General features: G+C 44.6%; 114 protein-coding genes (2 of these 114 cut by a window edge). 39 read left to right on the top strand and 75 right to left on the bottom strand.

Going from position 1 to position 115,343, the window contains the following annotated elements; translation table 11 throughout:
- From H8B19_RS09485 to H8B19_RS09400, 18 genes are all read right to left on the bottom strand, one after another.
- On the bottom strand, positions 1–241 hold the 5' portion of the coding sequence (locus H8B19_RS09485; RefSeq protein WP_186506584.1) for a prepilin-type N-terminal cleavage/methylation domain-containing protein. It extends 278 nt beyond the left edge of the window; 241 of the gene's 519 nt are visible here — the first part of the coding sequence; its start codon is at positions 239–241; the stop codon falls past the left edge of the window.
- A 68-nt stretch (positions 242–309) separates the two neighbouring features.
- Entirely contained in the window at positions 310–825 is a 516-nt protein-coding gene (locus tag H8B19_RS19135) for a prepilin-type N-terminal cleavage/methylation domain-containing protein (RefSeq protein WP_186506583.1), read from the bottom strand.
- A gap of 69 nt (positions 826–894) precedes the next feature.
- On the bottom strand, positions 895–1,518 hold the full coding sequence (locus H8B19_RS09475; protein ID WP_186506582.1) for a prepilin-type N-terminal cleavage/methylation domain-containing protein: 624 nt from the start codon (positions 1,516–1,518) through the stop codon (positions 895–897).
- 31 nt (positions 1,519–1,549) lie between these two features.
- Positions 1,550–2,062 (bottom strand): hypothetical protein, encoded by a 513-nt coding sequence (locus tag H8B19_RS09470; protein ID WP_186506581.1) that lies wholly within the window; start codon positions 2,060–2,062, stop codon positions 1,550–1,552.
- Positions 2,062–3,288: a type II secretion system F family protein gene (locus H8B19_RS09465; RefSeq protein WP_186506580.1), complete on the bottom strand. Its 1,227-nt coding sequence runs from the start codon at positions 3,286–3,288 to the stop codon at positions 2,062–2,064. The genes H8B19_RS09470 and H8B19_RS09465 overlap by 1 nt, the downstream gene beginning before the upstream one ends.
- Positions 3,289–3,291: 3 nt before the next feature.
- Positions 3,292–5,127, bottom strand: a complete 1,836-nt coding sequence (locus H8B19_RS09460) for a GspE/PulE family protein (RefSeq protein WP_194362686.1) — start codon at positions 5,125–5,127, stop codon at positions 3,292–3,294.
- Positions 5,127–6,284: a tetratricopeptide repeat protein gene (locus tag H8B19_RS09455; RefSeq protein ID WP_186506578.1), complete on the bottom strand. Its 1,158-nt coding sequence runs from the start codon at positions 6,282–6,284 to the stop codon at positions 5,127–5,129. The genes H8B19_RS09460 and H8B19_RS09455 overlap by 1 nt, the downstream gene beginning before the upstream one ends.
- Positions 6,281–7,192: an ExeA family protein gene (locus tag H8B19_RS09450; RefSeq protein WP_186506577.1), complete on the bottom strand. Its 912-nt coding sequence runs from the start codon at positions 7,190–7,192 to the stop codon at positions 6,281–6,283. Before H8B19_RS09450 ends, H8B19_RS09455 begins: the two co-directional genes overlap by 4 nt.
- Before the next feature lie 3 nt (positions 7,193–7,195).
- The gene (mshL, locus tag H8B19_RS09445; RefSeq protein ID WP_186506576.1) at positions 7,196–8,860 is read right to left on the bottom strand and encodes a pilus (MSHA type) biogenesis protein MshL; all 1,665 of its coding nucleotides are present in this window, start codon (positions 8,858–8,860) and stop codon (positions 7,196–7,198) included.
- On the bottom strand, positions 8,850–9,197 hold the full coding sequence (locus H8B19_RS09440) for a hypothetical protein (protein ID WP_186506575.1): 348 nt from the start codon (positions 9,195–9,197) through the stop codon (positions 8,850–8,852). The genes mshL and H8B19_RS09440 overlap by 11 nt, the downstream gene beginning before the upstream one ends.
- Positions 9,198–9,199: 2 nt before the next feature.
- The gene (locus H8B19_RS09435) at positions 9,200–9,856 is read right to left on the bottom strand and encodes an MSHA biogenesis protein MshJ (RefSeq protein WP_186506574.1); all 657 of its coding nucleotides are present in this window, start codon (positions 9,854–9,856) and stop codon (positions 9,200–9,202) included.
- Entirely contained in the window at positions 9,857–10,462 is a 606-nt protein-coding gene (locus H8B19_RS09430; protein WP_186506573.1) for a PilN domain-containing protein, read from the bottom strand.
- A complete protein-coding gene (locus H8B19_RS09425) occupies positions 10,452–11,396 on the bottom strand; it encodes a type IV pilus biogenesis protein PilM (RefSeq protein ID WP_186506572.1) in 945 nt (314 codons plus the stop codon). Before H8B19_RS09425 ends, H8B19_RS09430 begins: the two co-directional genes overlap by 11 nt.
- Positions 11,397–11,894: 498 nt before the next feature.
- A complete protein-coding gene (locus H8B19_RS09420) occupies positions 11,895–12,572 on the bottom strand; it encodes an exonuclease domain-containing protein (RefSeq protein WP_186506571.1) in 678 nt (225 codons plus the stop codon).
- Positions 12,569–14,434: a DUF294 nucleotidyltransferase-like domain-containing protein gene (locus H8B19_RS09415; RefSeq protein WP_206683173.1), complete on the bottom strand. Its 1,866-nt coding sequence runs from the start codon at positions 14,432–14,434 to the stop codon at positions 12,569–12,571. Before H8B19_RS09415 ends, H8B19_RS09420 begins: the two co-directional genes overlap by 4 nt.
- Positions 14,431–14,934, bottom strand: coding sequence for a hypothetical protein (locus tag H8B19_RS09410; protein ID WP_186506570.1), 504 nt, complete (start codon positions 14,932–14,934; stop codon positions 14,431–14,433). Before H8B19_RS09410 ends, H8B19_RS09415 begins: the two co-directional genes overlap by 4 nt.
- 125 nt (positions 14,935–15,059) lie before the next feature.
- The gene (locus tag H8B19_RS09405) at positions 15,060–16,790 is read right to left on the bottom strand and encodes a sodium:solute symporter family protein (protein ID WP_186506569.1); all 1,731 of its coding nucleotides are present in this window, start codon (positions 16,788–16,790) and stop codon (positions 15,060–15,062) included.
- A 10-nt stretch (positions 16,791–16,800) separates the two neighbouring features.
- Entirely contained in the window at positions 16,801–17,067 is a 267-nt protein-coding gene (locus tag H8B19_RS09400) for a DUF4212 domain-containing protein (protein ID WP_186506568.1), read from the bottom strand.
- Between the two features lie 190 nt (positions 17,068–17,257).
- On the opposite strand from H8B19_RS09400, the gene H8B19_RS09395 reads away from it, so the two are divergent.
- Positions 17,258–20,674 carry a PAS domain-containing hybrid sensor histidine kinase/response regulator gene (locus tag H8B19_RS09395; protein WP_186506567.1) on the top strand — a complete coding sequence of 1,139 codons (3,417 nt, stop codon included), beginning with the start codon at positions 17,258–17,260 and terminating at the stop codon, positions 20,672–20,674.
- 51 nt (positions 20,675–20,725) lie between these two features.
- On the opposite strand, the gene H8B19_RS09390 is transcribed toward H8B19_RS09395, so the two are convergent.
- Positions 20,726–21,370, bottom strand: a complete 645-nt coding sequence (locus H8B19_RS09390) for a response regulator transcription factor (RefSeq protein ID WP_186506566.1) — start codon at positions 21,368–21,370, stop codon at positions 20,726–20,728.
- 8 nt (positions 21,371–21,378) lie between these two features.
- Positions 21,379–23,322 (bottom strand): acetate--CoA ligase, encoded by a 1,944-nt coding sequence (acs, locus tag H8B19_RS09385; RefSeq protein ID WP_186506565.1) that lies wholly within the window; start codon positions 23,320–23,322, stop codon positions 21,379–21,381.
- A gap of 227 nt (positions 23,323–23,549) precedes the next feature.
- Here acs and H8B19_RS09380 point away from each other — a divergent pair, with 227 nt between their 5' ends.
- Positions 23,550–24,701 (top strand): DcaP family trimeric outer membrane transporter, encoded by a 1,152-nt coding sequence (locus H8B19_RS09380; protein WP_186506564.1) that lies wholly within the window; start codon positions 23,550–23,552, stop codon positions 24,699–24,701.
- 70 nt (positions 24,702–24,771) lie between these two features.
- On the opposite strand, the gene H8B19_RS09375 is transcribed toward H8B19_RS09380, so the two are convergent.
- Entirely contained in the window at positions 24,772–25,566 is a 795-nt protein-coding gene (locus tag H8B19_RS09375; protein ID WP_186506563.1) for a DODA-type extradiol aromatic ring-opening family dioxygenase, read from the bottom strand.
- 124 nt (positions 25,567–25,690) lie between these two features.
- Here H8B19_RS09375 and H8B19_RS09370 point away from each other — a divergent pair, with 124 nt between their 5' ends.
- Positions 25,691–26,845, top strand: coding sequence for an alpha/beta hydrolase-fold protein (locus tag H8B19_RS09370; protein ID WP_186506562.1), 1,155 nt, complete (start codon positions 25,691–25,693; stop codon positions 26,843–26,845).
- A gap of 320 nt (positions 26,846–27,165) precedes the next feature.
- On the opposite strand, the gene H8B19_RS09365 is transcribed toward H8B19_RS09370, so the two are convergent.
- The 3 genes from H8B19_RS09365 to H8B19_RS09355 form a co-directional block, all read right to left on the bottom strand.
- Positions 27,166–28,809 carry a methyl-accepting chemotaxis protein gene (locus tag H8B19_RS09365; RefSeq protein WP_186506561.1) on the bottom strand — a complete coding sequence of 548 codons (1,644 nt, stop codon included), beginning with the start codon at positions 28,807–28,809 and terminating at the stop codon, positions 27,166–27,168.
- 288 nt (positions 28,810–29,097) lie between these two features.
- Positions 29,098–29,649 (bottom strand): single-stranded DNA-binding protein, encoded by a 552-nt coding sequence (locus H8B19_RS09360; protein WP_186506560.1) that lies wholly within the window; start codon positions 29,647–29,649, stop codon positions 29,098–29,100.
- A 12-nt stretch (positions 29,650–29,661) separates the two neighbouring features.
- The gene (locus H8B19_RS09355; RefSeq protein WP_186506559.1) at positions 29,662–31,011 is read right to left on the bottom strand and encodes an MFS transporter; all 1,350 of its coding nucleotides are present in this window, start codon (positions 31,009–31,011) and stop codon (positions 29,662–29,664) included.
- 134 nt (positions 31,012–31,145) lie between these two features.
- Between H8B19_RS09355 and uvrA the strand changes: the two genes are divergently transcribed.
- From uvrA to H8B19_RS09335, 4 genes are all read left to right on the top strand, one after another.
- On the top strand, positions 31,146–33,968 hold the full coding sequence (gene uvrA / locus H8B19_RS09350; RefSeq protein ID WP_186506558.1) for an excinuclease ABC subunit UvrA: 2,823 nt from the start codon (positions 31,146–31,148) through the stop codon (positions 33,966–33,968).
- Between the two features lie 9 nt (positions 33,969–33,977).
- Positions 33,978–34,373 (top strand): acyl-CoA thioesterase, encoded by a 396-nt coding sequence (locus tag H8B19_RS09345; protein WP_186506557.1) that lies wholly within the window; start codon positions 33,978–33,980, stop codon positions 34,371–34,373.
- Between the two features lie 72 nt (positions 34,374–34,445).
- Positions 34,446–35,108, top strand: coding sequence for a methylamine utilization protein (locus H8B19_RS09340; protein ID WP_194362685.1), 663 nt, complete (start codon positions 34,446–34,448; stop codon positions 35,106–35,108).
- 2 nt (positions 35,109–35,110) lie between these two features.
- Positions 35,111–36,346: a hypothetical protein gene (locus tag H8B19_RS09335; RefSeq protein WP_186506556.1), complete on the top strand. Its 1,236-nt coding sequence runs from the start codon at positions 35,111–35,113 to the stop codon at positions 36,344–36,346.
- A gap of 80 nt (positions 36,347–36,426) precedes the next feature.
- Here the strand turns inward: H8B19_RS09335 and H8B19_RS09330 are convergent, their stop codons facing one another.
- The 7 genes from H8B19_RS09330 to ppa all read right to left on the bottom strand — a co-directional run bounded on the left by H8B19_RS09330 (position 36,427) and on the right by ppa (position 42,197).
- Positions 36,427–37,062: a glutathione S-transferase N-terminal domain-containing protein gene (locus tag H8B19_RS09330; protein ID WP_277816396.1), complete on the bottom strand. Its 636-nt coding sequence runs from the start codon at positions 37,060–37,062 to the stop codon at positions 36,427–36,429.
- A gap of 105 nt (positions 37,063–37,167) precedes the next feature.
- Entirely contained in the window at positions 37,168–38,382 is a 1,215-nt protein-coding gene (locus H8B19_RS09325) for an alpha/beta hydrolase (protein ID WP_186506554.1), read from the bottom strand.
- A gap of 22 nt (positions 38,383–38,404) precedes the next feature.
- Entirely contained in the window at positions 38,405–38,716 is a 312-nt protein-coding gene (locus tag H8B19_RS09320) for a helix-hairpin-helix domain-containing protein (protein WP_186506553.1), read from the bottom strand.
- Positions 38,717–38,721: 5 nt separating this feature from the next.
- The gene (locus H8B19_RS09315; RefSeq protein ID WP_186506552.1) at positions 38,722–39,591 is read right to left on the bottom strand and encodes a TolB family protein; all 870 of its coding nucleotides are present in this window, start codon (positions 39,589–39,591) and stop codon (positions 38,722–38,724) included.
- A gap of 188 nt (positions 39,592–39,779) precedes the next feature.
- Positions 39,780–40,247, bottom strand: a complete 468-nt coding sequence (locus H8B19_RS09310; protein ID WP_186506551.1) for a DUF3299 domain-containing protein — start codon at positions 40,245–40,247, stop codon at positions 39,780–39,782.
- Positions 40,244–41,479: an MFS transporter gene (locus tag H8B19_RS09305; protein WP_186506550.1), complete on the bottom strand. Its 1,236-nt coding sequence runs from the start codon at positions 41,477–41,479 to the stop codon at positions 40,244–40,246. The genes H8B19_RS09310 and H8B19_RS09305 overlap by 4 nt, the downstream gene beginning before the upstream one ends.
- A 169-nt stretch (positions 41,480–41,648) precedes the next feature.
- Positions 41,649–42,197, bottom strand: a complete 549-nt coding sequence (ppa, locus tag H8B19_RS09300; RefSeq protein ID WP_186506549.1) for an inorganic diphosphatase — start codon at positions 42,195–42,197, stop codon at positions 41,649–41,651.
- A 268-nt stretch (positions 42,198–42,465) separates the two neighbouring features.
- Here ppa and H8B19_RS09295 point away from each other — a divergent pair, with 268 nt between their 5' ends.
- Positions 42,466–44,460: a sodium-translocating pyrophosphatase gene (locus H8B19_RS09295; RefSeq protein WP_186506548.1), complete on the top strand. Its 1,995-nt coding sequence runs from the start codon at positions 42,466–42,468 to the stop codon at positions 44,458–44,460.
- A gap of 47 nt (positions 44,461–44,507) precedes the next feature.
- Here H8B19_RS09295 and H8B19_RS09290 read toward each other — a convergent pair whose 3' ends face one another.
- Positions 44,508–45,476, bottom strand: coding sequence for a class 1 fructose-bisphosphatase (locus H8B19_RS09290; RefSeq protein WP_186506547.1), 969 nt, complete (start codon positions 45,474–45,476; stop codon positions 44,508–44,510).
- Positions 45,477–45,715: 239 nt separating this feature from the next.
- On the opposite strand from H8B19_RS09290, the gene H8B19_RS09285 reads away from it, so the two are divergent.
- The gene (locus H8B19_RS09285) at positions 45,716–46,339 is read left to right on the top strand and encodes a flavin prenyltransferase UbiX (RefSeq protein ID WP_186506546.1); all 624 of its coding nucleotides are present in this window, start codon (positions 45,716–45,718) and stop codon (positions 46,337–46,339) included.
- A 9-nt stretch (positions 46,340–46,348) separates the two neighbouring features.
- On the opposite strand, the gene H8B19_RS09280 is transcribed toward H8B19_RS09285, so the two are convergent.
- Together H8B19_RS09280 and H8B19_RS09275 are read right to left on the bottom strand one after the other, a co-directional pair.
- Positions 46,349–47,785 (bottom strand): CotH kinase family protein, encoded by a 1,437-nt coding sequence (locus H8B19_RS09280; RefSeq protein WP_186506545.1) that lies wholly within the window; start codon positions 47,783–47,785, stop codon positions 46,349–46,351.
- Between the two features lie 233 nt (positions 47,786–48,018).
- A complete protein-coding gene (locus tag H8B19_RS09275) occupies positions 48,019–49,905 on the bottom strand; it encodes a choice-of-anchor I family protein (protein ID WP_186506544.1) in 1,887 nt (628 codons plus the stop codon).
- A 221-nt stretch (positions 49,906–50,126) separates the two neighbouring features.
- On the opposite strand from H8B19_RS09275, the gene H8B19_RS09270 reads away from it, so the two are divergent.
- The 4 genes from H8B19_RS09270 (at position 50,127) to H8B19_RS09255 (ending at position 55,230) form a co-directional block, all read left to right on the top strand.
- Positions 50,127–52,016, top strand: coding sequence for a M1 family metallopeptidase (locus H8B19_RS09270; protein ID WP_186506543.1), 1,890 nt, complete (start codon positions 50,127–50,129; stop codon positions 52,014–52,016).
- 102 nt (positions 52,017–52,118) lie between these two features.
- Entirely contained in the window at positions 52,119–53,066 is a 948-nt protein-coding gene (locus H8B19_RS09265; RefSeq protein WP_186506542.1) for a cation diffusion facilitator family transporter, read from the top strand.
- Positions 53,067–54,303: 1,237 nt separating this feature from the next.
- Entirely contained in the window at positions 54,304–54,552 is a 249-nt protein-coding gene (locus H8B19_RS09260; protein ID WP_186506541.1) for a hypothetical protein, read from the top strand.
- Between the two features lie 93 nt (positions 54,553–54,645).
- Complete coding sequence (locus tag H8B19_RS09255; RefSeq protein ID WP_186506686.1) at positions 54,646–55,230, top strand: DJ-1/PfpI family protein; 585 nt, start codon at positions 54,646–54,648, stop codon at positions 55,228–55,230.
- Positions 55,231–55,237: 7 nt separating this feature from the next.
- Here H8B19_RS09255 and H8B19_RS09250 read toward each other — a convergent pair whose 3' ends face one another.
- Complete coding sequence (locus H8B19_RS09250; protein ID WP_186506540.1) at positions 55,238–55,867, bottom strand: TetR/AcrR family transcriptional regulator; 630 nt, start codon at positions 55,865–55,867, stop codon at positions 55,238–55,240.
- An 84-nt stretch (positions 55,868–55,951) separates the two neighbouring features.
- On the opposite strand from H8B19_RS09250, the gene H8B19_RS09245 reads away from it, so the two are divergent.
- A complete protein-coding gene (locus tag H8B19_RS09245) occupies positions 55,952–56,620 on the top strand; it encodes an O-methyltransferase (RefSeq protein ID WP_186506539.1) in 669 nt (222 codons plus the stop codon).
- An 11-nt stretch (positions 56,621–56,631) separates the two neighbouring features.
- On the opposite strand, the gene H8B19_RS09240 is transcribed toward H8B19_RS09245, so the two are convergent.
- From H8B19_RS09240 to pdsR, 4 genes are all read right to left on the bottom strand, one after another.
- Entirely contained in the window at positions 56,632–57,015 is a 384-nt protein-coding gene (locus H8B19_RS09240; protein WP_186506538.1) for an energy transducer TonB, read from the bottom strand.
- A gap of 100 nt (positions 57,016–57,115) precedes the next feature.
- Positions 57,116–58,000 (bottom strand): TIGR01777 family oxidoreductase, encoded by an 885-nt coding sequence (locus H8B19_RS09235; protein ID WP_186506537.1) that lies wholly within the window; start codon positions 57,998–58,000, stop codon positions 57,116–57,118.
- Positions 58,001–58,066: 66 nt separating this feature from the next.
- A complete protein-coding gene (gene pdsS / locus H8B19_RS09230) occupies positions 58,067–60,223 on the bottom strand; it encodes a proteobacterial dedicated sortase system histidine kinase (protein ID WP_186506536.1) in 2,157 nt (718 codons plus the stop codon).
- On the bottom strand, positions 60,220–60,915 hold the full coding sequence (gene pdsR / locus H8B19_RS09225; RefSeq protein ID WP_186506535.1) for a proteobacterial dedicated sortase system response regulator: 696 nt from the start codon (positions 60,913–60,915) through the stop codon (positions 60,220–60,222). The genes pdsS and pdsR overlap by 4 nt, the downstream gene beginning before the upstream one ends.
- Positions 60,916–61,114: 199 nt before the next feature.
- Here pdsR and pdsO point away from each other — a divergent pair, with 199 nt between their 5' ends.
- Positions 61,115–61,852: a sortase-associated OmpA-like protein PdsO gene (gene pdsO / locus H8B19_RS09220; RefSeq protein ID WP_186506534.1), complete on the top strand. Its 738-nt coding sequence runs from the start codon at positions 61,115–61,117 to the stop codon at positions 61,850–61,852.
- Positions 61,853–61,909: 57 nt separating this feature from the next.
- Here pdsO and H8B19_RS09215 read toward each other — a convergent pair whose 3' ends face one another.
- The 3 genes from H8B19_RS09215 to H8B19_RS09205 all read right to left on the bottom strand — a co-directional run bounded on the left by H8B19_RS09215 (position 61,910) and on the right by H8B19_RS09205 (position 63,871).
- A complete protein-coding gene (locus tag H8B19_RS09215) occupies positions 61,910–62,446 on the bottom strand; it encodes a DUF924 family protein (protein WP_186506533.1) in 537 nt (178 codons plus the stop codon).
- A 40-nt stretch (positions 62,447–62,486) separates the two neighbouring features.
- Complete coding sequence (locus tag H8B19_RS09210; protein WP_186506532.1) at positions 62,487–63,131, bottom strand: YbgA family protein; 645 nt, start codon at positions 63,129–63,131, stop codon at positions 62,487–62,489.
- 95 nt (positions 63,132–63,226) lie between these two features.
- Positions 63,227–63,871 (bottom strand): glutathione S-transferase family protein, encoded by a 645-nt coding sequence (locus H8B19_RS09205; RefSeq protein ID WP_186506531.1) that lies wholly within the window; start codon positions 63,869–63,871, stop codon positions 63,227–63,229.
- 92 nt (positions 63,872–63,963) lie between these two features.
- Here H8B19_RS09205 and H8B19_RS09200 point away from each other — a divergent pair, with 92 nt between their 5' ends.
- The gene (locus H8B19_RS09200) at positions 63,964–64,503 is read left to right on the top strand and encodes a TetR/AcrR family transcriptional regulator (RefSeq protein WP_186506530.1); all 540 of its coding nucleotides are present in this window, start codon (positions 63,964–63,966) and stop codon (positions 64,501–64,503) included.
- Positions 64,504–64,632: 129 nt separating this feature from the next.
- Positions 64,633–66,516, top strand: coding sequence for a CocE/NonD family hydrolase (locus H8B19_RS09195; protein WP_186506529.1), 1,884 nt, complete (start codon positions 64,633–64,635; stop codon positions 66,514–66,516).
- A gap of 61 nt (positions 66,517–66,577) precedes the next feature.
- Here H8B19_RS09195 and H8B19_RS09190 read toward each other — a convergent pair whose 3' ends face one another.
- Positions 66,578–67,192, bottom strand: coding sequence for a GNAT family N-acetyltransferase (locus H8B19_RS09190; RefSeq protein WP_186506528.1), 615 nt, complete (start codon positions 67,190–67,192; stop codon positions 66,578–66,580).
- A 243-nt stretch (positions 67,193–67,435) separates the two neighbouring features.
- On the opposite strand from H8B19_RS09190, the gene H8B19_RS09185 reads away from it, so the two are divergent.
- A complete protein-coding gene (locus H8B19_RS09185; RefSeq protein WP_186506527.1) occupies positions 67,436–68,632 on the top strand; it encodes a hypothetical protein in 1,197 nt (398 codons plus the stop codon).
- Positions 68,633–68,748: 116 nt separating this feature from the next.
- Here the strand turns inward: H8B19_RS09185 and luxS are convergent, their stop codons facing one another.
- The gene (luxS, locus tag H8B19_RS09180; RefSeq protein WP_186506526.1) at positions 68,749–69,261 is read right to left on the bottom strand and encodes an S-ribosylhomocysteine lyase; all 513 of its coding nucleotides are present in this window, start codon (positions 69,259–69,261) and stop codon (positions 68,749–68,751) included.
- Between the two features lie 280 nt (positions 69,262–69,541).
- On the opposite strand from luxS, the gene H8B19_RS09175 reads away from it, so the two are divergent.
- A complete protein-coding gene (locus tag H8B19_RS09175; RefSeq protein WP_186506525.1) occupies positions 69,542–69,949 on the top strand; it encodes a hypothetical protein in 408 nt (135 codons plus the stop codon).
- Between the two features lie 813 nt (positions 69,950–70,762).
- On the opposite strand, the gene H8B19_RS09170 is transcribed toward H8B19_RS09175, so the two are convergent.
- The 6 genes from H8B19_RS09170 to H8B19_RS09145 form a co-directional block, all read right to left on the bottom strand.
- On the bottom strand, positions 70,763–71,050 hold the full coding sequence (locus H8B19_RS09170; protein ID WP_186506524.1) for a hypothetical protein: 288 nt from the start codon (positions 71,048–71,050) through the stop codon (positions 70,763–70,765).
- A gap of 23 nt (positions 71,051–71,073) precedes the next feature.
- Positions 71,074–71,832, bottom strand: coding sequence for a glucose 1-dehydrogenase (locus H8B19_RS09165; RefSeq protein ID WP_186506523.1), 759 nt, complete (start codon positions 71,830–71,832; stop codon positions 71,074–71,076).
- A gap of 2 nt (positions 71,833–71,834) precedes the next feature.
- Positions 71,835–72,449, bottom strand: a complete 615-nt coding sequence (locus H8B19_RS09160; protein ID WP_186506522.1) for a DNA-3-methyladenine glycosylase I — start codon at positions 72,447–72,449, stop codon at positions 71,835–71,837.
- On the bottom strand, positions 72,446–72,811 hold the full coding sequence (locus H8B19_RS09155) for a VOC family protein (protein WP_186506521.1): 366 nt from the start codon (positions 72,809–72,811) through the stop codon (positions 72,446–72,448). Before H8B19_RS09155 ends, H8B19_RS09160 begins: the two co-directional genes overlap by 4 nt.
- 80 nt (positions 72,812–72,891) lie before the next feature.
- On the bottom strand, positions 72,892–73,179 hold the full coding sequence (locus H8B19_RS09150; protein ID WP_186506520.1) for a hypothetical protein: 288 nt from the start codon (positions 73,177–73,179) through the stop codon (positions 72,892–72,894).
- A 53-nt stretch (positions 73,180–73,232) separates the two neighbouring features.
- Positions 73,233–73,931, bottom strand: coding sequence for an NAD(P)-dependent oxidoreductase (locus H8B19_RS09145; protein ID WP_186506519.1), 699 nt, complete (start codon positions 73,929–73,931; stop codon positions 73,233–73,235).
- Between the two features lie 169 nt (positions 73,932–74,100).
- Between H8B19_RS09145 and H8B19_RS09140 the strand changes: the two genes are divergently transcribed.
- The gene (locus H8B19_RS09140; protein WP_186506518.1) at positions 74,101–74,547 is read left to right on the top strand and encodes a YybH family protein; all 447 of its coding nucleotides are present in this window, start codon (positions 74,101–74,103) and stop codon (positions 74,545–74,547) included.
- Here H8B19_RS09140 and H8B19_RS09135 read toward each other — a convergent pair.
- From H8B19_RS09135 to H8B19_RS09110, 7 genes are all read right to left on the bottom strand, one after another.
- Entirely contained in the window at positions 74,544–75,272 is a 729-nt protein-coding gene (locus H8B19_RS09135; protein ID WP_186506517.1) for a DUF4097 family beta strand repeat-containing protein, read from the bottom strand. The two genes, H8B19_RS09140 and H8B19_RS09135, sit on opposite strands and share 4 nt — an antisense overlap.
- 81 nt (positions 75,273–75,353) lie before the next feature.
- Complete coding sequence (locus H8B19_RS09130) at positions 75,354–75,668, bottom strand: hypothetical protein (RefSeq protein WP_186506516.1); 315 nt, start codon at positions 75,666–75,668, stop codon at positions 75,354–75,356.
- 153 nt (positions 75,669–75,821) lie between these two features.
- Complete coding sequence (locus H8B19_RS09125) at positions 75,822–76,253, bottom strand: GNAT family N-acetyltransferase (RefSeq protein WP_186506515.1); 432 nt, start codon at positions 76,251–76,253, stop codon at positions 75,822–75,824.
- A gap of 92 nt (positions 76,254–76,345) precedes the next feature.
- A complete protein-coding gene (locus tag H8B19_RS09120; protein WP_186506514.1) occupies positions 76,346–77,281 on the bottom strand; it encodes a DPP IV N-terminal domain-containing protein in 936 nt (311 codons plus the stop codon).
- Positions 77,282–77,495: 214 nt separating this feature from the next.
- Positions 77,496–77,618: a hypothetical protein gene (locus H8B19_RS19130; RefSeq protein ID WP_277816395.1), complete on the bottom strand. Its 123-nt coding sequence runs from the start codon at positions 77,616–77,618 to the stop codon at positions 77,496–77,498.
- A 296-nt stretch (positions 77,619–77,914) separates the two neighbouring features.
- The gene (locus H8B19_RS09115; RefSeq protein ID WP_186506513.1) at positions 77,915–79,459 is read right to left on the bottom strand and encodes a DHA2 family efflux MFS transporter permease subunit; all 1,545 of its coding nucleotides are present in this window, start codon (positions 79,457–79,459) and stop codon (positions 77,915–77,917) included.
- Between the two features lie 16 nt (positions 79,460–79,475).
- Entirely contained in the window at positions 79,476–80,570 is a 1,095-nt protein-coding gene (locus H8B19_RS09110) for an HlyD family secretion protein (RefSeq protein ID WP_186506512.1), read from the bottom strand.
- A 152-nt stretch (positions 80,571–80,722) separates the two neighbouring features.
- Between H8B19_RS09110 and H8B19_RS09105 the strand changes: the two genes are divergently transcribed.
- On the top strand, positions 80,723–81,385 hold the full coding sequence (locus tag H8B19_RS09105) for a TetR/AcrR family transcriptional regulator (RefSeq protein WP_186506511.1): 663 nt from the start codon (positions 80,723–80,725) through the stop codon (positions 81,383–81,385).
- A gap of 10 nt (positions 81,386–81,395) precedes the next feature.
- On the opposite strand, the gene H8B19_RS09100 is transcribed toward H8B19_RS09105, so the two are convergent.
- The 3 genes from H8B19_RS09100 to H8B19_RS09090 all read right to left on the bottom strand — a co-directional run bounded on the left by H8B19_RS09100 (position 81,396) and on the right by H8B19_RS09090 (position 83,763).
- A complete protein-coding gene (locus H8B19_RS09100; RefSeq protein WP_186506510.1) occupies positions 81,396–82,085 on the bottom strand; it encodes a hypothetical protein in 690 nt (229 codons plus the stop codon).
- A gap of 72 nt (positions 82,086–82,157) precedes the next feature.
- The gene (locus H8B19_RS09095; RefSeq protein WP_186506509.1) at positions 82,158–83,396 is read right to left on the bottom strand and encodes a M56 family metallopeptidase; all 1,239 of its coding nucleotides are present in this window, start codon (positions 83,394–83,396) and stop codon (positions 82,158–82,160) included.
- Positions 83,389–83,763: a BlaI/MecI/CopY family transcriptional regulator gene (locus tag H8B19_RS09090; RefSeq protein ID WP_186506508.1), complete on the bottom strand. Its 375-nt coding sequence runs from the start codon at positions 83,761–83,763 to the stop codon at positions 83,389–83,391. The genes H8B19_RS09095 and H8B19_RS09090 overlap by 8 nt, the downstream gene beginning before the upstream one ends.
- Before the next feature lie 173 nt (positions 83,764–83,936).
- Here H8B19_RS09090 and H8B19_RS09085 point away from each other — a divergent pair, with 173 nt between their 5' ends.
- On the top strand, positions 83,937–85,457 hold the full coding sequence (locus tag H8B19_RS09085; protein ID WP_186506507.1) for an amidase: 1,521 nt from the start codon (positions 83,937–83,939) through the stop codon (positions 85,455–85,457).
- 27 nt (positions 85,458–85,484) lie between these two features.
- Here the strand turns inward: H8B19_RS09085 and metJ are convergent, their stop codons facing one another.
- Entirely contained in the window at positions 85,485–85,817 is a 333-nt protein-coding gene (gene metJ / locus H8B19_RS09080) for a met regulon transcriptional regulator MetJ (RefSeq protein WP_186506506.1), read from the bottom strand.
- Between the two features lie 184 nt (positions 85,818–86,001).
- On the opposite strand from metJ, the gene metB reads away from it, so the two are divergent.
- From metB to H8B19_RS09065, 3 genes are all read left to right on the top strand, one after another.
- Complete coding sequence (metB, locus tag H8B19_RS09075) at positions 86,002–87,162, top strand: cystathionine gamma-synthase (RefSeq protein WP_186506505.1); 1,161 nt, start codon at positions 86,002–86,004, stop codon at positions 87,160–87,162.
- Between the two features lie 3 nt (positions 87,163–87,165).
- Positions 87,166–88,053, top strand: coding sequence for a methylenetetrahydrofolate reductase (gene metF / locus H8B19_RS09070; protein ID WP_186506504.1), 888 nt, complete (start codon positions 87,166–87,168; stop codon positions 88,051–88,053).
- A gap of 91 nt (positions 88,054–88,144) precedes the next feature.
- Complete coding sequence (locus H8B19_RS09065; RefSeq protein ID WP_241737556.1) at positions 88,145–88,963, top strand: virulence factor BrkB family protein; 819 nt, start codon at positions 88,145–88,147, stop codon at positions 88,961–88,963.
- On the opposite strand, the gene H8B19_RS09060 is transcribed toward H8B19_RS09065, so the two are convergent.
- The 3 genes from H8B19_RS09060 to H8B19_RS09050 are packed head-to-tail and all read right to left on the bottom strand — an operon-like array spanning position 88,948 to position 90,526.
- Positions 88,948–89,658, bottom strand: a complete 711-nt coding sequence (locus H8B19_RS09060) for a ZIP family metal transporter (RefSeq protein ID WP_186506502.1) — start codon at positions 89,656–89,658, stop codon at positions 88,948–88,950. The two genes, H8B19_RS09065 and H8B19_RS09060, sit on opposite strands and share 16 nt — an antisense overlap.
- An 8-nt stretch (positions 89,659–89,666) precedes the next feature.
- Positions 89,667–90,305, bottom strand: a complete 639-nt coding sequence (locus H8B19_RS09055; protein WP_186506501.1) for a DUF2959 domain-containing protein — start codon at positions 90,303–90,305, stop codon at positions 89,667–89,669.
- Positions 90,302–90,526: a hypothetical protein gene (locus H8B19_RS09050; protein ID WP_186506500.1), complete on the bottom strand. Its 225-nt coding sequence runs from the start codon at positions 90,524–90,526 to the stop codon at positions 90,302–90,304. Before H8B19_RS09050 ends, H8B19_RS09055 begins: the two co-directional genes overlap by 4 nt.
- Positions 90,527–90,717: 191 nt before the next feature.
- Here H8B19_RS09050 and dtd point away from each other — a divergent pair, with 191 nt between their 5' ends.
- The gene (gene dtd / locus H8B19_RS09045; protein ID WP_186506499.1) at positions 90,718–91,155 is read left to right on the top strand and encodes a D-aminoacyl-tRNA deacylase; all 438 of its coding nucleotides are present in this window, start codon (positions 90,718–90,720) and stop codon (positions 91,153–91,155) included.
- Here dtd and H8B19_RS09040 read toward each other — a convergent pair.
- Positions 91,144–91,893 carry a fused MFS/spermidine synthase gene (locus H8B19_RS09040; RefSeq protein ID WP_186506498.1) on the bottom strand — a complete coding sequence of 250 codons (750 nt, stop codon included), beginning with the start codon at positions 91,891–91,893 and terminating at the stop codon, positions 91,144–91,146. The genes dtd and H8B19_RS09040 overlap by 12 nt on opposite strands.
- A 96-nt stretch (positions 91,894–91,989) precedes the next feature.
- Here H8B19_RS09040 and H8B19_RS09035 point away from each other — a divergent pair, with 96 nt between their 5' ends.
- Entirely contained in the window at positions 91,990–92,907 is a 918-nt protein-coding gene (locus H8B19_RS09035; RefSeq protein WP_186506497.1) for a bifunctional GNAT family N-acetyltransferase/hotdog fold thioesterase, read from the top strand.
- A 66-nt stretch (positions 92,908–92,973) separates the two neighbouring features.
- Here H8B19_RS09035 and rpoH read toward each other — a convergent pair whose 3' ends face one another.
- Positions 92,974–93,828: an RNA polymerase sigma factor RpoH gene (gene rpoH, locus H8B19_RS09030; protein ID WP_186506496.1), complete on the bottom strand. Its 855-nt coding sequence runs from the start codon at positions 93,826–93,828 to the stop codon at positions 92,974–92,976.
- 448 nt (positions 93,829–94,276) lie between these two features.
- Between rpoH and H8B19_RS09025 the strand changes: the two genes are divergently transcribed.
- Entirely contained in the window at positions 94,277–95,503 is a 1,227-nt protein-coding gene (locus H8B19_RS09025; RefSeq protein WP_186506495.1) for an EAL and HDOD domain-containing protein, read from the top strand.
- A gap of 16 nt (positions 95,504–95,519) precedes the next feature.
- Here the strand turns inward: H8B19_RS09025 and ftsX are convergent, their stop codons facing one another.
- The 3 genes from ftsX to ftsY are packed head-to-tail and all read right to left on the bottom strand — an operon-like array spanning position 95,520 to position 98,415.
- Positions 95,520–96,500 carry a permease-like cell division protein FtsX gene (gene ftsX, locus H8B19_RS09020; protein WP_186506494.1) on the bottom strand — a complete coding sequence of 327 codons (981 nt, stop codon included), beginning with the start codon at positions 96,498–96,500 and terminating at the stop codon, positions 95,520–95,522.
- Positions 96,484–97,185, bottom strand: a complete 702-nt coding sequence (gene ftsE, locus H8B19_RS09015; protein WP_186506493.1) for a cell division ATP-binding protein FtsE — start codon at positions 97,183–97,185, stop codon at positions 96,484–96,486. The genes ftsX and ftsE overlap by 17 nt, the downstream gene beginning before the upstream one ends.
- A gap of 30 nt (positions 97,186–97,215) precedes the next feature.
- Complete coding sequence (gene ftsY / locus H8B19_RS09010) at positions 97,216–98,415, bottom strand: signal recognition particle-docking protein FtsY (RefSeq protein ID WP_241737551.1); 1,200 nt, start codon at positions 98,413–98,415, stop codon at positions 97,216–97,218.
- Between the two features lie 103 nt (positions 98,416–98,518).
- Here ftsY and rsmD point away from each other — a divergent pair, with 103 nt between their 5' ends.
- Both rsmD and H8B19_RS09000 read left to right on the top strand, forming a co-directional pair.
- Positions 98,519–99,106, top strand: coding sequence for a 16S rRNA (guanine(966)-N(2))-methyltransferase RsmD (gene rsmD / locus H8B19_RS09005; protein ID WP_186506491.1), 588 nt, complete (start codon positions 98,519–98,521; stop codon positions 99,104–99,106).
- A gap of 5 nt (positions 99,107–99,111) precedes the next feature.
- Positions 99,112–99,480: a diacylglycerol kinase gene (locus H8B19_RS09000; RefSeq protein WP_206683172.1), complete on the top strand. Its 369-nt coding sequence runs from the start codon at positions 99,112–99,114 to the stop codon at positions 99,478–99,480.
- Between the two features lie 9 nt (positions 99,481–99,489).
- Here H8B19_RS09000 and H8B19_RS08995 read toward each other — a convergent pair whose 3' ends face one another.
- Both H8B19_RS08995 and H8B19_RS08990 read right to left on the bottom strand, forming a co-directional pair.
- Entirely contained in the window at positions 99,490–100,077 is a 588-nt protein-coding gene (locus H8B19_RS08995; protein WP_186506490.1) for a YjaG family protein, read from the bottom strand.
- Positions 100,074–100,667 carry a YhgN family NAAT transporter gene (locus tag H8B19_RS08990; protein WP_186506489.1) on the bottom strand — a complete coding sequence of 198 codons (594 nt, stop codon included), beginning with the start codon at positions 100,665–100,667 and terminating at the stop codon, positions 100,074–100,076. Before H8B19_RS08990 ends, H8B19_RS08995 begins: the two co-directional genes overlap by 4 nt.
- 149 nt (positions 100,668–100,816) lie before the next feature.
- Here H8B19_RS08990 and H8B19_RS08985 point away from each other — a divergent pair, with 149 nt between their 5' ends.
- Positions 100,817–100,999 (top strand): MerR family transcriptional regulator, encoded by a 183-nt coding sequence (locus H8B19_RS08985; protein WP_186506488.1) that lies wholly within the window; start codon positions 100,817–100,819, stop codon positions 100,997–100,999.
- 63 nt (positions 101,000–101,062) lie between these two features.
- Here the strand turns inward: H8B19_RS08985 and pepB are convergent, their stop codons facing one another.
- On the bottom strand, positions 101,063–102,343 hold the full coding sequence (gene pepB, locus H8B19_RS08980) for an aminopeptidase PepB (protein WP_186506487.1): 1,281 nt from the start codon (positions 102,341–102,343) through the stop codon (positions 101,063–101,065).
- 97 nt (positions 102,344–102,440) lie between these two features.
- Between pepB and sfsA the strand changes: the two genes are divergently transcribed.
- The 7 genes from sfsA to panC all read left to right on the top strand — a co-directional run bounded on the left by sfsA (position 102,441) and on the right by panC (position 108,447).
- A complete protein-coding gene (sfsA, locus tag H8B19_RS08975; protein WP_186506486.1) occupies positions 102,441–103,163 on the top strand; it encodes a DNA/RNA nuclease SfsA in 723 nt (240 codons plus the stop codon).
- Between the two features lie 138 nt (positions 103,164–103,301).
- Complete coding sequence (dksA, locus tag H8B19_RS08970; protein WP_186506485.1) at positions 103,302–103,742, top strand: RNA polymerase-binding protein DksA; 441 nt, start codon at positions 103,302–103,304, stop codon at positions 103,740–103,742.
- A gap of 66 nt (positions 103,743–103,808) precedes the next feature.
- Positions 103,809–104,699, top strand: coding sequence for a tRNA glutamyl-Q(34) synthetase GluQRS (gene gluQRS, locus H8B19_RS08965; RefSeq protein ID WP_186506484.1), 891 nt, complete (start codon positions 103,809–103,811; stop codon positions 104,697–104,699).
- Between the two features lie 225 nt (positions 104,700–104,924).
- On the top strand, positions 104,925–106,187 hold the full coding sequence (gene pcnB / locus H8B19_RS08960; protein WP_422121154.1) for a polynucleotide adenylyltransferase PcnB: 1,263 nt from the start codon (positions 104,925–104,927) through the stop codon (positions 106,185–106,187).
- Positions 106,184–106,675 carry a 2-amino-4-hydroxy-6-hydroxymethyldihydropteridine diphosphokinase gene (gene folK / locus H8B19_RS08955; RefSeq protein ID WP_186506483.1) on the top strand — a complete coding sequence of 164 codons (492 nt, stop codon included), beginning with the start codon at positions 106,184–106,186 and terminating at the stop codon, positions 106,673–106,675. Before pcnB ends, folK begins: the two co-directional genes overlap by 4 nt.
- Before the next feature lie 107 nt (positions 106,676–106,782).
- A complete protein-coding gene (gene panB, locus H8B19_RS08950) occupies positions 106,783–107,583 on the top strand; it encodes a 3-methyl-2-oxobutanoate hydroxymethyltransferase (protein ID WP_186506482.1) in 801 nt (266 codons plus the stop codon).
- 9 nt (positions 107,584–107,592) lie between these two features.
- A complete protein-coding gene (gene panC, locus H8B19_RS08945; protein ID WP_186506481.1) occupies positions 107,593–108,447 on the top strand; it encodes a pantoate--beta-alanine ligase in 855 nt (284 codons plus the stop codon).
- 55 nt (positions 108,448–108,502) lie between these two features.
- On the opposite strand, the gene H8B19_RS08940 is transcribed toward panC, so the two are convergent.
- Both H8B19_RS08940 and panP read right to left on the bottom strand, forming a co-directional pair.
- A complete protein-coding gene (locus tag H8B19_RS08940; protein WP_186506480.1) occupies positions 108,503–110,065 on the bottom strand; it encodes a methyl-accepting chemotaxis protein in 1,563 nt (520 codons plus the stop codon).
- A gap of 140 nt (positions 110,066–110,205) precedes the next feature.
- Positions 110,206–111,834: a pyridoxal-dependent aspartate 1-decarboxylase PanP gene (panP, locus tag H8B19_RS08935; RefSeq protein ID WP_186506479.1), complete on the bottom strand. Its 1,629-nt coding sequence runs from the start codon at positions 111,832–111,834 to the stop codon at positions 110,206–110,208.
- Between the two features lie 155 nt (positions 111,835–111,989).
- Here panP and H8B19_RS08930 point away from each other — a divergent pair, with 155 nt between their 5' ends.
- Positions 111,990–112,715, top strand: a complete 726-nt coding sequence (locus tag H8B19_RS08930) for an EAL domain-containing protein (RefSeq protein WP_186506478.1) — start codon at positions 111,990–111,992, stop codon at positions 112,713–112,715.
- Here the strand turns inward: H8B19_RS08930 and tamB are convergent.
- On the bottom strand, positions 112,712–115,343 hold the 3' portion of the coding sequence (gene tamB / locus H8B19_RS08925; protein WP_186506477.1) for an autotransporter assembly complex protein TamB. 1,133 nt of this gene lie beyond the right edge of the window; the window shows 2,632 of its 3,765 coding nt (coding positions 1,134–3,765); its start codon lies off the right edge, out of view; it ends in the stop codon at positions 112,712–112,714. The genes H8B19_RS08930 and tamB overlap by 4 nt on opposite strands.

The raw sequence follows: 115,343 nt of genomic DNA, 5'->3' as shown, positions 1-115,343 counted from the left end.
CAAATTGATTATTGGTGGTATCCACGTTTAACCGATAACACGCACCACTGTTTGTGGCGGATGTATCCTGCATGGCTTGCAACTGAACATAACGCAATGCCGCTATACCGCGTTTTTGCCAGGTGTATTCCGCAAATCCACTTTTGCCCTGAAAACGCGCAGCCACCACCACAGATAAAATACCGACTATGATAATCACCACAATCAGCTCAATCAGCGTAAACCCGTTACTTTTATGCATTGTTTAAATGCCTGAACAATAACGGCACCCGAAAGTGCCGTTATCAAACAATAATGTACTAATTTGGCTTAGCAACCAGTAATAGTAGCAACCACTGTTGGTGGTGTATTTTCATTTGCTGCATCAGTATAAGTGACCTTACATGTGTTGGTAGATGTATTGGTTGGTTTGGTTGTTCCTGGTGTCAAAACAAATGTACCAGCACTGGTTGAGTTGCTGGAACTGGGAGTTGATAAATACCAATCATTGGTTAAATCCAAATCAACAAAAGCGGCAAGTTTAGCATTATCAGAGTCAATACCGGCAGAAGCTGGATACCCAAAATCAGTATAAACATCGACACCATTAACAGAAACCTGACTGGTTGCATCACCTGCATATGCTGTTTTTTGTTCACCCACTAAGGCAGATTTTGCATAAACCAACTGAGCACCTGTAGTTAGCGCCGCTTTTACACTTTTTAATGTCGCACCTTGTGCATCAGATTGCACATCAATAAATTTAGGTGCAGCCGTTACTGCCAGAATACCCAGAATAACGATCACAATGATCAGTTCGATTAATGTAAAGCCACGTTGTTGCATATTGAATACCTCAGTTTTGAAAATTCATTTATTGTTGTTATCGGTTAATCGGTTTATTTAAGCGCGATCCTAACCATTGTTACTGAAAAAGAATACCTGTCCTATGCGCGGATCGTAATAGAATCCGTTGCCAGCCGTATCATCACCAGGTTCAGTTTGCCTGTTTTTAATGGTTCTTGCCAAATAATAATAACAAAGGTCGTTACCACTAGTGCCACCACCATCGATCACCCGGGTAAAATAACGCACATTGTTAAAGGGTTTATCATTCCAGTTACTGGTAATAACGGGGGCGCTTTGCATTATAAGTGAGAAAACGGCCGCACAATCTTCATTATCGATATTAACATCTTCGGTATTACCCGAGATTAACCCAGTTGGGTAACCGGTGTTTTGATCCACACCAATTTCAATGTCATCAATGGTGACTTTTGTAATACCACTTGCCTGATTTTGCGTCGGGCGCCCTTCAATTTCCCATTGAGCCCGAACCAGCCCCACGCCAGTGGCAAAGCCGCCCATGACCCCTTCAACCGTGGCATCTTCTGCCTGATCGGTTACATCCAGCATCAGCGGTAATGCGGTCGCAGCCAGTATCCCGACCAATACCACTACAATAACCATTTCAATCAGGGTAAAACCAGATTGTTTAGATTGCATGACACCTTCTCCTAACTCATTCTTTTTATTCATGTTGATTTTATTCCCTTACCCGGTAACAGCCCTATACGTTAGTTTTAATGACTTTTCCGGTATAAATCTTGTAATCAAAATAAGGGCCGGTGGATAAACGGTACCGACACATTGAATCAAGGGCACTGCCATCAAGCTCTACACCATCAATATAATCTGCTATGACCATATAACTGGCCACACGCATTGGAATATCGAGTACTGCATGCCACAAATCCTCACAGCCTTTTTTATTCGGAGTCAGTTTAGGCCAGCCTAAATGACTCATAGGAATGGGCGTGCGATTAACCTCTTTACCATTTTCATCATATTGCACCAATAACACCCTTATTGGCTGCCCTTCTGCCTGCCACTGCCAATGCGCGTTAACCACACTTTTACCAAAAGTGGTGGCAAGACTCCCCATGGCCAGTTTCTTTAAGTCCGGCTCGTTATGATAAAAGGTGCGAACCAGACTGGTCATCGCAATCAGGATAACCAGAACAATGACTATCTGGATAAACAGCGTACGAAGTCTTTCATTACTCGCTTCATTTTTATCCATTATTTACCCTTGTATGCATTCGCCATATCCCACATGGGAGTAAAGATACCCAACGCCAGTATCAATACCATAATGGCAACAATGACAATTAAGACAGGCTCAATTTTAGCAGTCAGGTTTTTAATATCGTAGTCCACCTCACGCTCATAATATTCCGCCACATCATCCAGCATGTCATCTACATTACCTGTCTCTTCACCCACACTAAACATTTGCAGTACCAGTGGCGTAAACATACCGCTGGCTACCGATGCCCGTAACAAACTGTCGCCTTTTTCAATATTGCGACGAATGCCAATAATTTTGCCGCCCATATATTTGTTGTCCACCGCATCGGACACCAGATTCAGCGCGGTCGTCAGTGGCACACCTGAACGTAGCATCATGGCAAAGCTGCGTGAAAAGCGCGATAACAAAGAACGCTCCAGAATGTTACCAATAATTGGCATACGTAATGAAAATCTGTCCCACTGGTAACGACCGCGTTCAGTTTGAACATAATGTCGCAGGCCTGCTATGGCCGTTATTGTTACAACCAACAATAACGGCCAGTAACTGACAAAAAATTCCGATGTGGCAATGAGTACCTGAGTCATGGGGGGTAAGTCCGCCCCAAGCTTTTTAAACATCTGGGCAAATATCGGAATTACCCAAATATTTAACACCACAATCGCCACAATCAGCGCGATAACAACAAAGGTAGGATAGCGTGTCGCGGCTTTAATTTGCTTGCGGGTTTCAAGTTCACTTTCGATATAGCGCGACAGTTGCAGAAACACCTCATCCAGCTTACCGGTATTTTCACCTACGTGAACCACACTCACAAAAAGCTGATTAAAAATTTTAGGATACAAATTCATCGCAGAAGATAAAGTACGTCCCCGCTCCAGTTGTTCAACAATACCACGTAAGGCAAGCGCAAAGGTTTTGGAACTGGTTGAGTCAGCCAGTCCACCAATAGCACGCAATATAGGAATGCCGGATTTGGTAAGTGAATACATCTGGCGCGAAAATATTGCCAGCTCTTCCAGTCCCACCCGGCTTTGAAATAACTGCCACTGTATAACGCCATTACCAGTGGAAACAGAGGTCTTAGCTTCAATAGATACAGGTATAAGATTACGTCGTACCAGTAATTCAGCAGCAGCAAACTGATCGGGTGCTTCGACTTCACCTGTGCTCAGATTACCGCTTTGGTCACGCCCCTTATAACTGAACATCGCCATGTTTTATTCCAGCTCCCACTTGTTAGAGTCTGAATGAGGCGCCTGTGGTTTGGGTGTTTCTGGCTGTACAGCTTCAGTTAACCTTGCTGGTTGATTATCCTGACTGCCAATTTCAGCATGATCAGCTTCACGATCGTTACGATCATCGGTCACCATTTCCACCAGTCTTAATATTTCATCAACGGAGGTAACCCCCTGTTTGGCATATTCAAGTGCGGCTTCTGCCAGCGATGCGTAACCAGGGCTTTCTTTTGCGGCCTGTGAAAATGCTACGGTATCGGAATTTTTTAATGCATTCATCATGCTTTCGGTCATTTCCAGCAATTCAAACACACCCACTCGGCCACTGTAACCAGTATGGTGACACTTCTGACAGCCTCGACCATGTTTGTAGGCCAGATGACCCGCACCTGCTTTTACATTGTTCAGCCAAAATACTTCGTCGGCACTCGGTTGATAATCCTGTTTACAATCCACGCATATTTTTCGGATCAGCCGCTGGGCAACAATTGCCCTTAGCGAGCTGGCCACCAAATAACCCGGCGCGCCCATATCAATTAAACGGATAGCGCTACTGATAGCATCATTGGTATGCAAGGTAGATAAAACCAGGTGGCCGGTTAATGCACCACGCAAACCAATCTCGACGGTTTCAGTGTCACGCATCTCGCCGACCATGATGATGTCAGGGTCCTGACGCAAGGTCGTTCTTAATACACTGGAAAAATCCAGACCAATTTGTGAATTAACCTGTACCTGACTAATACGTGGCAGGCGGTATTCCACCGGGTCTTCAACCGTAATAATTTTTACCCCCGGCTGATTGAGTCTGGCCAGTGCTGAATACAGCGTAGTGGTTTTACCTGAACCGGTCGGACCGGTCACCAAAATCATGCCATGTGGGCGCCCCAACATTAAACTGAATCGGCGCACCATTGCTGCCGGCATGCCTGCTTGTTCGAGAGTGAGTAAACCAGCGGATTGATCTAATAAACGCATCACCACCGACTCACCATGTTGCACCGGCATGGTGGAAATACGTACATCAATACGATGTCCTTTCACACTAATATGCGTACGACCATCCTGTGGCATACGGCGTTCAGAAATATCCAGCCTTGACATCAGCTTTAAACGTAACACTAACGCATTGGCAATATTGTGCTCTTTGATTACATTTTCCTGCAGGATGCCATCAATTCGCTGGCGAATACGTAACATGCCTTCATCAGGTTCAATGTGAATATCCGACGCTTTCATTTGCACCGCTTCTTCAAAAATTGACTGTAACAAACGGGCAACGGCGGTATCTTCTTCACCACTAACCCCCGACATGAAGTCAAATTCCTGTTCGTCCTGATATTCACTGGCCAGTTCCTGAGCAAAGGAGGCGATTTCTTCAGTACGACGGTAAACGGTTTCGTAAGCATCCAGCAGTTGCGACTCCATCACAACGGCGACTTGTATAGGCTTGGACAGTATATTACCCAGTGCATCCAGCGCGGTTAAGTCTGCCGGATCACTCATACCAATTAAGATGTAATCGGCATGTTCTTCAATCGCCAGAGCACGATAACGACGGGCCTGCATTTCCGGAATCAGCTTAACGGTGACGGGATCTAATCGAATTTCCGCTATATCCAGCAGCGGAACTTTCAACTGCTGAGCCAAGAAAGTATGCAAATGCTGTTCGGTTACAAATCCTAAATCCATCAAGGCTTTACCCAGCTTACGACCACTGGATTTTTGATTGGTTAGCGCTTGCTGTAACTGCGCTTCATTGATGACACCTTCATGCACCAACAAGTCACCCAGACGCATTTTTAGTTTAGGTTGCATCACTCGCCTCGTAATTGGGATAAACGTTTTGTCGCAAAAGCACTGACCGAGTCAGACTGATGACCATATCTGAGCACATTCTGGTAGGCCTTTTTTGCCAGTTCAAACTGACTTTGGCGATCAGCACTTATCGCCACACCCAACCACCACTTACTGTTTTGTGGCTGAATAGCTACCAGTGACTGGTAGGTTTTAAGAGCAACATCAAAACGCGCCAACGCATCAGCTATCGATGCCTTAAGCGCGAAATAAGGGATATGGGTATGGATATCCGGCAGATATGCCTCAAGTAATTCCAATGCAGCGTCTGCGTGATTTTGTTGAGTAAAAAAACGGGCCAGCATAACTCGCACATCCACATCATCACGATTTAGCACAAGCCCTTGTTGCAACACCTGCTGCGCTTCGGCGTATTTGCCGTTAGTGTTATAAAGATTAGCCAGCATTTGTCTTGCTTTTGAATGAGTGGGCTTGATGCTAAGTAGCTGATTAAGCAGCTTTTCAGCTTCTTTATTAGCGGATTCAGCCAACGCATACTGAATGCGGGTTTGTAATTCTTCAACCTGTTGTGACTGACTTTGTGTTACTGGTTTAACACTAAACGACGACGTTTTATCCACCTCGCTTTTATCTGAATCAGCTAAGGGTTCTTCAACAGTATTGTGAGTCACACTCTTGTTGTCGTCGGCCAGAATTTTTTGCAAATGGGCTATTTGTTCAACCAGTTTTTGCGTGGACGAATGAGTTTGCTCCTGTGATATTTTTTTCTGTTGTTCCACGAGCAACTCTGGTGCTGCAGCAGTCGCCTTCTCTTCAGGCATCACTACATTTTCAGGCGTTGAATCGGTTTGTTTTTTTTCTGCGGTAACGCCTTGCTGTACCTGAGCATCAGGCTCTGTTTTTTCTGAAGAATGAACTTGCGTTACGTTAGATTGCGGCACAGGTTCCACTGCCGATGCAAGAGGCTTAACAGGTATTTCAGGAGAGTTACTCAACATCCACTGCGACAATCCCCAGGCCACCACGACCAGCAGTAACAACAATAGTGAAATCCACAATAACCAGGGTTTTCTGGCCGGTGGAACATACACCGCGTCATGCATGTCATTATTTTGCCGCGAATCTAAGTCGCGTAACATTTTATTGATAACGCTCACGGCCATAATCCCCATTGCTGGCTGGCCCAGTAGCCACCCGCGGCGGCAATAATCAACACAAACAACAACCATAACCAATAGCGGTTATGGCTAACCGGGAAAGTCGATTCGGTATCGGCAATCGCCATTTTGATGTGACGACGATGAACCTGCATAACACCTTCACCATAGGCCAGCATTAACGCTTTATGGCACAGCACATTTACAATCCGTGGTGTACCAGCACTGGCCTGATAAAGCAGATTGCAACAACGGCGACTAAAAGCTTCACCGCCACGAAAACCTGCCACAGTCATTCGATGACGAACATAATGGAATAACTGGTCTTCATTCATGCTTTTTAGCTGATAACTAAACGTAATACGCTGACGTAACTGGCGTAATTCGGGAAGTTTCAATTGCGCATCCAGCTCGGGCTGACCAAATAACACCACCTGCAATAACTTACGGGTTTCTGTCTCAAGGTTGGTAAATAAACGCAATGCCTCCAGACTCTCCGCTGGCAGGGCCTGCGCTTCATCGATAATCAGAATAACGCCTTTATTCTGGCGATTGATATCGATAATACGCTGCTGAATTTTTTGGGTAAATTCCTGCTGATCAGCACCTTCGCTTAACACCACATCAAGCTCTGCGGCCACCGCCCGACGTAGCTCAGCAGGTGAAAGATAAGGATTGGGAATATAAGCGGTAATAAAGTGCTCTGGCAACTCATTGAGCAATTTCCGGCATAATAGTGTTTTACCTGTACCCACTTCACCGGTGACTTTGATAAAGCCTTCACCCGAACGCAACGCAGTTAACAGAACATCTAATGCCTGCCGATGACTGGGTAAACCGTAAAAGTAACTGGTATTTGGGGTTAACGAAAAAGGTAGCTCCTTGATACCAAAGTGATACAGGTACATAAATTAATTATCGCTCGTCCAGTCGGTAATGTGTTTTTGCGAACGTTCCAGCTGCTTTTTCCAGGTTCCGGTTTCAACTACGGTTGGTTTAAGCAAAATAACCAGCTCTTTTTTTGTTTCTGTATCACGTTTGCTCTTAAACAGATTACCCAGCAATGGAATATCACCCAGCAATGGGGTTTTGGATTCAGACTCATTAATGATGGATTGCATCAAACCACCAATAACCACAATTTCACCGGAACGCGCGCGAATAACCGTATCCGATTCGCGAATGTTGCTTTGTGCCAGCGGTAAAATCATTTGCTGTTCATTTAATGTCAGTACTTTTTCCTGTTCCTTGGTATCAATGACCGACGGGTGAACATGCAACATTACATTGCCCCCCTGATCAATCTGCGGGGTTACGTCCAGTGCAATTCCGGAGAAAAACGGCGTTAATTCAATATTGGGGGTACTGGAACTGGCCGCTGCTGTCACGGTATTCTGACTGGACACATCGGTAACAAAATACTCATCATCGCCCACTTTAATCACGGCTTTTTGATTATTTGTTGCAGTAACACGCGGACTGGACAAGACCTGAACGTTGCCCTGAGTAGACAGAAGTGATAACACCCCACTAAAATCCTGATTAACAAATGCCAGACTAGTGATACCACCAAGAGATGCTGAAATCGCATTACCAGCAACTTTGCCCGTAGTGGTAAAATTAAAGTCAGTATTACCCACACTGGACGTCACTTTTTGCCAGTTAATTCCCTGCTGATATTCATCATTTAATACCACTTCAATAATACGTGCTTCTAACACAACCTGACGCTGAACATGTTCTTCAGAAGTTGACAAGAAAGTCTTAACTGCACGAATTTCATCTGGCATAGCTTTGACTGTCACCAAGCCTGCCTGAGGTGACACAATCACCGAACGGCCATTATTACTTCCAATTAATGACTCCAGCGCTTCCTTTAATTGTTTCCAAAAATCCGTTTGGGTAGTGGTACTGATATTAGTGCCATTGGTCGACTGGCCCCCCATCATTCCACCCGGATTATTTGCCGTTCCACCAAGTGCGCTTTGGGTGGCATTATTAAACACGTTGGAATTACCGTAACCTCCACCATTATTGCCATTGCGGTTTTGTGATACACCACCAGAGCTGACCATCGACCGGGTCATGCCATTACGCTGCATCAACAGGTAATTAACCGCAAACGTTTCGGTGCGCATGCCAGCAGGATAAATACGAAAAATTTTGCCCGACTTTTTAATGTCGTAACCATAAATTTCACTGGCGATATCCAGTACTTCGGACAACGTCACTTGCTTTAAGTCAACTGAAATGGTGCCCTGAACATCCGGATGAACCGCGACGCTATATGGCGTATCTTTCATCAGACCAGCAAAGAAGGCTCTGGCTTCTACGTTATCAGCTTTAATGTCATAACGTGGTTCACCATAAAGATCGGCACCTTCCTGCGCGGGTTCTGGTGCAAGACTGGAAGCCACGGCAGCAGGTACTGTTTGCAAAGGTGCAGGGGCATGTGGCTGAGACTGCTCTGATACAGCGTCCTCCAGCGCTTGTTGCACAGGGGGCACGCTCGGCTGGCTTTGGCACCCAACCAGTAAAGCCATGGCTAGAGAAGTTAAAACGGTTTTAAAATGCATTGGCGATATCTTGTTTTACGTTAATGTTATAAATATCGAATGTCTTTTCGACATTGTTACGTGAAAGTGTCACTGAGTCAGCCGTCATTGAGATAAGCGTATAACTCTCCCAACTATCTCCCACTTTACGTGGCTGCTGATTAATAATTGCATACTGTCTATCCTGATTATAAATAATTGCGGATAACCTGATATCACTAAAGGGCGCACTGGGATCTGCCACCGAAGTTCCGGGTTTATTTACCATAACCTTAGGACGGGTTGGATCGCGTAAATCTTCTCCTGCGTGTGAGAATATTGCAATCGACAGCATCAACAGAACCAGGAATTTAGTCATAGTTATATTCCAATAAACGCTTCGCTGGTACTTAAGGTATACAACTCAAGTGTAACACTGGCTATTGGGTAATTTGTGACCTGATAATCAAACGCACGCCAGTCAAATCCCAACGGTGATGTTTTAAGACTTTGCAAATAATCCGCAATATCGAAGTAACTTCCCTGCAACTTTATCCTCACGCCATGCTGATATATATGCACTTTAGCATTAGGGCGATCATCTTCCAGTTGACTGATTACCGGCTCCAGCGATTCCATACTCACCAGTTTTACCTTGTGACTTTTGTTTAAAACACTGATCAGCAACTGAGGCATTCTGTCAGCAGGCACGAGTTTGGCTGTCTGACTGTTTAAGCTATCATCTAACGCATTATTGCGTGATATCAGTTCATCGATTTGCTGCTGCAATATTTTATCCGGGTCTTTACTCAAGGCTAATTGCAGTTCGGCAACTTCACCTTGCAGTCCCAGATACTGACTTTTATTGGTTTTTAATTGTTGTTCGAGTCCGGCCATTTTAGACAACTGGCCATCAATCACCCACAGATAACCACCCAGAATAATCAACAACAATCCGGCAAGCAGGATCAGTGATTTCTCACGAATGCTTAACGCATAAAACTGTACCCCGAGTTTTCGCCAGCGTGATTCAGCCATTTACTGCACCTCGTCAGTTTTATCATCGCGGGAAGTGGTGATCACGAAACTAAGACCGCTATTTTCATCACGTTGAATACGGGTTTTTGCAAACTTCTGACCTTTAAAAAAAGGCGTTTTGGCCAGCTCAGTTAACCATTGAGGCACCACATCACCATAACTGACACCACCTTCAAAACGTACATCGTTGCCGTTCACTTTAATGCGGGTCAGCCATAAGTCCTCCTGGTGTACCTTTGCCAGATTTTGCATCAAACTAGCAAAATCTTTACTCGAATGGGCGTTCAGGGTAGCGAGTTCTGCCATCACATATTGTTTGTCCTGATAGGTCTGTGTGAGCTCATCCAGCTTTTTCAACAGAACAGGACTTTTTGTTCGCTGACTTAGCTGTCGGGTTAATGCACTTAACTCTGTTTGCAACTGATTACTGCGTTGCAGTTGCTGATCATACTTTGTGTTAATCTCAGTCAAAGATGACTGCAACCACAATCCAATCGCCAACATGGTTAAAAACGCCACGCCCCACACAAATACGACAAATTTTAAGGTATAAAGCGCAACTTTCGGTCTGAGTTCCTGCAGATAAAGGTTAACTCTATATTTCATGAGTCTCCTCCATCTCAAGCTCATCAGACATACTGGCCGCCCCCAAACTGGTGAAGTAAGCCCGCTTAACTGTCAGTCCCGTCTGACTGGCAAAACTCGGCGCAACAGGTTCAACCTGAATCATTAATAGTTGATTTAATTCCTGCGCCACCTCCTGTTGAAAATCCGTATCCAACACCAGTCCAACCCTGGTAACAGGAGCCTGATGTAACTGACTTTCAAAATAGTCCATTGAGCGCTGTATTTCTGTGGCTAAATTTTCCAGCATGCCACCTCGCATTTCATCCAGAGACATACTGGATAACAGATTGTAACCACGTAACTTACGGTTAAAATACAATTTACCCTGTTTAATAATATACAAATGCAGGTCTTGTCCCAGATTCTGACTAAGCACTATGGTTGCTTCCTGTTCAGCCGGCAGTAACTCACAAAAGGCCATTTCTTCAATACTGACCACAGAAAGTGCTAAACCGGCCTGGCTAATGTGTTTTATCAGGGCATCAAGATAGGCGCGTTTTACTGCAACTACCGAGACTTTATTAGCACCGGCAGTTTGTGCGGGATGTTCATAATAGTCGAGAACAACATCCTGGGAATCAACCAGAAGGTCTTTCACAGACCAACGTAATGCTTGAGCTAATTCTTCTTGCGGAACTGACGGTTTTTCGACTTGATAAATTTGATAGTGAGCAGCATCAATGACCAGATTACACAAACTATTTTGCAAACCTTGCTGCAAAACCCACTGTTTTAGTTTTTGCGGCCAGTCGTTTAATTCGATGAAATGCTGCTTGCTCCAGTCGGACTGGTTCTTACTGCAGTCCATAACACTGATGTGGATACCTAATTCTGCCACTTCTATGCCTAACTTAAAGTGTCCAGAATTACGCTGAAAGTATTGCTTGATAAGTGCTCGCCAGCCTAAGTGCATACCGTCAATTCTTTGATTTGGTGATTATTATTATAGTTTTCGCCTAATATAAACTAAACGCCGCTATTTTTGGAAAAAATCTTTATAAATAGCGGTCTTCAGACACATTCCTGATGTCTCTATCGGCCCCAAACACCTGACGATGAATATTTTGACTGCATTATTCTTCGTTTCTCAGCTTCCCAACGATTCGACGCCATCCTGTTTCTTGTAAAAAGAATGTTTCAATGTGCCTGACAAATAGACAAAAGGCAATAAGATTCAAAGAATTAGCGATGCGGGTTGAACTTCCATGTTCAGTTGAGGAAACCGTTTATAATCAGATAGACACCTGCTCTGTAACTGCTTTATCCGGATAACATCAGAGTGAACTCATCTTACTACCATATATAGCCACAAAAATAGCGAATAAACATCTAATTTTCAGTAAGTTAGCCAAATATTATTTAACCGTTTATCCATTTATACGTAACTTACACCCAATTGGATCAGTCTTAATTACCGGGTATTTTTGAGTACATCACCCAGCGTTGTATATTCTCCGGCATACTGAATCTGCGCCTGAAGCAATTCCAGTGTTGCCAGGGCATCAGTAAGGGCATCATGGGCGGGATAATCGGGAAGGTGATAACGTTGACGACACTGATGTAATCTTAGCGAATCCTGTGGAATATGATGAAAATGCTCAAGCATTTTTTTTGCTTCCCACCCCATGGTATCCACTACCAGCGTAACCACAGGCACATCAATTAATCTGCGCAGTAATTTGTTTAAAAATGCCATATCCAGTTGGGCATTATGAAATACCAGTACACAACCCTCTGCTACTTCTAAAAAGCGTTCCATCATTTTAGTTGCACTCATTCCCTGAGTGAGTTGTGCATCACTTAACTGATGAAAAACTGCGCTTTGGCCCACCTCGCGACGAATCGTCACTATATGATGTTCTGCCTGAGATAATTTAATCACCCCATCACACATGGGAACCCAACCTATACTGGCAATTTCACCACTGTGCGAATGCAAATCGGTTGTCTCAATATCAACTGCCAACCACCGTACTTTTTTCCAGGAAGTATTGTTGCCCGGTAAAACGGAACGATAAAAAGACTGCTGAGGAAGATTGCGAATTTTTCGGCCAATCCACCAACGCCTCGCGTCGGTCCAAAACCTCATATGCCGCCTCTGTAACGCAAGCGAATAGTATTTTGAGCATTGTTTACCACCTCAAACGCATCTTTTAAATGATGCCGATGGTGCTCTGGCAGGTTATCCGGATCGACATAATTACTGACGGCTTCAATGCCTTCTTTGTCAATGGTTGCCGCCTGAGCTTCTGCACGGGTTTGCATAATAAAATCGTAAGCATCCTGCATATTACGGCTGTCTTTAACTGTCATGACCTTAGCTTCAACCAGTGCCTGCAAGCGTTCTTTGGTGTTCACCGCTTTAATATTATTAGCCAGTGCGTGAATACGCATCATATCGATGATGGGAATAACCCCGCGCTTTTTGAGATCGAGTGAATCTTTATGTTCGCCATTGCGTTCCACCAAAAAGCGACGAAAAATGCCCAAAGGAGGTGTCTGGCTCAACACGTTATCTGCCAGCGCTGCTAAAAATATCGAGTTAGATGAAGCCGTTTTAAGCATATGCTCCTGTAACTGATCACATAACGCAGACTCACCATAAATGGCCCGGATATCGAAAAAAATACTGACACGCATCACCGCATCCGGCGTCGGACTTTGCGCCCATTTTGAAACGGTTTGTTGCCAAATTGACAGGGGCTGACGCCATTCATCCGTCATCGCCATGATTTTACCCGGGCAATAAACATAACCACATTCATTTAACCCGTCACAGACAAATTTTGCCAACCGGGAGAAATAGGTAAGCTGCTCGGGTGTAGCGCTATTGTCAATAACCAGACCATTATCCTGATCGGCATTAACCAGCTGTTCCGCGCGCCCCTGTGAACCAAAACCCAGCCAGCAAAACGCAACCGGCGCGGGTCCGAACTTTTCAATCGCAAGCTCAATTAAACGCTTGGTAACAGCATCACTGATGGCCGTCAGGAAGTGACTAATTTGCGCCACTTTAATACCGGCATTGATCCATTCCACCATCATTTGTGGCATGCCATCCACAACATGTTTCATACTTTCGGTGTTGGTTGCGCGACCTATATGCTGCACCACATAAACAGGATCATCCTGTTTAACCAACATCAAATCAGAGGCAGTCACAATTCCAACTAAACTGTCTTTATCCTGTTGAGCAACAATCGGCAAATGATGAATTTTGGCTTTAACCATGGTCAGTGTCGCGTCAAACAGGGTGCTGTTTTCAGATAAGGTGATGAGTTGCTGTGTCATGATATCTGACACCGGCCGCTCATAATCAAGCCCTTTGGCAATCACCCGGCTACGAAAATCGCGGTCTGTTACTATGCCTCGCAACTTGTTTTGTTCAACCACAGGCGCGCTCGACACCCGTTTATCCGACATCAATGCTGCGGCTTCTTTAATGCTGGTCTGTGGGTTTAAGACCAGCAAATCACGTGACATATGCGCCGACACACGCCGCATTAAATTATGTGGCTCAGGTGTATAACGTGCTGCACGGCGCAGACGACGATTTACCTGACGCTCGTAATACCGGGCAAAATCGCGATTACGAGTGATGATTTGCTGATATATATCATCCGGTAACGTGTACAAAAGAGAATCTTCATACAAACGTACAATCGCATCAGGATACTCAGCAAATAAGGCCTCCAGATTGTAACTTTCGCCTTCCCCCATACGATTAAGCAACCTGTCATCCTCGGAACGAATATCAATCGCGCCACTACGGATAATACGTAAACCACCCAGTGTGGAGTGCCCACAAATATGGCCTTTACGGTAGTACTGAACTTCAATGTTTTGCGCAACCCGGTGTAGGTCACTATCGGTTAAAAGGTCAAACGGAGGGCTGGTGATAAGAAAGTCCACCACCATTTTTAATTCTGGACTAATGTCCGTGTTGGTCACTGAGTGCCCTCACGACGAAAATCTTCACCAAAGCTGGTATGATATTCAAAGAAAATGGTGGGGGTTTCACCGTAGTAATAAACACCATCCACCGCAACAACCAAACGGATAAGTTGATTTTGTTGTGGTTTGTCTGCTAACACCAACTGCCAATCCTGAGCAGTATCGCTGGTAGCGGAAAAATCTGCTGGTTGCTCAGTGTTATCACCATTGCCCAGGGCAAGCTTTGCACCTTGCAATGGCATATTGGCATGCAGGGTTAATAGCCCAAATCCCTGTTCACTCGGTGACAATATCATCTCCATTTCCACATCACCATTAACCAGTGAGCACACGCCACTTTCATAACGACAATTGGGCTTGGCCAGCAATTTATAAGCGTCTCCCGCCTTCGCTACATGTGGGGTTTCAGCCAACATTGAGTCAACTCCCAAATAAGCTAATACAGCCAAAATGGGAGCAACAATCAATGCGATGATTACGTGTTTATTTGCGAACATAACGTCTCTTTATTTGCAGCTTTTTGTTTAGCGTACCACCAAAAACTGTTGATGCGCCATGTCAGAAGTTATAACTAAAAGGCTGAATTAAAAAGGGCGCAAACGCGCCCTTTAGATTAGCTAAATTAATGGTCTACAGCCTGTCCGGCCCCTTTAGGGTAACGGATATATTCCACCATATCCTGAACTTCCTGAGGCGGTTCGCCAGTCATACCAGACACCACATAAGCCACCACAAAGTTCACCACAGCACCAATGGCACCAAAGGCATTGGGTTCAATTCCCATAAACCAGTTGCTTCCCCAGCTTTCCAGATATGTCCACTCTGAAATAAAGAACAAACCTTTGTGCTGGAATACATAGAATAAGGTAACGAAAATACCGCAAATCATGCCCGCGATGGCACCCTGCATGTTTACCTTTTTACTGAAGATACCCATCATCAGTGCAGGGAAGATGGACGATGCAGCCAAGCCGAACGCCAGCGCCACCGTTCCCGCGGCGAACCCGGGCGGATTGAGCCCGAGATAACCGGCAACCACAATAGCGCCTATCATGGAGACACGGCTCCACATCAATTCGGTTTTTTCATCAATATCCGGGGTTAAAATACCCTTGAGTAAATCGTGCGATATCGCTGATGCAATCGCCAGCAATAAACCGGCAGCGGTAGAGAGTGCCGCAGCCAGGCCACCAGCGGCAACCAGTGCAATCACCCAATTTGGCAGTTGTGCAATCTCAGGGTTTGCTAACACCATAATATCGCGGTCAACTTTCACCATTTCGTTATCCGGGCCATTGTTGTAGGTAATCTTGCCATCACCATTTTTGTCTTCAAAGGCAAGAAGTCCGGTTTTTTCCCAGTTTTTGAACCAGTCAGGACGTTCATCATAAGCCAGATTTTGACCTGCAGTTGGCTCAATGGTTTGATGCAGATTCAAACGCGCCATGGCAGCAACCGCAGGTGCAGTTGTGTACAAAATCGCTATAAACAGCAATGCATAACCAGCGGATGAGCGTGCATCCTTCACTTTAGGTACAGTGAAGAAACGAATAATAACGTGTGGTAAACCGGCAGTACCAATCATCAGTGATAACGTATAAACAAACATGTTTAAGGTACTGATACGGGTTTGAGTCGAATACTGAGCAAAGCCAAGTTCGGTGACCACCTGATCCAGTCTATCGAGCAAGTAAGTCCCGGAACCATCGGCCATAGTGCTACCTAAACCAATTTGAGGGAAAGGATTACCGGTTAATTGCAACGAAATGAAAATAGCAGGAATGGTATAGGCCAGAATTAATACACAGTACTGTGCAATCTGGGTATAAGTAATCCCTTTCATGCCACCTAATACCGCGTAAATAAATACTATCGCCATACCTACATATAAACCTACATCATAAGATACTTCCAGAAAGCGCGAGAAGGCGACACCAACACCTTTCATCTGGCCGATTACGTAGGTCACTGAACAGATGATCAGACACACCACAGCCACCACCCGGGCACCTTTGGAGTAAAAACGATCACCAATAAATTCGGGCACAGTGAACTTGCCGTATTTACGTAAATAGGGGGCAAGCAACATCGCCAGAATGACGTAGCCACCAGTCCAGCCCATTAAAAATACCGAACCGCCATATCCCATAAAAGCAATTAAACCCGCCATCGAGATAAAGGATGCTGCTGACATCCAGTCAGCTGCTGTGGCCATGCCGTTTGCAACAGGGTGTACGCCTCCGCCAGCCACATAAAAATCTTTAGTTGAGCCCGCGCGGGCCCATACAGCGATACCTATGTAGAGCGCGAAGGTAAAGCCAACAACAATATAGGTTAATGTTTGAAGTTCCATGGTGCGCCCCTTATTCTTCTTCTACGCCATATTTGGCATCGAGCTTACCCATCGCTTTCGCGTAATACCAAATAAGGACTAAAAAGGTGTAAATTGAGCCTTGCTGAGCAAACCAGAATCCCAGTTTGTAGCCACCTAACTGAATACTATTTAACGCATCAGCAAACAGAATGCCGCATCCAAATGACACAACAAACCAGATGACCATGAGTTTGACCACCAGACTGACATTTTCCCGCCAATAATTTTTGGCATCGTCTTCACTTTTAAAAGCCATGACATATCCCCTTTTTAAGGTTTTTATGGAGTTACCGCGCAGTGATACCTGACCCTGCGCAGGTATTTGGCGCACCTGTATTAATGTAGAACGCCGCAAGCAAGCATGAAATGCGACCTTGGTCGTAGTGCTGTTTTGCTTTGATTTGCCTGTGATAAAGTTAGGTAAAATATTGATACAGGTTGTTTTTATGTCACTGGGCTGGGTTGCACTGGCATTAGTTTATTTGGCAGGATTATTCTGGCTGGCACGCTGGGGGGACGGGCGATCCTTACTGGCGAAAAAGCTCACCAGTCATCCAGCCGTATATTCGCTGGCACTGGCCATTTATTGTACTGCCTGGACATTTTTTGGTGCCGTGGGCGAAGCTGCACGTAATAGCTGGGAATACCTGCCGATATTTCTGGGGCCTATGCTGTTATACCTGTTTGGTTACCGTTTTTTATACAAACTTGCACTGGTCAGTAAAAAACAACACATCACCACAGTAGCCGACTTTATTGCTTCACGATATGGCAAACGTCAGGCAGTCGCCTTATTAGTGACATTGATCGCACTACTGGCAACCATTCCCTATATCGCATTGCAATTAAAGGCCATCGGTTCCGCTTTTTTACTGATGTCAGGCGAAAATGATGCACAAGGCGTCGTGTTTTTAGCGACTTTTTTCATCGGTATTTTTGCGATTTATTTTGGTACCAAACACGCAGATGTAACTGAATACCGGCATGGTCTGATTCTGGCTATCGCTTTTGAATCACTCATTAAAATATTTGCCCTGCTGGCGTTGGCATTAGTTATTTGGTGGAGCTTTGACAGACAGCAGGTATCAGGTTTTATCATTCAGGCGGCTCCCAGTTATCAACAAACGAACAGTTTAAGTTTTTCGTTCTGGGCTCAAACCTTTATGGCTGCTGCTGCCGTCGTGTGTTTGCCTCGTCAGTTCCATGTCGCCATCGTTGATAATTTAAGCCTGGGGCATTTACGTACTGCCCGATGGTTATTTCCTTTATACCTGGGTCTGCTGGCGGTGTTGATCCCTTATCTGGCGGCGGCAGGTCACGCTCTATTTGCACAAAATGCGGCCGAGCCGGACACCTATGTACTTAATCTGGCAATATTGTCAGATAAACTGTTACTGCAAATGCTGGTATTTGTCGGAGGATTATCCGCTTCCACCGCAATGATCATTGTTGCCACTCTCACCTTATCTACTATGGTAACCAACGATGTTATTTTGCCAAAACTGTTAACCCGTACCGAGCAAAGTTATAAGGGAATAAACTTTACGCCGACCATTCTTGCCATTCGACGGCTGGCGATTGGCATTTTGCTGTTATTGTCCTATTTTTATCATCAGCAAATGACGGGCAGTAAATCGCTGGCTTCCATCGGTTTAATTGCTTTTTCGCTGGTAATTCAGTTACTGCCGGCTATTGTCGGAGGTCTGTATTGGAAACGCGGACATGCACATGGAGTTTACGCAGGTTTGCTTAGCGCCATGTTTACCTGGATGTTGTGGTTATTTTTACCTTTATTTAACAACAGCGATATCCAACTTCAGAATCAGTTTATTGTGCAGGGCGCCATTTTAAGTTTGGTGGCCAACGCACTGGCATACAGCCTCTTTTCCTACTTTTCCCAGCCCAAATTGATTGATCGCGTGCAGGCTCAGGCATTTGTTGCCCCCAAAGATCCCAGTATTGATGGACAACTTAAGCCTTCATCCAATACCAATGTAGACGATTTACTCACTCTGCTCAGTATGTTTCTGGGTGATAACCGCTGCGAACGTTTGTTGCAGGATTACCAAAGTCGCAGTGGCACAGTGGTAGATAAAAACACCCCCCCCAACGAAGACTTTATCCAGTTCTGTGAGCGGGCACTGGGCGGTGTCATCGGCGCCTCAAGTGCCAAAGCACTGATTGATAGCGCGATTGGTGGTAAGAAACTCAATTTCGAAGAAGTGATGAATTTCTTTGATGATACAACGCAGGCGCTGAAGTTTAATATGGCGGCGCTGCTCACTTCGCTGGAAAATCTTGATCAGGGCATCAGTGTTATTGATAAAAACCTTAATTTAGTGGCATGGAACAAGCGTTACATGGACTTGTTTGATTATCCGCCTGATATGCTGGCAGTGGGGGTGCCTATTGAAACCCTGGTACGTTACAACGCGGAACGTGGTGAATGTGGCGTAGGTGAAATTAATATGCTGGTGTCCAAACGCATGGAATATCTGCGTCATGGCAGCCCTCACCGGTTTTTACGTCAGCGTAGTGATGGAAAAGTCATAGAAATGGTCGGAAACCCGCTGCCAGGCGGTGGTTTTGTAACCAGCTTTAACGATATAACCGAACACATTGAAATTCAGCATGCGCTGGAAGATGCCAATATCGATCTTGAAAACCGCATTCAAAAGCGGACCGAAGAAGTACAGGAAATTAATGCTGAACTGCGCAATGAAATCCAGCGTCGTGCAGAAGCAGAAAAAGAAATGATTGCCGCCCGCCAGCATGCCGAACAGGCCAACGCCAGCAAGACCCGTTTCTTGGCACTGGCAAGCCACGATATATTACAACCGTTAAATGCCGCCAAATTGTACGTGAGTTCTTTGCAGGAATCGAGCATGGACGATCGCGAACACGATATCCTCACCAAACTTAACGATAGTGTTACAGCGAGTGAGGCGCTTATTGCAACCTTGCTGGATATTGCCCGACTGGACCAGGGCGAGTTACAACCCAAAACCACCCCCCTCTCACTGAAAACGGCTTTACAACCGCTAATTGATGAATTCAGCATGAAAGCGGAACAAAAAAGCCTGCAGTTGCACAGCCATATTCCGGATTTGTGGGTAAATACCGACCCCACCTATTTGCACCGGGTGGTACGTAATTTGTTATCCAATGCAGTCAAATACACTGAAAGTGGCAAAGTTTTGCTGGCAATTCGTCCACGTAAAGATCGTGTATTACTGCAAGTGTGGGACACCGGTCTTGGCGTAGACAGCGACGAACAGGATAAAATTTTTAACGATTTTTATCGGGTTGAAAGCCGCAGCCAGCGTGGAATTGGTCTTGGCTTAAGTGTGGTTGCCCGGTTGTGTCATCAACTTAACAGCCCGATTCAGGTGCGCTCGCAATCAGGTAAGGGCAGCTGTTTTTGGTTTGAATTACCACGCTGTGAACCACAACAGGTGGTTACCGGGGTCGCCAGACATAATAGTAAAGGGCTGGCGGGACTCAATGCGGTGGTGATTGATGACCAAAGAGTAAACCTTGATGCTATGCAGGCGTTGCTGGATAAATGGCAAATCAATAGTCACCTGGCTGACAACATATCGCAAGCGCTTGAGCTGGCCAAACAACATACACCGGATATTTTGCTGGTAGATTATCAATTAGGCGATAGCCAGACCGGTCTGGAATTTATCTCTCAGGTTCGACAGTTGCGTTCGGATCGGGTTCCGGCAATTCTGATTACGGCTAATCGTGAAGAAGAGTTAATTGCTCAGTGCAAGGCGATGAAAGTAGCCTACTTAAGCAAACCCGTAAAACCGGCCAAGCTACGCTCACTGATTCAAAGCCAGGTATCATCAATTTAGCAACATCGATTTAGCGTAGATGTAGTGATTTCAACAGAACTAGAATTGAGATTATTCAGGTGGTTGTAATTGTAACTGTGATGCAATTAACACAGCCTGAGTACGATTGTTAATGCCCAGTTTGCGGAAAATCGAGGTGATATGCGCTTTAACTGTTGCCTCGGCAATATCCAGTTTAAAGCCAATTTGTTTATTCAGTAATCCATCGCGCATGTAACACAGCACTTTATACTGGGCAGGCGTTAAGCTGGAGATTTGATCGGCCAGTGCAGCAAATTCTGCATCTTCCTCACTGTCGGTATCGGTATAACCTTCCGGTACCCATACATCACCGTCCAGCATACTTTGCACCGCTTGTGCGATTTGAGCAGAACCGGTCGTTTTAGACACAAACCCTAACGCACCGGTGCTCAATACTTTGCTGATAATTTGAGGCTCTTCTAATCCGGATACAACCGCTACCGGTAAGTCAGGAAACAGTTTTCGAATATGAATTAAACCAAACAAATCACCGCTGCCGGGCATATGCAAATCCAGCAGCAGTAAATCGATATCGGGGTTTTGCTCCAGGATCTGAATCGTCTGAGTCAGGTCACAGGCTTCCAACATCGTCAGGTTATCCAGACACATTGATAATGCACCGCGTAATGCATCCCGATACAAGGGGTGATCATCGGCAATCAACAATGTAATCATAGGTTTCCTTATCCTTTGTTCAGGCGATTTTCGATTAATGAATCGACCACACTTGGGTCGGCCAGCGTAGAAGTATCACCTAATTGTTCATGCTCATTAGCCGCGATTTTGCGCAGAATGCGACGCATAATTTTGCCTGAGCGGGTTTTAGGCAATCCATGAGTCCACTGGATTTTATCCGGCGTGGCAATAGGGGACAGTTCCTGACGAACCAGATTACGAACCGACAAGGTTAACTCCTCATTCACCTCCACACCTTCCACCGGTGTGATGTACACATATATGCCCTGTCCTTTAATATCGTGCGGATAACCAACCACGGCAGCTTCAGCGACTGAAGGATGCGCTACCAACGCACTTTCAATTTCAGCCGTACCTAAGCGATGGCCGGAGACATTTAATACATCATCAACACGACCTGTGATCCAATAGTAACCATCTTCATCTCGTCTTGCACCATCGCCGGTAAAATAGCAATTGTCATAGGTGCTAAAGTAGGTTTGCACAAAACGCTCATGGTCTCCAAACACGGTTCTGGCCTGTGCTGGCCAACTGTCGCGAATCACTAAATTACCTTCATTAGCACCAAGCAATTCCTGACCCTCGTTATCCAGTAAAGCAGCATCAATGCCGAATAATGGATGAGTAGCAGAGCCCGGTTTGGTTGGTGTAATTGAAGGAATAGGTGAAATCATCATGCCGCCGGTTTCGGTTTGCCACCACGTATCAATAATGGGACATTTACCTTTACCAAACGTGATGTTGTACCACTGCCAGGCTTCCGGATTGATCGGCTCACCAACAGACCCCAATAAACGCAATGAACTGATATCACAACCTTCCACCGGTTTATCACCATGCGCCATTAACGCACGAATCGCGGTCGGCGCGGTGTAAAGAATATTTACCTTAAATTTCTCGATAATCTGCGCAATACGGCGCACATCAGGATAGGTTGGCACACCTTCAAACATGACTATGGTTGCAGCGTTAGCCAGCGGGCCATACACAATATAAGAATGTCCGGTTACCCAGCCCACATCGGCAGCCGCCCAGTAAACATCCCCTTCCTGATAATCAAAGACATATTTGTGTGTCATAGCGGTGTAAACCAAATACCCGCCACTGGTGTGCACTACCCCTTTTGGTTTGCCGGTTGAACCCGAGGTATACAGGATATAAAGCGGATCTTCCGCATTCATGGGTTCAGGTTCACATACAGGTGAACAAGATGCCGTCGCTTCATGCCACCAGCAATCCACCGGATTCCATGCCACGTCACCGCCGGTAAACTGATAGACCACACAATGGGTAATAGATGGGCATTGACCATTCGATAGTGCTTTATCCACGTTATCTTTCAAAGGAACTTTGCTACCAGCACGACGCCCTTCATCAGCGGTAATAACCACTTTGGCATCACAATCATTAATACGATCAGCAATGGCAGTGGCTGAAAAACCGCCAAAAATAACAGAGTGGATAGCACCTATTCGCGCACAGGCCAGCATCGCATAAGCGGCCTGCGGTACCATTGGCATATAAATCGCTACCCGATCACCTTTGCCCACACCCATATTTTTAAGTGCGTTAGCCAGCTTACCCACTTCGTCATGCAGCTCCTGATAAGTAACAGTCTTATCTTCACCGGGCTCATCTCCTTCCCATAAGAAAGCAGCCTGATCTGCACGCTCAGGCAGATGACGGTCAATACAGTTATATGCCACATTTAATACACCGTCTTCAAACCAGCGAATCGACACATTGTCACGTTTGAATGAGGTATTTTTAATAACTTGTGGTGACTTGACCCAATCCAGCATTTTGGCCTGCTCCGCCCAAAAAGCATTTGGGTCAGCAAGAGCCTGTTCTATCATGTTTTGGTATTTTTCTTCTGTGAGATGAGAGCGCACACGCGCACTGTCGGGTACAGGGTAGATTGCATCAGTCATAAATCAGTCCAATTTCCAAGATTAAAAAACTCTCAGTAATGTAGCTAAACCAAGGCTTTTTAGCATTTCGACTTTGGTCGCAAATAGTCAAGTTTATCGTCGTAATTTACTGATTCAGGTCAAAAATATGCGACTTTGGTATGACAGACTAATAGCTAATTTGCATTTTACTTAAGTTGAACCATTGTTATTGCAGTCCCTACATCAGAACTGAGGATGGATGAATAATGAAACTGATACGCACAACTGCACTCACAATGGCAATGGCTGGATTAACCGCAGCACCGTTAACTCAGGCCGATACAACCTTTAAATTTAGTGGTTACGTTAAAGCTGACGGAATGTGGAGTACCTACAGCGATGGAACACTTGGCTCGGCATCGGCTGGGCGCGACTTTTACATACCGGCTGTAACACCTGCCGGAGGTAATGACGAAGCATCCCAATTTGATGCTCATGCAAAACAAAGTCGTTTCCGTTTTACTTCCAGTACCGATCTGGAAAATGGTGAAACGATTCAGGGTGTGTTTGAAATGGACTTTATGCTGGCACCCGGTGGTGATGAGCGTATCAGTAACAGTTATCAGCCACGCTTGCGTCATGCTTTTATCAAATATGGTAACTGGATGATTGGTCAAACCTGGTCAACCTTTATGGATGTAGGCACCCTGCCGGAATCTGTTGATTTTATCGGCTCTACCGATGGCACCATATTTGTGCGCCAGACACAGGTGCGTTACACCAACGGTGCATTCCAGATTGCGCTGGAAAATCCCGAATCAACTATCACTCCAACCGGTGGTGGCCGAGTGGTTGCAGATGATAACTCTATTCCTGACTTAACCATGAAATTTACCTCCAAGCAGGACTGGGGTTATTTCTCGGTAGCCGGTTTATTACGCCAGTTGTCCTATGTGAACAAACAAGGCGGTGCCAATATCGACGAAGATACGTCCAGTTATGGTATCAGCGTTGCCAGTAAAATTATGCTGGGTCAGGATGATTTACGTTTAATGGTTAATTACGGCAGTGGTCTGGGTCGTTATATGGGCCTGAATACCAACAATGGTGCAGTTATGACTTCAAACGGTGATTTGGAAGCGATTGATTCCATGGGATTCACCGCAGCATATCGCCATGTGATTGACAGTCAAACCCGTGTCAATTTTATTTATGCACGTTACGATGCAGATGACGATGCGGCACTTCAGGGCATGCTGGTTAACGAATCCACCTGGAGTACCCGTGCTAATGTGATGTATTCACCCACCAAAGCGATTACGGTTGGTGCCGAATTCGCTCACGCTAAAATTGAGAAGGCCAGCGGTGCGGAAGGTGACATGAACCGCGTTCAGTTTATGGCGAAATACGCGTTCTAATTCCACACTCTTGAATCGAAAAACCCCGCCTTGGCGGGGTTTTGTTTTTCCATGAATTGCTTTAGCTCAGTTACCACAAATACATACTGGCTTTTTTATTGAAGATGTTAAGTTCAACACTTTCACGACAAGCGCTTTGAGTAAATCCATAACACACATGCAATGGCAACAAATGTTCCTCTCGCGGATGACAAAAACGTGCACCGGGTGCACTTTGCCAGTCGATCAGTGTTTGCTCTCGTTCCGTCTCAGACATTGCTTTATTAGCACAGGTATCCAGTAACCATTGTTCAAAATCATGATTTAATGCTTTTGTTTGCGCAGTATCGGGCTGGAAAAAAGCACGCATATTATGAAAAGAAAACCCCGAACCAATCAGTAACACATCATCAGTTAATACATCTCTTAACGCTTTACCTAACGCGATGTGCGCCGTCGGATCGAGTGAGTTAAATAAAGAGAGTTGGATGCAGGGAATATCAGCCTGTGGGTACATAATTTTCAATGGAACAAATACACCATGGTCCAGGCCTCGTTCTAAATCGAGCTGAGATTGAATTCCCGCCGATTGCAACGCCGACTGTATTTTTGCCGCCAGTTCAGGGTGACCTTTGCAGGCGTAATCAATATTGTAAGACTCAGCTGGAAATCCATAATAGTCATAATATAAATCTGGCATAGCACTGGCCGTTACATTTGCACTCGTTTCTTCCCAGTGTGCACTGACCACCACAATCGCCCTGGCTTTATCGATTTTCGCCGCAATTTGCTCCAGACAATGCACCATTTCCTGATGACCTTCATCACCTAACAACGGCATCGGCCCACCACCATGAGATAAAAATAAGGCTCTATATTTGTTCATTTCGACTCTCGCTTTTACCGGGCTAACACACCTCAAAAATGGGAACCCTCTGTTATTACTTCTGAATCTAGCTATTGAAAGTTATTATGGGGCCAGGAAACAAATTTACACCAAGGAAATAATAATGAGAATAAACCACACCCTAACCTTACTGTTGCTCTTAATCACCAGCTTTACTACAAGTGCTATCAACGGCACCCAGGAACAAATAAACATTACTCATCCCGATTTTCCCGAACCGCTCACATTCAACATCTCGCTACCCGCCGGATATTCCGAGGACAAAGACCGAAGCTACAACCTGATGTTCGACTTTCATCCGTTTGCCGATACCTATTTACGCGGGATGCACGACTGGATGAGTCATAATGGCGAATGGCCCTGGCTTAAAACGATATTTGTTACACCTGCCGCCGGAAACCGGGTTGGCATGTTGTTCGATGAAAGCGGCAAAAGCACACCTTTGCTCGATTTTTTTGAACAACAGTTGTTTCCAGCCGTCGATAAAAAATACCGCACCAATGGTTTTCGTATAATAAGTGGCTTCAGGGTAAACGGTACTATTGCGCTGTCGGCATTAATCAATAAACCTGATCTGTTCAATGCCTACATCGCCATTTCACCTGAGCTAAAAGATGACTATGTCGGCATTATGTCCACCGCCCAACAGAAATTAGCCAAACTTAACGACAAACCCAGGTTTTTACTGCTTACTCATGGCAGCACTATTAAGGAAGATCACCAACAACAAGACTACAGGAAACTGCACAACATCCTCAAATCAAGTGCGCCTCAACAGCTGGAATGGCACGACAAACACTATAAAGATCACTATTTTATGTCGTTACCGCTGGTCTCCATTATTAGCGGGATTGAACTGTTGTTTGATGATGTTAACTCGGGTTTAGAAGCTACCTCCCCCATTTCTAAACAAGGTGTGGCGGCGATCATTAAGCACTATAAGTATTTATCAACGGAAAAATACGGTTTTGAAGTATCGCCAAAAGACTCAATCAACAACTTAGGTTTTGCACTATTAAAAACCTCGCCAGAAAAGGGATTAGCGGTATTTCGTGAATTGGTAAAACAATATCCGGATGACGCATACAGCCATCACAACTTAGCAGAGGCCTTTGCTTCTCTTGGGGATTACGATAATGCCGTCAAACATCAACGTGATGCAGTAAAACTGGCTGATAAAATGCTAACCTGGCATCAAAAAAGACAACAGAAGATTTTAGAAGACTACATTGCCAAGAGTCATAATACGTCAGACTAATTTTAACTATGCAATTCGATTGTACAGTCGCTCTTCCACAGTCGAATTGCTTATTTTTTCGAACATTGCACAAAATCCCCATATCTAATATTTATAGTGTGGTTGTCATTAACTTTTTGAAACGCCCTGCACACCCATTCTGGATTTTATTTATATAATCTAATTACCACTTTGAGATTAACGCTAATATCTTCCTGATGAGCATTCATCATCGCAGTGACCTCAAATACAGGAACTCTGGCGACCGGCTTCTTTAAACATATTACAGAGATCAAAACTCAGACGATAAGCTAGCGCATTCCCCATATATCGACGTAAATTTAAACTTTGAAAAATTCTATTTCACGTCTTAATTCCAGTGAGAGCTTGCTTAGTTTTTGGGTGGCAATAGTGTTATTTTCCATAGAACTAATGGCATCACCAGACATTACTGCTATTTTTTCCATTGCTTCACTAACGTTACCTACTAACTCCACTTGCGCAGTGGCAGCTTGGGCAACTTGTCTCACCCGGTTTAAAGAATCAGTAGCTTGTTGTTCGATATTTTGTAGCAGCCCGGTAGCTTTAAGCGTTTGCGCTTTACCATTCTCAACTTGAGGTTGCGTCGTTTCCATCGCTATTACCGACGCAGCGGTTTGAACCTGAACTTCATTAATCATTAATTCTATTTCAGAAGTTGCTTTTCCTGTACGTTGAGCCAACTGACGAACTTCATCCGCTACCACGGCAAAACCTCTACCCGAATCCCCCGCCCGGGCCGCTTCAATTGCAGCGTTTAACGCAAGTAAATTGGTTTGCTCCGAGATTCCGCTAATAACGTTAGCAATTCCACCTATTTGCTTGGTTTTCTCTTCTAAAAGTCTAATTTGAGTAACAGTGTCATTAACTGTCTCTGAAATTTTTTCCATTTCATCGACCACAGCATTAACAACTAGTCTACCCTGTTCAGTGTATTCCACCGTAAGGCTTGAATTATGTTCAGTGGCAACTGCAATTTGTGAAACCTGGTCGATACTGGAGCGCATTGCACCCAATTCAGTAACCGTTTCAGATGTTAGCTGTGCTTGTCGCTCTGCAGCGCCCAACACCAGGGACGAACCGTCTGTTACTTCATTTACCTGCACTGCAACAATGTTTGAAGCATTTACAATATTACTGACAATACTGGTTAACTTTTCATTCAAGCCGGATAGAGAATCCATAATACTATTGGGCACATCTGACCTCATACATTCTGTCAAATCACCTTTAGCTAATGTTCGAATAGCGTCCTGTGCTTCATATGGTTCTCCTCCTATTGAAAGTCGCAGGTTACGCTCAATTAAAAAACCGATAAGAAGAGAGATGGCAATCGCAACCGCAGACAAAATAAGCATTAAATTTTCAAACCCTCCGGCAACCTCCCTTGCTTTAGGTGTTGCAGTTTGGTTTTGCTCTTCTTGATAATCAATAAACTCATTAATGGTATTCAACCATTCAATAAAGGCAGGTCTGGCCTCATCAAGCACCTTGCTAGTAACGTCCATACCAGCTTTCTTGTTTTTAATTATGTCTTCAATAAGTGGTAGAGTTTTGGCTTGAATCCCCTCTATATGCTTTATGATGGAACGCTCTGTTGGTGTAAACTTAACCTCCGAGTTCAGCATATCGTTCATGCGTTTCTCAGAGTTGATGTAAAACGATTCCAGTTTTCTTATCTCGTCAACAAATGCGTCAATTTCCCTATCGTTGCGCGCAATAGCGATATCCCGGATGGCAATTGCACGATCGTGTACACTGCCTCTAAAATTGATTGCATATCGCTGTTTAACTGAATTTATATCGGTTATTTCAGACAAGGTATCATCGATGAAGTTAACTTTTTGAATCCCTTGGGAAGTTAACAACACCAACAGTCCCAAAATCACCCCAAACCCCAGACTCAATCGACTTTTGATCGTCAATTTAGATAAATAATGCGACATCAAATTTCTCACAAATTAGGAAACTTCACATATAAATCTTTGACTTCAACTCAGCAAATTTGTAGTTAACGTACCCATAGTTTTCGACAGTCTGCTATGGGGTATTTACCGCGTTATCAGTCCACTAAACGTCACCACATCAAATAAATTCAGGTGGGTTATTCGCGATAATTAAGACCCTCTCAAACAGACAAAAATTTCGGAATGTTAATTTTTGCAGAAAAACAAAAGCCCTGTTAAAACAGGGCTTTGTCAAAATTTGTTCTTTACAGTGTAAAGATTGGAAAGCTAGAACGGGATATCGTCATCAAAATCGAAGTCTGGCTCAGCCATAGGCGGGTTATTTTGCTGCGATTGTTGCTGTGGACGGCTTTGTTGCGGCTGACCACCACCCTGATTTGGATATTGCTGATACTGTGGTTGTTGCTGCTGAGGTGCACGTTGCTGATAACCACCACCATCATTGCTCTGACCACGGTTACCACCGCCAGAACCACCACCCAGCATTTGCATTACGCCGTTAAACGGATCTAACACAATCTCAGTGGTATAACGATCCTGACCTTGCTGGTCCTGCCATTTACGGGTTTGCAGTTTACCTTCCACATAGACCTGGCTGCCTTTTTTCAGGTATTCACCCGCAATTTCAGCTAATTTCCCAAACATGGACACACGGTGCCATTCAGTTTTTTCCTGAATCTGACCAGATTGATCTTTCCAGCTTTCAGAAGTAGCAAGCGTTAAGTTCGCCACTGCTTTGCCGTTTGGCGTGTAGCGAACTTCCGGATCCTGACCCAGGTTGCCCACTAAAATAACTTTATTAATTCCGCGACTTGCCATTATTGCTCCTGATTATGATGACTGACCAGCAATCTCTCTGGCCTGCTGCAAGTTAAAATGTTGATCCTCGACTTTAAGATAGGCTGTTTGCTCTTCAAGGATAATAGTGACGTCTTTTACACCACTTAACGCTGTTAGTTTTTGCGCTAATTCTTGTGCGCTGCAGTGTTGTAAATCTAACGCTAGTGTATACCGTTTTAGGTGATTATTTCCATTGAATCCTGACAGTATTGGTAACCAGGCAATGCAAATGGCTAATGCTAAAGCAAATACCAGTTGCCCGCCTAACTCTTGAGTAATGGCACCAGCCAGCGTTCCGCCCAAAAAGGCACCAAAAAACTGGAAACTGGCATAAATGCCCATTGCTGAACCTTTTTTACCCGCAGGCGCTATGCCCGACACCAGTGCCGGTAAATTTGCTTCAAGGAAATTAAACCCAATAAAAAATAACAAACCCAGCATCAATAAAATATGCAGGGACAAATCCATCCAGATAAACCCGGCAAAGGCCAAAATCAGTAAACCAATGGCTAACTGCATGGGGCGTGCGGGTGATAAATGCTTGCTTAAGCGCATCAGTAAACCGAGACCGGCAATCGATAAAATCAGGATGGGTAGATACAGTTCCCAGTGTTTTTCCAGTGGCCAGCCCGCTTTGCTAATCAATCCGGGCAACTGAGTAAACAACAGAGTGATTAACATGTGCAGCAATAATACGCTGACATTGAGGCGCATTAACTGACCTTGTTTCAGTACTTTTTTAACATCCGCAATCAATGGCAATGTATCCCGACTAGGGGCCAGGTTAATCGCATCAGGCACCACAAATTTAACCAATGGGATTGCCAAAGTACCTAAAATAGCCGTGATATAAAAAATGCCACTCAAACCAAAGGCACTGGTAATAATAGGCCCTAATATCACCGCCAGATAAAATGAAAAACCAATCGAAATACCAATAATTGCCATCATTTTACTGCGCTGGGTATCACGGCTGACATCTCCTGCCAGCGCCATTACCGCCCCCGCAATAGCACCGGCACCTTGTAAAAATCGTCCGATAACAACCCCGGTTAAGCTGTCAGCACTGCCCGCTACCCAGCTACCGATAACAAACATCATCAAACCACCGATGATCACCGGTTTACGGCCAACACGATCAGATAAAGTGCCCATGGGAATTTGCAGCACAGCCTGAGTTAAACCGTAACCACCAATGGCCAGACCAACCAGGAAAGGAGAATAATCATCAAAACTTTTGCCCAGTACCGCCAGTACCGGCATCACCATAAATAAGCCGAGCATGCGCAACACATAGATGGATGCGAGAGAAATTGCGGCTTTAATTTCTAATTTATTCAAAGGAAAAATAGCTCGTTGGAAAAGCTCAAAAGTTTATCACAAGGGTATAGTGCAAAAAACCGAATTTCATTTCGCATCTTGCTCAGCGAATGTGCGATACTGGGGGTTTTCAATTTTCGGCAATTCAAGGCGTTATGGATAAAATAGAAGTTCGCGGTGCCCGTACTCACAACCTCAAAAACATCAGCCTGGATCTTCCCCGGGATAAGCTCATTGTTATCACAGGCTTATCGGGTTCAGGTAAGTCCTCACTTGCATTTGATACTTTATATGCCGAAGGACAAAGACGTTATGTAGAGTCTCTTTCTACTTATGCGCGTCAATTTTTATCCATGATGGAAAAACCCGATGTGGATCATATTGAAGGCCTGTCGCCTGCCATTTCCATCGAGCAAAAATCCACGTCGCATAACCCGCGTTCGACTGTGGGTACCATTACCGAAATTTACGATTACCTGCGATTGCTGTATGCACGTGCCGGTGAGCCGCGCTGCCCCGATCACGATGTGCCGCTCGATGCCCAAACGGTTAGCCAAATGGTTGATCGCGTTCTGGCGTTGCCTGCCGACAGCAAACTGATGTTACTCGCCCCGATTGTTTCGGGACGTAAAGGCGAACATACCAAAACGCTGGAAAACTTAGCCGCACAAGGTTTTATCCGCGCACGCATTGATGGTGAAGTGTGTGATTTATCTGATCCACCGCCACTGGATTTACACAAAAAACACGATATCGATGTGATCGTTGACCGTTTTAAAGTACGCGAAGATATTCAATTGCGTCTGGCAGAATCCTTTGAAACCGCACTGGAATTATCCGGCGGTAGTGCCCGCATTAGCTGGATGGACGAACCGGATAAAGAAGAAATCGTATTTTCATCTAACTTTGCCTGCCCGCACTGCGGATACAGCATGGCCGAACTGGAACCTCGTCTGTTTTCGTTCAACAACCCTGCGGGTGCCTGCCCAAGCTGTGACGGGTTAGGTACCAGTCAGTTTTTTGATCCGGCGCGCATTATTTCCAACGATGAACTGAGTTTATCCGGTGGTGCCATACGTGGCTGGGATAAGCGCAGTTTTTATTATTTTCAAATGCTGCAAGCCGTGGCTGAACATTACAAATTTGATTTAACCCAACCTTTTGCCGAAATGGAAAAAGCAGCGCAGGATGTGGTGTTGTTTGGTAGCAAAAGCACCTCAATCAAATTTAAATACATTAACGACCGTGGTGATGTGATTGAACGTCAGCATCCGTTTGAAGGCATCATTCCCAATATGCAGCGCCGCTATAAAGAGACTGAATCGAATGCGGTGCGTGAAGAGTTAGCCAAATATTTAAGCCAGCAGCCTTGTCATAGCTGTCACGGTACACGTTTACGTCAGGAAGCGCGCCATGTGTATGTGGAAAACACTACCTTGCCGCAAGTGACTGAAATGTCGATTGCCGATGCACTAACGTTTTTTGAAACTTTAAACCTAAGCGGTAAACGTGCACAGATTGCTGAGAAAATTCTCAAGGAAATCAACGATCGTTTGAGCTTTTTGGTTAACGTGGGCCTTAATTATCTAAACATGTCGCGTAGCGCTGATACCTTATCAGGTGGTGAAGCCCAGCGTATTCGTCTGGCCAGCCAGATTGGTGCCGGTTTAGTCGGCGTTTTATATGTTCTGGATGAACCATCAATCGGTTTGCATCAGCGTGATAACGAAAGACTGTTATCAACCCTGACTCACCTGCGTGATTTGGGCAATACCGTGATTGTGGTTGAGCACGATGAAGATGCCATTCGTGAAGCCGACCATATTGTCGATATTGGCCCGGGTGCAGGGGTGCACGGTGGTGAAATTGTTGCCGAAGGCACACTCGAACAAATCAAAAGCAATCCTAATTCCTTAACCGGCAAATATTTAAGCGGTGAAGTCAAAATTGAAGTGCCTAAAACCCGCACCCCGGCCGGCGAAAAGGGCTGGGTAGAATTAAAAGGGGCGACCGGTAATAACTTACAATCAGTGGATTTAAATGTTCCCATCGGCCTGATGACTTGCGTAACCGGGGTATCCGGCTCAGGTAAATCCACTCTGATTAACGATACTTTTTACAAAATCGCTCACCGCGAATTAAATGGTGCCACCACAGGTGAACCGTCACCTTATACCAGCATTACGGGATTGGATCAGCTGGATAAGGTGGTCGATATCGACCAAAGCCCGATTGGACGCACACCACGCTCCAACCCTGCTACCTATGCCGGTATTTTCACACCAATCCGTGAATTATTTGCCGGTACACAGGAAGCGCGCTCACGCGGTTACAAACCAGGACGCTTTAGCTTTAACGTGAAAGGCGGTCGCTGTGAAGCCTGTCAGGGTGACGGCGTAATTAAAGTAGAAATGCACTTCCTGCCCGATGTTTATGTGCCTTGTGATGTGTGTAAAAGCCAGCGTTACAATCGCGAAACGCTGGAAATTCAGTACAAGGGTAAAAACATTCACGAAGTGCTGGAAATGACAGTCGAAGATGCTCGCCAGTTCTTTGATGTAATCCCAGCGGTAGCTCGCAAGTTACAAACCCTGATGGATGTAGGTTTGAGTTATATCCGTCTTGGTCAGGCGGCCACCACCTTATCCGGTGGTGAAGCGCAACGGGTCAAACTGGCGCGTGAATTATCCAAACGTGATACCGGCCAGACACTCTATATTCTGGATGAACCGACTACCGGTCTGCACTTTCAGGATATTAAACAGCTTCTGGAAGTACTGCATCGTCTGCGCGATCACGGCAATACCATGGTGGTCATTGAGCATAATCTCGATGTGATCAAAACCGCTGACTGGATCATCGATTTAGGCCCGGAGGGTGGCTCAGGTGGGGGACAGATTATTGCGCAGGGCACACCAGAGCAACTGGCGGAAGAGAAACAATCGCATACCGCTCGATTCTTAAAACCTTTGCTGTAAGGAAGTTAAATGTTAAGTCATAAATTACAGGTTAGATTTTACGAAACCGATGCGCTTAAACACGTGAGCAATACTGTGCTGGTTGGCTGGTTTGAAGCGGCGCGTGAGCCGCTGTTTAAGCTATTCACGCCAGAAATGGATTTAGATAACTGGCCAATTATACTGGCCAGTTATAAAGTGGATTTTCTGGCGCAGATTTTTATGGGCCCGGAAGTGGAAATCAAAACCGGTATTAGCCGTTTGGGTAATAAATCCTGCGAGGTCTATCAACAAGTGTGGCAGCGCGGCGAGTTATGTGCCGAAGGGCGCACCACACTGGTTCATTTCGATTACCAGCAACAAAAATCGACGCCGCTGCCAGATGATGTACGCGAAAAACTACAAGCATTATGGGTAGAAGCCTGATAGTAACGTTTATATTGAATAAATATCCCTGTTAGCAGGGTCTGATGTTGTAAAAGTGGAAGTTAGATCAACATGAAAAAATCGTTTATTGCACAAAGCGTTATATTAGTTTCCAGTTTATTCAACATCGGCGTATACGCCGCCGAGCTATCAGTTACCGTTACTGATTCAAAAAATAGGCTGTTACCTAATATTGTGGTGTACGCAGAGCCGCTGGATAAAAGCAGCATGCCAAACGAGGCTGCACCACTTGATCACAGTGCAGTGATGGATCAAATCCATAAACAGTTTGTGCCACATATTCTGGTGGTGCAAAAATCTTCCTGGGTTAACTTCCCCAATTCCGATTCAATTAAACATCACGTTTATTCCTTTTCCCCGGCTAAATCTTTTGAGCTGCGCCTTTATGACGGGGGTAAAGCCAAACCCATTCAGTTCGAGAAGGCGGGTGAAGTCGTATTAGGTTGTAACATTCATGACTGGATGCTGGGTTATATCTATTCGGTCGATACGCCCTGGTTTGCTAAAACTAACAAACAGGGCGCAGTGACGCTCGATTTGCCAGATGGAGATTATCAGTTAAAGTACTGGAGTCCTTTGTTGCAGAATGCTGACAAAGACAAAGCGATTCAACTGACAGTTAAAGGTGATAAACAACAGACTATTCAACTCAATGATGAATTGTTACCTGCATTGGCAGATTATGAAAATAATGACGAGTTAACTGACTACTAAAGATGATAAAACGCCTCACTAGTTTTCTTACCCTCGCACTTTTTTGCAACACTGCTTTTAGCCGGTCAATCGAACTGGATGGCATTGTTGAAGTGGGTTACGTCGATGCTGCTTACGATAAAAACTGGCTAAATAGCTGGATGGAAGGCGGCGTAGGTGTATTGCGTTTTAATGAAAACGACACGCTGGAATTGTCGCAGGCATTAATTGAAGCCAGGGGCGATCTCATCGATGATCTGAGTTATGAAGTGGTCGCGCAGTATTATCCCGACGGCGATCAGCATGTAGGCATCAGTCAGGCGTTTTTAACCTATGCACCACTGAGTCGTGGACTAAAACATCAACTTAAATTAGGGCTGTTTTATCCGGCGATGTCGCTGGAAAATGTTGATACCGGCTGGACATCACCTTATACCTACAGTTTTTCAGCCATCAATTCCTGGCTGGCAGAAGAAGTCAGAGTAGCAGGATTGGAATGGAGTGTTACCCGTTCAGGTCGCCAGTACCATAGCCCCCACAGCTTTACCTTTAGCGCCGCTTTATTTAAAGGTAACGACCCGGCAGGCACATTATTAGCCTGGCGCGGCTGGGCATTGCATAACCGCCAAACAAGTCTGAATGAACGCGTTTATTTTGCCGATTATTTCCAGTTTGGCATGTTCGACAAAGCCTTCCCGGATCATTTACAGGTCACCCGCGAAACCGATGGTCGTTTTGGCTATTACGCCGGCATTAACTGGCGTTATCTACAACAAACCGATGTACGTCTGTATTACTACAACAATAGTGCCGATCCACTGGCAGTTGAAAGTAACTGGCAATATGCATGGCAGAATCACTTTTTATCTCTGGCGGTACAACATAAATTCAACCGAAACTTCAGAATACTGGCGCAGTGGATGGACGGTCAAACCGGCATGGGTACCTATGATGGTGGTGTATATACTGACTTTACGTCATGGTATCTGATGGCCAGTTATCAGTGGGATAAACACCGTTTTTCTGCCCGCTTTGATGATTTTGAAGTGGTGGAAACCGACGCCAACCCCGCCGATCCCAATGATAGTCACGGCCATAGCATTACGCTGGCGTGGCGCTATCAGTATTCGCCGCAGTGGAATCTGGGTGCAGAGTGGTTACATGTGAACAGCGATAATGAAAACCGAACCTTGTGGCGTAACTGGCAGGCAGCCCATCGTCAGCAACAAGTAATGTTAATGGCGCAATTTAGATTTTAATCGTAATAAGTTTCATTAGTCTTGCTCAACGTTATTTTGCAATAAATAAAACCTTAACAGGATAAATTTACGTTTCTCATTCAAATATAAAACGGCAGACTGTTTGCCGGTTGGCCTGCATAGGTCGTCGCCATTTGATGATAAATCACATTACTACTCATCGCGCACGACAGTTTGCTCAGTTCACTAACACGATAATCTAATATCATGTCGCTATCTGAAAGCGATCTGCAGGCAAGTATTGCACTAAAAGCCAGCACAGCCCCAACATTCAAATCATGCGATTGTGGTATACCCGCAAAATAATCAAATAAGATATCAGTACTTTGCTGGTATACACGAATACCCGCCTGTTGCATTAACTCACTGTTTTCACTTGCTCCAAATTGTTCCTTTAATAAACTGGCTCTGAATAAAAAAATAATTGCGGTTTCTAAATCAGCGTCTGCCAGACGATAAATTTTTGCATCTGCAGATTGATACCAGTCAGCCGGTAATACACTTAATGCGATTAGCAGTGCATCGTATAAAAATTGCTGTTGGTTGATATATACAGGCACTTGTTTTTTAGGATTAGAGGCCGCTAACAAACTGTCGGACGATAACTGATCCCAGGTAAGGATATGATCCTGATGCTGAATCTTTTGATCCATCAGTAACCACTTTATTGCTCTGGAAAAAGGTGAATCAATTACCCAAATTAGTTTATTGTTCAACAAGTTATCTCAACTTACTTTAAGCTAAAAACTCAGGCTGCCTGTTTAATAAATCAGTGCCTGCCCCAATGACATTTACCGTCTCATACGCTTAAGCGTGCAATCTCACGGTTTATTCTTTGACAGTTTTTCTGCCATTTCCTGTACTTTTGCCATGTAGTACTTTTGAGTCTCCTGCCGTTCCAGAAGCGGATTAAAATGCCTGAGAGCTGACTGGTAGGATTGTAATGCTGACTGATAGGTCTGGTTTTCTTCATGCAGATAAGCCAGTGCTCCGTACAACACCGAATTGTCAGAGTAGTCCGGGAGATTGTCGGTTAACAAAGTGATTCCATCGCTGGATTTTCCCTCTGACAGAAATGCATAAGCTAGTGATGCAATAGTGTGCACAGGTACTTTTGTCGCATTTTTAAATCTCAAACCTCTTTTCTTATAAAATGCTTTTAGCGCAGACATTCCGCCATATTGTTTAAATTCCTGATAGGTATTTAAAGGTGGTGCCTGATAATCGTTAAACAGCTCACTTAGCCCTAAAAATAATGACAAATAAGATACTGACGTATGATTCTGGCCACTGTGTTGCTGAAACGTCCACGAAAAATGTGGATTCGAAATGCGCTTAAAAACCTCGGCTGCAGCATGAGCCCCATCTACAAATCCTTTTCCTTCCCGGCTTTTTTCCCCAGCTGACAGATACAAAGAACGGGGTTCGGTCTGCCCGGCTAATGCTGTTAACTGACTCACTAAACCATCATTTTCCCCCTCCAGTGCCGGACTGGACGCAATAAAATATTCAAATGGCGATGCTTTTTGTAAAAGGAGATTGAGCGTTACCAACCCCATGGCGGAATGACCAAACAATATATTTTGTGAAGACGTACGAAAATGTTGATTCACATAAGCAACGGCTTCGGATTGCACAAAATCCGCGAACCTTACCGGCTCAAAATAGGCATCACGCATTCGCTGTCCTGTATTATTGCTTATGCCAACAATAATAAGCGCTGGTAATTTGTCACTGATTGATAATCTGTGTGTAGCCTGAATCGTACTGTTAAAGTGTTGCTCGCCATCCAGCACGTACAAAACCGGATATGCAAAACCACTATTCTGATAATTTTTCGGTAAATGTATTAATAACTCCCGTTGTTCCTTCAGTATGTCGGAACGCAGGGTATGTTTCATCCCGAGAGTTTCAACTATCTCATTATCACCGGTAATTTCTTTTGCTGGTTTATCTGTGCTGGCATTCGCTTCAAGAGTAAATAAGGCCAAACAAACGGCCGTTAAAAACCATGCATCAATATGCTTCAACTTCATGAGTTATCATCCTGATATTGTTTTAATTTTTACTGGATTGATTATCTATTTGTTTAAGAAAAGCCTTTCGCTCTGAGGTGTAATGCCACCAGGGTTTAGCGTCCTGCCCTTCAATAAAGCGGGTAATCGAGATAAAAACATCGATAACACAGGGGTCGTGACGCACCGATGTAATGTCACACAGTTGCTCATACATTTGAAACGGACACATACCGACCAACTGCTCAGGCTTGTCGATCCCAAGCATTCGCAGGTCATCGGCACCTGCTTTGCCGATATTAGGCAAATCAGTTAATTTTTTAAGATTGGCGCGATCAACTTTACTGGGGTGCATAATAATTAGATTTTTGGTCTTAGGGTTTCAATAATGCCTGCATCTACCCAAAAAATATCCACATTTTCAAAACTTGTTGAGCCAACATTTCGATTAAATAACAGATATTTACCATCAGGAGTAACACTGGCGGCCGCTTCCCATGCATCAGTATTAATTTTATCACCCAAATTAACCGGCTCTCCCCATGAACCATCCTGAAGACGATAACTTATGTAAAGATCAGAATCGCCATAGCCACCTTCTCTTTTGCCATCAAAAATTAAGTAGGATTCGTCGGGAGCAATGAAGGGGTGAAAACTTTTTCCGGCATTAATATTTTTTGCCAGCAATCTGGGTTGTTGGTGTTTACCGTTAATCAACCTTGAATATCGAATTGCTCCTGTAAAATCCGACTTAAATTCATCCATAAAATATGTGCCTTTTAATGACACACTAAGCCGCATAATAGGCAATTCATCAAATGGCGCGCCCAGGCTTTTAATCTCTGACCATCCAGTTTCTGTCCGGGTTTTATAGCGCTTGCCCAGATGCATGGTTTTACCATCTGGCGAAATAACAGGCGTACCCTGACGCGGGGACATAACGGCTTTTTGCCATTGGTTATTGATATTTTTAATCACTACCATTTGCTGCTTGTCATTTTCACCAAAATTCAGGTAATAAAACTCCTGCAAATCAGGGGTGAAAGTACCACCATATTCCCAATGTTCAGTAGATACCAGACCAGGAGCAAATGCGATGGGAATATCTCCCGGTGGAGTTTGCCCCATATAGGATCCCGTTAATTCAGGTAACGAGTCTTTTGCGTAACTTTGTGCGCAAAATGTCATAACACTGAGTAATATGCCGCAGCCCGTTTTAATTAATGTCATTTAGTGTCCTTGAAAAAGTGTTCAGCAATCTTTGAGCATTACTCTCAGATTAAAACGTTTTAACACTAACTGGTAACGGATGTGGGGCAGATGGAGGTTAATAAGGGGCGAACGGGAAAATAATCAGCATAATAAAAACGGGCTTAAATATGCCCGTTCTTTACAGATTTAATCGACAATCAGCCCGGTTATCCTTCGTATGGCTCCACTGTGGCACCTTGCATGGTATAACCCACGGTAGCGATATCACCTTTCCAGCCATCGGTAGATAACACCCCCTGAATCCATACTGGCTCATACAAACTGTCGACTTTAATGCCCTTTGCAAATTTCACATGCACTATCTGGTTGGATGGTGGTGGTGGAACATGAATACAGGCACCAAAATACGGCACCAATAAAAATTCAGTCAGACTATTCTGGTCTCCCTCCAATGGCACGATAAAACCCGGTACTTTTACCGTTTCGCCATTGTATTCAGTTACCACAGGCGAGTTTTCCCCCACCTGGCCACTGGTGCCCCCACCCGAGTGATTTACTTGTTGCTCAGGTGCTACATAATTTTTAGGTACTAAATCTTCCCAGAACACTTCTTTGGTATCCGCCCAGCTGAGCAACGGAATGAATGCAAACAATAAGATAATTAACTTTTTCATTTATTTACCTGTACATCAGTATGAGGTGCGGGAATAGCAGCCTGATTAGCCCAGTCTAAAATATTCACTCTCACTTCGGCACCGGGCTGCGGGATAGCAGGAATATTAAGCGCCAGCAACAAAGAACACAAGGTGAAGCCCGTACCAATAAAAAAGACCAAAGCCGGGGACGTTAGCCACACTATGCCAAGCAAGGCAGGAATAATCACTGCGGCAATGTGGTTTATGGTAAAACTGACACCGGATGTGGCGGCGATATCTTTAGGATCGGCGATTTTTTGCAAGTAAGTTTTCATCGCTATCGCCATCGCAAAAAACAGGTGGTCAATCACATACAAAGCACCGGCGATATGCGCGTTTTCCACTAATGCATAACCACTGAATAACAGCGCCAGACCAATATACTCAAATACCAGCGCGTTGCGCTCTCCTATGCGCGCAATCCATTTACCAATGCTTGGCGCAAACAGTAAATTAAACACATAGTTAATCATAAACAGCAGGCTGATATCCCCCACCGAATAATGGAATTTTTCCACCATCATAAAGGCAGCAAACACCACAAAGATCTGGCGACGCGCACCGCTGAAAAAGGTTAACCCGTAATACAACCAGTAGCGCTTGCGCAGAATGAGTTTTTTGTTCTGCGTTGAAGGTTGCTTAAATTGTGGAAACGCCAGCCATAAAAACACACAGATCAATAAACCTGCGCCACCGGCCAACATATAAACTGTGTTATAGCTAACCGCAAACCACTCCATCAATACCCAAATCAGGCCATAAGCCAGTAGTGAGGCAAAGCCTTTTACTGCCAGCTGCTTCCCCATAAAGTGTGCGCTTTGCTCTTTACTCAGCCACTGCAGGGTCAGCGATTGATTAATGGTTTCGAAATAATGGAAGCCCACCGACATCAATACCGTCGTGCAATACAGACCCAGTTCAAACGGAAACCAGCCTGTTATTGCAACCCCAACCGATAAAATCGCTAATGACACTAACGCCAGTGTTTGCTCTTTCATAACCAGCAAGACAAACACAGCAGTAAACGCTAAAAAGCCGGGAATTTCACGCAAGCTTTGCAACATGCCAATTTCCGCACCGCTAAACTGGGCTTTTTCAATGACAAAATTATTCAGCAGTGCATTCCACACCGAGAACGTCAGTGGCATCACAAATGCCATGGCGAGTAATAAAAACTGAGGTTGTTGGCACAAAGCGCGAAGACGGGACATAAGCTCTTAACAATAAAATAGCGTAAAGAGATTATCCCACAATGCTATGCGGATAGCATGGATGCCCATCCTTTTTTACGTGTATTTTATGGCACAGGTGCGGCTGGAATGATTCCGCACCAATAAAAAACGCCGGTCATAACCGGCGCTTTTTAAAAAGATAATCAGCTTAGAATGCTGGCTTGTCTTCTTCTTTATTGTAACGCTCAACACTGGCAACGATTTCTGCTTTAGCAGCAGCAGCGTTATCCCAACCGTCGATTTTAACCCATTTATTAGGCTCTAAATCTTTATAGTGAGCGAAGAAATGTTCAATCTGGTTACGCAGTAACTCAGGCACCTGATCGAATTCCTGGATACCACGGTAAATGGTAGATAACTTGTCTGCAGGCACCGCCAGAATTTTAGCATCAGTACCTGATTCATCAGTCATGTTTAATACGCCAACCGGACGACAACGAATAACAGAACCCGCTAACAGAGGAAAAGGCGTTACCACTAATACGTCAACCGGATCACCGTCTTCAGATAAGGTATGAGGAACGTAACCGTAGTTGCAAGGATAATGCATGCAAGTTGCCATAAAACGGTCAACAAATAATGCACCAGATTCTTTATCTACTTCGTATTTTACCGGATCAGCATGCGCTGGGATTTCAATGATAACATTAACTTCATCTGGCAGGTTTTTACCTGCTGGAACTGTATTAAGACTCATGGGTTTCTCTACCTGAATTGCATAAATTTTAGTGCGCGAATTATATAGAGTTAGTGTAGGTGATTCAAAGCACTTGATGCATTTATGCGCAGTATTTGCGGTTTTTATGATTGTCACTGCCAAAAGCTGTGGTTATAGTAGCTCAGAAAGCAAAAATCATTAACAAAACAATAACAAAGCGTGTTCTTGCAGAGATAACATTACCCTCGTGTTATCAGATTGTACTTCAGGAAGCTGTCGCTCTTTGTGTCACTTTTTAGGGGACGCTATGAACGAGATGTTGCTTTATCCACCTGCCTTAGGTGTTGCAGGCTTAGTCTGCGCCTTTATTATCTATTCATTAATCAGCAAACATAAAGTTACCAACGACGCGATTGCCAAAATTGCCGATGCCATTCACCTTGGCGCCATGGTGTTCATGCATCGTGAATACAAAATGCTGTTTATTTTTGCCGCCATTTTATGCGCGCTTTTGTATTTCGCGTTAGGTGGCAATACCGCACTGGCCTTTGCTGTTGGTGCAATCTGTTCGGCACTGGCCGGTTACATCGGCATGTTTACCGCCACCAAAGCCAACGTGCGTACTACACAAGCGGCACACGATTCCGGTTCTGCCAAAGCCTTATCCATCGCTTTTATGGGCGGATCAGTAATGGGCCTATGTGTCGCGGCCATGGGTTTATTAGGTTTAGGCCTGCTTTACTGGTTTTTTGGTGGTGATCCGCATACCGCACATGTGATCCATGGTTTTGGTATGGGCGCATCCTCGGTGGCACTGTTTTCCCGTGTAGGTGGTGGTATCTATACCAAAAGTGCGGATGTAGGTGCGGATTTAGTCGGTAAAGTAGAAGCCGGGATTCCGGAAGATGATCCACGTAATCCGGGTGTTATCGCCGATAATGTGGGTGATAACGTCGGGGATGTGGCCGGTATGGGTTCGGATATTTTTGAATCCTATTGTGGTTCGATGATTGCGACTATCGCTATTGCCTCCACCATGGCACTGGATATGATGGGCACCCGCGAAGGCCTGATGTTTCTGCCATTAGCACTGGCTTCAACCGGACTTATTTGTTCGATTTTGGGGATTATTCTGGTCAATTTAATGTCAGCCAGTAAGCCCGAAGTCGCCCTGCGTGCGGGCACTATTTCTGCGGCGATTTTATTTATAATCGCCGCACATTTTGTGATTGACTGGCTGGATATTTCACAACATGTGTGGTGGGCAGTTATTAGTGGTGCCATAGGCGGCATTATTATTGGATTGGTCACTGAATATTACACTGCGTCTTCCCCTATTCGCCACATTGCTAAATCAGGCGAAACCGGCCCGGCAACAGTTATGATCACCGGTTTATCGGTGGGAATGCAATCGGTGGTTCTGCCTATTTTAACAATCTGCGCCATTATATATGCGTCAACTGAATTAGCCGGTTTATACGGTGTGGGCATTGCTGCGGTGGGCATGTTAGCCACAGTCGGTATCACTATGGCAATTGATGCGTATGGTCCGGTTGCCGATAACGCAGGCGGTATTGCCGAAATGGGCGGTTTGGGTGAAGAAACCCGTAATATCACCGATTCGCTGGATGAGCTGGGCAATACCACCGCAGCGATAGGTAAAGGTTTTGCCATTGGTGCTGCAGCGCTGGCAGCGCTGGCAATTATTGCCGCCTTTATTAAAACCATGACCTTCCACTATCCTGAGTTCACCTTAAATTTAGGCAACCCCAAAGTACTGGTTGGCTTGTTTATTGGCGGTTGTATTCCTTTCCTGATTGCCTCCATTACCATGACAGCAGTAGGTGATGCCGCTTTTGAAATGATTCAGGAAATTCGCCGACAGTTTCGCGAAATTAAAGGTTTGATGGAAGGAGAAGCCGATCCCGATACCGGACGCTGTGTGGATATTGCCACCAGCGCAGCCCTTAAGAAAATGATCCTGCCGGGTGTTATTGCGGTTGCCGCACCACCGATTGTTGGTTTTGGATTAGGCGCCTATGCACTGGGCGGCATGCTTGGCGGCGCATTATTAGGCTGTGTGCTGATGGCACTAATGATGGCTAACGCCGGGGGCGCCTGGGATAACGCCAAAAAGTATGTGGAAAAAGGTAACTTTGGTGGCAAGGGTTCCGATGTACACGCTGCGACGGTTGTGGGTGATACCGTCGGAGACCCGTTTAAAGATACCTCAGGCCCGGCCATGAACATTCTCATTAATGTAATGGCAATTGTGAGCCTGGTTATCGCACCATTACTTTAACCTGCCGAATGCAATAAAAAGCCCGCAGTCTGCGGGCTTTTTGGTATTTAACGGTAGTAGGTTAAACAGGTTTCCACTTCGTCTTTGGAACCTAATAACACCGGCACTCGCTGGTGAATTTCGGTTGGCATCACTTCCATAATGCGACCATGACCGGTATCGGCTAAGCCACCGGCCTGTTCCATTAAAAAGGCCATGGGGTTGGCTTCATACTGTAAACGTAACTTACCCGGGATCGCCGGGTTACGTTTATCAAACGGGTAAGCAAAAATACCGCCACGGCATAATACGCGGTGAATATCGCCCACCATTGCCGCCACCCAGCGCATATTAAAGTCTTTTTTGCGTGGACCTTCACTCCCGGCAATTAAATCAGTCACATAACTTTGCATTGGTTCTTCCCAATGGCGCTGGTTAGAAGAGTTAATCGCAAACTCGTTAGTCTGCTCTGGCACCTGCACATTAGCTTTGGTCACCAGGAAACCACCGTGGGTTTTATCCAGCGTGTATAAGTGAGTACCACGACCGGTAGTCATCGCCAGCATAGTAGACGGGCCATATAACACATAACCAGCGGCAACTTGCTGTGTACCTGGTTGCAGGAACGCAGACGGATCGTCCGGCTCCATCCACTGCGGCGCATGCATAATGGAAAAAATAGTACCGATAAGGCTGTTTACGTCGGTATTCGAAGAACCGTCCAGCGGATCAAAACTCACCAGATATTTACCATCCGGGTGACAACCAATTACGTTGTCTTCTTCTTCCGAAGATACCGCTTTAACGTAACCTGACTCGCTTAAAATATCGCGAAGAATATGGTTGGCGATCACATCCAGTTTTTTCTGGCGTTCGCCTTGCACATTGTCACTCAAAGTTGAGCCTAATACACCGGCCAATGCGCCCTGACTAACGCGGAATGATATTTCTTTACAAGCTGCCAGCAAGGTGCGGATCAACAGGATCAGCTCAAGAGGACAGCCGTCTTCCTGCAATTGGGTGTTCAGTCGTTTCATTTTCGTCGTGTGCCTTTATGTGTGTGTTTAGTTGTAGGGTGTTGTTGGTTTTGCTCTTGTTGCCAGAGCTTTAACCTGTTGTGCCACTTGCTTTTATTATTAGAGCACCGGGGCGATTGTACTTAATTTTGTGCAAATTCGCATCAGAACACTTATCCGTATATGAAACATTTCGGTAAATAATCGCATTTCTGTTAGGCTAGACACGTCGTTAACGCAATAAATTAAGAAAAGGCACTATGACAAAATCGGCATCAAAACAAATCACTCTGGCAATAACCGGCGCTTCGGGTGCGCCCTACAGCTTACGTTTATTACAATGTTTGCTGGCTGCGGACTATCAGGTATTTGTATTGATTTCATCGGCAGCACGTGTGGTATTTGCCACTGAGCAGGATTTAAAAATACCGGTCAACCCCGACGCCGCCAGCGCTTTTTTTGCCAGCCATTTTGCAGTGCACGAAGATAAAATCCGCGTCTGCGGCAAGGATGAATGGTTTTCGCCGGTAGCATCCGGTTCAGCTGCCCCCAGACAAATGGTGATTTGCCCCTGCTCTACCGGAACTTTATCAGCAGTTGCCACGGGCGCCAGTGACAACCTGATTGAACGTGCAGCCGATGTAGTGATTAAGGAAAAAGGCCAGTTAATTATGGTACCGCGTGAGATGCCCTTATCCAGTATTCATCTGGAAAACATGCTCAAGCTATCCAATTTAGGTGTAACCATGATGCCTGCTGCGCCCGGTTTTTATCACAACCCGCAATCAATCGAAGACTTAGTCGATTTTGTGGTAGCGCGTATCCTTGACCACCTTGGAATAGATCAAAGCCTGATGGCACGATGGGGTTACTCGCCCAACTAGCCGCTGGATTTACAACTGGTTTATTTCGCTATCCAGCCAGACCAAACGGTTCTCAAGCCACTGAGTTAAATAATTCAGTTCATCATTGTAGGTTTGGCCTACGTAATAATTTGGCCAAACATATTCACCCAGTACATCCCAACGCTCAAAGTTTTTACTGACCGCACCCGTTCGCGCTAGCTGATCACTTAGCTCTTGAATACGACTGTCGATCATCTCATCAGATAGTGACGATTCACGTAATTGATTCCAGCGGGTTTTGACTAACCCAACAAAATAAGGGTCTTGCAATAATTTCCCCCACCAAAATGGCACTGGAAACGCACCACCATCACAACGCTCTTCAGAGCGGTAAATCCAGATATCAGTTGCAGCGCCGTTGCAATAATCGGCGTTGCCAAACGCTAAGTTGTAATCCCAAAGTGGACCCATAGATAATTTTGCATTTTTATCTTTGTATAAATAGGTACTTAAACGATATCCATCGATATTGCCGGAAAGCTCAGTCGCCAGAAAATAATCCACAAAGCTGTCTACCTGAATAAAGTGACGATAGCCACTGGCTTCATCTTTAAATTGCTCACCATCAAGTGCGGTTTCAAACTGATTGATATAGTCCTGAATATAGGCTTTTTGTTCAGAGGTAATGTCTTCAGGCTTAGGGTAGTGATACAAAAAATGCGGCACACTATTGTTTACCTCGTTACCATAATTCGAGATAAAACTAATATCGTCGGTAAATAACGCCTCCGCACCAGGATTGTCTTCATGTTCACCCGTGGTTTTATCTATTTTTAGAATATAACCACCCGTTACATCCTCACCTTCGTTTTCATCCTCCTTAAGCTTGTTAATATCAATTCTGTCACTGTCGCGTTTTACCCGCTCAAGCAATACATACAGGCCCTGATATTGCTCCTCAACGTACACTTCAACAAATTGATAACGCGAAACATATCGCTCAAAAGCCGTAGCCAGATCGTACATTAATGCGTTGCGTATCAGGCTTTTATCACCATAAGGGCCATGCAACACCCAATCTTCTTCCTCAGGAAAACCTAACAAAGCAACCGACAAATCCTCACCCGCTTCATCACGGGTCTCAATGCCATAGCCTTTTTTCTGATAAATCCCCTGAGAACTGGAACCGCGATACTCCACACCAATGTGAGTATCCAGCTCAACCGACGCCTGTTCGCCAATTGTATAGGTCGTAACTTTCATTTTGGCGGTGATTTTAGGTTCATTTTGGATTTCACCTTCCAGCGCGTAAATATCAATTCTGGGCAGGGTTTCATCGCTGATTACCGACGGGGGCGGCGGTTCAGTTGGGGGTGGGGTATTGACTACAGGCGGTGTTGACTCCTTTTGATCACTACCACCACACGCAGTTAATGTGCAACACAGTAATACACTTAATAAAAATGACAGCCAAGTCCTTTGCATTGCTTAAATCCTTTGTCTCAATTCATTTTTTATCTCGTTTTGCGCTCATAAAAACACACAACGAAAAACAAAAAGCTGCAACACTATTGAAAATGCCGCAAGGTAAAAGAGTCAGGCTAAAACAACTAAAGACAGAGAGTCTATTAATTAATCACTTAAATTTATAACAGCCTGAGTAAGATTGGCTGAGATAAATGAGAACAGGCGCACGAACGTACGCCTGTAAATTGAACTTAGTGTTCTACCACTTGATATACGGTAACCGTACCACTCACTTCATTACCTACAATAATCAATGGTGTAGACGTTGGACTATCTGCCGCAGGGATGAATTTAATACTCTCCGGACCTAAGTCACCCGATTCCGCCACCTCAGAACAATCCATGCCTTCTTCAACACTACACGGATTATCTAAATCGTCATCCAGTTCAAAATCAGTGCTGAAATCACGGTTATTGTAGTGATTCACAAATGCAGCCTGGAATGGATTAGTCACATCATACATAAACAAATCACCGGAACGCTCCAGACCAATAAAAGCATAGTTACGACCATCGATTTCACCTACGGCAATCGCTTCTGGCTCTCCACCTTTATCGTCAGAACGGTTATCACCTTTGTTTTCAGTGTGTGCACTGTTGAAATCGTTGCCCAGAATCGCCGCAGAGATTTTTCCAAAATCATCACCGGAGTCGAATACCTGATTAACATTTTGATCCCAGATTGAGAAAGAACGTGCACCGTAAGCATAAAGTGCTTCATAAATGCCATCGTTATCAGCATCACCTAACGCCGTGGTAACTTTTAAACGACCTAAGCCACCTTTACCGCCACTGGCATCGTATTGCGCCATTAGTTCGTCGGATAACAGCATGTTAAGCTCGTCAGGATCAATAATGTCAGCGACACGCACCTCTTCAGAATAGGCGTCGTAGTCGCGGGAGTCACCTTCGTTGGCGGACACAATAAACGTTGCACCATTCCACTCATATGTTGCGATAGTGTCTGGCTGGTACATGCCGTACAACCCCTGAATACTGCTAAACGCAGGCACTTCATCCTTGTTGGTGAAATCCAGTTCAAACTTGCTCCAGTCTTTAAAGCCAAGAGCTTTTACTTCAACTGTCATATCTTCAAGATCAACAATGCCAATCGCATTACTTTCCTGCAGAGACACGTAAGCCTTTTTGCTGTCTTTAGATACTGCGATGTACTCTGGTTCCAGCTCTTCAGCAACTGTCATACCAGCAGGGCCTGCAAACTTAACTCCCATTTTGGTCAGTAATTCTTTGCGCTCTTCGTCGGTATCGTAATCTTCGGCACCTAATAAATCGCTGCTGAATGTCATATCGCTGGTAAAATTAATTTCCTCAGCAACATCTGCTGGCATTCCATCTGCAATTCTAATAACCGAAATACTGCCTTCGGGATCTATCGAATAATCCGAGGCAGGTTCCCCTTCATTCGCCACCAGTACTTTGCTGCCATCTGGCGTAAAGGTCACCATATCAGGCAATGCACCTGCGGCTACTGCCTTAACAAACGTGCCCTGACCTAATGCATCCAGGGTGTAAAATAAAATCGCCCCGGTATCGGTTTTAGTTGTTCCTTCAACGGCAATCGCCAGCATATCACCATGAATAGCAATGGAATTTGCACCACCCAGCGCCATCTCAGTTTGTGAACTATCACTATTGTTAACGGTTACGCTGGTGGGATAAGTAAAAGCCGTTGAACTTAAGCTTTGGTCACTTACAGGGCTACCCACTTCAGTGGTTGGCAGGTTAACCAAAGAAATCACTTCAATATGGTTGGATGCAGAGTTAATCGCAAAAGCCGACGCTGAGGTTTTGTGAAACTGTACAATTTCGGCGGCACTTTTACCGTAAATTTCGATGCCACCAGCAGCAAAACGGCCCACCACTTCCAGCGCCATATTACGTGGTAAATCCTTACCATCAGCACCCGGTGTGCCTGGCTGCCCTTGTTCCCCCTGAGGCCCTTGCTGACCAGCGCTACCCGCTTTTCCGTCGTCACCTTCCAGTGCACAACCGCTTAAGCCAGCAATAATCGCCAGAGAGAGCAGGCTGGCACGCATTGCCAATTTGAAACTTTGCATCAAAATCATCCTTTAGTGTCTGTTTTAAATATAATTTTTCAGGCTAAAGGTTTTTTATGACTTTTTTACGACGTTTCGATGACCACACAGTGACAGATTGATGACATACATTAATCGTAAAAGTATGCCATTTGTCACACTCACTTGGTGTTCCTTACCTCAACTGAGTTACCATAAGGTGGTACAGAATAATAACTAAAACCTCGAAGAAGGATATTTTCATGTTTAAACAATGCTCCGCATTACTGCTAGGTACCTTAGCCCTGTTAAGTGGCTGTACCGACCAGCAAAGCACGCAACAACAAGCTGCTGCCTCAAAACCTGATGCCAAACAGGAAATGGTGGTGGGCAAAGATTACCACTCACAATCTAACCCGGAACAAGTCAAAGTCACCAATATCGCACTTGATCTGGATGTGAATTTCGATAAAAAAGTGATTAGCGGTGACGCTGAATTAACCTTTGAAAAGGTAAAACAAGACGCCAGCAGTTTGATTGTTGATACCCGCGAATTAACCATCAACAAAGTCACTGCCAATGGCGAGGAAATCCCGTTCACCTTGCACCCTGCCGATTCGTTCTTAGGTGCAGCGCTGGAAATTCCGTTACCCGCCACAGGCGACAAAGTGAAAATCAGCTATGCCACATCACCCGATGCCAGTGGTGTACAATGGTTAACACCAGAACAAACCGCCGGTAAAAAACACCCGTTTTTGTTTACCCAGTCACAAGCGATTCATGCACGCAGCTTTATCCCGTTGCAGGATTCACCGCAGGTACGTGTAACCTATCAGGCCAATATTCATACACCGCAAGATTTGCTGGCGGTAATGAGTGCGGCTAATGATCCCAACACAGAGCGTGACGGCGATTATCAGTTTAATATGCCACAACCTATCCCATCTTATTTGATTGCCTTGGCAGTCGGTGATTTAGAATTTAAAGCCATGGGACGCCGTACCGGTGTGTATGCTGAACCTTCCGTGGTCGATGCTGCTGCCAAAGAATTCGAAGACACCGAATCTATGCTGATCACCACCGAAAAGCTTTACGGCCCTTATCGTTGGGACAGATACGACTTACTAATTCTGCCGCCATCCTTCCCGTTTGGTGGTATGGAAAACCCGCGTTTAAGCTTTATCACCCCAACCGTTATCGCCGGTGATAAAAGCCTGGTGTCTTTGATTGCGCACGAGCTGGCACATTCCTGGTCGGGCAATACAGTGACCAACGCCACCTGGCGTGACCTGTGGTTAAACGAAGGTTTCACCACTTATTTAACCTACCGCATTATGGAAAATGTGTACGGTGAAGCACGTTTTAATCAGGAAGCCGTATTGGGTTATCAGGATTTAGAAGCCGATGTAGCATCTTTACCACCTAAAGATCAGATTCTGGCGATTGATTTACGTGGCCGTGATCCGGACGATGTGTTTTCCAATATTCCTTACGAAAAAGGCGCGTTATTTTTACGTGAAGTGGAACATACAATTGGCCGTGAAAATATGGACAAATTCCTGATGGAATACTTTGAGCATTTTGCTTTCCAGAGTATTACCACCGACCAGTTCCTGACTTATTTCAAAAAACATGTGGTTGAGCAATATCCAGACAAACTGGATATGGCACGTATCAATGAATGGATATTTGAACCGGGCGTTCCTCAAGATGCTCCTATGCCTGAATCCGATGCATTTAGCATTGTAGATAACGCACGTAACAACTGGTTGAATGGCGAAATGAATGCCAACCAGATTGATACCAAAAACTGGACAGTGCATCAGTGGTTATATTTCCTGAATAATATGCCGGAAGAACTGACACTGGAGCAATTACATGAGCTGGATCGCGCGTTCAGTTTAACCAAATCGCATAATAATGAAATTGCCCACAGCTGGTTAATGATTGCAGTGAAAAACTGGTATCAGCCAGCCTTTGGTCGCTTAAACGACTACCTGGTGCACATTGGTCGTAATAAGCTGGTTAAGCCGCTATACCGCGAATTGTCTAAAACCGTGGAAGGCAAAAAAATCGCTAAAGAAGCCTTTGATAAAGCCAAAGCCGGTTACCACCCATTAACGGTTAAAGCTAACCAGGGATTTGTCGAATAAAACCTGCTGATTAACATACAAACGGGATTCGCTGATTAGCCAATCCCGTTTTTTTATGTCTAAATAGGCGCTTGTTTTTACCAACGTTTGCAGACTGAGTAAATGGCGCACGATCATCACCACCACCATCATCACGACATGGCATCCAGTCGGATTGGCTGGGTTTTTTTACTCAATTTAGTTTTTACCATTATCGAATTCATCGGTGGCTGGCTGACTAACAGTACCGCGATTATGGCCGACGCCGTACACGATTTGGGTGACAGTTTATCCATAGGCAGCGCGTGGATTTTAAATAAAGTCAGTGGCAAACAGGCCACAGAACAGTTCAGTTACGGCTATCAGCGTTTTTCACTGCTGGGCGCATTAATCAACGGTCTGGTGCTGTTAACCGGCTCTATCTGGGTATTGATTGAAGCCATACCGCGTTTAATCGACCCACCAATGCCACATACCGAAGGCATGATGTTACTGGCCTTTTTTGGCATCGCAGTCAACGGTTATGCGGCGTTTAAACTCAGCCATGGACACTCACTTAACGAAAAAGTACTTAACTGGCATTTGATGGAAGATGTACTCGGCTGGGTAGCGGTATTAGTTGTATCTGTCGTATTAATGTTTGCGGATTTACCCATACTTGATCCACTGCTGTCCGTCGCCTTTACCCTGTTTATTTTGTTTAATGTATTTCGTAACTTAAAAAGCACCTTGCAGGTGTTTTTACAGGCCAGCCCCAGCGAATCGAAACGCAGCGAAATTCGAAAGAAACTACTTTCTCATCCACTGGTAAACGATATTCATCATCTGCATTTCTGGTCACTGGATGGTGAACAACATGTATTAACCGCACATTTGGTATTAACCGCCAATGTAGACTTAAGTCAAATCACTGAACTAAAAGTCGATATTGCTACACGTTTAGCAGATTTTGATTTGCAGCACACCACCATTGAACTGGAGTTTGATGATGAAGATTGTCGGGATGCTGGCAAGGATGATGATGGGCATCATCATGGGTGTGGTGGTCATGGGCATGACCACGGTCATTGAGTTTAGTTAGGTAAACCTAAGTAAATCCAAGCATTTTCAAAATGCTGAAAGAGTGCTGATTTCACGTCCCTTCGGGGACACGCGGGCTCGATTTATTGCTGCGCAACCAACCGCTTGTCATAGAAGGTTGGTTTTGGCGTCGCACCGGCGACGACGGCTTAGGGAATTGTGCTGCCGCAATTCCCTAAGAACCCAACGGCACCCCGCACTGTGTCGGTTCAATTTTCAATTCAGGCAAACTACCACCGTTGCAAATCCACATCCCTTCTGTTGCAACTGACTCGGCATCCATGCCTCGTCTGGCAGTTCGCTAATCTGAATTGAAAATCGGCCACAGTGAATGGGGAAATAAGTCAGCCTTTGGCTGACTAGGAAAACCAAAGCATCAAGTTATCACCGCGACAGCAGCCAAACGGAGTTTGGCTAACTGCGACTCTGACTTTTAGCTAAAACCAAGCTGGCTTTCGAATGGCCGAACAGGACGTTCGGCCAAGGCCAACGCTTTGCATGGACTGCTACCTTTGGCCGATTCGAAATAAAGACAGTTTGGTTTTGGCGTTAAAAAAGTCGGTGGAGTGAAAGACCTTTCGCCTATTTGGGTCTCTCCAGCAATTCATCGGGAATGAATTGCAACAGCTTTAGCTGGTCCGTTGGACGGAGCACAAGGATGTGCGCAGTAAATAGGCTCGCGCCCCGGGAAGGGCGTGAAAAATTCATGGACGAATAAACCAGCTATATCCCTTAATTGGCAAAGCATTTATTAATCTGATACTAATGGTTCAAAGGATAATAACGAGACAGATTGCGACAAATTAAACGACCCAATCGCTCACTATTCATTTGTTATAACTCAAGGGGAAATTTGATGGAATTTTACTTCTATCCGACCGATGAATCCGATTTTAAATCTAAGGCTGTAGGTAACTTTGTTCATACTTTAGTATTCGATACGATAAAACAAAAAGTCATTATTAGCTTTGTTCGTCAAGTACTTACAGTTTGGAGGCAAACTTGTAAAAATAATATTGAGACAGATCACCGCATAAAAAATTTGTCTGGTAAGAATTATCAAATATATAGCTGGGTAACCAAATCAAAATCTGATTTCAGTTTACCTCATTTTAAATTAGCTAAATGAATTATAATAAGGGGCTCAATCATCGCTGGCAGCTCCATCCAAATCGCAAGTATTTTCTGCTTAGCATGGTGCTAGAGCTGTTCGAAAGGAATTGAAGTTATGAGTAATAGCAGAGAGCCTAATAAGCAAGAGCTTTCATTTATCGTAAAACAGACGAGTAAGTTTCACCCTTTAGGAATTCTTACCAACCTGTTGTTTTATGGTGTCGTATTATCCGGTCTACTTGGATTGTTCTTTGGAGGTAAAGATTTATATGGCGTATGTATATTTATTTCTATTGGTTTCGCTATTCGTCAAATCGTTTTTTTCTTTCTAAATACCTATCTGCAAAAGAAATTCCAAGGATAGCTTAAAAGTGGCGCTAACAAACCAAATATATAGGGCTCACCGCGCTAAAAACATCCTCTATTTTGAATGCTCAACTCCTTGAAATACTTCTCATTGAACATCGGCATATATATCTACGACAACGCTGAGGTGTTAGATTTTTCGGGACCGTTTGAGGTATTTTCTACGGCGAACCGACTAGCTGATGTCGATAAAGCCTTTAATGTGTTTCTGGTGGCAGAAAAGGCTGGGGCGGTAAGTGCCAGAGGTGGGTTTAGTGTTAATCCGCATTATGGGTTTAACAGTCATCCACCCATCGATGTGCTGATTGTGGTCGGCGGTGTTCATACCGATGAGTTAAAAAAGCCGAATGTGATTAACTGGGTGTTTGAAGTTTCCCAAAGCGCAACCATGGTCGCCTCGGTTTGTACTGGTGCTTTTATACTGGCACAGGCTGGATTGCTTTCACATTTAACGGTTACAACCCACTGGGAAGATATTGAGGATTTGCGCGCGTCTTTTGCTGATATAACCGTTATCGAAAATCAGCGCTGGGTGGATGAGGGCAAGTTTATCACCTCAGGTGGTATTTCAGCGGGCATTGATATGAGCCTGCACCTTGTTTCAAAACTGGTGAGTTTGGATTTGGCAGTAAAAACCGCGCGACAAATGGAATTTGACTGGCGCCAAAACACATAACCACTTATTAAGTGTTCAGTTTTTCCACATAGGCACACAACATATCTGCCATCGCATTTGAAAATGCTAAGATTTTTGCGGCACCATGGGATTCATCAGAGAAGCTTTTGCCCACGGTTTTAATGGTATTCATCATTAATTCGCTGGCAATCTCACGTTGTTTTGCTTCAACGTCTGGCATTAATTCCAGCATAAATTGCTGATACAGGGCTTTGGTTTGCGCTCTGGCGTCTGCTACTTCGGGTGCATCGCGATATAAAGGTGCGGCGTCATCAAGAGCCTGGCGCATACTGGCTTCTTCACATTCCGATTGAATAAAGGCCACTATCATCTGGCGAAGTCTCACCATTGGCTGATGTTGGGTATTTTGCAAAATAGCGCTTAGCATATCGCTGGTTTGTTGCCATTCATCTGTTTGCAACCGAAATAAAATTGCCGCCTTGTTGGGAAAGTATTGATACAAGGACCCCACACTCACACCGGCACGTTCTGCTACCCGGGTTGTGGTAAAACGTTGCGCACCTTCAGTTTGTAAAACCTGAATAGCCGCCTGCAATATAGCGTTAACCAGGTCGTTTGAGCGGGCCTGTTGTGGTTGCTTACGCGTTGTAATTTGTGGATTTGCCGGAAATGACATTTGGCTGAACCTGAATGCGAATTTTAAATACGAATAATTATTCGTATTCTATTTTGCAGTTTCAATAAACACAACAGGTCTAATATGAGCACGTTAAATAACCCACAATTCCAGACAGTTACCCACCGTATGATGCAGCAGGATAACCAACATTCACCGCAAAATGATGCGGTTATCGGCAGCATGAGCAAAGAGGAACAGCTTAAACTGATGCAAAGCAAAACCGATTACCTTGCTTTGTATTCCCGCCTGAAATCACTGCCGCTTTCGGTATCCGCCGAAACCGCTGAACTGCTCTATATGCTAACCCGCTCAACGGGGGCGACTAATATTGTGGAATATGGCACCTCTATCGGCTTATCAACCTTGCATTTCGCTGCTGCATTAAAGGATAACGGACAAGGCAGTATCATTAGCTGTGAATTTGAGCCGGGTAAAATTGCCCAGGCAAAAGCCAATTTAGCAGAAACAGGACTGCAACAATGGGTGGAAATCCGTGAAGGAGATGCACTTAAAACATTAAGCACAAACCTGCCAGACAACATCAATTTGGTCCTGCTTGACGGTGCCAAAGCCTTGTATCTGGATATATTAAAAATACTAGAGCCACAACTTGCACCCAGTGCCATTATTGTTGCCGACAATGCCAATTTCTGCCCGGAGTATTTAAGTTACATAAGGATAAGATCGAATGGTTATTTATCACTGCCCTTTGACGATGATGTCGAAATGAGTATGCGGCTGAGCAAGTGACATACGCTAAATCAATGATTATCCGGTTCACCAAAATCAAAACGAGTCAGGATCCCCTGTAATTTATGTGGCAATGGCGCATATTGCCACTGAGCAAGTGCGTCAATTGCCGCACTGTCGAAGGTACCTGATGGCGTCGAATTCAATATCTTAATATCACTGACAGTGCCATCAATATTGATATTAAATGACATGGTTACACTGCCTTTTACGCCGTTTTGCTGCAATTGCTCACTATAAAGTGGCTCAACGTGTTTTAGCAAAGTACGTCCGCGACTCGCTATTTTTTGTTTAAGCTTATCTGCGTCCGATTGAGACTCTTGTGCCAGCAGAGGTGCAGAAAATAATAAAGGTAATAAAACCACACCAATTAAAGTGTTGTGCAATCCTGCCATTTAAAAATCCTTGTATGTCATCAGGACATTCAAAATAGCATTGACTACAAATGTAATCAACCAAATATTACAACTGTAATCTATTCCCCGTATCTGGCGTTTACAACAAGTTTTGCAGGGCTGAGGCAAGTTGTGGATGCTGAAAACTAAAACCAGCATTTAGCAGTCTGGCTGGCACAATATTCTGACTGCCCAGCAAAAGTGACGAGCTTTCTCCCATCAGTAATTTAAGCATGACAGCAGGAACCGAAAATATGGTCGGGCGATGCAGTACTTTGCCCATGGCTTTAGTGAAAGTGTCATTGTTCACCGGATTGGGTGCCGTTAGATTGACGGCTCCAGTAATGTCCTGTTCCAGTAAAAACTGCATGGCCCGCACCATGTCGTCAATATGGATCCAGCTCATCATCTGTTGTCCGCTACCCATTTTTCCACCTAATCCGAGCTTAAACGGCAACAGCATTTTTTTCAGCGCCCCACCTTCGGCGCTTAAAACCACACCGGTGCGTAATATCACCACACGGGTTTTCATACTGGCGCCCTCGGCAATGGTTTCCCATTTATGGCATAAGGACGAAGCAAAGTCGTCGGGCACAAAGCCAGCTAATTCATCCGTTTTTTTTGTCCCGGTATCTCCATAAAAACCAATTGCCGAACCACTTAAAAACACCTTGGGTGGTTTGCTACTTTTATCAAATAATTCAACCAGTTGTTGGGTAATGTGCCAGCGGCTATCACAAATACGCAACTTCTGCGCATCACTCCAGCGTTTGTCTGCTATGGGTTCTCCCGCCAGATTAATCACATAGTCAAATGTATTAAGATTGCGCAAATGGGAAAGATCACTGATATAAGTACAGCGCTGCGAAGGATCCATCGGCATGGAAGCAGCCTGACGGCTTAACACCGTATAACGATATTGCTGAAATGTGCGAATAAAATGCTGGCCAATCAGGCCTGTACCACCCGTCATTAATATCTGCATTGCCATATCCTTGTCACTAACATTATGCAAAGTTAACCAGAGCGATACCGCAAAATTCAGCAGGCTCTAATCCAACTTAAAGTTTAGCAAGACTTCCACCCCCGAGTGGTCAGCCAGATTACTTAACTGAATTTGCCCTTTATGGTACTCCGCCACCATTTTGGCGATAAATAATCCTAACCCCAAATGCACCTGATTAGGATCGCTTTGACTGCGCACTGATACCATCGAATCGAGCAATTGCCCCTGCATTTTATCCGGTAGCAAGTCCCCGTTGTTTTTAATGCTTAACCAGAGTCGGCCATTTTTGACATAACTGTTAAGCACAATCTCACTGTGCGGCTGACTAAACTCCACTGCATTGGAAATAATTTTATCCAGCATCTGTGCAAATAAATCCGGGGAGCCGCTTAAATGCGCCTTGTCATCACCACAGGTTAAACTGAACTGACGCTCGTCATAGGCCATGCGATAACCTTCCACACAGCCATTTAATAATTCAGCTACCACAAACACTTCCGGCTCACTGGCCTGAATAGTTTGTTCAAGGCGCGTTGCCTCACTCATGTTTTGCAAAATTTTCGACAGGCGTTGAATCCCCTGCTGCGCCCGGTCGATATAGGCGCGGTTATCCTCACTCTGTGGTTCCAGCGCCATATTTTCCAGCGACGAATTCACCACCGCTACCGGGGTACGCAGTTCATGGGATAAACGCGCGGCCATATTTTCCAGATAGGAGTTGTACTGAGTGAGTTTGCCCAGCACGCTATAAAAGGTTCGCGACAAATCGCCGATTTCATCACCCACATCAGATGGCTGAATATCCGCCACAATTTTGCCCTGATGATCAATCGCCGCTTCAGTTTGATTACGTAATTTGCGAATACGCATTGAAATTCGTGAGGCAAATAAAAACAGCCCGAGTGTGCCTAAACCAATCACTGCCAGTATCAGGTGGAACAGACCTTCCAGCGCCTGATTACGCAGAGTTCTAATACCATGGGTGGTTTGCTCCACAACCACCGCCCCCATAACTTCATCATTGATATAAATGGGATGTGCAGCTGAGAGGATCATGGCTTTTTGATCGGTACTTAAGCGCCATAAACTGTCGGGTTCACCATTTAGTGCATGTTGAATATCCTGGCCCTGCAATTCATAGGCATCCTGCAATTCATCGACAAAGTCTGTGGGAGGTTTAGTCAGAATCTGGTAATACAAAGGCAACAACCATTTTTGCTCAAAGTGTTGCCACCAAAGCGGTGCTGAAGATTTAAAGCGGCTACTGTCAAAGCCGGTTGAATCGTGAATACTGCCCGAACGTGCCAGCACCCGCATATGTTTGTCCACCACCCAGACCCGTGCATTGGAATACTGTAAGCCTTTTAGAATATTTTCGATTTCCGGGGACGGTACCAAAACCGTACCTAATTTATCCGAACCGGATGGATTGGCAGTACCCAGTGTATATTTTAATGCGCGGCCAAGTTCGTCATCCACATCGCCGACCACAAACGCAATTTTGCTCGACATCATGCTCAGCGGAAAACGTAACTCTACATTGTATCCATGTGCGGTTTCTTTCCAGTAACCCTGGATTTTGGTTTGCAGCGCAATAGGTTTATTGCCTTTTTCGGTTTCACTTAACAAATAAGCATTGACCCAACCAGCTTCAAAGGGCGCGACGATATAACGTTTAAACTGGCCATAAGGATCAATCAACGCGATTTGCACAAAGTCATTATGATCAACAAATAAGCTGGTTTTAGGTCGGTACACCAGTTTATCGTCGGTAACATCAAACATGGCGTACAAGTAGTCCTGATGCTGACCGACCATATGGCGGAAATGCAGACTGTTTTTATGATACGGCGTGTTAACCTCAATCAGGTTATTCTGGTTATATTCCAGCGTCAGATGCCAGTACTCACGCCAGTCATCCAACTCACCATCCAGCTCTACCGGATGGCTGATTTTATGTGCATATAAATCGGTGCCCGGTTTCACATCTTTCAGGTAAGCAGCCTGGTTATTAAATAACTTAGGCCGCTCATGCAAGGCGGTTGCTACCGCCCGCGCAGTGCCCACCAGAGTTTGCTCCTGTCCCAGACGCAAGTAAGCTTCCAGTTCCCATACATATTTGTATCCCAGCCAGGGAATGGCGAACAAAAATAACGACAGAAAAAATAACTTGGCACGAATGCCAATACGCCATTTTTTCATTCAGTACTTTTCCAGCGATAACCCATGCCGTAGACTGTTTCAATGCGGTCAAAATCGCTGTCCAGTTGTACAAACTTTTTACGTATACGTTTGATATGCGAGGTAATGGTTGTGTCGTCCACCACCATACGGGATTCGTCCATCAGCTGCTGACGTGATTTAACATGACCGGCATGTTTGGCGATGGCGTGTAACATCCAGAACTCAGTCACAGTTAACTCAATCGCACTGCCTTTCCAGCTCACCGTCATGCGGTTTGCATCCATTTCCAGTGCACCATTTTTAATTAAATCACCCTGTTCAGACGGTTGATTAAGTAGCTCAGTACGACGAAAGAGCGCCGCAATGCGAGCCAGTAAGTGTGGCAAACTGATGTCTTTAGTTAAATAATCGTCTGCCCCCATTCGCAAACCACAAATTGTGTCGTAGTCGTTATCACGTGCGGTAAAAAAAATAATTGGCAGCGTTTTGGACAAAGAACGCAATTGCTGACAAAGCGCAAAACCGCCATCAATTTCATCTTCCAGACCGATGTCAACAATGGCTAAATCAGGCAAACGCTGATCAAAGGCTTTTTCTGCCTGCCCACGATTAGAATAAGTACTGACCTCATAACCTTGTTTTTTAAGGGCGGCGGCATAGTTTTCGCGAATGGCGGCATCATCTTCAACCAGAGCGATACGTTTACTCATTAATTATTCTCTCGGAGTTATCCAGTGCCCGCACTATATCGCACTTTATCGGGCAAATTCATGATTGCAGACGGCAATTACATCAATTTCCATAATTTCGCCACAATTGCTCACTACATTGCCATTTTCTGCCAGCAATCCTGCCACTAAGTGCTTGTTTAATATAACTGAACTCGAAAACACCTTGTGGAGAAACAAAATGAAAAAATCAGTATCAGTTATCGCATTAAGTCTGGCCTTAACCTCAACCGCTTTTGCTGCTACCGATAAAAAGGAGCAGGAAACCCGTAACGAAATTATCGGTGCCAGTTCAGGTGCAGTATTAGGCGCCATTTTAGCCGGTCCGGTGGGTGGTGTTGCATTGGGTGTCATTGGTTTATTAACCGCTGACGAAGTCAATGACGATAACCGCATGGCGGAAGCTAATCAACAACTGGCATCGGTTAAAGGTCAGTTGTCAGAAAAAGATCAACAGTTAGCAGCCATTCGTGACAGCTATAAACGCGAACAGGAACAAACCCGAATCGAGCTGGTATCACTGAACAAAGAAATGGAAGTAGCAAATCAGGAAGTGGAATCGAATATTCAGTTCCGTACTGCATCATACGACATTGAAGATCATTACAAACCACAGTTAAACCTGCTAGCCAAAAACCTGCGCACTAACCCCAAAATGCAGGTAAGCCTGTCGGGTTACGCAGATCGCCGTGGTAACAATGATTACAACCTGAATTTATCTCAGGAGCGTGTTAATCAGGTCAAAGGTTACCTGGTTGATAATGGCGTGAAAGAAACGCAAATCATTACTCACGCCTTTGGTGAAGCTTCTCCGGTATCTGACACTAATAATCTGGAAGGTAACTTCTTTGACCGTCGTGTACGTATCAAACTGGCCGATGCCAATAAATTAATGACCGCACAGTCAGGCGACGAATAAAGTTTGCCCGTACTAAAAATACGGCAGGTGCTGTCCCCATGCAGCACCTTTTTTATGTTAAAAAGACGAACCGGGTTGTTGTAAAAACTCTAGTTCGTCTTTATTCGATTGCCGCCCTAAAATGTCATTGCGATGCGGATAACGCCCAAAACGGTCAATAATTGCTTTGTGTTTTAATTCAAAATTAAGGTTATCCTCGTTGCCCAAATCCTCAAACAATTCCACCGCTAAACGATGAATCGCCACCGATTCACTGTGCATAAAGGGCATATATAAAAAACTGCGCTGAGTTTGATTTAACTGCTGATCCTGACCTTTGGCGATCGCTTCCTGCGCCAGCACCAGCGCCATACCATCCTGAGCAAAGGCTTGTGGTGTATCCCGGTACATATTGCGTGAAAACTGATCCAGTACAATCACCTCAGCCAGAGCACCCAATGCGGTGCGTCGCCAATCTGCCAGTTCCGCGGCACAGGCCTGCTGGTGCACCTGTGCAAAACGCTGCGTTAAAGCGGTGTCAAACTGCAGATCTTTTTGCCACCAGTTTTTGGGTGAAATCTCGTCAAACCAGAAGCTAATAATCTCTTGATACATAGTGTTTCCTTGTTATTCAGACGATAGACTTTTTGTTACATCAGTAAAAATGTAGCGGTTCGGTTATTGCAGTGGAATGTTGGATATAGGGTGTGGAACCTAATTTGCAGCATTGCCATATATGCCGTTGCATCAATGACAATTCCACCTCTGCGGGATTATCAAAAGGTGCAGGAATGGCGTCAGACACATAACCCCACATATGCAAAAAACCATTACGCAGGCCGCCTAAGCTGGGAACCAGATACAGCGATTCGGTTAGCTCCTTAATTAATAACGCAAATGCACCTTCACTCAGCTTACTGGCAGTGCGCTGGCCAAATTGTTTGTACAGGTTGAGATCTCGCATCATCAGCGAATATTTATGTTGTGCCCAGCATTGCTGTGCATTTTGGGGCAGTGGAATACGTGCTGTGGCATTATCCTGTTCAGCTAACCACTGCAACTGTGCCATCGGCTCGGGTGTTGCGGCAGGGGAAGATAGAAACGGATTAAGCGTATTATCGGGTGCTGTTAACTGCCGCAACTCAGCTTCGGTGTGCAACATCGCCTCCCGCATTGCTAGATAGTGAGTCACCGCAGGGGCATGTGATAACGCCAACAACTGCCGAGTTTGCTGCCAGTCATTTAACAGCAAACTATTATTTAAGTACCCGGGATGCAGCGAAAACAGGAAGGCCGCCAAAAATCACTCCAAACTGGCCAGAATGGGCTAACCATAACCAACAAAAGCGGGCTTGAATAGCCCGCGCAGAGGTTGTTTAGCTTTGTAAGCTGAAATTATTGTTTGGGAATAATCACTTTTTTGCCACTATCCCGCTCGCGGATACGCGCGACATAAGTATGAACAGGACTTTTTTCACTCAGTAAAGCGAATTGTTCAGGTAATTGCTGCGCATAGTATAAAGCTGGCGCAATAACGCAATCGGCCAGAGTAAAGCGATTACCGAGCATAAAATCTTGATCGGCTAATTGTTTTTCAATCATTTTTATCGCATTCACAGCCGACGCTTTGTTCATCTCGATAACATCAAAACGCGGTTTGCCACCCTGCCCCTGAGGAAAAGCCAGTTCCAGAATGTAATCACGCATAAACGCATGTATTAAATAGGTGGTGCAAAGTTGGCACCATTCATCCACTTTACTGCGCTCAATCAGATCGTTAGGTTGCAACGTTTTACCTTCATACTGACTGTCCAGAAAACGACAAATTGTCGCGGTTTCAGTTAAGGCTATATCGCCACAAAACAACACCGGCATCTTGCCCAATGGATGATAAGCCAGATGCGCTTCGCTTTTAAATTCAGCCGTTTGCCCGTTTATTTGTTTACCAATTTGATAATCAATACCTTTTTCTTCACAGACCATTTGTACTGCACGCACAAAGGGGCTGAACTGAACGCCATAAATATAAACTGATTGCATAACCACTCCTGTTAATGTCATCTGTTTTAAGTTGTGTTCAGCCTAAACCGCCTTAAAATATGTTCAAGAACATATTTTAAGGATCACACATTATGGCGTGGAAACCACAACACAAATTACAAACACGTGAACGCATTCTCACTAGTGCAGCAGAGCTTTTTACCCATCAGGGCTTTGACCATGTAGCAATAGATCAGGTTATGCACCATGCAGGGCTTACCCGCGGTGCCTTTTATGCTCATTTTAAAAATAAATCGGAACTGTACGCCGAAGCGATCGTTTTTGGTGCACGTGCCAAAGCAGCTCAAATTCGCCCCGATACCGCCTTAAACGACATTGCCTGTCAGTATCTGTCTGCTGAGCATTTACACGGACAACAAAAGCGCTGCCCGCTGGCATTTCTGACGACCGATATTAGTCAGCGAGATTCTCAGGTTCGCGATGCCTATACACGTGTTTTTGATGGTTTAGTTAAGCGCATCGAACTGGGTGGTTTGTCACGTGAACGGGCGCTGCAACAAGCCGTATTAATGGTAGGAGGTGCAGCAATTGCTAACGCTTTGAATAATGAAACATTAATCGATGACTTACTTACCGCCTGCCGCAAGATGACACCTTTATCACAAACGTAAACGGCACTTGCCGCTAAAATGTCGGAGTTTATCTCAATCGCGTAGGTATTTTGTGCAACAGCTTGTATGGTGTTTGGCTGGCTATGCCAGATGACAACGTTGATATTTCCACTCACAAGGGAAACCATAATGAAAAATAAGACGCTTCGTCTGTTTTTGGGCTGTATTTCCATACTGCTGGTCAGCAGTTTTGCCCAGGCAGAACAAGACAAAGAAAAAAATGAAAGAGCGGAATACATTCGCTCACACTATGCCAAATACGAATACCAAATCCCGATGCGCGACGGTAAAAAACTTTTTACCTCTGTGTATATTCCTTACGATAAATCCAAAAAATACCCGATGATGATGCAGCGCACGCCGTATCGTGTTGCACCCTACGGCGCAGATAAATACAAAACCCGTTTAGGGCCAAGTGAAATCTTTGAGAAAGAAGGTTTCATCTTTGTATTCCAGGACGTGCGCGGCAAATTTATGTCGGAAGGTGAATACGTCAACATGCGCCCGCAAGACGCTTACAAAAAAGGCGGCAAAGCTGCGGATGATGCAACTGATACTTACGACACCATCGACTGGCTGGTAAAACACGTTCCAAACAACAATGGTAAAGTGGGCATGTGGGGTACCTCGTACCCGGGTTATTACACCTCGGTGGGTGCCATTAACAGCCACCCTGCTTTAAAAGCCATTTCGCCACAAGCGCCAATTGCCGACTGGTTTTTTGACGACTTCCATCGTAACGGTGCGTTCTCGATCCCGATGGCATTTATCTTCTTCGATACCTTCGATAAACAACGTGACGGTCAATTTGAATACTGGCCAGAGCGCATGAAGCTGGATACACCGGACGGTTATGAGTTCTACCGTGATCTGGGTCCGCTTTCTAATGTAAACGATAAATATTTCCACGGTGAGCGTCCGTTCTGGAACGAGCTGACCGAGCATCCAAATTACGACGACTACTGGAAAGCACGTAACGTTTTACAGCACTTTAAAGACGTTAAACCTGCTACCTTAGTTGTAGGCGGCTGGTACGACACCGAAGACTTGTATGGTCCGTTAGCAACCTACAACACCATGTCTAAAAACAACAAAAAAGACAATGTGCACATCATTATGGGTCCCTGGTACCACGGACAGTGGAATGCCAAAGACGGCTCACATATGGGTGAAGCACAGTTTGGTTTTAACACCAGTGCATGGTTCCAGGAACACATCCTGCTGCCATTCTTCAAACATAACTTAAAAGGCGACAAAGCTGAGCCTTTAGCTAAAGCCACCATGTTTGAAACCGGTAGCAACCGCTGGAAAGAATTTGCGCAGTGGCCACCCAAAGACGGTAAAAAAGTGACGCTGTATATGGGCGCCGATGAAAAACTGCTTGATCACAAAGAAACTAAAGGCGGTTACGCTGAGTACGTGAGTGATCCTAACAAGCCGGTTCCACATTCAGCAGCCATTGGCCGTGGCTGGGACAGACCTTATATGGCAGAAGACCAGCGCTTTACTGCGCGTCGTCCGGACGTACTGGTATTTGAAACCGACGTAGCTAAACAGGATATGACCATTGCGGGCGCTATCGATTTAGACTTGTGGTTCTCTACCAGCCAAAGCGCAGCGGATATCGTGGTCAAATTAGTCGATGTGTTCCCGGGTAAAGACGTGAACAACAACGAAATCGACAAAGAAACCGGCAACCGTCATGAGCTGGTGCGTTGGGGTGTATTACGTGGTCGTTTCCGCGATAGCATGAGCGAACCCAAAGCGTTTGAGCCAAACACGCCAACCAAGGTAAACTTCGAGTTACTGGATGTACTGCACACCATTAAACGCGGCCATAAACTGCAAATTCAGGTACAAAGCAGCATGTTCCCGTTCCTGGACAGAAATCCGCAGAAATATGTGGACAACATCTTCAAAGCTAAAGAAGAAGATTTTGTAAAAGCGGATCACCGCATTTACCACAGCGCGGAATACCCAAGCTCCATCAGCTTTAAAACCATTAACGATTAATTGTTAAAGCAAACAAAAAAGCGGCTTAATCAGCCGCTTTTTTTATGTTTGTTCAAAAACCTTATCCGGCAATTACCGGGCGGTATTTAAGTTTATGTCTGAGCCCGGTTTTTACGCCCGGCCATTCCGATTCAATAATCGAAAACACCACGGTATCACGCAAGCTGCCATCGGCCATACGCTGATGATTGCGCATAACACCATCCTGCTTAGCACCTAAACGTGCAATGGCAGCACGCGAGGCCTGATTATGCCAGTGCGTTCTAAACTCCACCGCAATCGCACCACATTGTTCAAAAGCATGGGTTAACAACAGTAATTTTGCTTCAGTATTCACCGGCGTGCGCTGGCAGCGCCTTGCATACCAGGTGTAACCAATTTCCAGTCGCTGGTTTTTATTATCCACATTGCAATAACGGCTTGAGCCAATAATCTGTCCCGATGTTTTTTCCACCACCACAAAAGGTAGCGCCAGGCCCTGTTGTTGCTGTTGCAGTGCGGTATCAATATACGCTTTCACCGAATCGGCATTCGGCACACTGGTAAACCACAAATTCCATAATTCACCGTCAGTTGCCGCTTCCACCAACGCATCGGCATGTTCTGCCGCCAAAGGAATTAATTCAACATGATTACCGCTCAGAGTGACCGGTGTTAACCAGGGGGACGCAGACACAATTTTCTCCAGCCAGATATTAAACGCTTACTCTACCGACAGATTGCTACCGTTACTAGATAAACAATGAAATCAAAAAGTTAGTAATACACATCAAAACAGGTGAAACAAAAGTGAAAGTATTGGAGCAGTAAAAAAGGCTGCATCAGGCAAAAGGGCCGGTGACACTTGAAAAAATTATCTATTACAAAGAACAGCAATAACCGTTAATCTTTGGAAAATTAAATAAAAAGGAAAATTTGAATGGAACTATTAGTTATTGTGATTATTGGTTTCGCAGCTTGGATTGGCTGGCAACTGAGACCGGGGAGACCTATCGATAGTTTAGAGAAACTGCAATTCCAGCAATGTAAAATACATGCCATCGCTGCTTGTCAAGTTACCGATGATCAAGGGATTAAAAATATCGCCAAGAGAATTGAAAGTCTATTCGAAAAAGTACAAAAGGAACATGAATATACAGCAGAAACCATAAAGCCACTCCAAAAAGAGGTTGAGAGTTTGGTTCATACCATGCACGCGGAGTTAACAAAGCTAGGTGTAAAAGACAATTTTGATACTCACCTTCGGAACCTATTGGACAAAATATATCCAGACTCTAGCCCTGCTACAAGTTCAGAAAATAGCAAAAACGTATTGAAAAATGAGGCTGGAACGGAAGCTTTAGTGAATGCTATGCAGAACGCATCATCAGCAATGGACTTTGTTACTGAAAATTTTGAAGAGTTTGCTGAATTACGAAAAACGCATGAAGCAGAATTCGCAATTAATTTTGTTTGGCTAGAAGTAGCAGTGATTATAGCTGGCGAGCGGATCAACAAGGGAATTGATGAGTCTGAATTTGCAAATCATATATTTCAAGCTGGACTCAGTTTTGGTGAGGAAGGCAAACCCAAAACCGCCGTATTCACTGATGACCGAAGAGAAGTATTTTTTGGAAGTGTTAATGCCTACTTAGGTGCTATTGCGAAGTTCATAGACTCAGCAAAAGCGTCTCAAATCGATCCCGGACCCGGAGCATTATTACTTCGACATTTGATGAATTCAGTCAAAGGAAAGGACAATCTATCCGATGAAGAAATTGGTAAATGCCACATCATTGGTTCTGAACTGAGCACATCAATACTAAGATATATTTTTGACGGGCAAGAAAGGACTAAGACCGACGAGCCACAACAATCCAATGAATTTCTGTCTCAACGACTAGATGATGCTGCTGAAAGGTGTGGAGTCCCTTTACAGGAATTCCTTGGTGCTTATCAAGCTTACCTTACAACTCTGCGGGGCGATGGTAATTGGAATGATGATATTGATTCTAATGCTTTGAGGTTGGATATCTTGACGGAAAACGAGATTGAGAATGCCAAGTCAAATATAAAACAGGCCGCACTGAATAGAACCATCTACAGGTTTGAATACCCAAAGTCATTGTCTATATAGCAAAAGCGGAGGTTGAAACCTCCGCTCAATAATTGCCCTTGATCAGTGGTAAAATACAAACTAACACTTTAAGTAAACGGCTTTCCATCAAGCAGCCTTTTTTTCGAAGGTTTTGCTTAAAGCTGATCTTTTAAGAAATCATCAGACAGGGTGATATCTTCGTTTTTATTGATGGTAATGCCCTGATCAATAATTTTCTGTGCCGCGTCCTTGGCTTCTGCCAACGAGTGCATTTCAGCCGTACCACACTGATAAATATTCAGCTCAGGGATCTGAGATTGGTCTTGTACGTCAACCACGTCTTTCATTGCCGCTAACCAGGCATCAGACACTTGCTGCTCAGTTGGTTCACCAATCAGGCTCATGTAAAAACCAGTGCGGCAACCCATAGGTGATAAATCGATAATCTCAACGTTGTCATTGTTTAGGTGAGCACGCATAAAACCGGCAAATAAATGCTCCAGAGTATGGATACCACGCTCAGAAATTAAATCCTGATTCGGGATAGTAAAACGCAAATCAAACACGGTGATGTTATCACCTTTAGGGGTTTGCATGGTTTTGGCAACGCGCACTGCTGGCGCTTTCATAATGGTGTGATCAACACGGAAACTGTCTAGCAATGGCATAATTATTCGCTCTGTAGAAGATTAATTGAAAACTGCGTTTAGATAATGCTGGCTATTATAGGGAGGTGACAGTGGAAAGCCAAATGAGCTTATGCAAATTCCAGTAACAACCGTCTTATTTCTAATCTAATTCACAACAAAGCAGCCCTGCTATCAATAAATTGGCTTCACCACATAAAAACGATAAGGTGAACCAATAGAATGAGGAATTTAGCTTTTACAAAAGCCGGGCCAACTCTTTCTCACTAAATGGATTTAATATGAAGGAAAACCAGTACCTATGCGCAATCTCGTCATCTCTCTAACCATCATTTTTGGCTGGCTACCTGGCCTGGCATTGGCACTGTTTGCGCTATTCTGGCTAAAAGAAATTTGGCTCAATTCCACTGACTTTAGCTTTATAACAGTACTTGTCCTGCTTTGGGGACTGGGTGGATTACTCGGTTTTTGGGCATTGTCGTCCGTAGCGATTGGTATAAAACTCAATTTTTTCCTGCGATTTGTTTTTCTGATAGTAGGTGTGTTGGCAGCAATATTGGCGGAAGTGGTATTTTTCGCAGAAGGGCTGATGTTTGCATCGGAAAACACTGGCGCTTCAATGTTGTTATTGTTGATTCTAAATGGACCTATTTTATGTGGCTTAACACATATTTATTATCACTACTGTTATATGAAGCAAACCGCATAAACTGACGTATCGCTTATTTCACGCCCTTTCGGGGCGCGAGAGCTTAAGTTATTGCAGCGCAACTAATCATTTGTCATAGAATTCAAGTTTGGGCGGCGCGTTGGCGCCAGCAACTTAGGGGATTGTGCTGCCGCAATCCCCTAAGAACCCCACGGCACCCCGCACTGTGCCTGTTCAATTTTCAATTCAGGCAAACTGCCATCGTTGCAAATCCACATCCCTTCTGTTGTAACTGACTCGGCATCCCTGCTTCGTCTGGCAGTTCGCTTATCTGAATTAAAAATTGGCCACAGTGAATGGGGAAATAAGTCAGCCTCTGGCTGACTAGGAAAACCAACACTGTCAGCCATCACCGCGACAGCAGCCAAACGAAGTTTAGCTAACTGCGACTCTGACTTTTAGCCAAAACCAAGCTGGCTTTCGAATGGCCGAACAGGACGTTCGGCCAAGGCCAATGCTTTGCATGGACTGCTGCCTTTGGCCGCTTCGAATTAAAGGCAGTTTGGTTCTGGCGTTAAGAAAGTAAGTGGAGTGAAAGACCTTTCGCCTATTTGGGTCTCTCCAAATAGGCTCGCGCACCGGAGGTGTGTGAAATAAAAAGGCATCGATATTTCAAAACGCTGAGCCATTGTTACTGAAAAGAACAGATTTGCAATGGCAACAAGACATCGACTAAATAAATATTGGCAGTTTATGGTCTCACATAGAACATATGGGCCAAACACTGCTTGCTTAAAACTTAGAATTAAGAATGGCTCGCCCCGCATGGATGCGGGGAGAATAAAGCTAGGGATGGCTAATTAATGCAGCAAATTACGCTGCCATTTCATCTTCATGTTTAACAATCGCTATGCGATAACCATTAAACGATTTGCCCAGTACCCATTTTAAGATCCAAACAGACAATACAATTGAAATACTTGCACCTAACAGTTGCAGGTAAATTTTGTTTGGCTCAATCGGGATAGAAAACAGCGCCATGCCAAAGCCTAAAATGGCGCCCACTAAAAAAGTTGTGGGTAAAATAATTACGGCTGTACGCCAGCTAATACTCCACCAAATGCGTAATGCGATTTTCCAGCTAACTTCGATTTCCTGCATGATTTTCTCCTTATTGGTTATTTTTATAATCCACCGCTAACATCCACAAAACTGCCTGTAACAAAGCTGGCTTCATCACAGGCTAAAAAGTAAATCGCGTTAGCGACTTCTTCGGCTTTGCCTCCGCGTTGCATGGGGATACGTGATGACAAGCGATCTACCCGGCCATCTTCGCCACCGCTGGCGTGAATATCGGTATAAATTAAACCGGGTCGTACGGCATTAACTCTAATACCTTCATTCGCCACTTCCAGCGCCAACCCCCGGGTAAGGCTATCCATCGCGCCTTTCGAGGCAGCATAGTCCACGTATTCATTGGGCGAGCCGGTACATGCAGCCATGGAAGATACATTAACTATCACACCACCTTGTCCGCCCTGCTGGCTGGACATGCGTTTGACTGCCGCGACGCTGCACAAAAAGCAGCTGTTAACGTTGGTATGCATCACCTGATTAAAACGCGCTAAGTCCATATCTACCAAACGGCTTTGCTGTTTCAAAATGCCGACATTGTTCACCAGTACACGCAAATCACCGTTTAACTCATCAATCGCAGCAAATAATTGCGCCACTTGCTGCGGCTGGCTGACATCGGCCTGGTAGGTAATAGCATGATCGCCTTCGGCTTCGATTTGTTGTTTAACCTGTTCGGCGGCTTGTTGATTGCGATGGTAATTAATCACCACTAAATAACCATGACGAGCGAATTTAATCGCGGTTTGCGCGCCGATTCCGCGGCTGGCACCGGTAATTAACGCGATAGGGCGGGATATGGATGACATAATTATCCTTTTACCGGAGAAGTGAACCGACTGCGTGCATCGGCCACAATACTGCGGCTAACACAACCTTCGGCATGGTCATTAATGAGTCCCATGGCCTGCATAAAAGCAAACACTGTTGTAGGGCCAACAAACTTCCAGCCACGTTTTTTAAGCTCTTTAGACAGCGCCACCGACTCGGCACAAGTTGAACGGGTTTGCGGTGCGCCTGACTCGCTTGTATCCACTTCAAACCGCCAGAAATAAGCCGCCAGTGAACCAAATTCCTCAACCAGCTTTTGCGCCATTTTGGCATTGTTGAGTACCGCTTCGATTTTGCCTTTATGTCTTACTATGCCAGCATCCTGCAACAGCCGTTGTTTATCACTTTCATCAAACTGCGCCACCTGATTAAAATCAAATCCGGCAAAGGCAGCCCGGAAGTTTTCGCGTTTGGCTAAAATAGTTCGCCAGCTTAACCCCGACTGAAAACTCTCTAAGCACAGCTTTTCGAATAAGCGAATATCATCCACTACCGGGAATCCCCATTCAGCGTCATGATATGCGATAAACTCTTCGGTTACGCCCACCCACTTGCAGCGTGGCTGGTTATCGGGAGCGATATATAAATCACTCATACCGGATCAGACCATACCGCCAGCTCACTGCCGCCAGGTTCTGCAAAATGAAAACGGCGACCACCGGGGAAGGAGAAAATGGGTTGCAGAATTTCACCACCAGCCTGCTCGACCGCTGTCAGTGTTTTTTCCAGCTCAGCACTGTACAACACGGCTAGCGTTGCACCATTGGCAGTGCGCGACTGATAACTTGATTGGTAAAAACCACCGTCCATTCCGGCGCCAGAAAATGCTGCGTATTCAGGGCCATAATCAGTAAATGTCCAGCCAAATACCTGAGCAAAGAAGGCTTTTGTTTTAACTAAATCCTGTGAAGGAAATTCCACATAATTAATTTTGTGATGATGTGCAGGATGAGACATATCAGAATCCATTGAGTTAGCGGAGTTATAAATTAATCCGAATCCAACCCAATGAAAACCGTTTTATGCACGAGGAAACGCTATTCCTTACAATATTGTTCGATCTGTTTTTGTGCAACGCCCATAGCGGCGGCATTCTGTCCGGATTGTGCTTCAGCCCAGTCCAGTTTGGCTTTTTCACAACTATCTTTTTGTGCTTTATCGATTAAATAGGACTGATCTTTTTGTTGCTGAACCAGACCTTTTGCGCCGTTGTAATTTTCCCTGTCTTCAGGCGCTTTATCGGCTTCATAGGGCGGTGGTGTGGTCGCTTTACATGCGACAACCGCCAGACTTAATAAACTCGCAATACCAATTTGCTTTAACATAATTTTCCTACATGAATAATGTAATTATTCAGACCACTAAATTAATTTTTAGTTTAACTTTCAATAACCTGGGTTGCCTGTTGAGCTGATTCGGACGCACAACTCACAATCGCTGGTGCAACCTGAATTAAGCTAGCGTCCTCGATTGCCTCAACCATAAACAAGGCAAAATCAATACGGCGTGTGATATTGCTGGCCAGAGCTTCATCACCTACATGCTCGCGCCAAAGAGGTAACCCCTGACTTTCGCCCTCTTCCAAATCGCTGGCGCGCACCACTGTCCATTTGCGGTCACTGGCAAAAATACGCTTACAGGCTTCTACCTGATCATCCAGTTCGACCAAACGCAACCAGCGGGCAATGCTGCCAAATAAGGCCACAATCATTTTTAATTTAAATGAATAAACGTCTTTGCCATCGCGGGTAATGTGCCAACCACAGGAAAATATCAGCCGGGCATGTTCAGGCGCAAAGTCCATTACCGCTTGTGCTGTACCAGATGAATATTGCTGCACGCCCCATGGCACCAACACTGTCAACACAGCATCACAATCAGCAACAGCGTGTTTGACAACATCACGGTCATTGGTCGCGCCAGCAAAGATGGTGACTTTGTCTTTTACATCATCAAGCTTATGCACACTTTGTTCGCGGCACACTGCATTGATCTGATACCCTTTTTCCAGCGCATGTTGTAGCATATAACGCCCTAATTTACCTGAAGCACCGATAATACAGACCTTTTTTGTCATCACTTGGTTTCCGAAATAATTTTGTTAAACAACCTAACTGAATACAGAGCAAATAAATGTAAATTCGGTAATAAGCTGTAACACAACAAGACACCAGACATCTTTACAGCGCCAGCTAAACCGTTATTTTGGTTAACAGGGCCAATATCAAATAACAGACGCCAATAACATGCAAACGATAAAACGTAATATTTTGTTTTTACTGGGTTTAGTGTTCGTTAGCCAATTAAGCTTTGCCGATGAGCTTAAACAACAGGTTTGGGATACTGAACTGGCCTTCGCAAAGAGTATGCAACAGCGGGATTTAGCCGCATTTAGCCAGTTTATTGATGAAGAAGCGATATTTTTTAACGGTGAAGATACGCTAACCGGCAAAACACAAATTGTGGCCTACTGGCAGCGTTTTTTTAAAGGTGAGGTTGCCCCATTTTCATGGCAACCTCAATTAGTCGTGGTGCTGGATTCCGGTAACCTTGCTCATAGTTCTGGTCCTGTTATGGCACCAAATGGAAAAGCTTTTATGCAATTTAACTCTGTTTGGCGACGCAACCCGGATGGGCACTGGCGCATCGTGTTTGATAAAGGCGCGCCATTACCGCCGGCAACAGACAGTTAATCGCGATGTTTTACCCCACGTCCCAGTTCGACCTTGCCAACACCATCAAAATAGCGGTCACCGGAACCATCACGTTTAACATACACTGACGTCGCAGTTTTAACATTGATATCGCCACTGCCGTCTTCAATCGTTACAGCACCCACGACGGTATTCAGGTTTATGTCGCCTGACGAATCTGTCACATTCACTTCACCAGTCACGGTAATAACGTCTATATCGCCCGAACTATCTGTCAGGTCCACATTGCCAGTCACAGTGTTTACAGTTAAATCACCGCTACCATCAACAATTTTCACATCGCCGGTTACGGTATAAAGTTGCGTGTCGCCAGAGCCGTCTTCAATATCAACGTCATCAGAAATGGTACGTACACACAAATCCCCGCTTCCATCCGCTATTTTTAACTTAATGCTTTTGGGCACAATGACTTCAACTTCCACCTTGCCATGACGACGATGCTGTTGACCAAAGTCAGTTTTTAGATAAGCCACATCACCTTGTTTTTCCAGTTTAAAAACAATTTCACTGGCATCAAAGCTATCCGGATAAATAGCCTTGGCACGGATTTCGGTAACATCTTCTCCGTGGATATGTAAATCACCCATGCCGTTTTCGGCCTTTAATATTTGAATTCCATCAGCATCCAGTTGCAGCTTTTGCTCAGCAGCCAATACTGACGTAGACAACCCCATTGCGATGATAAGCGCAGTTATTTTTTTCATAATATCGTCCTGAAATACAATTTAGTTACGCTTTATGTGTCGCCATTCCATCGCAAAAGGTTTAAATCCATTAAAAAAATTTTAGGCATCTAATTCCTCATTAGTTTGCTTATTTTCTACTTCAAACTCAAAACCACCGGTAACACGCTGCATTAAGTTATAGGTAAAACACATAATCAGGGTCGAAATGTAGCCCATAACAAAATAAAAAACAGGGGCTAAAACCATAAAAATACCCGATGCCATAAAAGGCATATGTCTGTCACTACCGGGGGGCATGGAGCTTTGGAAAATGAAAAACATCAGAATGATCATCGGTAAGGTCGCAACAGCCATTAACACACCAAAAACTTTGGCATTCTGATGCAATGACAAGCGGGTAATTTGTTTACGCATTTTAAATTCCTTTTAAAGTTTCCATAAATAAAACAATATCTTACCCCACAGTTGGGTAACATTTAAAATAAAATAAGGGAAAGTTTACGGAAGTGCGAAAGATTATTAGCCTTAAGCACTTCTTCTGTCTGTCAGGTTAACGATACCCGAGAGCTATAACTGCAAATGCAGAATTGGAAAAGGTTTACCCATGCCATCTAAAGCAGAACGTGCGACTTGCTTAAACCCCATATGCAGATAAAAACCTACTGCCTGCGGGTTTTGCTCGTTTACATCAACTTTTGTGGCTTGCATGTGTTCAAGTGCGTATCGCAGCAATGCTGAACCAACACCTTGTGCACGCATTTCATCTAATACAAATAACATTTCGATTTTGTTATCTGCGACACCCAGAAATCCGACAATTTCACCCTGATGATTTTTAAAACACCGGAGATCCACAGCAGGAAATGCCTGTTCGATGATAATGGGTTTAAAAAACGCAATATCCTCTTCTGTAATGAAGTCATGGGTTGCCCGGACTGAATTTTCCCATACGTCCAAAAGCCTTGGATAATCACTGGGAAGCACATTTTCTATCGTCATATTCGCCTCTTAAGCAAAGTTACAGATGTCACCTGTGCAGCCGCGGACGCGCATCTTACAACAATGGTTAACTTTTGTGCACAGAATAAATGTTACTGCTTATTATTTTGAGGTCCAAAGGCACGAGGCACATCAATCAGCCAGATATCCACACTTCGATCACGATTTGAACTAAAGGCAATGCGATGTCCATCCGGTGACCAACTGCCACGAAAATCATCCGCTGGCGAATACGTAAGTTGCTGCAGATTTTTGCTGGCGACATCCATCAACCACAACTGTTGATGACCGTTGCGATCTGAGTCGAATACCAGAGACTTACCATCTGGCGACCAGTCCGGGTAATAGTCATTTCCAGCATCATCAGATAATTGCGTTAATGCGCCGTTATCAATATTTAACAACCAAATGGCAAACCTGCCGCTGCGATTGGAGTGAAACGCGATAAATTTACCATCGGGAGACCATTCTGGTGCATGGTCAGTGCCTTCCCAGTCGGTTAATTGGAAGGCACCTTTACTGTCTAAGCGCTGAAACCATAAATTGAAATGTCCACTGCGCTTTGATGGGAAAACTAAAGAAAAGCCATCCGGAGACCAACTTGGGCTGGCATCCAAAGAGGGAGCAAAGGTAAATTGTGAAAACAGACCACCGGGCACACTGGCAATATAAAGGTGAGACTGCAACCCCTGGTCCGTTTTCTGCGACGTAACAAAAGCCAGTTTTTTACCATCAGGTGACCAGCTGGTAGCGTGCACAAAAGTTAACGAATGAGTAAGTTGTTTTTGCTGCTGTGTTTCGAGTGACAACAACACAACATTTTGATTGCCATTGTCACCACTGCCAAAAGATAACCACTTGCCATCCGGTGACCACTGCGGCTCCATTTCTTCGCCATCATTATCAGTTAGTTGCAGCGCGTTATCACTTGCGGATGTATCTTCAACCGGTGCCGGGCTACTACACCCTTGCAAAGTAATAATACTAAAGATTAAAAACAGCCAAGGAACATAAAATCTGTCTGCCATAAACCACTCCAATAACCGGTCACTTTTTAAGCTACACCAGTTTAGAGATGAACGAAACAGAATTGAGTATTTGCTGGTCGCGATTTACACATATCGGTGCAAAGAAAAGGGCAATAATCTCCATTGCACCTGTCCAGTAATGCAATTTTATTATTGCCCAAAGGTCTGCCATTTGGTGCGGCAGTTACACTAGGGTTGGGTAATTCAGTTTTAGTTATCTGTGCTCTGCAACATTATGCAGGAACAGGTACACATAATAGCCACACAGGCCGACAACAATAGCCAGGCCTAATAAAGAGCCCCATACAATTGGATCTTTCAAAATCATCTCTAACATTTTGCTACCCTCGGTAATCTCGTTTGCCTTTGATTAAAGTGTATGCAGAATGCACAAATTAAAAACTGATCCTGATCAAACTTGCGTTCAGATTTATTAATTTGTTTGAGGAAAATAAAAAGCCCTCGACCGGGCACGCTCACACCACGGCCGAGGGGAAAGATGCGGTCTGTGAGAACCGCCACGCTAGTCACAGGAGAAGTGTACTATGTCCAATGTTTGTGACTGTACACACCTCCAATAGTTTCTTTTAAAAACAAGCTTTTACGTAGATTTTATACCTGGCTGGCTATGAACTAATGGCCAGCCCCTCCTGTAGCCTGAGCCGGTTTGTGAATAAAAAACATCAACAACACCGAACACATGTACATCACACCCAATAACAGGAACAAATCATTAAAAGACAAAACCTGAGCCTGAGTCATAACCCGATTCGATAACTGTTTAATCGCTGCGGCTGCTGGATCAGTGACTGCACTTAACTGCATTTGCGACTGATACAAGGTTTGCACCACAACTTCACGTCCTTCATTCACTGACTGAATCAGTTGATTCCAGTGGTAATCCAGACGTGAATCGCGAATGGTGTCCATTGCCGCCAAACCTACTGCTCCACCCAGGTTACGCATCACATTAAATAAACCTGCAGCATTAGCTATTTCGCTGCCGGGCAGGGTGCCCATAGCAATTCGGGTCACGGTTAAAATGCACACCAGTAATCCGGCACCTCTTACTATTTGCGGCCAGAAAAACTGATCAAAGCCGGCATCAGCGGTCAGACTCGCATTCATAAAGGCGCCGAGTCCTACCATAAACAATCCGTAAGTCAGTAGCACCCGAGGGTCAATTTTGTCCGACAAGCGACCAAATATAGGTGCACTACAGAACATAGTCGCACCAGTCACAAACATAATTTCGCCAATTTGCAGGCTGTTAAAGTGGCGCACAGTGCCAAAAAACATTGGCATGAGATACACCAGTCCATACAGCGCGATACCAATCAAAAAGCCGAGCATGGTGCCCAGGAAGAAATTGCGATCACGGAACACTTTGAGATCGACAATGGGAAATTCCACAGTGAGTGCCCGCCAGAAAAACGCCACTGCTGCAGTTGCACTTAACAAGGTAATCCACACAATCTCTGAACTGGCAAACCAGTCTTCACCCGGACCTTCTTCAAGAATGTATTCCAGTGGTCCCAAAAACAGAGCCATAAATAACAAACCAACAAAGTCGATTTTCTTAAATAATTTAAAATCCGGTTCATCAATATGCAGGTTCAACCACACCACTACACAAGCAATAATGCCGGGCACCACATTCATTAAAAATAGCCAGTGCCAGCTACTGGTCTGAGTAATATAGCCCCCCAGAGTGGGGCCGATTGATGGTGCAGTCGTGGCGATCATGCCAATAATTGCCTGGATCACGCCCATCATACGAGGCGGGAACAGGCGGAAACTTAACGCATAGGCAATAGGGATCATGGCTCCGCCAACAAATCCCTGAATAGCACGCAATACGATCAATTGATCGATGGTTTGCGCCATGGCACAACCAATACTGGCCAATGTAAACGCGGCACAGCTAATCACAAAAGTGACGCGGGTTGATAACCAGCGGGTTAACATGCCCGATAGTGGGATCATGATCACTTCCGCAATTAAATACGCGGTTTGTACCCAGGAAATTTCATCGGGAGTGGCAGAAACGCCGGCCTGAATTTCGTTCAGTGAGCTGGCGACAATCTGGATATCCAGAATGGCCATAAACATGCCAACCATCGCAGCGATAAAACCTATCCGCTGCTGAACGGAAGGCATATCAGATGCAGTACTCATAACGTGTCAGCCCGGATTAATTTGATGCAACATCAGTCATAGACTGAGCGCCATTTAAATAAGAGACCTGTTGATTAAAATCACGCGTATCCACTGAAGGCACAACGGACAACCCCGGACGTAACAATGGCAGAGCTTTTTTAGGTCCTGTCACACGAATACGCACCGGCACACGTTGAACAATTTTATTAAAATTACCGGTTGCATTATCCACAGGTAACAAACTGAATTCGGTTCCTGACGCCGGAGACAATGACTCAATCACCCCGGTAAAAGCAATGTCAGGTGCAGCATCCACTTCAATTTTCACTGGCTGACCTATAGTCATATGCGCAAACTGAGTTTCTTTATAATTGGCAACAATATAAACATCCGGCAACGGCACGAGTTGCAGCATGGTCAGATTAGGTTGAGCCGCACTGCCAACACGTGCCGTTACACTGCCTACAACGCCGTCAACCGGGGCGATAATTCGTGTTTTATCCAGCTGATTTTGCGCAAACGCCAGTTGAGTTTGCATGACTTCAAGTTGAGCTTTAGCTTTTTGTTGTTGCACCTTCAATACATTAATCATTTCACGCGCGGCAGCGCTGGTTGCTTTAGCCTGTGCCACACGGGCTTTGGCAACATCGACTGCGGCTTCGGCATTTTGCAGTTGCTGTTTTGAATCAAATGATTGCTTTTCCAATACTTTGAAGCGTTGCAGTTCCAGTTTGGAACGGCGTAACTCTGCTTCGGTTGCATCTATATTGGCGTCAGCTTCTTCAAGCTTTTTATTTTGCAAAGCCAGTTGCGCAGCGGCATCAGCTAACGCAGCTTCCCCTACGGTAATTTGTGCTTTGGCTTCTGCTACTTTGGCAATGTAATCTGCCGGAGCAATTTCAGCCAGCAACTGGCCTTTAGTGACACGCTGGTTTTCCACCACAGCAATTTGTGACAAACGACCAGATAATTCAGGACGAATTGCAATAGTATCGGCTTTAACATAAGCATTATCAGTTTCTTCAAAGAAACGTCCGTCCTGGTACCAGTGCATACCCTTTTTGGCAGCCAGTCCGATCAGAGCAACCGCAACAGTAGCTAAAACAATTTTTTTCACAGGTAATTTCATACAACTTTATTTCCAGGTCGAAGGAGAAAATTAGCAATCCAAGAAAGTGTAATGTATATTACACTACATAATTATGCAAGCAAGATTACGATTTGTAGGTGACAAACCTTTTTTTTGGTAAGATGCGTGCGAAGTTTCAAGGTGTATAAAATATGAGTAGCCAAATATCGTCTAACTGTCCGGCAGATGAAAACTATATCCCCAGGGAAAAAGGGCTTATCCGACGTGATCGTATACTGGATGCGGCAACTGAAATTTTTTGTCAGAACGGCTTTGAAGCAGCCAGTTTACAAGAAATCATGTCTATTGCAGGCGGGTCACTGGCGACCTTGTATCGATTATTTGGTAATAAAGAAGGATTGTTTCAGGCGGTAATTGAACGCACTTCAGGCCAAATGATCGAAAAACTAAGCGTGCCTTGTGTGGAAGCCAAAAATCCTGAACAAGTGCTAATCAGCATGGGCATGAGTTTCCTCGATTTACTCACTTCACCTAAAGTGGGTGCTATTCACCGGTTATTGATTTCCGAATCTGCGCGCTACCCACAATTACGCGAAATCTTTTTAAAAACGGCCCCCGAGCGCAATATGCGATTTGTTGCTGATTACCTGCAAAGTCTGGTGGATAAAGGCTATCTACAATTAGACGATTGTTATATTGGTGCTCAACAACTGATGAGCATGTTTAAAGGTAACTATCATTTGCGTTGTGTATTTGGTGATGAAGTCAAATTAACCGAGGCAGAAAAACAAAACTTTGTCAGTCGTGCGGTAAAATTATTTTTAAATGGTTGCGCAGTTGATCGAAAACTCTGATTAGTCTGGATTACAAGCGCTGACCACTAACAAACTGACATCCTTTAAACCAGTAATCTTCAACCGGTTTAATCGCAGTAACGGCTATTTTGCCTAGCTGATCTTCACGAAGTTGCTGTGCAACCTCAAAATACAAAAACCACTCGCGGTTATCGGAACGCAGCTCCACATAAGGAAAATCGGTAATCCGCCATGTACCTGATAAAGACTGGCGCTGCTCTTTGCTCATATCTCCGCTTAACGTTAGTTTGTATTGTTTGTTCTGTTTTAATGTGAGCTTGCCACTTTTTTCACAGTGTTCAGTTTTATACTCACCCGGTAAATCCACGCCCTGCTCTTTTTTAAGTACATCAACATTATCTGGCAACAGATAAACACCCAAGCTATTAACCGAATACCATTGGTTGCCCGCATTCAGCGGTTGTAACTGATCTACCGGCCACCCCAATTCACTGAGCAAAGCCTGCACATTAAATACAGCCTGTTGGTCTTGCATACTCAGTGAATAGAGCAAAGTAGATTGGGTAATGGTTTGCGGGAAAGCATAATCATTAGTGACCACTTCGTAGCCCGCTGACTCAAGCTTTTGCACAATGGCGGCACTTTGCTGTTGGCTAATATAACGCTGATTAAGCACCACTTTGGTAGTCGAGCAGGCGCTAATTAATAACAAGCAAATGAGGCAAAGGAGTTTATTCATACTAAACCTTAACATGGCATTCCCGCACCAACTAACTTGAATGCCAGTTAGGTGCGGAAAACAAGGGAGAAATTAATGAGAGGCGGTTTGACTGACTTTAATGGTTTCAATCATTGCAGGGCGTGCAGGCTGGTCAGGTCCCAAAAGATAATCCAATTGTACCAACAGACCGCTTTGCTTTTGTGCAACACCACCTACAATCCGCGGTTTATAAATCCACTGTTTTAGTGCAGCAACAGAGTTCTTATCAAAGGTGTTTTCTGGTTGTGATTTAACAATCTCAATATTGCTGGTGCTGCCATCGGCTTCGATATCAAAGCGTAAAACCACAGAGCCATTTAACTTTTGCTCAATGGCTTCAGGCGGATATAAAGGTTCGATGCGTTTTACTGGCATTGCGGCTTTTAGACCCAACACTTTTTGCCCGCCAAAATCACTTCCTGCCAGAGCCACGCTGGCAAAAATGGCAGCGAAAAGACCCAATACACCGGCGGTGAACAGGGGGCGTTTCTCAGTGTTTTGTTGAATTAAATGTATACGTTTGAACATGGTGGTTTTCTCTCCATAGGATGAATACACAGGCAATGCGTGTAGCGAATGTTCCGCGCACTGCACTAGCGTTTTGCTATATAAAACTTTTTCCTGCTGCGACGCATTTTCCAATACCACGGCATCACACGCGGTTTCCTGATTTCGTTTAAAAGAACGGTATGCAAGCCAGGTTAAAGGGTTAAACCAAAATAGGGCCAAAAGAGCTAAGGCGAGCAAATTGAACCAGTTATCTTTGCGCTTAAAATGCACCAGCTCATGCTGAATCATCATGATTTGTTGCTGGGTGTTGTATTGGTTAAAAAAGTCCTGCGGTAAATACAGCACGGGTTTAAATATTCCACTTAACAATGGACCACCCACCGAATTGCACATGCGCACAGCAATGCATTTTGGTAATGCAATAGGTAAATGTTTTATTGAGCGGTATTCAGATGTCGCTTTATTCAAACCACGCTGAGCAAACACACCGACAATAACAATTAAACTCGCTCCCACCAGCCAGACCGAATGCCAGCCGATGCTTAAAGAATTAAATTCTTTGTTTGCGGCCATGCTGACAACATATTGTGGAATGTAGCTTTGGTTCACCTGCACTATGTCTGCCGGCAAATTATTTACCAGCAAAATGAGCGGCACCATTAACCACAAGCGATAAAGCTGCTGTGGCGCCAGTGTGTCGCGAGTAAAGCGCTCAATAATCACCAACACCAGCAAAACCAGGGTTAATGCCAGCTGCTGTGACATAACCCAGTTAGCCATTGTCTTTCTCCCACTTCTCAATTAATGCTTTTAATTCATTAATATCCTGACGAGAAAGGGAATCATCCCTGGCAAAGCCTGCCACCAGTGGTGCAACCCGCCCTTCAAATAATCGTGAAATCAGGCTTTTACTTTCATGAACCACATAAGATTCACGTTCAATCAGTGGAGAATACCAGTATCGTCTGTCCTGGCTTTCGAATTTGATTGCCTGTTTTTTTACCAAACGACTCAACAAGGTTTTAACTGTTTTGTCGTGCCAGTCTTTTTGTTTATTAAGACGTTCAATAATGTCGTTTGCCGATGCTGGGTAGCCTTCCCATAACGCATTTAAAACATCAAATTCAGCTTTGCTAATTTCAGTCATGTTTGGATCTCTTAATGATTACAAATGTAGTCCATCCGAACTAGATTACACTTGTAATCATATAATGCAAGATTATTTTTTAAGCTTTTTACCCGATGTATAGATCTGTCATTGGACAGCACGTAAACAGAAGCGGTATAACAACGGTCACAAAAATAACAAAAGGGAACATGATGAAACTTGTACTTTCCTGTTTATTACTGTTAACCAGCTTGTACTGCAGTGCGGCTGATTTATCTCAACTAACCATAAAAAAAGCACACCAGTTGATGGAATCCGGTGAGCTCACCAGTGAGCAACTGGTAAATTATTATCTCAACCGCATTGAGGCCCACGATAAAAATGGTGTGAAACTAAATTCAGTTGTGACTATCAATCCCGACGCCTTGCGTGAAGCCAGACAACAGGATAAAGAGCGCAGTAATAAAATTGTGCGTGGACCTTTGTACGGTATTCCGGTGTTACTCAAAGACAATATCGACACTGGTGAAGGCATGGCCAACACCGCAGGTTCAGCCGCATTAAAAGATAACTTTCCTGAAGACGACGCATTTTTAGTTAAAAAATTGCGCAGTGCTGGCGCAGTGATTCTGGGTAAAACCAATTTAAGTGAGTGGGCTAATTTTCGGTCAAGCCATTCATCCAGTGGCTGGAGTGGTTTGTTTGGCCAAACCAAAAATCCATACGATCCAACCCGCAGCCCCTGCGGTTCCAGTTCAGGCTCCGGTGTCGCCATTGCTGCTGATTTTGCACTGCTGGCAGTTGGCACAGAAACCGATGGTTCAGTCACTTGTCCCTCATCATTAAACGGTATTGTGGGTATCAAACCGACGCTGGGCACAGTGAGTCGCGACGGTATTATTCCAATTGCACATAGTCAGGATACAGCTGGTCCCATGGCGCGTACGGTTACCGATGCCGTTACCATGCTGGCAGTGATGAGCAAGTTTGATAAAGCTGATCCGGCTCCGGTTAAAAGTAATATCAATTATGTCAGTCACCTGAAAAAAGACGGTTTAAAAGGCAAGCGTATTGGCATAGTACGTCAGCTGATGGGTTATAACCCGCAAGTAGATGAACTTTTTGAAAAAGCAGTTGCGGACTTAAAAGCCCAGGGCGCGGAGGTTGTCGATGAAGTAAAACTGGGTGACAGCAGTGCCTGGGGCGAAGCCGAATATCAGGTTCTGCTCTATGAATTCAAAACTGACCTGAATTTATATTTGTCAGGCACCAAACAAGGGCTACCTAAGTCACTGGCTGATTTAATTGCCTTTAATAAAGCCAATGCCGCTCAGGAAATGCCGTATTTTGGTCAGGAAATTTTCCTGCAAGCTCAGGATAAAGGTCCTTTAAGCGACAAGTTATATAAAGATGCGCTGGCTAAAGCAAAAAAATTAACCGGTGTACAAGGCATAGATGCAGCCTTACAACGTCATGATTTGGATTTACTGATCGCACCATCTAATCAGCCAGCCTGGAAAACCGATTGGGTAAATGGTGATCACTATACGGGTGCAGCCTCGTCACCGGCAGCCATTTCAGGTTACCCACACATTACTGTGCCAATGGGACAGGTGCAGGGTTTGCCAGTCGGATTATCCTTTTTTGCAGGAAAACTATCCGAGGGCACTTTAATTGAGGCCGCTTATGGTTATGAGCAGGCTACCCAGCATCAACAAGCGCCTGCGCTTTAAATCAGAAAGTCAGGAGTGAGCTGGTGCTCACTCCTCATCCTGCAATAAATCTTCCTCATCAAAATCAATGCCCATTTCCTGCATTATGCGTCTGGCTTCTGCTGGCACACGATGGGGATTGTCTTTGCGCAAATCATCATCATTAGGTAATGGCTGATCGGTAAAGGCATGTAAAAACGCCTCACACAATAATTCAGAATTGGTGGCATGACGCAGGTTATTAATTTGTCGGCGGGTACGTTCGTCAGTGAGTACTTTTAACACTTTCAACGGGATAGACACCGTGACTTTTTTAACTTGCTCGCTCTTTTTACCGTGTTCTGCGTACGGGTGAATATAATTGCCATTCCATTTAGACATATAGGGCTACTCTTGTGTAAAGATAAACGATCGATTGCAATAGCTGAGCAAGCAGACCGTTACTATTATTCTGAGGAAATTTTAACGGCTGGCGATCTTTAGTCAACTTTAGATGGCTAAACATCTTGACGGCTTAATCAAGTTTAATTACATTTAGACGTCTAAACGTCCAAAAGAGTTCATTATGGCCAAACTACATAGTCAAACCCTCGCGGTAAGAAGTGGAATTGAAACTGATCCCGTTTATGGAGCAGTGGTTCCGCCGATTTACACCTCCAGCAATTTTGCTTTCAGTGACTTCCGCGAACCAGGTCAGTTTGACTATGCGCGCTCGGGTAATCCAGGCACTAAGTTACTGGAAAATACACTGGCAGAACTTGAACAGGGTGCGGGCGCGATTGTCACCAACTGTGGTCTTGCGGGTATTACCTTGTTAATGCAGTTGCTGGAGCAAGGCGATACGCTGGTGGTACCGCATGATGCCTATGGTGGCAGTTTACGTTTGTTCAAGGCACTGGCACAAAAGGGGCATTTTAACCTTGAAGTCGTCGATCAAACTGATGAGCAACAGTTAAAACAGGCTCTGGCCAGCAAACCTAAAATGATTTGGCTTGAAACGCCCAGTAATCCGCTATTACGCATTGTCGATATTCAACTGGTGTGTGACATAGCCAAACAGCAAGGCACACTGGTGGCAGTGGATAACACCTTCCTATCACCTATTCTGCAAAAACCTCTGAACCTTGGCGCCGATTTTGTGCTGCATTCCTGTACCAAATACATTAATGGTCACAGTGATGCATTAGGCGGAGTGGTGGTGTGCGCCGACGCGCAACAGGCAGAAGATTTAGGCTGGTGGGCAAATTGTCTGGGCTTAACCGACTGCTCGGCACTTAATAATTACATGGTATTGCGTGGTGTTCGCACACTATCTGCCCGCATGGCGGTACATCAGCAAAATGCCCGGCAGTTAGTGGATGCGCTTAGAGCACATCCTCAGGTGACAAAACTATATTATCCGGGTTTGGAAGAGCACCCTGGTCATGAGATTGCTAAAAAACAACAAGCTGGTTTTGGTGGTATGTTCAGCTTTGAACTGAAAGGTGATTTGAATCAGGTTCAAGCCCTTTTATCCAGACTTGAGTTGTTCTCAATCGCTGAATCTTTAGGTGGTACTGAAAGTTTAATATGTTGTCCTTCGACCATGACACATCGTTCAATGGATGCAGAATCTCAACAAAAAGCCGGTATTGCTCCGACATTATTGCGGGTATCAGCCGGTATCGAACATGGTGACGATTTGGTTGCCGATTTAATCAATGCACTCAATTCGTTAGAGGCTTAAGTTATGTTGTCATATGCACAAGGAATCGATGCGTTAAATAACTCGTTATCGCAATTAAAAGGTATCAATGTTTCATTTGAATTCTTCCCACCAAATTCGGAGCAAATGGAACAAACACTGTGGAAATCAGTAGAGCGTTTAGCGCCTCTAAAACCGTCTTATATGTCGGTAACTTATGGTGCGAATAGTGGTGAACGTGATCGCACTCACGAAGTGGTAAAACGCATTCAAACCCAAACCGGTATTAGTGCTGCACCACATTTAACCTGTATTGATGCCTCACGCGATGAATTAAAAGCCATTGCACAAGATTACTGGGCTAACGGCATCCGTAAAATTGTTGCCTTACGTGGTGATTTACCTAAAGGTATGGATAAACCTGACATGTACGCCAGCGACTTGGTTGGCTTATTAAAAGACGTAGCCGATTTTGATATTGCGGTTGCTGCCTACCCCGAAGTACACCCGGATGCACCAAATAGCCAGTTTGATTTATTAAACCTTAAGCGCAAGGCCGAAGCCGGAGCAACTCAGGCAATTACTCAGTTTTTCTTCGATGCCGAAGTATTTTTACGTTTTAGGGACCGCGCAGCAGCTGCTGGTATTGATATTGATTTGGTACCGGGCATATTGCCGGTCACCAATTATAAAACGCTGGTGCGATTTGCCGGCATGACAAATGTTAATGTGCCCGACTGGTTACATAAAATGTACGATGGTTTGGAAGATGACGACCAAACTACCCGTAATCTGTTGGGTGCCAGCATTGCGATGGATACTGTAAAAATACTGGCAAAAGAAGGGGTTAGGGACTTCCATTTTTACACATTAAATCGCTGTGAATTAAGTTATGCGATTTGTCATATGTTAGGATTAAGGACACAAGCTTAATTGTGGGATGCGACACCGGCTCCCGCATTTTTGATTTCAGGAGCGTCTGGTGAGCAACAAGGATCCACTGTTAATCGTTAAAACTAAAGCACTGATTGTGCTGGAGTTTATTAAAAGCTTTGCCCTGCGCTGCAAGGATGACCGCATTACGGTTTCTGCCGGTCATCTGGCCTATGTTTCCTTATTATCACTGGTCCCCTTTATTATGGTGTTTTTCACCATACTGCAGGCATTCCCGGCTTTTGGTGATATGCGCGAGAACTTACAACAATTTATATTCAGCTCGCTGGTACCTCACGCGGGCAACGTGGTGCAAGAAAATCTGACCAATTTTGTCAACAATGCCTCACAAATGGGAGCGGTGGGCATTTTATCTCTGGTCGTCGTGGCACTTCTGCTGATATCCAACGTCGACAAAACCCTGAATCGAATCTGGCGCGCCAGAAGTGAACGCCGTGCGGTATTCACCTTTGCTATTTACTGGATGGTGCTGACATTGGGCCCCTTATTAATTGGCACCGGACTCGCAATTAGTTCCTATCTGGTTGGATTGGCATCGTTTGCCGAAAACTATACGCCTGGCATTACCACCGTTTTGTTAAAAGTGGTGCCGTACCTCACCTCCATCGGTGCCTTTTTTATTCTGTATTTATTTGTACCCAATAAAACCATTGAAGTGAAACACGCCGCTGGCGGTGCTGTTGTGGCTGCTATACTATTTGAACTATGTAAAAAAGGCTTTGCGATTTATATTTCCAGTTTTCCGTCCTATCAGGTTATATACGGCGCCCTGGCAACCATTCCCATTATGTTTGTGTGGATCTATTTAAGCTGGATGGTTGTGCTGTTAGGTGCAGAATTTACGGTATCACTGGAAGAGTTTGATCAACCAGATCAAACTAACATATAACCAATAACGCCCAGCACAAATCCGCCTACAGCACCCATAGCCGGCGCTCTGTGACTTTCCAGCTTAGCCTGTGGTGCGATATCCTCAAACACCGAATAAAGGATGCCCCCGGCTGCGACCAGCATAATAATGCCAGTTATTACGGGTAAATCTGATAACCACATATAACCTGCTGCACCGGCAAGTGGCCCAAATAAGGACATGCCTATAAAAATACCGATGATTTTGGCCCCAGAAATATGATTACGCTGTTTCACCTCACGGTAAGCATTAAAGCCCTCAGGTAAATTTTGTAATCCAATTAATGCGGCTAACAAATAGGCACTGTCATTACCCATCGCTATTGCCGCTCCCAGCGCCATCGATTCAGGTATAAAATCACTTAACATGGCTGCAAGCTGACTGGCGGAGGTATGCATTTTATCCAACAAAATATCCAGCCCCATGAACAATATACCACCGGCCATTAAACACACTGCGGCCACGCCCGCATTGAGATGTTCGGTCCCTTCCGGTACCAAAACTAAAGCAACTGCTGACAATAAGGCACCACCGCCGAAAGCAATGACGCTATGACGAAACTCCTGTTCCAGCCATTGTGAGCGTATATGTTCAAAACTGGCTACCCAGGCGCCCAGCGGCATGGCTAAGCCAGCCGCGAGCGTGAGTAATACAACCAGAATAAGTGGATGCATAATAGCGGTTAGTTATTGGTTTTTAAGTTATCGATAAAGGCATCAGATTGAGCAATAGCCTGATTCATTTCCTGAATCAGTTGTTGTACGTTATTTTGCAGAGAACTCAGTTCTCCCTGCAATGCCCCAATCGCAGCAGCATTTAAATTATGCTTCAGATACAGGGTATTGTCCTTCAACGCTGCCAAAACTGGCTCCATTTTTTGTTCTGCTCTGCGCATCGCACGAATCAATGACTGGTAACGGCGTTCTGTTTCCTTGAGTTTACGTTCACTTGCGCGACGTAATGATTCATTGGAATACTGAGTTAACTCTTGCTGCCATTCATCAAACAGGGCCTCAGCCACATCCTCAACTTTGTCGATCCGTGCAGAAACCCGGTCAGCAGCCTCACGACTGGCCTCATATTCATCATTTAGCGATTCATAAACCGATTGCAGCTCTCCCCCATCAAATTTAATCAGAGTACTGAGCTGTTCCAGTGCCGACTTAAACTGAGTTTGGGCATTTTTTTGCGCATCCTTGGTTTCCTCTACCCGATCAACCAGGATCTCACGCTTTTCAATGCCCACTTTTTCCATAGCGGCATAATAAGCACTCTGGCAACCGGTCAGTAACAGCAATAACCCGGCAATAAAGGCTTTCATGATAATCTTCTGAATTTAGCCGCATCCAGTATCGACCAGACGTGGGCAATAAAACCAATAATGGCCGGTACAATGAAAAACCACAGTGCATAACCACCAAAAGCAACAATTGCAAATACCAGCGCAGCCAGAATACGCCCCTGTACCAGTTGCCCTAACCCGGGGAAAAATACACAACATAAAGCGGCAATTACATTACCACCAGATCCTTGCTCAGCCATAAATTGCTCCTATCCTATACATTGAACACATCTTGTATATTCATCATCAATAACAAGACTTTACATTAATGTATATCTCGCGCTAACTCAATTAAGCAAATGCATTGATTAGTAAGCAGAGGTTACAATTTTATTCTGAAAAAAGACGTATTATCATCACCTTGGTCTTTAAGTTAATTTACAGGACAGACATGATTGGTCTGATACAAAGAGTAAAAAGCGCCAGTGTCACCGTTGATGGAAAACAAACCGGCGCGATTGATCAAGGATTGCTGGTATTACTTGGCGTGGAGCAGGATGACGACGAGGCCAAAGCCAGACGCCTGTGTGAACGCATTCTCAATTACCGTATTTTTAGTGATACTAAAGGCAAGATGAATTTAAACCTGCAACAGATTGGTGGTCAGCTGCTGGTGGTGTCGCAGTTTACTTTGGTGGCAGATACCCGCAAAGGTAATCGCCCAGGCTTCTCCAATGCCGGCTCTCCACACATGAGCAAAGAGCTGTATTTATATTTTATTAAGCAGGCAGAAGCGGCGGGCATTGAAGTGCAATCAGGCGTTTTTGGGGCTGATATGCAGGTATCCCTGATTAATGATGGTCCGGTTACCTTTAATTTAACGGTTTAAAATACAGAAATTAAGGTCCAGTTTTAGCCGGGTAATTTCCTTATAGAATGCCTGATCAAAAGGAATATCAGCCAGTGGCTGACGGCTGCATATAAGTATGCGATTAATGTAGCCCGGCACGCTAAAACAAAGTACTTGCGAATCAAACAGCTCTTCAAGCATGTCTTCGATATCATATAACTGCAAATCAAACACAGGTAACAGATTCACCACCAGCAAGCCATTAGGCGTTAATGCTTGCATACACTGCTGATAAAACTCTGGTTCAGATAAAAAGGCAGGATTTGACTGGTGATCAAATAAATCCACCAGCAATAAATCAATGTCTGTAGCGTTTGTTACATAACCCTGTGCATCGGCCTGCACAATATTGTGCGGCTTATCATCAATGGCAAAATAGTTGCGATAACAATCAATAATGGTGGGATTCAACTCTACTGAGGTTAACGATATTTCCGATCTATCCAGCAGGTAGCGTTCCAATGCCCCGCCACCTAATCCCAGACCAAGGACATTAGAAACAGTGGGGCGATAATATAAAGCCAGCATCATGGGGTTGAGATGTGGAAGCACCAGTCTTTGTGGCTGTGATTTATCCATTACACTGTGGATCACATCTCCAATTTTTAACCAGCGATAGTGCTCATTTTCCAGTACGCTAACAGACTGAACATTAGGATCTCTTTGGAAATACAGCAGATGGTGCTCAGCTAAATCACGCTCTAAATCAAATTGCACAAATTAAATTCATCTTTCTTATCAATGAGAAACACTATAAGGTTATCGCTCTTAAATCGGAACAGTCAGTTTCCATTTACAGGAAAAACTTAATTTATGTACAGAGTGATTACGCCGGAATCTGAAGAGGATTTTGAAAAGTATTTCGCCTTCCGCTGGGAAATGCTGCGCAAGCCCTGGAATTATCCACTCGGCTCAGAAAAAGACGAATATGAGCAGGTTAGTCATCATCGTATGATTGTTGATGCCGACAAAAACGTATTAGCGATTGGACGATTACACTTTAATACCTCAGAAGAAGCGCAAATTCGTCATATTGCAGTGGCTGCCGATCAGCAAGGTCGTGGTCTGGGCAAAATGATCGTCTCCGCATTAGAAGGTGTTGCCCGCCATGAAGGTGTCGAGCGCATCGTGACTAACAGTCGCGAATTATCCATGCCGTTTTTTAAAAGTTGTGGTTATGAAGTGGCAGGGGAGAGCTCTAACGAACTGGGTACCTTGTCTCGCTCACTAATGATTAAAAAGCTCACAGAATTAAATGCCATTATGATCCATCCAAAATGGTGCCAGGCATTACAAAAAATCTGGCACGATGGCATTCCCATTAGTGAACAAATGGGCATTAAGTTGTTCCAGTACAGCGGACGTACATTAGAAACACGTGCGCCCATCATGAAAAATATCAATCCGCATAACACCATGTTCGCAGGCAGTATATATTCACATGCAGTGCTGACTGGATGGGGCATGATCCACCTTCACCTTAAAGAAAAGGGATTAGAAGGTGACATTGTTTTGGCGAAAGGCAATATCGATTACACCATGCCAATCAAAACGCGTCCTCGTGCAGTATGTAATATTGAATCAATGACAGAGCGGTTTGAACTACTCAAAAAAGGCAAACGTTGTCCGGTTAAACTAAGTGTCGATATTTTTGATGATGAAATACCTGCGGGTTTATTTAGCGGGGAATACTGGGTTATTCCTGTGACATCAGAAACTATGCCCGAATAATCACCTTCATATGGCAAATATAAAAAAACCTTCCGAAGAAGGTTTTTTTATATCTGATTTACTGACTTATGCCATTGCTGATTGCAGCTTTTTCATGGCATTTTTTTCAATCTGACGCACACGTTCTGCAGATACCTGATATTTGTCAGCTAATTCCTGCAAGGTGCTTTTATCATCCGATAACCAGCGAGTCTGGATAATGTGTTGACTGCGCTCATCCAGCGTTTTAATCGCTGAATATAAACGGTTGCTGGCATTTGTATCCCAATCGTCAGATACAACCTGAGCTTCAACATCTTCAGTTTTATCTTCCAGATACTGAACCGGTGCAAAGTTACCGTTTTCATCATCGTCAGCGGACAGGTCAAAGGTCTGATCCTGACTGCTCATACGCGCTTCCATCTGCAGAACTTCTTTGGTGCTTACACCTAATTCTTCTGCAACAGTTTCAACTTCAGCGTGAGTGAACCACCCCAAACGTTTTTTAGCCTTACGTAAATTAAAGAACAATTTACGCTGCGCTTTAGTGGTCGCAACTTTAACAATACGCCAGTTACGTAATACATATTCGTGGATTTCAGCTTTAATCCAGTGCACGGCGAATGAAACCAGCCTTACACCAACGGTAGGATCAAAACGCTTTACTGCTTTCATCAAACCGATATTACCTTCCTGAATCAGGTCGGCTTGTGGTAATCCATAACCAGAATAAGATTTGGCAATATGGATAACAAAGCGCAGATGGGACATAACCAGTTTACGAGCTGATTCCAAATCGCCATCGCTTTGCAATCTCTCGGCCAGATTACGTTCTTCATCTGCGGTAAGCATAGGAATATTGCTCGCAGCCTGAACGTAGGCTTCGATGCTACCTGAACCGTGAGGAACGCTTAATGCCATTGATTGTAGGCTTGTGCTCATTGAGTACCCCTTAACTTTTGTTACTGCCTTCAAGTGTAACAATTCGACTTTCACTGCGCCATTATTTTAACGCTTAAAAAACGTATTTGGGCGCATTATTTATGACCAAAATCTTATAAAAAAGTTCCAGTCCGGAATATATGGTGCCAGGTTGTGCATTTTTCAACCTTTAAGCTGAAAATTAGCTTACATGACACACATGAATCGATGCTGAATCCAGCCTTATAAGACGCTCTTATACAGATGAGATAAACAAGAATTTAATATATTTATATACTTTATATTCAAGTACTTATGCAAACATTGCTAGTTTAAAAAACTTACTAACAAATTCAGCAAAGGAACAGACCTCTAACTATACTCAACAATACCAGAAGTTGAACAAACCAAATTCAGCTCATCACAATAACATCTGATTACCATCAACCTTTTAAGTCAGGAGTTGAGCATGTACACCTATATTGCCCGCCAGGCTATTTTTGACCGTAATAAACATGTACATGCCTACGAATTGTTGTTTAGAGATGGTGAAAGCAATTGTTATCCTGCCCATATCACACCAGATGAAGCAACATCGCGTTTGCTGACTAACAGTCATTTGAGTCAGGGTCTGGAAGATATCACTCAGGGAAAGCCAGCTTTTATCAACTTTTTTCAGGATACCCTATTACACCGCTTTCCCACATTTCTGGCCCCGGAAAAAATAGTTGTGGAATTACTCGAAGACCTGGATGTCAATGAACAACTATTGGATGCCTGTAAACAAATTAAACAAAATGGCTACCGGTTAGCATTGGACGATTATGACTTCGACCTCAAATGGCAGGTAATACTGCCCTATGTTGATATCATAAAAATAAACGTCTCTATGTTTAGTCAACAGGAGATCACTGAACGCACACCCGCGTTAAAAAATATGCCAATAAAACTGGTGGCTGAGAAAGTCGAAACATACGAACAATTTCAATTTTGTCTGGAGTTAGGATATGACTATTTTCAGGGTTACTTTTTTACTTATCCTGAAGTCATACGCAATAAAAGTTTACCCAGTTCAAAGTTAAATTTACTCGAACTGATCAATGTCTCATCAGCTAAAGAACTGGACTTTAATTATCTAAACTCTATTTTTGAACGGGACGTCACACTTACCTACAGACTATTAAGATTTATTAATGATCCACTGCTGAATAAAAGTAATCAGATAACCTCACTCAAGCATGCACTAACGTTTATGGGTGAACTGGAGATAAAAAAATTCATTGCGTTACTGGCGCTGGCTAACTTGTCGGATAATAAACCCGGCGAACTATTAAAGTTGTGTCTGATCCGTGCCAAGTTTTGTGAACTCGTATCAGCCGCCAAACGTGAATACAATAATCCCCCCATGGGATTTCTGGCAGGCCTATTGTCCATGTTGGATAGTTTGCTTGATCAACCCATGTCTGTATTGGTTAATAAATTACCGATAAGCGATGAGCTCAAGATGGCGCTAAGCGGAGAACCAGGAAACCTGTTTAATTATTTACAATTAGTACGTGCACTTGAACGGGCACAATGGCAACTGGTGACAGACTATGCAAAACTGCTTCAACTCGACGAGTTATTAGTATTCCAGCTACATCATCAGGCACTGTTATGGGGTAATCATATCCATCTGGCGTCACAATCCAAATGACAACCGTAAACAGGTTTTAGGTGGGTTCAATTTCACGAATATGTCTGGCCACACTAATAATCGAACCAGCCAACCCCAGCGTAACCGATAAGCCCAACACCACCAGAAGCTCGCTGCCGGATAAGCCTGTCAGGGTAAAATCTTTTTGGTAAAGCTGCGTTAGTGCAGCAATACTGGATTCCATCCACCAACAAATAATGATTACCGCAAACCACGCCAGAATCCCGCCAGCCAAGCCAAACCAAAAACCGGTATACAAAAAAGGACGCTGAATAAAGGCATCGGTTGCTCCAACCAGTTTCATCACCTGAATTTCACTGCGTTTATTTAGAATGTTCAGCCTGATGGTATTGCCAATAATAAGTACCACAGCCAAAAACAACAATAAGGCGATAAGCGATACCAGTTCGCGCGCCAGTGTTAACACGCCATGTAAACGCGTGAGCCATTCTATATCCAGTTTGCCGGTTTCCACCTCCCGTTCATTCCGTAACTTATCCAATAAACGCGCAGCAGATTGCGGTCCGGCAAATTTTTCGGTGGGTGTTACCAGTAACACATCTGGCAAGGGGTTTTTATCCAGATATTGCAATGCATCGCCAAACCCTGAAAGTTGCTTAAATTCTTTCAACGCCTGTTCGGAAGGAACATGCACAAGTTTTTCCACCTCTGGCCACAGGTTCACTCGTTTAATCAGTTGCTGAATATCTCCCTGACTAACGTCCTTGCGCAAAAACAATGAAATTTCAGCAGCCTGTTCCCAGCCTGCACTCACCTGCTCCGTATTCTTGACCAATACATATAAGGTTGTAGGTAAGGTAATACTTAAACCTAATACGCCAATGGTTAATAAGGATGCCGTGGGAGTGCGCCATAAATCGCCTAAACTGGCCAATGCCTGACGCAGATGATCCACAAAAAACATCATCACTTTTTGGACTGTCGATATTTGGCTTATCTCAGCCCCGTGCTGGCGGTCTTTAAACAGTAAACTCATCACTATCCTCCTGCCAGTCTTCGGTTAATCCATCAGTAATCATCTGACCATTTTTTAAAGTGAGGGTGCGGTAGCGCATGCGCGCAATCAAACCCAAATCGTGCGTAGCAATAAATACAGAAACACCGGCCTGATTGAAGTTTTCAAACAGCTCGATAATTTCCATGGACAGCTTGGGATCAAGGTTACCGGTTGGCTCATCTGCCAGTAGTAATGGTGGACGATTAACCACAGCACGCGCGATGCCAACACGTTGCTGTTCACCACCTGAAAGAGTAACCGGAGAATTTTTAGCCTTATTTAACAAGCCAACCATATCTAGCGCCGCATGAACCTTTTTAGTGGTTTCACGGCGCGAATAACCTTCAATAATCAAAGGGAGAGCTACATTGTCGAAAACGGTTTTATCCATCAACAATTGATGGCTTTGGAAAATCATGCCGATATCGCGGCGAATGTAAGGGATTTGGCGAGAGGTGATCTGTTTAAGGTCATGACCATTGATCAGTACACGTCCAACAGTAGGACGCTCCATGATACTGATCAGTTTGAGCAGAGTACTTTTACCTGCACCTGAGTGCCCGGTTAAAAACGCCATTTCTCCGGGTTTAATATGAAAGCTCACCTGACGCAGCGCCTGTTGGCCACCCGGATAAGTTTTACTGACCTGCTCAAATTTAATCATGCTAAATAAAAGTCCCTGTTTTTATTGTTATTAAGACTCCGGTTGAGAGAATAATGCCTCAACAAACTGTTCACCTTCGAAGGGGCGCAAGTCATCAATACCTTCACCTACACCTATGTAGCGGATGGGAATATTTAACTTATCGGCAATGGCAAAAATCACCCCGCCTTTTGCGGTACCATCCAGTTTAGTCAGGCTAATGCCGGTTAATCCCACTGCTTCGCCAAATAACCTGGCCTGACTCAAGGCATTTTGGCCGGTACCGGCATCCAGCGTTAACATGACTTCATGCGGTGCATCCGGATTGAGCTTTTTCATGACGCGCACGACTTTTTTCAGCTCTTCCATTAGATTGTCTTTGTTTTGCAGACGACCTGCCGTATCAGCTATTAATACATCAACATTTCGTGCTTTTGCCGCTTCCAACGCATCATATAAAACCGAAGCACTATCAGCGCCAGTGTGCTGTGCAATCACAGGTATATTGTTGCGATCACCCCAAACCTGCAGCTGTTCCACCGCTGCCGCCCGGAACGTATCCCCTGCGGCCAGCATCACTTTTTTACCCTGATTTTGGAACTGCTTGGCCATTTTTCCAATGGTGGTGGTTTTACCGACGCCATTTACTCCCACCATCAAAATAACAAACGGACCTTCCGATTTATCCAGCTCAAGTAGCTGAGTAACCGGCTTAAGAATATCCGTCATATGTTGTTTTAATAATTGGTACAGCGCTTCGCCATCTTTTAACTGCGAACGATCTGCTGATTCCGTAAGATGGTCGATAATCTTCTGTGTGGTTTCAATGCCTAAATCAGCCATTAATAACTGGGTTTCCAGCTCTTCAAACAACTCTTCATCAATTTTTTTACCGCTAAATAACCCGATAAAACCACTACCAATATTAACCCGGGTTTTACTCAGGCTTTTTTTCAGACGGCTAAAGAAACCTTCATTTTTGGTAATAGGCACGTCTTCGACTGTTGTTTCAGCCTGTCGTTCTGGCTCAACAACCTCAGAAGCAGCGTCAGCTTGAATCTCAACAGCGTCACTTTCAGCAGTTGGAATTTCGGCGCTTGCAAGCTCGGTTTCAGGTAATTCAGACAGGTCTTCAGCAAGTTGTGCGGCGGATTGTTCAGCTTCGACTGAAACTTGCTCCGATTCTTGTTTGGCAGGGGCGGGATCCTGGCTGGCTTTATCTTTATTGAACCAGGAAAAAAACTTAGACATAAAAACACTGTTCCTTTCAAACATTTGCTTGTGTATCACAAGCGGATGACACGGTACACTATGTACTTATCGATGCACTAATTGCCATAATCATACCATTTCAATGAAGCGACAGGCTAAAAAAAAATCCACTGTAACAGGCAGTATCAGAGTCATTGCCGGACAATGGCGAGGTAGAAAACTACCCGTTCTTGATGCACAAGGGTTGCGTCCAACAACTGACCGCACTAAAGAAACCCTGTTTAACTGGCTGGCGCCTTATATAGCAGGTACTCGCTGTCTTGATGCATTTGCGGGCAGTGGCGGCTTAGGTTTTGAGTCCTTATCTCGTCATGCCAATCATGTAACTTTTGTTGAATACAACAAAAGTGCTGCTCTGCAAATTGAAGCAAACTGCCAGCTACTGAAACTTAATGCATCTCAAGCTCAGGTAATAAACAATGATGTGTTACAACATCTTAATCAGCCGACAGAAGCCTATGATTTAATCTTTGCCGACCCCCCTTTTAACAAGCAATTACTCCCGGAATTGATTGCCAAAATAGAGCAACAACAATTATTAGCTCCCAACGGTCTGATTTATATAGAATCTGAAATATCTTGTGCCTACAGCATTCCAGCACAGTGGCAATTACTTAAACAGAAACAAACCAAACAAGTTAATTACCGGCTATACCAACAAGGCGAATAATAATAATGACAATGATTAAACCAAATGGTCGCGGATTTACGCGGGTTATAAACGCTGCGAAATGTTCAATTGAAGGGTTAGGGTATGCCTATCGTCACGAAGAGGCATTTCGAATGGAACTGGGTATTTGTGCTGTGCTTATACCACTTTCATTCTGGTTGGCTGAGTCCCCTAGTGAATTTCTGACTTTAGTTCTTCCTCTGATGGCGATTTTGGTAGTTGAGTGTATTAATAGTGCAATTGAAGCGGGCATAGATCGCATCAGCACAGATATTCATCCACTTTCCAAACAAGCCAAAGATCTTGGCTCCGCGGCCGTATTTCTAACAATGTTAATCACTGGTATTTGCTGGTTATCTGTGCTCTTTTTCTAATTGAAATATTTATTCTTGTATTTCGATACCGATATTTGAGACCCCTTCTTCAACCGCCATTGCTCTAAGCTCTTTACACAGGTTTGGTGAGGTCTTTTTTGATTCAAGAATATCTAGTAATGATTGTTGAAAACTTACTTCCCACTGCATTAATGGATGTGCTTTTATTGCCTGGTTGTCTAATTGCTCTTCATGAGTAGCCTCAATAAAAGCTTCAACAGAACCTTGTGACAGTTTGCTGATCACGACGGCGCCCTGAGGATCATCTCCCATAATCAACAACAGCAATGCGGCCATCGACATGCCTGCATCAATGGCTGGATATACACCATAAAAGTCATGTTCAGCAGCATCAGGCGTAGCTTCTTCGATTTTTTCGAGGTGCACCGCCAGATTCATCTTTTGTTTAGGATCAGCCAGCTTGTCCCATATGGCATTGAGTGTTTTACGAAACTGTTCCGCATCACCTTGTTCACTTACGTCACAAAATAGCATGTAATTTGGCAGCATACGTTCAAGTAAGGTTGCACCAAACAGGGCTGCTTGCGCAGGTGGCAACTCACGCACACGGGCGAAAGTAGTTAATTTATTATTCATGTTGCGTGTCCCCAGTATGCTACAACGCCATCTAAAAACATTTGTATTGAAATCATGACCAGTATCATGCCCATTAGGCGTTCAACGGCGGTTAATCCACGTTCACCCAGTAAACGATGGAAGCTATTTGAGAACATTAAAATTGAAGCGGATACAAACCATGCGCAAAACAACGCTATGCTCCAATCAGCCATACGATCCGGATCCTGATTAGCTAACAAGATCAGAGCAGCCAGAATCGACGGTCCGGCAACCATTGGGATTGCCAACGGGACTAAAAACGGCTCTTCTCCTACGGGCTGACCAGCAACACCACCAGGTTGCGGAAATATCATACGCAGGGCAATTAAAAACAAGATAATTCCTCCGGCAATACTAACGGTTTCCTGTTTCACATTAAGAAAATCCAGCATTGCTTGTCCGCTGTACAGGAATAATCCCATAATCAGCAGCGAGAATAACAGCTCACGAGCCAACACCTTTTTGCGTCGTTTAGGCTCTATCACTTTTAGTACTGACATAAAAACAGGCAAATTGCCCAATGGATCCATAATTAAAAACAACATGATTGCTGCGGACCACGTATCCATCAGTACTCTCCAAACAAAATAAGTCTGGCTATTTTAATAAAAAATCAGATAAGTTTCAGTTGTTTAATTAATCTGTTTATACTGCCGGCTGGGTAAAATACCGTTTTTAGGCTTTAATAATAATCAATACTAAAAAGGAAGAAACTGCAATGAACTTGATGACAGTCAGCGAGGTCGCGGAATTTCTTGGTGTGCAAGATATTCGCGTTGAACGCCTTGAGCGTGAAAGCCTTCTGCTCGCTAAACAAAAAGATGATGAAGGGCGCCCTTTATTTGATGCCGAGGATGTAAAACGCTACAAAACCTTTGCCGAACGTATCGGCGGCATCTAATCAACTTTTATCCGAATTAAACAACAAGGCGATGCTGACACACATCGCCTTGTTGTATCAGCTCTATCCTCTAATTAACTGCGCAATTGTACGTATACCAGCGGCTGTTGCCCCTGCAGGCAGCATATTGGTCGCAGAATTGTTAAACGCAGACGCTAAATCAAAATGCAGCCAGCCCTGACCTTCATTTGGAACAAAACGAGATAAAAAACCAGCAGCATTCGAAGCGCCACCCGCTCCACCGCCTTTGACCGGACGACTATTAGCCGTATCGGCATAAGCAGACGGACAATTATCCTGATGCCACTTTTCCAAAGGCAATGGCCATGCTGGCTCATTTACCGACTCAGCCACTTGCACTGCTTTGGCAACCAAAGGTTTATCCAAACCAAATAATGCATTGTATTCACTACCAACCGCTACCATAGCGGCGCCAGTGAGTGTAGCGGCATCAATAATCAGCGGGGCACCAGTTTCACCGGCAGCCATTAAACCATCAGCCAGTACCAGACGACCTTCGGCATCGGTATTAACCACTTCAACCGTTGTACCATTTTTATAAGTCAGGATATCTCCCAGTTTATAAGCGTTACCGCTAATCAGATTTTCTGCACAGCAAAGAAACATTTTTACGCGCTTTTCCAAGCCTTGCATAATGGCTAAACCTAAGGCGCCCGCCACCGTAGCCGCACCGCCCATATCGCATTTCATGGTTAACATGCCTTCACTGGATTTGATACTGTAACCGCCACTGTCAAAGGTAATACCTTTACCAACCAGCGCCGCAGAAACTTTTGCATCAGGGTTGCCTGTTGGATTAAAGTCCACTTCCAGTAATAAAGGAGGGCGCTGACTACCACGACCTACACCATGAATGCCAATCCATCCCTGTTCAAGTAATGCATCACCTTCAATGGTTTTGACGGTTATATCGTTACTTAAAGACGATAACCATTGGCTAACTTCTTTTGCTAACGACTGAGGGTGAATATCTTCTGGTGCACGATTAATGAGATCACGGGTAAACAACATTGCTTTGGCACGTTGTTGCAATTCTGCTTTATCAGCATTATCGACAAAATGCACACCACCTGGTTTTTTCGGAGAGACATAACTGCAGACAAAAGCCCACTGCTGTTCGGCATTCCAATCGCCAATTAACTGAATTTCTTTATTACCTAAGCCATCCAGATGTCGCGCTGCCTTTTTTATGATGCGCAATGCATCCACCGAACCTCTGCCAATATGCACTGTCGCGCCCGACTCAGAAAATGACAAAATCGCACTGGTTCCCCATTGTGCAGGTGCCGGATTGGAAGAGAGTGAAAGGGTAAGAAGAGACATAACAACCTCGTATCAATACAATTGCTCACCAACGAACAACCGTAATTTGTTAGAATGGACAGCTAGTCTAAATTATCCGCTATGGTGGACTCAAGAAATGAAGTTTGTCAGCCCACTGATACCCGGCACATTAATTAAACGCTACAAACGTTTTTTTGCTGATGTGAAACTGGATACAGGTGACATTGTCACCGCACATTGTCCCAACACCGGCTCAATGAAATCCTGCGCAGAACCGGGTTGGAAGGCCTGGTTATCCAAACATAACAACCCCAAACGCAAACTGGCTTACACCTGGGAGTTGGTAGAAAACCATCTTGGTCATCTGATTGGCATTAACACACACAATGCCAACAAGCTGGTTGCAGAAGCAATACAGCAAAATCGAATACCAGAACTTACCGGTTACGATAAAATCAAACCCGAAGTCAAATACGGTAATGAAAATAGCCGGATTGATTTTTTACTGACGCAAAGCAACCAACCCGATTGTTATGTTGAAGTAAAATCGGTCACCTTGCTTGAGCAGGATTGGGGATGTTTTCCCGATGCTGTGACCACGCGGGGACAAAAACACCTGCGTGAACTCGCTATTTTAGCTGAAAAAGGACAGCGTGCAGTACTGCTATTTTTAGTACAGCATAGCGGTATACATCAAATGACTGTCGCGCGTCATATCGACCCGGCCTATGCTGCAGAACTGCAAAATGCTATTGATGCAGGAGTAGAAATACTGGCTTATGGTTGTGAATTACTCGGTGATGAATACAAAGTCAGCTATCAATGTCCATTTAATTTGCATAAAAAAGTTGATTTTTAATTTTTGATCTCCATATTTGGCTGTCTGATCGAATAGGGAGTACTTCAGTCCCCCGAATTCGTTGTCAAGCAAGAGGCTTTCTGCTATAGATAGCCGCTTATTAAAAATCCCTGCGATTTTGTTTAGGAGAATTGGCTGATGCCAACAAATAAAACAATAGGCCTGCTCGCGCTGGCAGGTGTGTCGCCTTATCAGGAGAAGGAAGGCGAAGAGTACATGAACGATGCTCAGTTAGAGCATTTCAGAAAACTACTTCAAGCCTGGCGTAACCAATTGCGTGAAGAAGTCGACCGTACTGTACATCACATGCAGGACGAAGCGGCAAACTTCCCTGATCCGGTAGATCGTGCAGCACAGGAAGAAGAATTCAGCATCGAATTACGTACCCGTGATCGTGAACGAAAGCTGATCAAAAAGATTGAAAAAACCCTTAAGCGTATCGAAGAAGACGATTTTGGTTTTTGTGACAGTTGTGGCATCGAAATAGGTATTCGCCGACTGGAAGCACGCCCAACAGCCGACCTTTGTATCGACTGTAAAACCATGGCTGAAATCAAAGAAAAACAAATGCAGGGTTAATTTATATAACCTGTATGATGCTGTACAAAGAAAAAGGCTTTGTGCAGCATTCTATTTGTCTTTTTAATGAAGAACAGTCCTTCTACTTATCGAGGGCGATTTGCTCCCTCTCCTTCAGGTCCATTACATCTGGGCTCTTTGGTCGCTGCTGTAGGCAGTTACCTCCATGCAAAATCTCACCAGGGTAAATGGTTAGTTCGCATAGAAGATATCGATCCACCTCGTGAAATGCCGGGAGCCACTGACATTATCCTGCATACCCTTGAGCAGCATGGCCTGTATTGGGATGAAGCGATACGTTACCAAAGCAAACAATCAGATTTGTATGAATATCACCTTGAACTTCTTCAAAAACAATCCGTTACCTACTATTGCAACTGTACTCGTAAACTAATTCAACAGCGAGGTGGCCATTATCATGGATATTGCCGTGACAGACACTTAACGGCAGAGGGCTGCTCATTACGATTTAAAAACCTTGCCCCAATTAACTATTTTACCGACATGTTACAAGGCAATATTGCAGCTGATCAGGCTTTTTCGCATGAGGATTTTATTTTAAAACGTAAGGACGGTTTATACGCATACCATCTGGCTGTGGTGAGTGACGATACGGACCAGCAAATAAACCACATAGTACGAGGCAGCGATTTACTGCAGCCCACTGCCTGTCAACTCGCGTTGTATCAACAGCTAAAACTACCCCAACCTCAGTATTTACACTTGCCAGTTGTAGTGACAAAACCCGGCCTGAAACTCAGTAAACAGAACCATGCCCCCGCACTGGATAACAATCGGGCTACTGATAACCTGTGCACTGTCTTAAGTTGGTTAAATCATGCCCCACCAGCAGACATTGCAAATACTGATTGTGAGCACATACTCAAATGGGCCAGTGCCAATTGGCTAACATCAAAATTGCCACAACAGATTGAGATATTAAAAGCACAAGGGTAAAGGCCGCATAGCAAGGCTTGGCATTAATTTGCTCTGGTGAATTCAATTCTATTTTTTGCCGAGCTGCGCTAGAATTAGCCGCCCATTTTCTGGGGGCATCAATATTGCAGGAGTTAAGTTATTATTTCCCGGGTTATAAAAAAGGTTAAGCAGGTATTTTCAGGGGCTGAAACCGCAACTAACGGCGTCTTAAGTGAACGTGTTTTACCCCGTGCCGAACATGGCATTTCGCGTCGCGATATCAATGACAACGCGCTAAAAGTTCTATATCGCCTGCATAATGCTGGATTTGAAGCTTATCTGGTTGGCGGTTGTGTACGCGATCTCTTATTAGGTCAAACCCCAAAAGATTTTGATGTGGTCACTAATGCCGAGCCAGAACAGGTTAAAGCCCTTTTCCGTAATTGTCGTTTGATTGGCCGTCGATTTCGTCTGGCGCATGTCATGTTTGGCCGCGAAATTATTGAAGTCGCCACTTTCCGCGGACACCACCAGGAAGACGAATCGCTGGGTAAACAAAGCAGCCATGGTCAAATATTGCGTGATAACGTTTTTGGCACCATACAGGAAGATGCTGAACGCCGTGATTTCACGATTAACGCGATGTATTACAATATTGCTGACTTTTCTATTCGCGATTTTGCCAATGGTATTAAAGCGATTGAACAACGAAAAATTGCTCTGATCGGCGATCCCGAAACCCGTTACCGTGAAGATCCGGTGCGCATGTTAAGGGCAATACGATTTGCCGCTAAACTGGATATGCAAATCGATGACGCCACGGCTAAACCAATAAAAACGCTCGCTTCATTGTTAGCCAATATTCCACCTGCACGATTATTTGAGGAAATCATCAAACTGTTTATTTCTGGCAGTGGGCTCAAAACCTTACGTTTGCTGCAGGAATATCATTTGCTTGACCCGTTATTCCCCATTCTTACGCCCTTATTAAACGATCCGAACAGTAAAGAAAACGCATTTTTAGAACAGGTAATGCGCAATACTGATCAAAGGGTTAACAGTGATCAAAGAGTAACACCCGCGTTTGTTTATGCGGCGTTGTTATGGTTTCCAGTGGAGGAACGTTGCCAGACTTTGATGATGGAGGGAGGTTTTAACAGTTATGATGCCTTTAATCTTGCGATGGGTGATGTTTTAGATCGTCAGATTCAGCGCATCATGATCCCTAAACGTTTCACCAGTGTGATCCGTGAAATCTGGCAATTACAGCAACGATTCCCCAAACGTTTTGGACGCCGGACTTATCAAATACTGGAGCATCCTCGTTTTCGCGCAGCCTATGATTTTTTGCTGATACGCGCTGAAATTGAAGGGGGCGAATTGGAAATACTGGCGCAATGGTGGACTGACTTTCAACAAGCCAAACCCGAAGAACGCAAACAGATGCTAACAGCTCTGCGTAATAATGAATCTGCACCTCCCAAACGTAAACGCCGCTTCCGCAATAAAAAGCCACCCAGGCAATGATTACCGTTTACATCGGACTTGGCAGCAATTTAGCCAATCCTGCACAGCAACTGGTTGAGGCACGAAACGCCATTATTCATCTTGAACATTGTCAGTTAACTGCACAGTCCAGCCTGTATTGCAGCGTACCAATGGGGCCTCAGGATCAACCCAATTACATCAATGCAGTTGTGGTCATTAACACACAACTCGACGCTTTGGATTTGCTCGATGCATTGCAATCCATCGAAAATCAACATGGTCGTGAACGGATAGTGCGATGGGGCTCACGTACACTTGATTTGGATATTTTACTTTATGGTAATCAGCAAATTGATTTACCTCGTTTAACCGTGCCACATTATGGCTTAACTGAGCGGGAATTCGTCTTACATCCTATGCTCGAGATCAGTCCGGAACTCACGCTTCCGGGAGGTGAGTCTCTGGCAGAGCTATGTCAGCAAGTGCCTCTGAATGGCATGAAAAAAATCCAGTTCACCAACTGGTAACTAAAGCTTCTATTTGGAAATTCACAAAAAATATACGTATAGTGCCGCCTACTTACTGATGTATAAGTCGCGTTATAAGTGTTGGGCAATTAAAAGAGAATAGTGTTATGACAGCCAAAAAAGTCACATCTTCTACCCTGCTGAACATGAAACAACAGGGTGAAAAAATCACAGTATTGACCGCGTATGATGCCAGTTTTGCCAAACTGTTCGACGAACAGGGTGTGGAAGTCATGTTAATTGGCGACTCACTTGGCATGGTGCTTCAGGGTGAATCAGATACATTACCGGTGTCGGTAGATAATATTGCCTATCACACCTCAAGCGTCAGGCAGGGAACCGAACGAGCACTGGTTATCGCCGATATGCCATTTATGAGTTATTCAACCCCGGAACAAACTTACCTAAGTGCCGGTAAATTAATGGCGGCAGGGGCCACAATGATAAAAATGGAAGGCGGCAGCTGGTTATGTGAATCCGTTACCGGCCTTATCCAGCGCGGAGTGCCTGTATGTGGCCATTTGGGCTTAACGCCGCAATCGGTGCACGTTTTTGGCGGCTTTAAGGTTCAGGGTCGCTCAGAATTGCAGGCCGAACAAATTCTGGAGGATGCTATCGCGCTTGAACGTGCCGGTATTCAATTACTGGTGCTGGAATGTGTTCCCAGCTCTCTGGGGAAAAAAATCAGTGAAAGCCTGAGTATTCCGGTTATTGGTATCGGTGCAGGCCCGGACACTGATGGTCAGGTACTGGTAATGCATGACATGTTGGGGATCAGTGCCAACTACATGCCTAAATTTTCTAAAAACTTTTTAGCCGAAACGGGTGATATCCGTACCGCTGTAACGCGTTTTATTGACGATGTTAAGCAAGGTGTTTTCCCCGGTGAAGAACACAGTTTTAACTAAGTAATCTGTATGCAAATAATCAGTGATATTCAACCTTTGCGTGAAATACGTCGCCAGTGGCAACTGGAAGGCAAGATCATTGCGTTTGTCCCGACCATGGGTAATCTGCATGAAGGCCATTTAAAGCTGGTAAAAGAGGCGCGTAAACAAGCCGATATAGTGGTGGTATCAATTTTTGTTAACCCCATGCAATTTGGAGCTAACGAAGATCTGGCCGCTTACCCCCGTACTCTGAAGCAGGATTGTCAGGCCTTGCAGGAACTCAACGTTGATCTGGTTTTCACTCCAAAAGCGCAGGATATTTATCCCCGTGGACTGGAACAACAGACGTTTGTTGAAGTACCGGGATTATCCTACATGATTTGTGGTGCCAGTCGTCCCGGTCATTTCCGTGGGGTGGCCACTATCGTATGTAAGTTGTTTAATATGGTACAACCGAATCATGCCTTTTTTGGTGAAAAGGATTTTCAGCAGGTCCAGGTAATAAAAGCCATGGTGACCGATTTGTCGATGAATCTGCAAGTTCACAGTGTGCCCACTGCAAGAGCTGAGGATGGCCTTGCGCTCAGTTCGCGTAATGGTTATTTATCTGATGAACAGCGCCAGCTAGCACCCAATATTTATCGCATCATGAACCTGATAGCCGATCATATTGAGCTGGGGCGCAGGGATTATTCAGCATTAATTGAGCAATATTCAGCGGAACTGGAGCAACTGGGGTTTCAGACCGATTATATAGACATTCGCTCAGCCAGCAGTTTGTTACCTCCAGGAGTAGAAGATTCACAACTGGTAATTCTGGTCGCCGCCTTTTTAGGAACAACCAGACTGATCGATAACATGACGGTATCGCTATCCAATTAAGGTAAACAATGGAGGCAGGTTTAAACCACAACCTGCCTTATTATGCCTGCGTTTTTTAACGAAAACGCTTAACGACCTCATGTAACCCAAGCGCCACTTCCTGCATCTCGGTAGCTTGTCCGGCAAATTCTTCTCCAGCAGCCAGACTGATATTTGCGAGGTCGGAAATATCAACGATCTGTTTATTCACGTCTTCTGCCACAGTGGCCTGTTCTTCCACAGATGCTGCCATTTGTTGTGACATATCACTGACTTTGTTCAACGCCGTATTGATACCATTCAGCAATTCTGCCGTCTCCAGCACCTGTTTGACACCAGACTCAGCGTCCTGACGTCCATTGGCCGCAGATTGCACAGCTTCATCAGCAACGGTTGCCAGTGACGCAATCACCCGATGGATTTCTTTTGTTGAATCGGTTGTGCGCTGGGCCAGTTGCCTGACCTCATCAGCCACCACGGCAAATCCTCTGCCTTGCTCCCCGGCCCGTGCTGCTTCAATTGCGGCATTTAACGCTAACAAGTTAGTTTGTTCTGCAATCTGTTCAATAACCACAGCGGCATTAGAGATATTTTTAGACTCTTGTGCCAGTGCATCCACCGAGTTAGCAATATTATCCACTGAACGCTGAAGACCACGAATGACATCTGCGGTTTTGCTTGCAACCTGCTTGCCATTCTGAGCTAACGAATCTGCTTCCTGGGTTTCATCTGCCGTGCTTTGTACACTGCGTGATACTTCAGCAATGGTGGTAGTCATTTGATGCATGGCGGTAGCAACCTGCGTTGTTTCATGTTGCTGTCGGTTTAATTGCGCAACGACATTGTGAGATAAATCTGCAGAACTCTTAGCCCCTATGAAGACCTGGGACGCAGCATCATCAATGCGAGTCAGTACCGTATTCAAATGAGCGCGTTGTGCCAGTACGGCCACTGTGAGTTCACCTAACACACCTGAAGACTGAGTATAGGTCTCTACAGCTAAAGGATGTTTAAACGCATTAGGGATTAACTCAAGAATCGTTTTACAGGAAGATGCCATATGCAACTTATGCCAGATGGATACCCCAATTAAAGCCGCAATCAACAATATGACAGCTACTTCCGGCCAGCCGGCGACCCACAGACCAATTCCCAATATTGCTGCAATCAGCCCAAACATAGATGAGAAATGGTTTTTAATTTTATTTATTAAGGCATTAGGGCGGGCTGCATTGTTGCGAATACTTCTATATAAATGTTCCGCGCGGGCGACATCTTCACGTTTGGGACAGGTTCTTACTGATTCATAACCAATCACCTGACCTCTTTCAGTCACTGGGGTGACATAGGCATTAACCCAGTAATAATCGCCGTTTTTACAACGATTTTTAACCAGTCCCATCCAGGGTTTTCCCGCTTTTAGATGTTCCCACATGACCTTAAATGCCTGTGTGGGCATATCCGGATGGCGCACCAGATTATGTGGCTGACCAATTAATTCCTGTCTCGAGTAACCACTGATTTTGACAAAAGCATCGTTACAATGACGAATATTACCCTGTAAATCAGTCGAAGAAATAAGCTGCTCTGAAGAGCCAAATTTACGCTCATCATTGGTGACAGGTTGATTATTACGCATCAAAAATCCTTCAAATTTAATAGGTTACCCAAATTAGCACAGGCTTAAATAATAGCAGTAATAGCAGTCCGGAATAAAGCAGCCAGTCAAAGAACTATAAAAACCGGATTCGGCATTTAGCTGATAAAATAAAACAGGCATTACACCGATGTGGTTAGCTGATTGGCTAAATTCTGCAATCTGGTCCAGCTTTGGGTTTGGCGAGCAATATGAAGTTGCTCGTGCAATATATCGTTTAAATGTTCAGCAGTCGTCAATGGGTTAGCTAACACAACCCGAAATACAGTGACGACCTGTTGATGATATTTTCCGGTGGCTAAACGGGTTCTGGAAACAAACGATTTGCCTGCTTCACGTTGACGCTTCTGCACCGCCACGGTGAGGTTATCCAGTAACTGGTTAATCTCATCACGTTTATCTGGAAAACGGCTTAATACTTCTTTAATAAAATCGGGACGCACACGGTAAGTAAGTAAACACAAAGTAGGTTTTGTAATTAACTCGAAATCAGGCTGCTGACTAATTAAATCAGCAAAATAGTGTGCCTTTTCTATACTCTGGTCGATCAGTAACTGATAGCCCTGACGACCAAAAATATGCATGGAAGCATATAACATCATGGCCATACCATTACGCGAGCCTTCCAATGTACTGGCGCCTAAATCTTTTGATCCTTCGCGTAATATATATTCAGCGTGATGGCGCACAGCATTGCTGGCATTGGCATCTTTAAACAGCACCATGCCTGCTCCCATTGGCACATACATTTGTTTGTGTGCATCCAGTGTCACTGAATCTGCGCGCTCAATACCTTTCAGTAAACTACGGTATTTCTGCGAGAACAAAGTTGCGCCGCCCCATGCTGCATCTACATGAAAATGACAGCCCAGTTGCTGAGCAACATCTGCCAGCTCATCCAACGGGTCTATATGCCCGGTTTCTGTGGTTCCGGCAATGCCCACAATCGCTAATACTTTGATGCCTTGTTGTTGAAGTTCAAGACCTTTTTGCAGGGCGAGCTGTGGATCGAGTGTTTGGTCCGGACAAGGTAATGTAATCAGATTATGCCGTCCCAACCCCAGTACATCTGCCGCTTTACTTAAGGAATAATGACCACGTTTCGAGGTCAGGATCACCATATCCTCATAACCATAATGTTTTAACGCTGCATGTAAGCCACTTTGACTCACTCCTCTGAAACTGCCTTTTGGAGGCAACGCCTGATTACGTGCAACCCATAACGCTGAAATATTGGCAATGGTGCCGCCCGAACAAAATGCCCCCAGTGAATAATTAGCCGAATGTAAGTGAGCACGGTAAAAATGTTCATTATGGCCATATACCAACTGATGGATCATGCCCAATACCTGACGTTCCAAAGGTGTGAAGGCTTTAGATGTTTCAATTTTCACCAAATTCTGGTTCAGACCGACCAGTAATTTAGCCAGCGGCAGGTGAAAATAAGGTAAAGCGGAAGTCATGTGACCGATAAACTGCGGTGAATAAGTATTAACCGAGTTAGCAACCAGTTTTTCCAGCAGAATTTCAGCGTGGTCGCTGACAAACTGCGGCTCTTCCGGCACGGTAAAATCAGCAAAGTGATGTTCAATATCTTCAAGAGACGTGTTGGATGCCACCACGTGACGTGACAAAAAGTCAGCCAAATTAGCCGATAAGTGCTGTTCTATCTGAGCAAGCTTTGATTCCCGACCTTCCGGCGCGGTAAATACGCGATAAAGGTGCTCCATACTGGCGCGGGCTTTATTCAATCAGACTTCCTCAAGTGTACAGGGGCGAAAAACACCGGACTTTACCCCAAATTGCAACATCTCACCAACAAAATTCGACAAAATTGTCGATAGTTCAAATCGTTGAATTGAGAACTCGCTGGTAATTGTCATATGATAGTCACAGACCAGCTAATATGAAATTAACTATGCAAATACAGGATGTCGGCAGTGATTTTAACCTTGAGCACATTGTGCCTTACTTCCAACCCGTACATGATTTGGAGGATGGTTCAGTTACTCATTATGAATGCCTTGCAAGACTTATAACGCCTCAGGAGCAATTATTTGTTCCCAGTCAGTTTTTGCACATCGTTGAACAGCAACAGTGTTTTGGAGAACTGGCACGACAAATTTTTCATCAAAGCGCCTGTTACTTTGAAGATAAAGCCGTAGGCTGGAGTATGAATATCATGGCCAGTGATATTACCGACAAAGCCTTCCTTGATTTTCTGCTGGAACATATTCATCAATATCCAAGTCCTCAACGGGTATGGCTGGAACTATCTGCGCAGGATGCACTGAATCATCGTAATGTTCTTCAGCAGTTTATTGCTTTTTGTCAGGGCTTAAAAATAGGCGTAATGATCGACAATATGACGTGTGACTGCGATTGGCAAAGCCTGCTGAAAATCCGGGGTATTAGCGGAATCAAAGTAAGTGGCCAGTGGATAAATCAGCCAGAAAATACTGAGCAGGTTAATGCACTTTCGCAATTGATTGAGCAGGCACGAGATCTTAAATTGCAGCTTATCGCAGAGCATGTTGAGCAAGCCCATTCAGCCACATACCTCAAGAAATTAGGTATAAAGCTGGCACAGGGTTATTTGTTCAGTCACCCGACAGCCGATGCCGGACACTAATGCACCTTGCTGGCTGTTTGCTGTTTTTCCGTATCCTGTTCATCTTCTCCAACGCTGAAACTGTAATAAAGATCCAAAGCATTATTTAATCCACTAACGGCTTCCAGATACAGGCTGGAAGTCAGCTCATATCGTAATGCAACTTCAGATGCGGAATTGAACACACCCAAACCATAACGCAACTGCACACCGGGTGCGATATAACCGGTAAGCGCCAATTGAGTGTTATCCCCTTGCCCGGAGGTGTCGAGTGTCAAATCCTTCACACCCAGTTTATGCCCAACTCGTCCCACCAAGTTTTCGCTGCGACTGAGTCCCAGTCCAAGTAGCATAGTGGTAAGCATCGCATCCTGCCCCTGATCGTTTGCGCTATTTAAACCACGACCACGCAATAAATAAGATAAGGCCTGGGGCTGTTCCATTACTGGATCTGAAAATACTGATACTTTCGGCGCTTTTGCACTGCCGTTTACTCTTATACCTGCGGTAACATCATCCGCAGTTAACGAAGGATCACGAATGGCCTCCAGTGCCACATGAGGCTGGCTCACTGGTCCATGGAAAATTAATTCACCTTCTTTGATCAATAAATTTTGACCGTAGGCGCGATAACGTCCGTTAAGCAAGGTTACTTCACCATCGGCAAGCAGGTTATCACTGGCCTGTGCCAGCCTTAATTCTCCCTGCAAGTCAGTGGTTAAACCAAATGCATCCAGCTTCACGTCTTTATTGCGTCCGGGGTCAATTTGCACCAGCAGATCTAAATTAAGTTTCTGTGCACTGTCAGATGCCGCCTGGGGTTCATCGATCATTACCACATCATCAGAAGGAGAAACCGCACTTTCGGGTAGTTCTTTTAATTTAACTCTGGCATAAGGAATTTGTATGCGCCCACTTACATCAATTTTTTGTTGAGTAAATGCCACCTGAACATTTGGCGTTAACGTACCACGTAAAATGTTCTGATAAGTCAGCTCCAAATCGGTACCGGTTATATTAAGACTGGCACTTACATCAGGTAACCAGTGCAATTCCCCATTTATTTCTCCTTTGCCGCTACCCAACTGATAGGTGCCGTCGATATCCGCATACTGTCCTTTCAGTTGTAGCGTTTGTTCAATGGCCGTAGCAACTACCGGTATTGCACTGCCCGAAATTGCTCCTTGATGCAGATTCATTTGCCCATTTAATAAGGGTTGTTGTAATGACCCATCTAATTCTATCCGTCCCTGCATAATGCCGGCTAATGTATCAAGTTGAGGAAGCAAATTAATAAAGGGATGCAGGTCAAACCGTTCAAACTCGACATGACCACTTAGTAACTTGTCATCGCCCTTAGGACTAATGGTCACCTTACTGACAAACTGACCAATTTGTTTACCAGATAACCTGGATTCGATATGCATATTTTTGTTATCCATATCAATATTAATACTGGCGGGATCCAACGACAGTGCAACTGCGTTCTTATTGGTAAATCGCCATTCATCTCCACTTAATTGCATTTGCATAGCAATCTTAGGTAAGGCATTGCTATCCCAGTGCCCTTGCATATTCAGGCTTAATTCACTGGATGTATCCACCTGTGGAATAGCCGCCACAAAGCGATTTAAAATGGGGGCGATGGGAAGTTGACTGATTTGCAAAGACCAATTTGCCTGTTGCTTGTTATAACTGGCATCTGAGATACAAAGAGAACTGGTCTGGTGTTGCCAGCAATTGTCGCCAATTTTAAATTGCTGCTGTTGCCAGTCCGCTTCTATCGCAAAAGGTTTAATTAACGACAGTTCAGCGTATTTGGAAACTATTTCTCCGGTTTGCCACTGCCCTTTCCATTGATGCCCCTGATACTGACCCTGCAATTGCGCATTAAACCCCGCTCCGTCACCCTGCAGGTTAATGTCAAACCTATGCTGATCGGCATTACCCGTTAACCTGATTTCACCCTGCTCAAGCTGATGATTAAGCGATGTTAAATCCTGAACTGTCAACCTGATATCAACCGGTTTTGTCTCGTTCCAGCGCACATCGCCCTGTCCCTGCATTTTACTTAATGTCCATTCATCAAATTGCAACTTACTGGCATCAACTGAAAAGATCGCGTGAGGTTGACTAAGAACACCATCTACACTGGCATCCATCTGCATAACACCAGCCAGCCCCGGCCATAATTGTGATAAATTACTGGCACTGATTTGTAACTGACTTTGCATCTCCTGATGATTATCAAGCGTACCATTCAGTGTCAGACGATTATCACCGCTGTTTAGCATCAATTGCTTAAACTCAAGTCCAAGATTACGTGCCCCCTTAACCTGACCTGATAAATTAAGAGCGTGTTCACGCCATTTTCCGTGAATATCAATCGGAGAGAGCTGGAAATGCCAGTCATCCTTACTGGCGTTAGCGGTTAGTTTTAAGTTGCCATTGATTTGGCTTTTGAGCTCTGGCCAATACTGACTTGCATCGATATGTTGAATGACAACATCGGCATTCAGTTCACTGTTGTTACCTAACAACAATGTCCCACTCAAATCAATTTGTCCTTCAAGCAATCGGGCAATCAGAGTATCAATACTAAGACGTTGTCGATTGCCTTGTGCTTGCAATGCTATTTCTGTGATGGGG

It is taken from the genome of Neptunicella marina (assembly GCF_014270035.1).
Classification (GTDB): Bacteria; Pseudomonadota; Gammaproteobacteria; order Enterobacterales; family Alteromonadaceae; genus Neptunicella; species Neptunicella marina.
This window is presented reverse-complemented; position numbering and strand designations above follow the sequence as displayed.

Bases quoted from the DNA above. Each gene is read 5' to 3' on its own strand.
- H8B19_RS09285 (WP_186506546.1), top strand. From the start codon at position 45,716: ATGACAAAATCGGCATCAAAACAAATCACTCTGGCAATAACCGGCGCT.
- H8B19_RS09345 (WP_186506557.1), top strand. From the start codon at position 33,978: ATGTTAAGTCATAAATTACAGGTTAGATTTTACGAAACCGATGCGCTT.
- H8B19_RS09360 (WP_186506560.1), bottom strand. From the start codon at position 29,649: ATGGCAAGTCGCGGAATTAATAAAGTTATTTTAGTGGGCAACCTGGGT.
- H8B19_RS09380 (WP_186506564.1), top strand. From the start codon at position 23,550: ATGAAACTGATACGCACAACTGCACTCACAATGGCAATGGCTGGATTA.
- H8B19_RS09200 (WP_186506530.1), top strand. From the start codon at position 63,964: ATGGCGTGGAAACCACAACACAAATTACAAACACGTGAACGCATTCTC.
- ftsX (WP_186506494.1), bottom strand. From the start codon at position 96,500: ATGAGTTTACTGTTTAAAGACCGCCAGCACGGGGCTGAGATAAGCCAA.
- H8B19_RS09155 (WP_186506521.1), bottom strand. From the start codon at position 72,811: ATGTCTCATCCTGCACATCATCACAAAATTAATTATGTGGAATTTCCT.
- H8B19_RS09335 (WP_186506556.1), top strand. From the start codon at position 35,111: ATGATAAAACGCCTCACTAGTTTTCTTACCCTCGCACTTTTTTGCAAC.
- H8B19_RS09325 (WP_186506554.1), bottom strand. From the start codon at position 38,382: ATGAAGTTGAAGCATATTGATGCATGGTTTTTAACGGCCGTTTGTTTG.
- H8B19_RS09215 (WP_186506533.1), bottom strand. From the start codon at position 62,446: ATGTATCAAGAGATTATTAGCTTCTGGTTTGACGAGATTTCACCCAAA.
- H8B19_RS09260 (WP_186506541.1), top strand. From the start codon at position 54,304: ATGAGTAATAGCAGAGAGCCTAATAAGCAAGAGCTTTCATTTATCGTA.
- H8B19_RS19135 (WP_186506583.1), bottom strand. From the start codon at position 825: ATGCAACAACGTGGCTTTACATTAATCGAACTGATCATTGTGATCGTT.
- H8B19_RS09250 (WP_186506540.1), bottom strand. From the start codon at position 55,867: ATGTCATTTCCGGCAAATCCACAAATTACAACGCGTAAGCAACCACAA.
- H8B19_RS09130 (WP_186506516.1), bottom strand. From the start codon at position 75,668: ATGCGTAAACAAATTACCCGCTTGTCATTGCATCAGAATGCCAAAGTT.
- H8B19_RS09195 (WP_186506529.1), top strand. From the start codon at position 64,633: ATGAAAAATAAGACGCTTCGTCTGTTTTTGGGCTGTATTTCCATACTG.
- H8B19_RS09465 (WP_186506580.1), bottom strand. From the start codon at position 3,288: ATGGCGATGTTCAGTTATAAGGGGCGTGACCAAAGCGGTAATCTGAGC.
- H8B19_RS09475 (WP_186506582.1), bottom strand. From the start codon at position 1,518: ATGAATAAAAAGAATGAGTTAGGAGAAGGTGTCATGCAATCTAAACAA.
- luxS (WP_186506526.1), bottom strand. From the start codon at position 69,261: ATGCCATTGCTAGACAGTTTCCGTGTTGATCACACCATTATGAAAGCG.
- mshL (WP_186506576.1), bottom strand. From the start codon at position 8,860: ATGCATTTTAAAACCGTTTTAACTTCTCTAGCCATGGCTTTACTGGTT.
- H8B19_RS09310 (WP_186506551.1), bottom strand. From the start codon at position 40,247: ATGAAAAAGTTAATTATCTTATTGTTTGCATTCATTCCGTTGCTCAGC.
- gluQRS (WP_186506484.1), top strand. From the start codon at position 103,809: ATGAAGAACAGTCCTTCTACTTATCGAGGGCGATTTGCTCCCTCTCCT.
- H8B19_RS09135 (WP_186506517.1), bottom strand. From the start codon at position 75,272: ATGAAAAAAATAACTGCGCTTATCATCGCAATGGGGTTGTCTACGTCA.
- H8B19_RS09305 (WP_186506550.1), bottom strand. From the start codon at position 41,479: ATGTCCCGTCTTCGCGCTTTGTGCCAACAACCTCAGTTTTTATTACTC.
- H8B19_RS09085 (WP_186506507.1), top strand. From the start codon at position 83,937: ATGAAACTTGTACTTTCCTGTTTATTACTGTTAACCAGCTTGTACTGC.
- H8B19_RS09320 (WP_186506553.1), bottom strand. From the start codon at position 38,716: ATGCACCCCAGTAAAGTTGATCGCGCCAATCTTAAAAAATTAACTGAT.
- H8B19_RS09205 (WP_186506531.1), bottom strand. From the start codon at position 63,871: ATGCAATCAGTTTATATTTATGGCGTTCAGTTCAGCCCCTTTGTGCGT.
- H8B19_RS09235 (WP_186506537.1), bottom strand. From the start codon at position 58,000: ATGCAGATATTAATGACGGGTGGTACAGGCCTGATTGGCCAGCATTTT.
- folK (WP_186506483.1), top strand. From the start codon at position 106,184: ATGATTACCGTTTACATCGGACTTGGCAGCAATTTAGCCAATCCTGCA.
- pdsO (WP_186506534.1), top strand. From the start codon at position 61,115: ATGAAAAAATCAGTATCAGTTATCGCATTAAGTCTGGCCTTAACCTCA.
- H8B19_RS19130 (WP_277816395.1), bottom strand. From the start codon at position 77,618: ATGTTAGAGATGATTTTGAAAGATCCAATTGTATGGGGCTCTTTATTA.
- H8B19_RS09390 (WP_186506566.1), bottom strand. From the start codon at position 21,370: ATGATTACATTGTTGATTGCCGATGATCACCCCTTGTATCGGGATGCA.
- H8B19_RS09370 (WP_186506562.1), top strand. From the start codon at position 25,691: ATGAGAATAAACCACACCCTAACCTTACTGTTGCTCTTAATCACCAGC.
- H8B19_RS09395 (WP_186506567.1), top strand. From the start codon at position 17,258: ATGTCACTGGGCTGGGTTGCACTGGCATTAGTTTATTTGGCAGGATTA.
- H8B19_RS09055 (WP_186506501.1), bottom strand. From the start codon at position 90,305: ATGAAAGCCTTTATTGCCGGGTTATTGCTGTTACTGACCGGTTGCCAG.
- H8B19_RS09295 (WP_186506548.1), top strand. From the start codon at position 42,466: ATGAACGAGATGTTGCTTTATCCACCTGCCTTAGGTGTTGCAGGCTTA.
- H8B19_RS09170 (WP_186506524.1), bottom strand. From the start codon at position 71,050: ATGCAGGAAATCGAAGTTAGCTGGAAAATCGCATTACGCATTTGGTGG.
- ppa (WP_186506549.1), bottom strand. From the start codon at position 42,197: ATGAGTCTTAATACAGTTCCAGCAGGTAAAAACCTGCCAGATGAAGTT.
- H8B19_RS09060 (WP_186506502.1), bottom strand. From the start codon at position 89,658: ATGCATCCACTTATTCTGGTTGTATTACTCACGCTCGCGGCTGGCTTA.
- H8B19_RS09140 (WP_186506518.1), top strand. From the start codon at position 74,101: ATGCAAACGATAAAACGTAATATTTTGTTTTTACTGGGTTTAGTGTTC.
- panC (WP_186506481.1), top strand. From the start codon at position 107,593: ATGCAAATAATCAGTGATATTCAACCTTTGCGTGAAATACGTCGCCAG.
- H8B19_RS09000 (WP_206683172.1), top strand. From the start codon at position 99,112: ATGACAATGATTAAACCAAATGGTCGCGGATTTACGCGGGTTATAAAC.
- H8B19_RS09470 (WP_186506581.1), bottom strand. From the start codon at position 2,062: ATGGATAAAAATGAAGCGAGTAATGAAAGACTTCGTACGCTGTTTATC.
- H8B19_RS09145 (WP_186506519.1), bottom strand. From the start codon at position 73,931: ATGACAAAAAAGGTCTGTATTATCGGTGCTTCAGGTAAATTAGGGCGT.
- H8B19_RS09315 (WP_186506552.1), bottom strand. From the start codon at position 39,591: ATGACATTAATTAAAACGGGCTGCGGCATATTACTCAGTGTTATGACA.
- H8B19_RS09245 (WP_186506539.1), top strand. From the start codon at position 55,952: ATGAGCACGTTAAATAACCCACAATTCCAGACAGTTACCCACCGTATG.
- H8B19_RS08930 (WP_186506478.1), top strand. From the start codon at position 111,990: ATGAAATTAACTATGCAAATACAGGATGTCGGCAGTGATTTTAACCTT.
- H8B19_RS09460 (WP_194362686.1), bottom strand. From the start codon at position 5,127: ATGCAACCTAAACTAAAAATGCGTCTGGGTGACTTGTTGGTGCATGAA.
- H8B19_RS09440 (WP_186506575.1), bottom strand. From the start codon at position 9,197: ATGACTAAATTCCTGGTTCTGTTGATGCTGTCGATTGCAATATTCTCA.
- H8B19_RS09165 (WP_186506523.1), bottom strand. From the start codon at position 71,832: ATGTCATCCATATCCCGCCCTATCGCGTTAATTACCGGTGCCAGCCGC.
- rpoH (WP_186506496.1), bottom strand. From the start codon at position 93,828: ATGAGCACAAGCCTACAATCAATGGCATTAAGCGTTCCTCACGGTTCA.
- acs (WP_186506565.1), bottom strand. From the start codon at position 23,322: ATGACTGATGCAATCTACCCTGTACCCGACAGTGCGCGTGTGCGCTCT.
- H8B19_RS09420 (WP_186506571.1), bottom strand. From the start codon at position 12,572: ATGAGGTTTTGGACCGACGCGAGGCGTTGGTGGATTGGCCGAAAAATT.
- H8B19_RS09115 (WP_186506513.1), bottom strand. From the start codon at position 79,459: ATGAGTACTGCATCTGATATGCCTTCCGTTCAGCAGCGGATAGGTTTT.
- pepB (WP_186506487.1), bottom strand. From the start codon at position 102,343: ATGTCTCTTCTTACCCTTTCACTCTCTTCCAATCCGGCACCTGCACAA.
- H8B19_RS09425 (WP_186506572.1), bottom strand. From the start codon at position 11,396: ATGCACTTAGGCTGGCGAGCACTTATCAAGCAATACTTTCAGCGTAAT.
- H8B19_RS09365 (WP_186506561.1), bottom strand. From the start codon at position 28,809: ATGTCGCATTATTTATCTAAATTGACGATCAAAAGTCGATTGAGTCTG.
- H8B19_RS09025 (WP_186506495.1), top strand. From the start codon at position 94,277: ATGTACACCTATATTGCCCGCCAGGCTATTTTTGACCGTAATAAACAT.
- H8B19_RS09150 (WP_186506520.1), bottom strand. From the start codon at position 73,179: ATGTTAAAGCAAATTGGTATTGCGAGTTTATTAAGTCTGGCGGTTGTC.
- H8B19_RS09430 (WP_186506573.1), bottom strand. From the start codon at position 10,462: ATGAAATATAGAGTTAACCTTTATCTGCAGGAACTCAGACCGAAAGTT.
- H8B19_RS09410 (WP_186506570.1), bottom strand. From the start codon at position 14,934: ATGTTCGCAAATAAACACGTAATCATCGCATTGATTGTTGCTCCCATT.
- H8B19_RS09240 (WP_186506538.1), bottom strand. From the start codon at position 57,015: ATGGCAGGATTGCACAACACTTTAATTGGTGTGGTTTTATTACCTTTA.
- H8B19_RS09400 (WP_186506568.1), bottom strand. From the start codon at position 17,067: ATGGCTTTTAAAAGTGAAGACGATGCCAAAAATTATTGGCGGGAAAAT.
- metF (WP_186506504.1), top strand. From the start codon at position 87,166: ATGTTGTCATATGCACAAGGAATCGATGCGTTAAATAACTCGTTATCG.
- H8B19_RS09050 (WP_186506500.1), bottom strand. From the start codon at position 90,526: ATGGCTGAGCAAGGATCTGGTGGTAATGTAATTGCCGCTTTATGTTGT.
- dtd (WP_186506499.1), top strand. From the start codon at position 90,718: ATGATTGGTCTGATACAAAGAGTAAAAAGCGCCAGTGTCACCGTTGAT.
- metB (WP_186506505.1), top strand. From the start codon at position 86,002: ATGGCCAAACTACATAGTCAAACCCTCGCGGTAAGAAGTGGAATTGAA.
- pdsR (WP_186506535.1), bottom strand. From the start codon at position 60,915: ATGAGTAAACGTATCGCTCTGGTTGAAGATGATGCCGCCATTCGCGAA.
- H8B19_RS09160 (WP_186506522.1), bottom strand. From the start codon at position 72,449: ATGAGTGATTTATATATCGCTCCCGATAACCAGCCACGCTGCAAGTGG.
- H8B19_RS08995 (WP_186506490.1), bottom strand. From the start codon at position 100,077: ATGAATAATAAATTAACTACTTTCGCCCGTGTGCGTGAGTTGCCACCT.
- H8B19_RS09125 (WP_186506515.1), bottom strand. From the start codon at position 76,253: ATGACGATAGAAAATGTGCTTCCCAGTGATTATCCAAGGCTTTTGGAC.
- H8B19_RS09175 (WP_186506525.1), top strand. From the start codon at position 69,542: ATGCGCAATCTCGTCATCTCTCTAACCATCATTTTTGGCTGGCTACCT.
- H8B19_RS09095 (WP_186506509.1), bottom strand. From the start codon at position 83,396: ATGGCTAACTGGGTTATGTCACAGCAGCTGGCATTAACCCTGGTTTTG.
- H8B19_RS09035 (WP_186506497.1), top strand. From the start codon at position 91,990: ATGTACAGAGTGATTACGCCGGAATCTGAAGAGGATTTTGAAAAGTAT.
- H8B19_RS08990 (WP_186506489.1), bottom strand. From the start codon at position 100,667: ATGGATACGTGGTCCGCAGCAATCATGTTGTTTTTAATTATGGATCCA.
- pdsS (WP_186506536.1), bottom strand. From the start codon at position 60,223: ATGAAAAAATGGCGTATTGGCATTCGTGCCAAGTTATTTTTTCTGTCG.
- metJ (WP_186506506.1), bottom strand. From the start codon at position 85,817: ATGTCTAAATGGAATGGCAATTATATTCACCCGTACGCAGAACACGGT.
- H8B19_RS09450 (WP_186506577.1), bottom strand. From the start codon at position 7,192: ATGTACCTGTATCACTTTGGTATCAAGGAGCTACCTTTTTCGTTAACC.
- H8B19_RS09435 (WP_186506574.1), bottom strand. From the start codon at position 9,856: ATGGCTGAATCACGCTGGCGAAAACTCGGGGTACAGTTTTATGCGTTA.
- H8B19_RS09090 (WP_186506508.1), bottom strand. From the start codon at position 83,763: ATGACTGAAATTAGCAAAGCTGAATTTGATGTTTTAAATGCGTTATGG.
- panB (WP_186506482.1), top strand. From the start codon at position 106,783: ATGACAGCCAAAAAAGTCACATCTTCTACCCTGCTGAACATGAAACAA.
- sfsA (WP_186506486.1), top strand. From the start codon at position 102,441: ATGAAGTTTGTCAGCCCACTGATACCCGGCACATTAATTAAACGCTAC.
- dksA (WP_186506485.1), top strand. From the start codon at position 103,302: ATGCCAACAAATAAAACAATAGGCCTGCTCGCGCTGGCAGGTGTGTCG.
- H8B19_RS09405 (WP_186506569.1), bottom strand. From the start codon at position 16,790: ATGGAACTTCAAACATTAACCTATATTGTTGTTGGCTTTACCTTCGCG.
- H8B19_RS09280 (WP_186506545.1), bottom strand. From the start codon at position 47,785: ATGCAAAGGACTTGGCTGTCATTTTTATTAAGTGTATTACTGTGTTGC.
- H8B19_RS09375 (WP_186506563.1), bottom strand. From the start codon at position 25,566: ATGAACAAATATAGAGCCTTATTTTTATCTCATGGTGGTGGGCCGATG.
- H8B19_RS09105 (WP_186506511.1), top strand. From the start codon at position 80,723: ATGAGTAGCCAAATATCGTCTAACTGTCCGGCAGATGAAAACTATATC.
- H8B19_RS08985 (WP_186506488.1), top strand. From the start codon at position 100,817: ATGAACTTGATGACAGTCAGCGAGGTCGCGGAATTTCTTGGTGTGCAA.
- H8B19_RS08940 (WP_186506480.1), bottom strand. From the start codon at position 110,065: ATGCGTAATAATCAACCTGTCACCAATGATGAGCGTAAATTTGGCTCT.
- H8B19_RS09270 (WP_186506543.1), top strand. From the start codon at position 50,127: ATGTTTAAACAATGCTCCGCATTACTGCTAGGTACCTTAGCCCTGTTA.
- rsmD (WP_186506491.1), top strand. From the start codon at position 98,519: ATGAAGCGACAGGCTAAAAAAAAATCCACTGTAACAGGCAGTATCAGA.
- H8B19_RS09110 (WP_186506512.1), bottom strand. From the start codon at position 80,570: ATGAAATTACCTGTGAAAAAAATTGTTTTAGCTACTGTTGCGGTTGCT.
- ftsE (WP_186506493.1), bottom strand. From the start codon at position 97,185: ATGATTAAATTTGAGCAGGTCAGTAAAACTTATCCGGGTGGCCAACAG.
- H8B19_RS09340 (WP_194362685.1), top strand. From the start codon at position 34,446: ATGAAAAAATCGTTTATTGCACAAAGCGTTATATTAGTTTCCAGTTTA.
- ftsY (WP_241737551.1), bottom strand. From the start codon at position 98,415: ATGTCTAAGTTTTTTTCCTGGTTCAATAAAGATAAAGCCAGCCAGGAT.
- H8B19_RS09185 (WP_186506527.1), top strand. From the start codon at position 67,436: ATGGAACTATTAGTTATTGTGATTATTGGTTTCGCAGCTTGGATTGGC.
- H8B19_RS09120 (WP_186506514.1), bottom strand. From the start codon at position 77,281: ATGGCAGACAGATTTTATGTTCCTTGGCTGTTTTTAATCTTTAGTATT.
- H8B19_RS09265 (WP_186506542.1), top strand. From the start codon at position 52,119: ATGGCGCACGATCATCACCACCACCATCATCACGACATGGCATCCAGT.
- uvrA (WP_186506558.1), top strand. From the start codon at position 31,146: ATGGATAAAATAGAAGTTCGCGGTGCCCGTACTCACAACCTCAAAAAC.
- H8B19_RS09275 (WP_186506544.1), bottom strand. From the start codon at position 49,905: ATGCAAAGTTTCAAATTGGCAATGCGTGCCAGCCTGCTCTCTCTGGCG.
- H8B19_RS09100 (WP_186506510.1), bottom strand. From the start codon at position 82,085: ATGAATAAACTCCTTTGCCTCATTTGCTTGTTATTAATTAGCGCCTGC.
- H8B19_RS09290 (WP_186506547.1), bottom strand. From the start codon at position 45,476: ATGAAACGACTGAACACCCAATTGCAGGAAGACGGCTGTCCTCTTGAG.